Genomic DNA, 113501 nt, shown 5'->3' on the forward strand with positions numbered 1-113501 from the left:
GCAGCCATCTGGCACAACCGGACCAACGCCACACCCCTGACCAGGTCACTCATCGCCTACGACCACTGACCAGGACTTCGGACTTACTCGTCTAGGTGTACTGCCCTGTCCTGTCCGGCGTCGTGGCGCATCACCCGGTTGGGTGAAGGGCGGGCGATCCGTCAGGGAACGACGACGACCTTCGAGCTGATCGTCGCGAAGGCCCACATCGCGTCCCCGTCGGCGCGGGTCATGCGGATGCCGCCGGTCTTCTTGCTCGGGTCGGGCTCCGGCGTCGCGCCGTCCGTACGGGCGCTGAAACCGACCGCCACACCCTCCGCGCTGGCGAACCGGACGACGTGCTCGATCGGCACCCCGTCCGAGCCCGTGACCGAACCCGAGCGCGAACCGACCGTGTAACTGCCCGCCTTCGGGTGCACCGTGCTCGGCATCACCGTGAACGACTTCGGCGGCTGCGCGGGGTCGCCCACCAGCCACACCCGCTTCTGGCCCACCGAGTACACGACGCGCACCCCGCTGCCGGAACCCTCCGGCACGGGCACCGGCTTCGCCGGGTCCTGCTTGGCGGCCTGGCTCGCGGCGGGGGCCGGTTCCTGCACGGCCGCCTGCGCGGGGCGCGCGGGCGCCGTGGCGGAAGCCTGGTAGCCGAGGAAGCCGACGGCCGCCACTGCCGCGGCGGTCAGCCCGGCCACGATTCCCGAGCTGCTGCGTGCCACCTTGCTCCACCTCTCCGCGCCGACTGGTACCACGGTCCGGTACCCCCGTCGAAAGGTAGCAGCCACCCTGCTCGGAGACCGGCCGCAAGGGGTGCGGCCGCCGGAGTCGTAGGCTGTTCGCGTGCTCTTGCTCGCCGTAGATACCGCCACGCCCGCCGTCACCGTCGCCCTGCACGACGGTGAGTCCGTCGTCGCCGAGTCGAACCAGGTCGACGCCCGCCGTCACGGGGAGCTGCTGCTGCCCTCCGTGGACAAGGTCCTCGCTGAGGCCGGGGTGAAGCTCGAAGCCGTCACCGGCGTCGTCGTCGGCGTCGGCCCCGGCCCCTATACCGGCCTGCGCGTCGGCCTCGTCACCGCCTCCACCTTCGCCGCCGTGCTGGGCGTGCCCGTGCACGGCCTGTGCACGCTCGACGGCCTGGCGTACGCGGCCGGGGCCGCCGGCATCGAAGGCCCCTTCACCGTCGCCACCGACGCGCGGCGCAAGGAGGTCTACTGGGCCCGGTACGAGGACCCGCGCACCCGCGTCGGCGAGCCCGCCGTGGACCGCCCGGCCGACATCGCCGAGCAGGTCGCGGGCCTGCCCGCGGTGGGCCAGGGGGCCCTCCTCTACCCCGAGGTGTTCCCGGACGCACGGGCCCCCGAGCACCAGTCGGCGGCCGCGCTGGCCTCACTGGCCGCCGAACGGCTGGCGGCGGGCGCGGAGTTCCTGCCTGCGACCCCTCTCTACCTGCGCCGGCCCGACGCGCAGGTGCCGAAGAACTACAAGGTGGTCACCCCGCAGTGACAGCCCACACGCTGCGCGAGATGCGCTGGTGGGACATCGGGCCCGTGCTGGAACTGGAGCACGAGCTGTTTCCCGAGGACGCCTGGTCCGCCGGGATGTTCTGGTCCGAACTCGCCCACGCCCGCGGCCCGCAGGCCACGCGCCGCTACGTCGTCGCCGAGGACGCGGCGGGCCGGCTGGTGGGATACGCCGGGCTCGCCGCCGCCGGCGACCTGGCCGACGTACAGACCATCGCGGCCGCCCGCGACCAGTGGGGGACCGGGCTCGGCGCCCGGCTCCTGACCGACCTGCTGCGCGCCGCCACGGCATTCGAATGCGCCGAGGTGCTGCTGGAGGTACGGGTGGACAACACCCGCGCCCAGAAGCTCTACGAGCGCTTCGGCTTCGAGCCCATCGGCTTCCGGCGCGGCTACTACCAGCCCGGCAACGTCGACGCGCTCGTCATGCGACTGACCGACCCCGCACAAGCACGAACTGAGAGCAGTGAGAGCAATGGCTGACGAACCGCTCGTCCTCGGCATCGAGACCTCCTGCGACGAGACCGGCGTCGGCGTCGTCCGCGGCACCACCCTGCTCGCGGACGCGATCGCGTCGAGCGTCGACGAGCACGCCCGCTTCGGCGGCGTCGTGCCCGAGGTGGCCTCGCGGGCGCACCTGGAGGCGATGGTCCCCACCATCGAGCGCGCCCTGAAGGAGGCCGGGGTCAGCGCCCGCGACCTCGACGGCATCGCCGTCACGGCCGGGCCCGGTCTGGCGGGGGCGCTGCTCGTCGGCGTCTCGGCGGCCAAGGCCTACGCGTACGCGCTGGGCAAGCCGCTGTACGGGGTGAACCACCTGGCCTCCCACATCTGCGTGGACCAGCTGGAGCACGGGCCGCTGCCGGAGCCGACGATGGCGCTGCTGGTGTCCGGCGGGCACTCCTCGCTGCTGCTGGCCCCGGACATCACCTCCGACGTACGGCCGCTCGGCGCGACCATCGACGACGCGGCGGGCGAGGCCTTCGACAAGATCGCGCGCGTGCTCCAGCTGGGCTTCCCCGGCGGTCCGGTCATCGACCGGCTCGCGCGCGAGGGCGACCCGAAGGCGATCAACTTCCCGCGCGGGCTGACCGGGCCGCGCGACGCCGCGTACGACTTCTCCTTCTCCGGGCTGAAGACGGCCGTCGCCCGCTGGATCGAGGCGAAGCGGAAGGCGGGCGAGGAGGTACCGGTGCGCGATGTGGCGGCGTCCTTCCAGGAGGCCGTGGTGGACGTGCTCACGCGCAAGGCGATCCGCGCGTGCAAGGACGAGGGCGTCGACCACCTGATGATCGGCGGCGGTGTGGCGGCCAATTCCCGGCTGCGCTCGCTGGCGCAGGAGCGGTGTGACGCCGCGGGGATCATCCTGCGCGTACCGCGGCCGAAGCTGTGCACGGACAACGGCGCGATGGTGGCGGCGCTGGGCGCGGAGATGGTCAAGCGGAACCGGCCCGCATCGGACTGGGACCTGTCGGCGGACTCCTCGCTGCCGGTGACGGACCCGCACGTGCCGGGGACCGCGCACGCGGCTGTGCATGAGCACGGGGACGGGGACGGCCACGGCCACGGCCACGGCAACGGCAACGGCCACGATCACGACCACGTGCACGAACTGAGCAAGGACAACCTGTACTCGTGAGCACCGTCGCGCTGATGTGGGAGGCCCGGGCCGCCGACGGCCGGGGCAACGAGCTGCTGGAGTGGGCCCGCGCCCAGGTCCTCGCCCGGGAGCCGGTGCGCCGAGAGGTGTTCCGGGCCCCTCAGGACAGGGTGCTCGTGATCACCTGGTGGGAGGCCGCCGAGGGCGTGGCCGCGGACCTCCCCCAACTGCCCGAACCGGCGGCCGACCTGATCACGCGGGCCGTCCACCGCTGGCGGTTCGAGTCGGTGGAGGTCGACGGAGCCTGACCGGGGCCGCCGGGGCGGGCTGCCTGCGGGAGCAGGGCCGCCGGCATGCGACCCGCGCCGCCGGCACCTCACCGCTCGGCGCGTCGCCGCCGGACCTGCGCAGCCCGACCCGCGCCGCCGGCACGGCTGCCCGATCCCCGCCGCCGCCGCCGGCACCGGCACCGGCACCTGCGCCTCAGCGGTCGGGCGTCGCCGCAGGCGGCACGGCAGGCGGCACGGCCGGGGCGCCGATCAGCATCGAGGGAGCCCCGGCCACCCGGGTCAGGAAGACGGTCGCGGAGTTCGGCCCCTGAGGCTTGACCTTCCTGCGCAGCTCCTCCGGCTCGATCGCCGAGCCGCGCTTCTTCACGGTCAGGATCCCGACCCCGCGCTCGCGCAGCAGCGCCTTCAGCTTCTTCAGGCCGAAGGGCAGCACGTCAGTGATCTCGTACGCCGTCGCGTACGGCGTCGCGCGCAGCTCGTCGGCGGTGACGTACGCGATGGTCGGGTCGATCAGCCGGCCGTCCAGCTGCGCGGCGACCTCGGCGACCAGGTGGGCGCGGATGACGGCGCCGTCGGGCTCGTAGAGCCAGCGGCCGACCGGCCCGGCCGGCGGATCGGGCAGCGGAGCGGTGGTGTGCAGCTCGCGCGGCCCGGGGAGCAGGGTCGCGCGCACGGTCCCCGGCGCGGTCCCGAACCAGAGCACGGCCTCCTTGACGTCCCCCTGGTCGGAGATCCACTCGGCCTCGGCGTCCGCGGGCACGGCCTCGTGCGGGATACCGGGGGCGATCTTGATGGCGGCGCACTTCGCCGCACGGGCCGTCTCGACCGCCCACGACAGCGGTGGCGAGTACGATTCCGGGTCGAAGATCCGGCCGCGGCCCCCGCGCCGGGCCGGGTCGATGAAGACGGCGTCGTAGCCGGAGGTGTCCACCTCGGTCACGTCCGCCTCCCGGACCTCGATCAGGTCCGCCAGCCCCAGCGCATCGGCGTTGGCCCGCGCGACGGCCACGGTGAGCGGGTCGTGGTCCACGGCGAGCACCCGGATGCCGAGGCGGGCCAGGGCCAGGGCGTCTCCGCCGATGCCGCAGCACAGGTCCGCGAGGCTGCGTACGCCGAGGGCCGCGAGCCGCTCGGCCCGGTACGAGGCCACGGACGCGCGGGTGGCCATCTCGCCGCCGCCGGGCGTGAAGTACATCCGGAAGGCGTCCTCGGCCCCGAACTTCGCCACCGCGCGCTGCCGCAGCCGGGCCTGCCCGAGCGCGGCGGAGACCAGCCCCGCGGGGTGCTCGCGGCGCAGCCGGGTGGCCACGGCCAGCTCCTGGGCGGGGTCGTAGTCGCGGAGCGAGTCGAGGAGGGCTCGGCCCTCGGGGGCGAGGAGGGCGGCGAAGTCTTCGGGGGTCACGGGTCCATTGTCGGCGACCGGTCGGACCCCGCCGGTGTGGGCCAGTCGAAGGAACGTTTGACCGCGTTCGCGGTGTCTTCCGGGGGGTCCGTGTGTCGGGTGCCAGGATGCGCAGCTATGCAGCTAGTACGACAAAAGGAACATAACTCGCAACAGGGTCACCGGTACGCGGCAGGTCCGCGCGGCCGGTTCGGGGTGGCCGTGTCAGTCCTGCTCGTCGCCGCCCTCGGGACGGCGTGCGGCTCCGGGGACTCCGGTCCGGACAAGGCCGCGAAGGCGAAGGCCAAGGCCGCGGAAGCGGGCGCCGCGGGCGCGCTCAGCGCCGCCGAGAAGGCCAAGGCGGCCCAGCAGGCGCGCGTCGTCGCGGCGAAGAAGTGGGGCCTGCGCAAGACCCCGCTCGCCGCACCGCCGGCGCCCAAGGAGAAGCCCGAGATCACCACGCGCGACGGCTTCGAGGTGGAGGGCCAGGAGGAGTACCCGAACGTCTTCACCACCGTCCCGACCGAGGACAAGGTCGTCTTCCTGACCATCGACGACGGCTCGGAGAAGGACCCCGAGTTCCTGAAGATGATGCAGGAGCTCAAGATCCCGTACACGGCCTTCCTCAGCGACTACGTCGTACGGGACAACTACCCGTACTTCAAGCAGATGCAGGCCGCGGGCGTCACCCTGAACAACCACACGCTCAACCACCGCTACATGCCCGGCCTGTCGTACGAGCAGCAGCGCGAGGAGATCTGCGGTCAGCAGGACACCATCCAGAAGCAGTTCGGCAAGCGCCCGACCCTCTTCCGGCCGCCGTACGGCAACTACAACCAGGACACGCTGCGCGCGGCGAAGTCCTGCGGCATCAAGGCGGTCCCGCTGTGGAACGCGGAGGCGTTCACCAACCGGATGGACTACCGGGAATGGGACCGCGATCTGCACCCCGGTGACATCATCCTCACGCACTTCCGGGGTAAGGAGGACTGGAAGGGCACGATGCCTGACATGATCCGTCATGTCATGAAGACCGTCACGGACAAGGGGTACGCCGTGGCTCGCCTGGAGGACTATCTGTGAAGCACGCGCGCCGGTTGGTAGCCGGAACGCTGGCGGCCGGCGCGCTCGCGCTGTCCCTGACGGGGTGCGGGGACAACGCCGACCACACCGAACGACTGGGCCGCAAGACGGCGGAGGCGACACCGGACGCCGGCAGCGCCTCGCCGTCGACGGCTCCGTCCACGCCGTCGGCGGCGCCGGGGGGCGCCTCCGACGAGGCGTACAGGAAGTGGGGCCTGACGGCCCCCCTCCAGTACGCGCCCAAGCCGGCCCAGAAGCCGCAGATCCCGAAGCCGGGACCGGGCAAGGTCCCGGTGATAGACCGAATACCCGTCCCGGCGGACGACAAGGTCGTCTTCCTGACCTTCGACGACGGCGCCGAGAAGGACCCCGAGTTCCTGAAGATGGCGGCCGATCTCAAGCTGCCGATCAGCATGTTCCTCACGGACAGCGTGGCCTCGTCGGACTACGGGCACTTCGAGAAGCTCCGTGACAACGGCTCGGCGAGCACGATAAACAACCACACGCTGACGCACCCGAATCTGCGGACCCTGTCCTTCGAAGGGCAGAAGAAGGAGATATGCGGCCAGCAGGACCGCCTGGAGAAGCGCTTCGGCAAGCGCCCGCCGCTGTTCCGCCCGCCCTTCGGCAACTACAACGACGACACCCTCCGGGCAGCCTCGGAGTGCGGAGTCTCGTCCCTGCTCCTGTGGCGGGTCTCGATGCAGATCAACAACTTCCAGTACGCCGAGGGCTCCGCCCTCAAGCCGGGCGACATCGTCCTCGCCCACTTCCGCGGCCCGTCCGAACTCAAGGGCGCCACCGAGATCCAGATGACGACCCGCATGCTCCAGCGCATCCAGGAACAGGGCTACCGCATCGGCCGCCTGGAGGACTACTTGTAGGGGCGGTACGGGACTTCGCGCACTCGGGGCCTTCACCCCCTCGGCGCCCCCACCCCCGAGCGGCGGCTGCCCACCCACCCCCATGCGCGGGGCGACTTCGGGCGGCGCCCGGGCGGGATCGTCCGGTGTGGGTGCGCCGGCGGGCGGGATCGGCTGGGGCGGTGGTCAGGGATGTGTATGGGGGTTTCCCGTCAGTCTCATCGTCTCTCCGGTTCGGGCCGGTCCCTCAAGGGCGCTCGTTCCTCGCGTCGCTTCGCGATGGCCTTCGGCCACCCTTGACCGACCGTCCCGCCCCGGAAAGTCGAAGACTGTCGGGAAGCCCCCAAAAGAACGAGCCGGGCCAAGGATGAAGGGGCGGCCTCGTCGGAGACGCCCGCCCTTGTCGGGCGCAAACGGCCACGTCCGACAGGCGGGGCCCATGGCCGCCCTGGGCCGGGTCGGTGGGGCGCGCCAAATCGCTACGCGCTCCTCACCTCTCAGCGTCCTGCGGCCGTCCGGGGCTGGACAAGGCCGCCCACGACCCGTGGGTACTCCTCACCCATGTGTCCGACGAGCGTCCGGGGCTGCCATCTGCCGTCGGATGGGCGGGCACTAGGCGGAGGCGACGACCTCGCCGGCTGTGACCTGCGGCGGGTTGGGCAGGAAACGGGCCAGGTTGTCGCGTACGAAGTGCGCCGCCCTCTCGATCGATTCGTCGGCGCCCGCACGGTCCTGGAAGACGCTGGTGGACACCATCACCCCGTCTCCGGCATCCACCCAGAAGTACGCCACGAATCCGGGTACCCGGCGCACGATCGGCACGAAACCCTCGACGACGATGCGCCCGGCCTCGGCCGGGTCGGTCACGCCTTCGTACCGCCGGACTGCTGCGTACATGGCCGATCTCCTCCGTGAGGCGCGGCGTCATCGCCGCGAAGAGGGGGTACCCGGACCGGCACGTACTCGGCCCGCGCGGCGCCCGGCAATCACCGGAAGGGACCTCGCCCGTTCGCGCGAACGGGCGGCCCTTAGGGTGCGGCCATGGATGCCGCCGTACTCCACCGCAGGACCACCATGCACGACGAGTGCGTGCCACCGGATCTCGTCGACCGTCTCCTCGCCCTCGGACATGCCGAAGTGGTGCGCGGGCAGGCCGTGGCGGAGGACGGGGACTGGTTCTGCGCCCGTGCCTGGGCGCGTCTCCTGGCCGGGCGCGGCGAGTTGGACGACGCCCTGGAGGTACTGGCCCCGTACGTCGCCACCTGCTGGTGGACGGCAGCCGCAGAGGCCGCGCGGCTCCTGGACGCCGGGAGCCGGGGCGAGGAGGCCATCGCCCTGCTCCGCCCCTTCGCGGACGGGGAGCTGTTCGCCCTGCGGGACCTGGCCCTGCTGCTGGCCCGCCACGGGCAGGGCGAGGAGGCGTACGAGCTGCTCCTGCCGCACGTCACCGACTGGTTGCTCGCCGAGGCCCTGGTCGAGGTGGGCGTCGGGCTGGGACGCGGCGACGAGGTCGCGGAGCTGCTGGAGGCCCGCATGGCCCTCGACGCCCCGTGTGCCCACTGCGAGAGCCCGGAGTGCGGCAGGCCGTACAGGGAGCCGTTCAACGCGGTGAACCTCCTGGCGTCCGTACGCGAGAAGCAGGGCCGCACGGACGAAGCGATCGCGGTGCTGCGCTCGTACGACCCCGTGGTCGTCAACAACCGTGACGCGCTGGCCGAACTGCTGGTCCGGCACGACCGGATCGACGAGCTGCGCGCCTACGTGGCCGGCACGGGCACCCAGGAAGCCCTCCGACAGCTCGCGGAGCTGCTGGAGGAACGCGGCGACGTGGCGGGCGCGGTCGACGCGTACCGGGAGCACGCGGAGGAGGACCGGCTGAACACGGCGGTACTCCTCGCGGAGCTCCTGGCCCGGCACGGGCGGGGCGCCGAGGCCATCGAGGCCGTGCGCGCCCCGGACAGCGCCGAGGACTGGGTCCTCGACCTGCTGTGCAAGCTGTTCGCCGCGGAGGGGCGAGCCGAGGAGGGCCTCGCCCACCTCGACGCGCTCAGGGCCCGGCGGGGCAGGGAGGAGTGGGAACTGTTCCGGCTGCGGGGGCCACTCATGGCCGCCTGCGGCCGGCTCGAGGAGGCGGTGGCGGAGGCCCGCGCACACCCGGAGGGCGACAGCCCGTACGCGATGGAGAGCCTGGCCTGCCTCCTGATCGACGCCGGGCGCCCGGAAGAGGCCGTCACCCTGCTGGACACGGACCGCCTGGACCACCGGTGGCCCCTCGGCCCGCTCCTGGTGGAGCTGGGCCGCGTCGAGGAGGCGGTGACACTCCTGCGCACACCCCGCCCCCGCACCCCACGACCCCGGCCCACGGTCTACAGCGACACTGCCCCCTTCTAGGCGTCGAAGTCGTACTCCAACACGTACGAGGCGGAGTCCAGCGTCATCTCGTTGACTTCGACGGCCCGTCCGACCTCGGTAAAGGCGGTGCGGACGATCTGGATGACAGGCGTGCCCATGGAGAGCGACAGCCGCTCGGCCTCGTCGGCTGAGGGCATCCGGGACCGGATCTCCTCCCGGAAATGAACGGGCGCGAAACCCAGCTCGGCCGCCACGAACCGGAGAGACGATGAGACTGACGGGAAACCCCCATACGCCACTCTGACGCCGCCCGAGCAGCTCCCGCACACCCCACCCCGCCCAGTCAGCCGGCGCCCGGGCCCACCCCCGCCCGCACCGCCGGGGTGATCGTTGTTTCCGCCGGGCCGCGGGTGTCGGCCTCGCGTTGGCGTTCCGTGCTGTCGCTGATGCGCAGGAGCAGCGCGATCATGATCCAGTTGGCCAGGAGCGAGGAGCCGCCCTTCGCCAGGAAGGGCAGGGCCTTGCCCGTCAGGGGGATCAGGCCCGTCACGCCGCCCGCGACCACGAAGACCTGCAGGGCCAGCGCCGCGGCCAGGCCCACCGCGAGCAGCTTGCCGAAGGGGTCGCGAGCCCCGAGGGCCATCCGCAGGCCCCGCTGCACGAGGAGCGCGTAGAGGATCAGTACGGCCATGACCCCGGCCAGGCCGAGCTCCTCGCCCACCGTCGTCAGGATGAAGTCGCTGCGCCCGGCGAACGCGATCAGCTCGGGGTGGCCCATGCCGAGGCCCGTGCCCGAGACGCCGCCCGTGCCGAAGCTGAACAGCGCCTGCGCCGACTGGTCCGAGGTGACTCCCGGCGGCCGGTTCTCCCAGTAGTACGACAGCGGGTTGAGCCACGCGGCCACGCGCGCCTTGACGTGCGGCTCCGTCGAGCCGACCACGAAGGCGCCCGCCGAGGCCATGACCAGGCCGCAGACGATCCAGCTGGTGCGCTCGGTGGCGACGTACAGCATCACCACGAACACCCCGAAGAAGATCAGCGAGGTGCCGAGGTCGCGCTCGAAGACCAGGACCAGCATCGAGACGATCCACACGGTGACGATCGGGCCGAGCTGGCGCATCGGGGGCAGCCGCATGCCCAGGAACCTGCGGCCCGTCAGGGCCAGCGAGTCCCGGTGGACGACCAGGTACCCGGCGAAGAAGATCGCGATCATGATCTTCACGAACTCGCCGGGCTGCAGCGAGAAGCCGAAGAGTTTGATCCAGCGCTTCGCGCCATAGGTGTCCGCACCGAAGAAGGCGGGCGCGATCAGCAGCACCAGCGCGACGGCCATCGTGATGTAGATGAACCGCTGCAGCAGCCGGTGGTCGCGCAACAGGGCCAGCACCAGGAGGCAGGCGGCGACCCCGACCACCGTCCACATCAGCTGGCCGGGGGCGTTCGCGTCCGAGTTGTAGCGCTCGATGTAGCCCTGGTCGAGCCGGTGCAGCAGCACCAGGCCGAGACCGGTCAGCAGCATGGCGAGCGGGAAGACCAGCGGGTCCGCGTAGGCCGCGAAACGGCGCACGCCCAGGTGTCCCACCAGGGACAGCAGGGTCAGGCTGATGGTGAATCCGGCGAGGTTGGGCGGCAGCTCGTCGTTCATGGCGAGGCCCGCGGCCGCGTGGCCGAAGACGGCGATGGCGATGACGAAGACCAGGAGCAGCGCCTCGGTGCGGCGGCGGGCACCCGCCGACGTCAGGGGTTTCAGGCCACGCACGGAATGCCGCCACCGTCCCGCGACGCGGACGGAGAGGGTGGCGGGGGTGCCGCCTCGGGTGAGGGCGGGGGCGAGGACGGAGGTGAGGAGGGGGCGCCCGACGCGGAGTCGGCCGTGGAGGCCTTGGGTCCGATCTGCTCGGCAATGAGGCGCTTTATCTTCATATCATCTACGACGATGATGTCCTGCCCATGGTTCCTTCCGAAGCCTTCGGCGGGGAAGTGCCGTGAAGTGCGGCTTCCCCCGGACCGGTTCTGTCGCCGGTCTCCGGGGGGCGGTTACGGCGCCGCGCACGGCGGTCCAGGGCGTCGCGGGTGGCCGCGGTCAGCGCCCAGGCCGGGAAGGCGAAGGCGGTCAGCCCCAGGCCTATGGGCGCCAGCGAGGTGGCGAAGTCCATCTGCACGGCATGGTCGGCCGACGGCCCGCTGACGCGGGCGGTGACCGGTGCCTCCGGCCGGTCGTCGAACACGCCGTCGATCTTTATCCCGGTGAGGGTGAACGATCCGTCGGAGGCGGTGAAGTCCCCCGCGCACGTCATCTTCCGGTCCCCGTCGGAATCGGGGTCCCCCCACGTGCAGCGCTCGGCGCGGAACGTGCCGTCCACCCCCGTCAGTTGGGTGATCAGCCTCGGTACGGCCACGTGGCACATGAAGATCCCGACGGTGATGCCGACGGCGATCGGGACGGCGTGGAGCCATCGCACGCTGGAGTTCGTCCTGGTCATACCGGGGACAGTAGTGAGGTCGAACGGGCGTGCGTGCGGTTTTTCAGCGTGCGGCCGCCGCGGTATCGGTCCCCCGGGCCCCGCCCCGGCGGCGTCGCAGGCGGGCGAACAGGTCGAGGGCGCCGGCCGTCAGGGCCCACAGGGGGAACGCGAAGCCGATCAGCCCGATGCCCAGCAGGGGCGCCAGCGACCTGAGTCCCGGCCGCACGGCCTCGTCGGCCGACGGTCCGCTGACCCGGGAGGCCACCGGCCCGGTCGGATCGGTTTCGAACAGGTCCTCGGCCGCGATCCGGCGGATGGTGAACGATCCGTCGGCAGCGGTGAAGGAGCCGACGCACGCCCGCTGCCGGACCCCGTCGTAGTCCTTCTGCCACCGGCACTGCTCCGCGCGGAAGTCGCCCTCGACCCCCGTCAGCTTGGTCATCAGTCGCGGCCCGGCCAACGAGAACGCGCAGATCCCGATCGTCAGGCCCACGGTGATCGAGATGATGTCGCGCCGGCGCAGCTCCGCGTTTCTCCTGGTCATGCAGTGGAGAGTAGTGATCCCGGGCCTTCGGGGGCCCCGGTGGGAGGCGTTCCGGTTCCGGTCCGCGCAACGCCCGGGAGGCGGGAATTGGCACTCCGCTTGACCGAGTGCTAATCGCCGGAATAGTCTCGCACCTGGCACTCACCCCTGGTGAGTGCCAACACAGCGACAGGCAGATCCGGCACCCGCGACGACGGATCGACCTGGTCGCCACCTCAGACAGTTAACCCCGGATCTCCGAAGGGGGAGGTCGGATCGTGACGACCACCAGCTCCAAGGTTGCCATCAAGCCGCTTGAGGACCGCATTGTGGTCCAGCCGCTGGACGCCGAGCAGACCACGGCCTCCGGCCTGGTCATCCCGGACACCGCGAAGGAGAAGCCCCAGGAGGGCGTCGTCCTTGCGGTGGGCCCGGGCCGCTTCGAGGACGGCCAGCGTCTCCCGCTGGACGTCACCGTCGGCGACATCGTGCTCTACAGCAAGTACGGCGGCACCGAAGTGAAGTACAGCGGCGAGGAGTACCTCGTCCTCTCGGCTCGCGACGTGCTCGCGATCGTCGAGAAGTAATTCTCTTCATCAGTACTGCTTTGAGCTGCGCCCCTGGTCACCCCGCTGATTGCCGGGCGGCGAGGGGCGCAGCTCGTTAAACCCGAGTTTTCGAGAGGGCTGAACCGCTCCCATGGCGAAGATCCTGAAGTTCGACGAGGACGCCCGTCGCGCCCTCGAGCGCGGCGTCAACAAGCTTGCCGACACGGTCAAGGTGACGATCGGCCCCAAGGGCCGCAACGTCGTCATCGACAAGAAGTTCGGCGCCCCCACCATCACCAACGACGGTGTCACCATCGCCCGCGAGGTCGAACTGGACGACCCGTACGAGAACCTGGGCGCGCAGCTCGTGAAGGAGGTGGCGACCAAGACCAACGACATCGCGGGTGACGGCACCACCACCGCCACCGTGCTGGCCCAGGCGCTGGTCCGCGAGGGTCTGCGCAACGTCGCCGCGGGTGCTTCCCCGGCCGCCCTGAAGAAGGGCATCGACGCCGCGGTCAAGGCCGTGTCCGAGGAGCTCCTCGCGACCGCCCGCCCGATCGAGGACAAGTCCGACATCGCCGCCGTGGCCGCGCTCTCCGCGCAGGACCAGCAGGTCGGCGAGCTCATCGCCGAGGCGATGGACAAGGTCGGCAAGGACGGTGTCATCACCGTCGAGGAGTCCAACACCTTCGGCCTGGAGCTGGAGTTCACCGAGGGCATGGCCTTCGACAAGGGCTACCTCTCCCCGTACATGGTCTCCGACCAGGAGCGTATGGAGGCCGTCCTCGACGACCCGTACATCCTGATCAACCAGGGCAAGATCTCCTCGATCCAGGACCTCCTGCCGCTGCTGGAGAAGGTCATCCAGGCCGGCGCCTCCAAGCCCCTGCTGATCATCGCCGAGGACGTCGAGGGCGAGGCGCTCTCCACCCTCGTCGTCAACAAGATCCGCGGCACCTTCAACGCGGTCGCCGTCAAGGCCCCCGGCTTCGGCGACCGTCGCAAGGCGATGCTCCAGGACATGGCCACCCTCACCGGTGCCACCGTCATCGCCGAGGAGGTCGGCCTCAAGCTCGACCAGGCCGGTCTGGACGTACTCGGTTCCGCGCGCCGCGTGACCATCTCCAAGGACGACACCACCATCGTCGACGGTGGCGGCAGCCACGACGAGGTCGTCGGCCGCGTCAACCAGATCAAGGCCGAGATCGAGTCCACCGACTCGGACTGGGACCGCGAGAAGCTGCAGGAGCGCCTGGCGAAGCTCGCCGGTGGCGTCTGCGTCATCAAGGTCGGCGCCGCCACCGAGGTGGAGCTCAAGGAGAAGAAGCACCGTCTCGAGGACGCCATCTCGGCGACCCGCGCCGCGGTCGAGGAGGGCATCGTCTCCGGCGGTGGCTCTGCGCTCGTCCACGCCGTCAAGGTCCTCGAGGGCAACCTCGGCCTGTCGGGCGACGAGGCCACCGGTGTCGCGGTCGTGCGTCGCGCCGCCGTCGAGCCGCTGCGCTGGATCGCCGAGAACGCCGGTCTCGAGGGTTACGTCATCACCTCGAAGGTCGCCGAGCTCGACAAGGGCCAGGGCTTCAACGCCGCCACCGGCGAGTACGGCGACCTGGTCAAGGCCGGCGTCATCGACCCGGTGAAGGTCACCCGTTCCGCGCTGGAGAACGCCGCTTCCATCGCCTCCCTGCTGCTCACGACCGAGACCCTGGTCGTCGAGAAGCCGGCGGACGACGAGGGCGACGCCGGGCACAGCCACGGCGGTCACGGCCACAGCCACTGATCGCACGCACCACGCCGAGAAGGCCCCGTCCCGCAGCCGCGGGACGGGGCCTTCCCCGTGGTGGGGGCTTCAGGTTCCGTACGGGGTACCCGATCCGCCCATCTGCCGTTGCAGGGCCGCGGTGTTGTAGTGCCACCAGCCCTCGACGATCTCTCCGTCCAGGCACCGGAAGGTGGTGCTCCCGGACATCTCGTACGTCTTCCCGGTCGGTTCGACACCCATGAACGGGCCCTTGTGGATGCCGCGCCAGTTCCACACCGTGGTGACCATGTCGCCCTCGGCCAGCTGGGCCATCGGCTCGAAGGTCATGTCGAAGGCCGCGCGCCACGTCTCCATGTCCGACCGCATGGCGTCGCGTCCGATGACGGTGGACTCCGCCTTGCTGACGTCGTGGTCGATGTAGTTCACCGCGAAGCACTCGTCGAGGACGCCCATGTTGCCGCCCATGGCCGCTTCCTGGAGCACCCGGTTGGCGAGCTGCTTGTTGAGGTGCTCGTCGCGGACGACGTCCAGGTTCATGAACTTCGGCATTCCCTCACAGAGGGCCACCATCTCCTGGAACATGCGGTCCGTCTCGGGGAGATGGGAGTTCTTCATGGCCTCCTCGTACGAGGCGAATTCCACCATGTCCACGTAGTGGTTCCGGGCTTCGCGGTCCTGGCCGATCATCGTGTGCGTGGCGGTGCGCCTGCCGCTGCTCTGCTCCGCCCAGCGGTCGATGAGCGCGTTCATCTCATCGAACCGCCTGGTTTCGTAATCGATCACCTGTACGAATGTCATCGCGTCGCCTCCCTCGCTGGATGGGACAGATCCAGTTTAGGGAGATTTCACCTGATTGGCCGCTTGTGATGGGTTTCCTCAGGGTAGCCTCCAGGGCTACTGGGGGCCGTACTTGCGGCCCGTACGCGAGGACACCCCGCCCAGCAGCCCGCGTGGCGTCAGCTTCACCAGGCCCATCAGCGCCTTGTACCGCGGGTCCGGGATCGACACCGTCTTCCCGCGCGCCAGGTCGTCCAGGGCCGCGGCCACCAGCTTGTCGGCGTCCAGCCACATCCAGCCGGGGATGTTGTCCGTGCCCATGCCGGCCCGCTGGTGGAACTCGGTCCGTACGAAGCCTGGGCACAGCGCCATCAGCCGCACCCCGGATCCGCCCAGATCGCGGGCGGCGCCCTGGGTGAACTGCACGACCCAGGCCTTGCTCGCCCCGTAGGTACCGCGGGGCAGGAAGGCGGCCACCGAGGCCACGTTGATCACGCCGCCGCGGCCGCGCGGGCGCATCGATTCCGCGGCCGCCGAGGTCAGCCGCAGGACGGCCTCGACATGCACCTTCAGCATGGTCAGCTCGTCGGCCATGGAGACCTCGAGGTAGCGGCCCCTGTTGCCGAAGCCCGCGTTGTTGACCAGCAGGTCCACCGGGTGCGTGCGGTCGCCGAGGCGCTGCTCGACCGCCGCGATGCCCTCCTCGGTGGAGAGGTCGGCGGCCAGTACCTCCGCCTCGATGCCGTGCCGGTCGTGCAGCTCCGTGGCCTGCTCGCCGAGCCGCTTGGTGTCGCGTGCCACGAGCACCAGGTTGTGCCCCTGGGCGGCCAGCCGCCGGGCGAAGGCGGCGCCGATGCCCGCCGTGGATCCCGTAATCAACGCAGTCGTCATAGGCGCAACCTAGCTTCCCCCGCTGACGGCGTTACCTCGCCCCGGCCCCTGCCCCGTACTTCTCCACGTACAGGCGCACCCGCTCGTGGGCCTCCGGCTCCATCGCCCCGCCCGCCGCCAGCGTGCGCGGCAGCAGCGCCCGCTCGGTGGTGAAGGCGCGGAACCAGAGCTGCACCGTCACGTCGTGGTCCGGCCGGTGGATGATCTCGATCGGGTCGCCAGGGGAGGCCGAACCCTCCTCGATCACCCGTAGATACGCACCCGGGCGGGCCTCCTGGGTGAACCGCTTGACCCAGCGGGCCTCGCCCAGGACCCCCTGGAAGGTCCGGCAGGGGATGCGGGCCGAGGCCACTTCGAGGACGAGGTCCGCGCCGACCCGCCAGCGGTCGCCGAGCCGCGCGGTGTTCAGGTCGATGCCGGAGGTGGTGAAGTTCTCGCCGAAGATCCCGCCGGGCAGTTCGCGGTCCAGCTCGCGCTCCCACAGGTCCAGGTCCTCGCGGGCGTACGCGTAGACGGCCTGGTGGTCGCCGCCGTGGTGGCGCCGGTCGCAGACGGCGTCGCCCTCCAGACCGCTGCCGAGGCCGGTGGCCTTCAGGCCCGGGGCTACGACACGGACCGGTCCGGGGACGGGGCGCTTGCCGATGCCCGTCATCCCGCCCTCGGCGTCGGTGTAGGCGGCGGCCGTGGCGCGGCCGAGGTTCACGGAGATCAGATGCATCGGGCCCATGGGGGACACGCTAACCGAGCCGCCCCAAAGCGTCATCGGGATATTCGTGTAACGGTCAAAGCAGGCCTTATGCTCGAAGGGTGATCGAGGCACGTCATCTCCGGGTTCTGCGCGCTGTCGCCGGGACCGGGTCCTTCTCCGCCGCCGCCCGCGAGCTCGGCTGCACCCAGCCCGCCGTCTCCCAGCAGATGAAGGCGCTGGAACAGTCGGCGGGCACCCCGCTGCTCATCCGTACCGGCCGCGAGATGCGGCTGACCCAGGCGGGCGAGGCCCTGGTCCGCCATGCCGCGGGGATCCTGGCCGGGCTGACCGCGGCCGAGGAGGAGGTCGCGGCCATCGCCGGGCTGCGCGCGGGCCGGGTCCGGCTCGTGTCCTTCCCCAGCGGCAGCTCCACGCTGGTGCCGACCGCGCTCGCGGCGATGCGCGCCGAGCACCCGGGGACCCGTATCTCGCTGGTCGAGGCAGAGCCGCCGCGTTCGGTGGAGATGCTGCGCGAGGGCGACTGCGACCTGGCGCTGGCCTTCCGCTACGGCGGGGCCCATTCCGCCGCGGAGTGGGACGACCTCGTGGTGCGGCCGCTGCTGACCGACCGGCTCGTCGGGCTGGTCCCGGAGGGGCACCGGCTGGCCGGTGCGGAGCGCGTGGACATGGCGGAACTGGCGGACGAGCCCTGGATCGCGGGCTGTCCGCGGTGCCGCCGCCATCTGGTGGAGGTGTGCGAGGTCGCGGGCTTCACCCCGCGCATCGACTTCGCCACCGACGACTACCCGGCGGTGGTCGGCCTGGTCGGCGCGGGGCTGGGCGTGGCGGTGCTGCCGGAGCTCGCGGTGGAGTCCGTACGGGCCAAGGGCGTGAGCACGGTGGCGGTGGAGCCGGCCGTCGAGCGGGAGGTCGTGGCGCTCACGCTGCCCGACCTGGCCCGGGTGCCGGCCGTGGCCGCGACCCTTGCCGAGCTGGAGCGCGCGGCCGCGCGCTGACCCGCGTCCGCCCCCGGCGGCGGCCGGGGGCGCACACATCGGACGGCCTGGCGAGCCGAACTCGGACGGCCGGGTACGGCCGAACGTGTGAAATGCGGGCCGGGCGGCGACACGCCGGGGCGTGCCGGTGATGCGAGGAAACGTTCCTTCGGACGTTTCGTCGAGCTCTCAGTTCGGCGCGATCGGTCCGATCGCACTCGACGCGGGGATCAGGCGATGCCGGGCGCGGCCCATCAGCTCCTCGCGCTCGTCCTCGGTGAGGCCGCCCCACACCCCGTAGGGCTCGCGGACGGCGAGGGCGTGCGCGGCGCATTCCGAACGAACCGGGCATCTCATGCAGACCTCTTTAGCCGAGGCCTCGCGCGCGCTCCTGGCCGCGCCCCGCTCGCCTTCCGGATGGAAGAAGAGGGAGCTGTCGACCCCGCGGCAGGCAGCGAGGAGCTGCCAGTCCCAGAGGTCGGCGTTCGGTCCGGGGAGGCGGGAGAAATCTGCCATTGGTAGTCCTCTTGGTGCCGGTACTGAGGCGGATACGGTCCATGTCTCCACACCTACTGTCGGAGTAGATGTAAATATGACTCATTGGGAATCTAGCCTCAGACACGTGCCAAACGGAAGGAAAGCCGCCAAATAGGGCATAGCTCCAGATGGAGGACAAGCGGCTCGCGCCTCCCACGACGTGATCGCTTCCTCACGTAGAGTGCTGAAGGTGTCCGTCCGACCCGTAACTCTTTCGAGTGACCATCGTTGAGAGTGCGAAGGCGGTTGAACCAATAAGTTCTCGGACAGGTGTCCGGGAGCATCGACCGCACAGGTGACGATACGTACCAGCCTGGAGGCTCAAGGTGACGCGCATCAGCAGCTGCGGAGGGCGGTCATGACATCCGTCCTCGTCTGCGACGACTCCCCGCTTGCCCGAGAGGCGCTCCGTCGCGCGGTTGCCACCGTGCCCGGCGTCGAGCGTGTGACGACGGCTGCCAACGGCGAGGAAGTCCTCCGCCGCTGGGGCGCCGACCGCTCCGACCTCATTCTGATGGATGTACGGATGCCCGGGCTGGGCGGTGTGGAGACGGTCCGTCGGCTGCTCTCGGCCGACCCCGGCGCCCGCATCATCATGCTGACGGTCGCCGAGGACCTGGACGGCGTGGCCCTCGCGGTCGCCGCCGGCGCCCGTGGATACCTGCACAAGGACGCCTCGCGCGCCGAACTGCGGGCCACGGTCACCCAGGCACTCGCCGACCCGACCTGGCGACTGGCCCCGCGCCGGCTCCGCTCGGCCGAGATGGGCGCCGCGCCCACGCTCACCGCGCGCGAGATCCAGGTCCTGGAGGGCATGAGTCACGGCCGGTCCAACGCGGAGATCGGGCGCGAGCTCTTCCTCTCCGAGGACACGGTCAAGACGCACGCCCGCCGGCTCTTCAAGAAGCTCGGCGCCTCGGACCGGGCGCACGCCGTGGCCCTCGGCTTCCGCTGGGGTCTGGTCCGCTGAACCCCCGGCCGTGACCGGGCCGGGCCCGGTCCGCCGCAGGCCGCTGATCGTCGAGAGCGGTCCCGTCCGCCACCCGCGGACGGGGCGGCGCGTCGCCCTCGACGGCTCTTGTTGTCGGGGGCAGCCCCGTCCCCGCCGTACCCGGTGCGCACCCGGGGATTGGCGGGGCACAATCCGGGGGACGTCTCGCTTCGTGCGCGATGCCGCATCCTTGAGGGTGTGGAGTCTCTCGGGGACTATTCGGCCGAGCGGGAGGGGAGGGCGCAGACGATGGGTTCCGGCGCACCTGCTCATAACGCTTCGATGCACAACAAGGGCCACGGTGCCGCGGATGCTCCGGCGCCAAGGCACCATGGATTGATGCGCGACGACGAGGCCCTGGGGTCACCCGCGGCCACAGGCCCGACCGGCGCCGCCAAAGGCGGCAGTGCCGGGGGCGTCAGCGCGCTCGTACGCCGGGCGGTGGAGGGTGACGAGCAGGCCACGCACGACCTGCTCGCCTTCGTGCACCCCCTGGCGATCCGCTACTGCCGCACCCGGCTCTCGCGATTGCCGGGTGACGCTCGTCACTTCGTGGAGGACCTGGCGCAGGAGGTATGCGTCGCCGTCCTGATGGCGCTGCCGCGCTACCGGGACACCGGGCGGCCCTTCGAGGCCTTCGTCTTCGCGATCGCCGCTCACAAGGTCGCCGACCTGCAACGGGCCGCCATGCGGCATCCGGGCAGCACGGCCGTGCCCTCCGACGAGATGCCGGAACGGCCCGACGACTCGCTGGGCCCGGAGGAGCGCGCACTGCTCAGCAGTGACGCCGCCTGGGCCAAGAAGCTGCTGGCGAACCTTCCGGAGAACCAGCGCGAGCTCCTCGTCCTGCGGGTGGCCGTCGGGCTGACCGCCGAGGAGACCGGCCAGATGCTCGGAATGTCCCCCGGAGCCGTGCGCGTGGCCCAGCACCGCGCGCTCAGCCGGCTGCGGGCGCTCGCCGAACAGTAGGCGGCGGTGCGGGCCCCGCGGTCCGCGCCGGTGCGTACGTCGGTGATCGCTGCGTGCCCCAGTCCCTGCCGGGGTGTCGGCGAGGACTCTCCGCCCCGGGTCGCAGTCGTAGGAAACGACGAAACTTCTGCTTGACCTTGGTCGTGGAATGAGACGCGTCGGGATCCCGTTAGCATGGACATCCGCGCTGAGCAAGACCATTTGGGAAGGTGTCATGACTGCCGACGGAGTGCCCGACAAATTCGCCACGCTCGGACTGACCTACGACGACGTCCTGCTGCTGCCGGGCGCGTCGGACATGTCGCCTGACGCGATCGACACCTCTTCCCTCATCTCCCGGAACGTCCGCGTGAACGTTCCGCTGCTGTCCGCTGCCATGGACAAGGTCACCGAGGCCCGCATGGCCATCGCCATGGCCCGTCAGGGCGGCGTCGGCGTGCTGCACCGCAACCTCTCCATCGCCGACCAGGCCAACCAGGTCGACCTGGTCAAGCGCTCCGAGTCCGGCATGGTCACCGACCCGATCACGGTGCACCCGGACGCGACGCTGCGCGAGGCGGACCAGCTCTGCGCGAAGTTCCGCATCTCCGGTGTGCCGGTCACCGACCCCGCCGGCAAGCTCCTCGGCATCGTCACCAACCGGGACATGGCCTTCGAGTCGGACCGCAGCCGCCAGGTGCGCGAGGTCATGACCCCGATGCCGCTGGTCACGGGCAAGGTCGGCATCTCGGGCGTGGACGCCATGGAGCTGCTGCGCCGCCACAAGATCGAGAAGCTTCCGCTGGTCGACGAGGCGGGCATCCTCAAGGGCCTCATCACGGTCAAGGACTTCGTCAAGGCCGAGCAGTACCCGAACGCGGCCAAGGACAAGGGCGGCCGGCTGCTCGTCGGCGCGGCCGTCGGCGTCGCCGGCGACGCGTACGAGCGCGCCCAGGCCCTGATCGAGGCGGGCGCCGACTTCATCGTCGTCGACACCGCCCACGGTCACTCCCGCCTGGTCGGCGACATGGTCGCCAAGATCAAGTCGAACTCCACCGTCGACGTCATCGGCGGCAACGTCGCCACGCGTGACGGCGCCCAGGCGCTGATCGACGCCGGGTGCGACGGCATCAAGGTCGGCGTCGGCCCCGGCTCCATCTGCACCACCCGCGTCGTCGCCGGCATCGGCGTCCCGCAGGTCACCGCGATCTACGAGGCCGCGCTCGCCGCCAAGGCGGCCGGCGTCCCGGTCATCGGCGACGGCGGCCTCCAGTACTCCGGCGACATCGCCAAGGCCCTGGTCGCGGGCGCCGACACGGTGATGCTCGGCTCGCTGCTCGCGGGCTGCGAGGAGTCCCCGGGCGAGCTGCTCTTCATCAACGGCAAGCAGTTCAAGTCGTACCGCGGCATGGGGTCGCTCGGCGCGATGCAGTCCCGCGGCGACCAGCGCTCCTTCTCCAAGGACCGCTACTTCCAGGAGGGCGTGGGCGGCGACGACAAGCTCATCCCCGAGGGCATCGAGGGCCAGGTCCCGTACCGCGGCCCGCTCTCCGCGGTCGTGCACCAGCTCGTCGGCGGCCTGCGCCAGTCGATGTTCTACGTCGGCGGCCGCACGGTCCCCGAGCTGCAGGACCGCGGCCGGTTCGTCCGGATCACCTCGGCGGGCCTCAAGGAGAGCCACCCGCACGACATCCAGATGACGGTCGAGGCGCCGAACTACTCCCGCAAGGGCTGAGCGGGCGCGAGCGAGCGGTGACGAGGGGCGGGCCGGGACGACCGGGCCCGCCCCTTCGCCGTTGCCGGGGGCTCCGCCCCCGGACCCCCCGCGCCCGAAACGCCGGCGGGCGCGGGTTCCGGCGTCCGTACAGCGGTCATGGGAACGCGACTCTCCGGCCTTCGGGGATACTGGACGGGCAGACCCAGAGGAAAGGCCACCACACGTGACTGAGATCGAGATCGGGCGCGGCAAGCGCGGCCGCAGGGCGTACGCGTTCGACGACATCGCCATCGTCCCGAGCCGGCGGACCCGGGACCCGAAGGAGGTCTCGATCGCCTGGCAGATCGACGCGTACCGCTTCGAGCTCCCGTTCCTGGCCGCCCCCATGGACTCGGTCGTCTCCCCGCAGACCGCGATCCGCATCGGCGAGCTCGGCGGCCTCGGCGTGCTGAACCTCGAAGGCCTGTGGACCCGGTACGAGGACCCGCAGCCGCTGCTCGACGAGATCACCGAGCTGGACGAGGAGGCGGCGACCCGCCGTCTCCAGGAGATCTACTCCGCGCCGATCCAGGCGGACCTGATCCGGCAGCGCATCAAGGAGGTGCGCGACTCCGGTGTGGTCACCGCCGCCGCGCTCTCCCCGCAGCGCACCGCCGAGTTCTCCAAGGCCGTCGTCGACGCGGGCGTGGACATCTTCGTGATCCGCGGCACCACCGTGTCGGCCGAGCACGTGTCGGGCGCCGCCGAGCCGCTGAACCTCAAGCAGTTCATCTACGAGCTCGACGTCCCGGTCATCGTCGGCGGCTGCGCCACCTACACGGCGGCCCTGCACCTGATGCGCACCGGCGCGGCCGGCGTCCTGGTCGGCTTCGGCGGCGGCGCCGCGCACACCACGCGCAACGTCCTCGGCATCCAGGTCCCGATGGCGACCGCCGTCGCGGACGTGGCCGCGGCCCGCCGCGACTACATGGACGAGTCCGGCGGCCGCTACGTGCACGTCATCGCCGACGGCGGCGTGGGCTGGTCCGGCGACATCCCGAAGGCCGTCGCCTGTGGCGCGGACGCCGTGATGATGGGCTCTCCGCTGGCCCGTGCCACCGACGCGCCCGGCAGGGGCAACCACTGGGGCATGGAGGCCGTCCACGAGGACGTGCCGCGCGGCAAGAAGGTCGACCTCGGCACCGTGGGCACCACCGAGGAGATCCTCACCGGTCCCTCGCACACCCCGGACGGCTCGATGAACATCTTCGGCGCCCTGCGCCGCTCGATGGCCACCACCGGCTACAGCGAGCTCAAGGAGTTCCAGCGGGTCGAGGTCACGATCGCGGACTCGCAGCACAGCCGCTGAGGGCCTCCCGTACGCACGCCGGAGGGCCGGCACCCCGAGTGGGGTGCCGGCCCTCCGGCATGTGCGGGCCGCGGCCCGACGTCAGTCGCCGAGCTTCTTGGCCGCGCTGAAAGCGGCGGCGCCACCGATCGCGAGGAAGACGTAGGACATGAAGTCCATGCCCTCCTTCCAGATGTCGGCCAGGCCGCCGATGCCGACCTCGCTGAACACCTCGCCGACGCCGACCTTGCCGTAGTCCGCCAGGGCGAGCGCGATGAAGAAGAGCTGGCCGAGGTAGACGGCGCCCAGGGAGAGCAGGGCGGCGACGGCGGGCAGGACCGGGTTGCGGCCGCCGACCTTGCCCGCGGCGAGGCCGACGAGGAGGCCGACGCCGATCGCGGCGTAACCGATCTCCCGGTCGATGGCGTTCATGATCCCGCCGTACGCGCCCGCCGCGACCAGGGCCGCGACGACGGCGGCGACGATGCCGAGGCCGATGTTGCCGGGGCGGGCCGGGGCCGGGGCGGGGGCCGCGGTGAAGGAGTCGGGCGCCGGCGGCGTGAAGTTCTGGCTCATGTGGGAATCCCCCCAGGGATGCGCGCGCACAACTGTCCAGGGGGACGTATGTGCGAGATAAGTGACGCCGCAGGCTAGCAGCAGCCCCGGACATCCGCGGGGGGGATTTCCCGGCCCCTCAGAGCCGGTGGGCCGCCCCCACCGGGCTGGCGCCGCGGGTGTCCAGGAGCAATTGGGCCTTCACGGCGAGTCCTTGCAGGTCATAGGTGCGGTGGTGCTGGAGCAGGATGGTCAGGTCCGCGTTCGCGGCGGCCTCGTACAACGATTCGGCACGGGGGACGGGCTGGTCCCTGACCCGCCAGCCGGTGATGTACGGATCGTGATAGCTGATCAGCGCGCCCAGGTCGAGGAGGCGGCTGGCGATCTCGCGGGCCGGGGAGCCCTCCTGGTCGGCGAGGTCGGGCTTGTAGGTGACGCCGAGGAGCAGGACGCGGGCCCCGCGGGCGGATTTTCCGTGCTCGTTCAGCAGGGTGGCGGAGCGCTGGATGACGTACTGCGGCATCCGGTTGTTGATTTCCTGCGCCAGCCCGACCATGCGCAGGGGGTGGCCCGGGGTGCGCGTGGTGTGGGGGAGGTAGTTCGGGTCGAGGGGGACGCCGTGGCCGCCGACCCCGGGGCCGGGGCGGAAGGCCTGGAATCCGTACGGCTTGGTCTCGGCGCAGCGGATGACGTCCCACAGGTCGACGCCGAGGTCGTGGCAGAGGACGGCCATCTCATTCATGAGGGCGATGTTGACGTGGCGGTAGTTCGTCTCGAGGAGCTGTACGGTCTCGGCCTCGCGCAGGCCGCGGGCGCGGACCACCTTCTCGGTGAGGCGGGCGTAGAAGGCGTGCGCGGACTCCGTGCAGGCGGGGGTGAGGCCGCCGATCACCTTGGGGGTGTTGGAGATGCCGTGCGTGCGGTTGCCCGGGTCGTGGCGGCTGGGGGAGTAGGCCAGGTGGAAGTCCCGGCCGGCCCGCAGCCCGGAGCCGGCCTCGAGGATCGGGCGGAGGTAGTCCTCGGTGACGCCCGGATGGACGGCGGATTCGAGGATCACGGTGGTGTGGGGGCGCAGCCGCGCGGCGAGCGCGTGGCCGGCCTCGCCGACGGCGGAGAGGTCCAGTGCGCGATCGGCGCCGAGCTGGGTGGGGGCGCACATGACGGCCGTGCGGACCCGGCCGAGCTCGGCGGGGTTGGTGGTGACCCGGAAGCCGGCCGCCGACATGCGGCGGATCTCGGCGGCGGTGAGGGTGGAGTCCGTGACCGGACCGCTGTCGTAGCCGACCGTCTCGATTCCGGCGGCGACGGCCGCCTGGGCGAGTGGGAGGCCGAGATGGCCGAGTCCGATGACGGCGAGATCTGCGGGCATGGGGGTGCCGTCCCTTCCCTGACATGAGGGGGCTGCCGCGCAAGTTCTCCGGGGGATACGGGGGAGCTGGCGCAATGTCAGACTAGGCGTATATATGACAGATATGTCGCATTCCGGGGTGAACGCCACCGTTGTGTTGTCCACAGGCGGTGGCTGATGTGGGTGCGGACGGTCAGAATCGTGGAACGGGGGCATGTGAGCGGGATCTCATCCGCACCAACGGGAGGCAGCCGTGAGGACAGCGACACTGGGGCCGGTGCAGCGGGCCGAGGCTCTCAGCCGGATGGCCGAGCGGGAACTGGACGTGCTGGTGGTGGGCGCGGGCGTGGTGGGCGCCGGCACCGCGCTCGACGCCGTGACACGCGGCCTGTCGACCGGCCTGGTGGAGGCTCGCGACTGGGCGTCGGGCACCTCCAGCCGCTCCAGCAAGCTGATCCACGGCGGCCTGCGGTACCTGGAGATGCTCGACTTCGCCCTCGTGCGGGAGGCCCTGAAGGAGCGCGGCCTGCTGCTGGAGCGTCTCGCCCCGCACCTGGTCAAGCCGGTGCCGTTCCTGTACCCGCTGCAGCACAAGGGCTGGGAGCGGCTGTACGCGGGCTCGGGCGTCGCCCTGTACGACGCGATGTCGGTGTCCAGCGGACACGGGCGCGGCCTGCCCGTGCACCGGCACCTGTCGCGCAAGCGCGCGCTGCGGGTGGCGCCGGCACTGCGCAAGGACGCGCTGGTGGGGGCCCTGCAGTACTACGACGCACAGATGGACGACGCGCGGTACGTCACCACGCTCGTGCGGACGGCCGCGGCGTACGGGGCGCACTGCGCCAATCGGGCGAGGGTCATCGGCTTCCTGCGTGAGGGCGAACGGGTGGTCGGCGCGCGGGTGCGGGACGTGGAGGGCGGGGGCGAGTACGAGATCCGCGCGAAGCAGGTCGTGAACGCGACGGGGGTGTGGACGGACGACACCCAGGCGCTGATCGGGGAGCGCGGCCAGTTCCACGTGCGGGCCTCGAAGGGCATCCATCTGGTCGTGCCGAAGGACCGGATCCATTCGAGCACCGGGCTGATCCTGCGGACCGAGAAGTCGGTGCTGTTCGTCATCCCGTGGGGCCGGCACTGGATCGTGGGGACCACGGACACCGACTGGGACCTGGACAAGGCGCACCCGGCGGCGTCCAGCGCGGACATCGACTACCTGCTGGAACACGTGAACTCGGTGCTGGCGGTGCCGCTCACGCGCGACGACGTCCAGGGCGTGTACGCGGGCCTGCGGCCGCTGCTGGCCGGGGAGTCCGACGCGACGAGCAAGCTGTCGCGCGAGCACACGGTGGCGCACCCGGTGCCGGGGCTGGTGGTCGTGGCCGGGGGCAAGTACACGACGTACCGGGTCATGGCGAAGGACGCGGTCGACGAGGCCGTGCACGGGCTGGACCAGCGGGTGGCGGAATGCGTGACGGAGGACGTGCCGCTGGTGGGGGCGGAGGGATACCGGGCGCTGTGGAACGGGCGGGCGAGGATCGCCGCCCGGACGGGGCTTCATGTGGTGCGGGTGGAGCACCTGTTGAACCGCTTCGGGTCGCTGACGGAGGAACTGGTGGACCTGATGGCCGCCGACCCGGGGCTGCGGGAGCCGCTGTCCGGGGCGGACGACTACCTGCGGGCGGAGATCGTGTACGCCGCTTCGCACGAGGGGGCCCGGCACCTGGACGACGTACTCACCCGGCGGACGCGGATCTCGATCGAGACCTTCGACCGGGGGACGCGGTCGGCGCGGGAGTGCGCGGAGTTGATGGCGCCGGTGCTGGGGTGGGACAAGGAGCAGATCGAGAAGGAAGTGGAACACTACGAGAAGCGGGTCCAGGCGGAGCGGGAATCGCAGCGTCAGCCGGACGACCAGACGGCGGACGCGGCCCGGCTGGGGGCGCCCGACATCGTTCCGTTGTAACTCCGGGATGCGGAGGGGGGAACCGTGGACCCGGGGCGCCCGTCCGTTGCGGAGTGAGGAACAATGAGGGTTCTGCCGGGGCGGGTTATCACGGGCCCCGGCCGCCGGGTCGCTCAGCCGCTGGGGCAGGCGGAGCAGCGGCACGATCGCAGAGGGGACGCATGTCGAAGCCGGAGCACACCGAGTCGCCTGCGGCGAAGCCTGACAGTGCAAAGCCTTCGGCTGGCCGCGTGCCTTCCGGGACGGGCTCACCTGCGGGGTCGCCTGCCGGGTCGCCTGCGGCGAAGCCTGGCGGTGAGAAGCCGGGCGGGTCACCTGCCGGTGCGCCTGCGGCGAAGCCTGAGGATGCGAAGCCTGCGGCCGCGGCTGCGAAGCCGAAGCCGAAGCCGAGGTCGAGCAAGCCTGGCCGCGCGCCGGCGGCAAAGCCTGCGTCTGATGCTGTGCCTGCGGCGGAGTCTGAGGGTGTGAAGCCTGCGGACGTGAAGCCTGTGGCCGGCGCCGTGCCTCTGGCGAAGCCCCGGGAGCCCGAGCCTGCGGCTGCGAAGCCGGGCAGTGAGTTTGCGGCCGGTGCCGTGGATTCCGCTGTGCCTGCGGCGGAGTCTGAGGGCGTGAAGCCTGCGGATGTGAAGCCTGCGGTGGGCGCCGTGCCTCTGGCGAAGCCCCGGGAGTCCGAGCCTGCGGCTGCGAAGCCGGGGCTGAGCAAGTCTGCCGGTGTGCCTGTGGCGAAGCCTGTGTCTGATGCCGTGCCCGCAGCGGAACCTGAGGACGCGAAGCCTGTGGCGGCGAAGCCGGGCAGTGGGTCCGAGGCCGGTGCTGCGGCTTCTGCCGTGCCCGCGGCGGAGCCTGAGGACGCGAAGCCCGTGGCTGCGAAGGCCGGGGCCGGGGGGAATCCCGTCGTCGAGAAGGCCGATGCCATGGCCGCCGCCGTCAAGGCCGCCGCTGCGAAGGCTGCCGAGGGTGGGCAGGACAAGGGGCGGTTGCTGGCCGGGCGGTACCGGCTGGGGGCCGTGCTCGGCAAGGGCGGGATGGGCACCGTCTGGCGGGCCCAGGACGAGACCCTGGGCCGGACCGTCGCCGTCAAGGAACTCCGCTTCAGCACCGGGGTCGACGAGGACGAGAAGCGACGCCTCATCACCCGTACCCTCCGCGAGGCCAAGGCCATCGCCCGGATCCGCAGCGGCGGCGCCGTCACCGTCTACGACGTCGTCGACGAGGACGCCCGGCCGTGGATCGTCATGGAGCTCATCGAGGGCCCCTCGCTCGCCGAGTTCATACGGGAGAACGGCCCCCTCACCCCGCACCGCGCCGCCGAGGTCGGCCTCGCGGTGCTCGACGTGCTGCGCGCCGCGCACGGCCAGGGCATCCTGCACCGCGACGTCAAGCCGTCCAACGTGCTCATCGCCGGCAACGGCCGTGTCGTCCTCACCGACTTCGGCATCGCGCAGGTCGAGGGTGACCCCTCCGTCACCTCCACCGGCATGCTCGTCGGCGCCCCCTCCTACATTTCCCCCGAGCGCGCCCGCGGCCACAAGCCCGGCCCGCCCGCCGACATGTGGTCGCTCGGCGGCCTGCTCTACGCCTCCGTCGAGGGAGTGCCCCCGTACGACAAGGGCTCCGCGCTCGCCACCCTCACCGCGGTGATGACCGAGCCGGTGGACCCGCCGAAGAACGCCGGTCCGCTGACCGAGGTCATCTACGGCCTGCTCGCCAAGGACCCGGCCCACCGTCTCGACGACGGTCGCGCCCGGGCCATGCTGAACGCCGTCCTCGCCGCGCCCGAGCCCGCGCCGGCCCCCGTCGCGGCTCCGGCGGCCGAGGAGACCCGGCAGATATCGCTGGCGGACGCCAAGGAGGCCGTGGACAAGGCAGCCGCGGAGAAGGCGGCCGAGAAGGCGGCCAAGAAGGAACGCGAGCGGCGCGACCGCGAGCAGCGCGAACGCGCCCGTGCCGCGCTGAAGACCGCCCGCAAGGCGGCGACGGCCGCGGCCGCCGCCACGGCCGTCTCCGCCGCGGAGCCGCCGCAGTCCAAGCCGTCCCCCGTCAAGGCTCCGCTCACGGACGTCATGCAGCGCCGCACCATCGTGATCGCCATCGCGGCCGTGGTCGTGGTGCTGGCCGTGGTCGGTTCGCTCATCGCCTACGCCTTCAGCGACGACGGCAAGGGCACCAAGGACGAGGGCAAGGACGGCGGCAAGCCCACTCCGGCGGCCTCGGCCCCGAAGGACCCGGGCGCCGGCGGGACCGGGGACACCTCCCCGAAGCCCTCGGGGAACACCGGCGACTCGGGCGGCAACGCCAACGGCAGCGCGGGTACGGGCACGGGTGCCGGCACCGGCGGCCAGCAGCAGACCCCGGGCGCCGGCCAGGGCGCCACGTCCGGCGGCGCGGGCGGCACGCTCCCCGCGGGATTCTTCCTGGAGCAGAACTTCGGGTTCCATTTCTCGATAGGGATGCCCGAGGGCTTCAAGCAGACGGGCACGGCGGGTGAGAACTCCGGCGGCATATACAGCCGTGACGGCGGATTCCCGCGGATCCAGGTCGACTACACCGGCACCCCGGGCAACGACGCGCGCCTCGCCTGGGCCAAGCTGGCACCCGCCGTGGCGGGCAGCAGCAAGGGGTATCGGCAGATCCGGCTGGATCCGGTGGAGTACCGGGGCTATCCGACCGTCGCCGACTGGGAGTTCGAGCGGGAGCAGAGCGGGATCAAGGTCCGTGTGCTCAACCGCGGCTTCAAGGTGGACGCGACGCACGGCTACGCCATCATGATCAGCTGCGCCGCGGACCAGTGGGACGCCGCCGAGTGCACGCAGCTGCGCAACGTCGCCTTCGAGACCTTCCAGCCGCTCGGCTGACCTCGGGACGCGGGCGGCCCCGGCGACGTATCGTGTCGGAGGGGCCATGGGGGGCCCGCCGCACTCGGGGGAGGCGATGTGGAGGAGTACGCGGGCCGGATCCTGGCCAACCGCTACCGCCTGCCCGTGCCGCCGTCCGACGAGTACGAACTGGTCGAGACCCGCGGCTTCGACACGCGCAGCGGGCAGGAAGTCCTGGTGCGGCAGGTGCCGTTGCCGGAGGTCGTGGACGCGGAGCTGCTGGACGGGCCGCGGGCCGTCCCGGCGGCGGCCCGCCGCTCGCCCGCCGATCTGCCGGCCGTGCGCCGCGCCATCGAGGCGGCGCAGGCCGCGGCCTCGATCCCGGACCATCCCCGGCTGGACCAGGTCTTCGACGTGTTCGCCGAGGGCGAGTCGCTGTGGATAGTGAGCGAACTGGTCCCGGCCCGGCCGCTGGCGGCGCTGATAGCCGATGAACCGCTGAGCCCCTACCGGGCCGCCGAGGTGGCGTCGGACGTGCTGACGGCGCTGCGGGTGCTGCACGCGCACGGCTGGACGCACCGGAACATCACCGTCCGGACGGTGCTGGTGTGCGAGGACGGGCGGGTCGTGCTGACCGGCCTGGCGGCCGGGGCGGCGGAGGAGGCCCTGTGCGGGTACGACCCCGTCCCGGGCGCCGAGGACACCGGCGGTGCGCAGGGGTGGGGTTCCGGCACCGCCGCGGCTGCGACCCCGGCCCCGGTGCCGACCTCGGTCGCGATCCCGGTTCCGGAACCGGTTCTCCCTTCGGTTCCGCTCCCGCTCCCGATCGCGGACCCGGACGCGGATCCCGCTCCGGCCGCCGGTTCCGTGGAGCTCCGTACGGAGGCTCCCGCCGCCTACGCGCCGCTCGTGGCCCCCGGTTACGACACCGGGCCGCGGTACACCGACCACATCACCCCCGGACGTCCGCAGGACGGCCCCGACCTCCAGGCCGCCGCGCGCGCCGGGGCCATCGCCGCCTACCGGGCCGGGGCGCGGGCCGCCGCCGCCCGGGTCATCGAGGAGCGCAGGGCCGGGTCCGGGGCCGCGGCCGAGGTCGAGGCCGGGTCGTCGCAGGAGCGCCGGCCCGAGGGTTCGACCCTCCCGCAGGGGTACTCGTACCCGTACGGCGGCCCGGGGACCGGCGCCGCCGCGCCCTGGCACGGCGCCACCTCCCGCCGGGCGGAACTCCCCGCGGCCGCCCCGGAACAGGCCGCCCCGGAACCGGACCCGGAACCGCGACCGGAGCCCGGACCCTTACCGCAACCCGTGCCGGAGCCGGCACCCCGGCCGGAGCCGACGCCCGGACCTCAGCCCGAGCGCCCCGCCCTGCCCCTGCCGGCCCAACTCGTCCTGCCCCAGGGCTACCGGCAGGCCGAGGTACCGGCCCCGGCCGCGCCCGACCAGCCCCAGCCCGGCGACCGGACCCGCCCCCGGACCGGCCTGGACGCCGAGCGTGCGCGCCAGACCCGGATGGCCGTCGTCGGGGCCGTCACCGAGCGGTGGGCCCCCGAGCAGGCCGGCCCCGTGCACGGACACTGGCAGCTCGCGCCCCCCGTCGGCCCCGCCACGGACCTCTGGGCGCTCGGCGCGCTGCTCTACCGCGCGGTGCAGGGGCACGCCCCGTACCCGGAGGACAGCGTCGCCGAGCTGGTCGAGATGGTCTGCGCCGAGCCGCCCGCCTTCGCCGAGGAGTGCGGCGCGCTCCGCCCGATCGTGGAGTCGTTGCTGCGCCAGGACCCCACCGAGCGGCCCGACTTCGAGGAGCTGCGCGGCTGGCTGCGTTCGCTGGTGCGGTCCGCGCCCGAGCCGGACGCCGGGTTCGGGGTGCTCCCGATGCCGGAGCCGGACCCGGCGCGGCTGCCCGTCGTACGCCGCCGCGGCGAGGTCCACGGGCGGCACCGCAATCCCGCGGCCCCCCGAAAGCCGCGCGCCCTCGGCCGGACCCTGCTCGTCGGGATCCTGGTCCTCCTCGCGGGCGGGGTGGCGTACGCGATGCTGTTCATGCCCCGGGCCGCGGACCCGGAGGCGACGGGCGACGGGCGGGGAGGCACCCCGCGGGCATCGGCGAAGCCGAGTCCCTCCCAAGTCCCGTCGGGCACGCCCGAGTCCAAGCCCGCGCCGCAGACGACCGCGCCCGCCGAATCACCGGCCGCCCCCGCCCCCGCCCCGGCCGGTTACAGCACCCAGCAGGATCCGGAGCACTTCGAGATCGCCGTGCCCAACGGCTGGGAGCGCCGCGGAATCAACGAGTCCGGTCAGGTGCGCTACACCGACGGGCCGTTCGTGCTGACGATCGTCCCGGGCCGCGACAAGGTCCAGGGCAACCCGGATCCGGCGGCGTACCAGAAGGACAAGGAGCCGGAGCTGACCCCGTACCGGACGTCCACCTGGTCCACCGTCGGCGATGTGAAGACCACCAAGGTGGGCCAGCAACTGCGCGCGACGGGCCGGTACACGTGGATCGACGGGACCGGGCGCAACGTCTACGCCCGCAATTACGTCGTCGCGCTGGGCGGCAGTTACCACGTCGTCCTGGTGACCGGCCCGGAGGACGAACAGTCCAAGGTGACCGAAGTCTTCGAAAAGGCCACGGCGAGTTACAAGGCGGGCGGTTGAGCGGATACTGACGACTGATCAGTACGGCGATTGCGTCACAGTGCCGTCTTTCGGCGCCCGGGCGGTTCCGGCAGCCCCTCCGGGATCCGTAATCTGGCCTGAAGTGCAGAGAGCGGCGGGATTTCGTGGAACAGCAGACAGGTGGGGGCGCCGTGTTGGCGGGCCGGTACCGGCTCGTCGAGCCGATCGGCCGGGGCGGCATGGGCAAGGTGTGGCGCGCGCATGACGAGCTGCTCCACAGGACCGTCGCCGTCAAGGAACTGACGGCGGGTCTCTACGTCGCCCAGGCCGACCGGGACGTCATGCACGCCCGGACGCAGAAGGAGGCCCGGGCCGCGGCCCGGATCCAGCATCCGGCGGTCGTCGTGGTCCACGACGTGCTGGAGCACGACGACCGGCCGTGGATCGTCATGGAGTACATCGACGGCCCCTCCCTCGCGGAGGCGGCCAAGGCGGCCGGGCGGATCGAGCCCCGCGAGGCGGCCCGGATCGGGCTGCACGTGCTGGGCGCGCTGCGCGCCGCGCACGCGGTCGGCGTACTGCACCGGGACGTGAAGCCGGGCAACGTGCTGCTCGCCAAGGACGGCCGGGTGCTGCTCACGGACTTCGGGATCGCCGCGATCGAGGGCGACTCGTCGATCACGCGCACCGGCGAGATCGTCGGTTCCATCGACTACCTGGCGCCCGAGCGGGTCACCGGCGGGTCCCCGGACCCGTCCTCGGACCTGTGGTCGCTGGGCGCCACCCTCTACACGGCGGTGGAGGCGCGCTCGCCGTTCCGCCGTACGTCGCCCATCTCCAGCCTGCAGGCCGTGGTCAACGACGAGCCGCCGGCGCTGCGGCAGGCCGGGGCGCTCGGGCCGATCATCACGGCCCTGCTGCGCAAGGACCCGGCGCAGCGGCCCTCGGCCGCGGAGGCCGAGCGGATGCTGCTGGAGGCGATGGAGGGCCGCGAGCCGAAGGCGGCGCAGGCGTACGTGCCCACGCGCACGGTGACCCCGGAGGAACTCGCCCCGGCCCGGGAGCAGGCCGAGGAGCCGGCGCCGCCGGCGGACGTCGCGGCGACGGCCACGCTGCCGGAGCCCCCCGGGTCCGGAACGGTGTCCGCCGTGGCGCCCGCCGACCAGGGCGGCGGCTGGGTCAAGCGTGCCGCCGTGGTGGCCCTGGTGGCGGCGCTCCTCGGCGGCGGCGGCGTGTTCGGGGTGCTCAAGTACACCGGGGACACGGGCAAGGACGGTGATCCGGACCGGGTCGCGAGCTCGACGGGCGGGCAGTCGGGCGACGCCGGGAAGCCGCAGACGGCGGCCCCTCCGGTGGGCTACAACAAGGTCATCGACCCCATCGCCGGTTTCACACTGTTCGTCCCGGAGGGCTGGACGCGCAAGGCGAACGGCGACCAGATCGACTACACCCCGGACGACGGGAAGCACTTCATCCGGATCGCCTCCGATTCCACCCCGGACTACCAGGACCCGTACGCGCACCTCCTCGACCTGGAGAAGCAGGTGGCGAAGCGGACCGACTACAAGAAGGTGCGGCTGAACCAGAACACCTTCCGGGACAGCACCCGGGCCGCGCTCTGGGACTTCACCTGGACGGAGAAGCAGAACCACCCCGGCCCGCGCCGGGCCAAGGAGCAGATGTACGTGGCCCCGGACGGCACGGAGTACGCCGTCTACATGTCGAGCCCGGTCGCGAGCTGGGCCACGACCGAGCAGCAGTTCGACATCGTGCTCAGCGGCTGGGAGCCGCCCGCCGCGAAGCCTTGATCGGCCCTGATCCCGTCATCCTGCCAGCGATCACTGGCGGAAATGGCAAAATCCGGTTACCGGCGGGTACCCAAAGGCTGTCCGGCGCAATACGCTCACCGGCATGACGGACTCGCAGGCCCCCGCCGCCCCCCTCCGGACCGCACCGCAGCCCACCAATCCGGTCGCCCCGGCCCCGGCCGGTGCCCGCACCGCCGCCGACGTGGTGACCCCCGACCTGGTCGCCCGGCTGACCCGCGGAGTGATCGGATCCGGTCGTACCGCCAACCACACCCCCTTCACCGGGGACCGGCTGGCGGAGCTCCCCGAAGCCACCCCCGAGGACGTGGCCGAGGCCTTCGACCGGGCCCGCGCCGCCCAGCCCGCCTGGGCGGCGATGCCCGTACGCAAGAGGGCGGCGGTCCTGCTGCGCTTCCACGACCTGGTCCTGGCCCGGCAGGCCGAGATCCTCGACCTGATCCAGCTGGAGACCGGCAAGGCCCGTCTGCACGCCCACGAGGAGGTCCAGGCGGTCGCCATATCGGCCCGCCACTACGGGCGCAAAGCCCCCGGGTACCTGCGCCCCAAGGGCCACGCGGGTGCCATGCCGACCCTCACCAAGGTCACCGAGCTGCGTCAGCCGCGCGGGGTCGTCGGCCAGATCGCCCCCTGGAACTACCCGCTCGAACTGTCGGTCGGCGACGCCCTGCCCGCCTTCGTCTCCGGCAACGCGCTGGTCATGAAGCCCGACACCGAGACCGCCCTGACCGCCCTGTGGGCCCGTGAGCTGCTGATCGAGGCCGGGCTGCCCGCCGAGGTCTTCCAGATCGTCCTCGGCGAGGGCCCGGTCGTCGGCCCCGAGGTGGTCCGGCACGCCGACTACGTCTCCTTCACCGGCTCCACCCGTACCGGCCGCGAGGTCGCCCGGGGCGCGGCCGACCGCCTCGTCGGGGTCTCCCTCGAGCTCGGCGGCAAGAACGCCATGCTCGTGCTGCACGACGCCGACATCGAGAAGGCCGCCGCGGGCGCCGTCCGCGCCTGCTTCTCCTCCGCCGGGCAGCTGTGCATCTCCATCGAGCGGCTCTACGTCCACGCCTCGATCGCCGACGCCTTCGTCGAGCGGTTCGCCGCCCGTACGAAGGCCATGCGGCTCGGCGCCTCCCTCGCGTACGGGGCGGACATGGGCTCGCTGGTCGGCGAGCGCCAGCTGGAGACCGTACAGCGGCACGTGGACGAAGCCGTGGCCAAGGGCGCCACCCTCGTCGCCGGCGGCACCGCCCGCCCCGACATCGGCCCGCTCTTCTACGAGCCCACCATCCTCGACGGCGTCGAGGCGCCCATGGCGGTGTGCGGCGAGGAGACCTTCGGCCCCGTCGTCTCGATCTACCGCTTCACCGACGAGGACCAGGCGATCGCCGAGGCCAACGCCACCGCCTACGGCCTGAACTCCAGCGTCTGGACCAGGGACTCCCGCCGCGGCCACGCCGTCGCCGCCCGCCTGCGCACCGGCACCGTCAACATCAACGAGGGCTACGCCCCCGCCTACGGCAGCGCCCAGGCGCCCATGGGCGGCATGAAGGACTCCGGCCTCGGCCGCCGTCACGGCTCCGAGGGCATCCTCAAGTACACCGAGGCCCAGACCGTCGCCCACCAGCGGCTGCTCCCGATGGCGCCCTCGCTGGGCATGGACGACGAGAAGTACGCGGCGTTCATGACCCGCAGCCTCAAGGTCATGAAGGCCCTCCGCTTCCGTTGATCTCCGAATCCGTTAAGGGGCAGCACCGTGTCTGATTCGTACGACTACGACGTCATCGTCATCGGATCGGGCTTCGGCGGATCGGTCTCGGCGCTGCGCCTGACCGAGAAGGGCTACCGGGTCGGCGTCCTGGAGGCAGGGCGCCGTTTCACCCGCGAGGGCCTGCCGAAGAACAGCTGGGACCTGCGCAACTACCTGTGGGCCCCGGCCCTCGGGCTGTACGGCATCCAGCGGATCCACCTGCTCGGCAACGTGATGGTGCTCGCGGGCGCCGGCGTGGGCGGCGGCTCGCTCAACTACGCCAACACCCTGTACGTGCCGCCCACCGCCTTCTTCGAGGACCGGCAGTGGGCGTCCATCACCGATTGGCGCGAGGAACTCGCCCCCTACTACGAGCAGGCCAGGCGGATGCTCGGGGTGCGCCTGAACCCGACCATGACCCCCTCCGACGTCCACCTCAAGGCGGCCGCCGAGAAGATGGGCGTCGCGGACTCCTTCCACATGGCCCCGGTCGGCGTCTTCTTCGGGGACGGCGACGACGCCGAAGGTCAGCGGAAGGTCCGGCCCGGCGAGGAGGTCCCCGACCCGTACTTCGGCGGCGCCGGCCCCACCCGCAAGGCCTGCACCGAGTGCGGCGAGTGCATGACCGGCTGCCGGCACGGCGCGAAGAACACCCTGAACGAGAACTACCTGCACCTCGCCGAGCACGCCGGGGCCGTCATCCACCCGATGACCACCGTCACCGCGCTCTCCGACCACCCCGAGGGCGGCTACCGGGTCCGCACCGTCCCCACCGACGGCCGCCGCAGGGGCCGGGCGAAGGTGCTGCGCGCCCGGCACGTCGTCGTCGCGGCGGGCACCTACGGCACGCAGACCCTGCTGCACACCATGAAGGACCGCGGCGAGCTCCCGCGCCTCTCGCAGCGGCTCGGGGAGCTGACCCGGACCAACTCCGAGGGCCTGGTCGGCGCGCAGACCGACGACCGCCGCTACCGCAGGCGGCACGGCGCGGGCGCCGGCACGGAGCAGCGCGCCGACTTCACCCGGGGCGTGGCGATCACCTCCTCCGTGCACCCCAACGCCGACACCCACATCGAGCCCGTCCGCTACGGCAAGGGCTCCAACGCCATGGGGTTCATGACCGTCCTGCAGGTCCCGCACAGCAGGCACCGGGTCCGGGCCTGGCTGGGCCGGACCGTGCGGCACCCGGTGCAGCTGGCACGCTCGCTGTCCAACCGGCGCTGGTCGGAGCGGACCATCATCGGCCTGGTCATGCAGTCCCTGGACAACTCGCTGACCACCTACCGCAAGCCCGGCGGGATCGGGAAGGGGCTGCTCACCGCCCGCCAGGGCCACGGCGCCCCGAACCCGGTCCAGATCGCGGAGGCCACGCAGGCCGCGACCCTGCTGGCCGAGGAGATCAACGGCTTCCCGGGCAGCAACATCGGCGAGCTGATGGGGACCCCGCTGACCGCGCACTTCCTGGGCGGCTGCCCGATCGGGGCCTCGCCCGAGGAGGGCGTGGTGGACCCGTACCACCGGCTCTACGGGCACCCGGGCATCTCGGTGGTGGACGGGTCGGCGGTCTCCGCGAACCTCGGGGTGAATCCGTCGCTGACGATCACCGCGCAGGCGGAACGGGCGATGTCGTACTGGCCGAACAAGGGCGAGCGGGACCCGCGGCCCGAGCAGGGAACGGCGTACGTCCGCCTGGACGCGGTGGAGCCGGTCCGTCCGGCGGTCCCGAAGGAGGCCTTCGGCGCGCTGCGGCTGCCGTTCCTCGCGGTCCCGGAGGTTCCGCCGCGTCAGCCGTGAGGAATCCGGAACCGGTCGTGTGACAGCGGTGGGCACCGCGCTCCCCCTCCGAGCGCGGTGCCCACCGCGGTACATACGTGACAGATGTTCAGCCTTGATGGTTGTACCGGAATCCCCCCGGGCGGGCTGTGGTGTCGATCACACAGTGAAGTGTGCAACTGCGACTGACGCTCGACAGTCAACGGCTGCATGAGAAAGCGCATCTCTTTGCTGGCTGCCTGTGGCCTCGTGGCCCTGGGCCTGGCCACCACTCCCGCACACGCCGCGGACCCCGTCTTCACCCTGGCCGGACCGGCCGAGATCGGTCTGCGCCCGCACCCCGGGCAGAGCGGCGAGCCGCAGAAGACCTCGGTGGAGTTCCGGGTCGTCAACGACTCCACCCAGACGTTCGGCCGCCAGAGCACCTTCACGATCGACCTGCAGGCGCTCAAGGGCGTCGCCGACGTGAAGCTCGCCCAGGAGCAGGGCGCGGACTGCACGCTCACGGCCACGGCCGTGACCTGCAAGCGCTGGGCGCTGTGGACGGGCGACACCACCGTCGTCGACCTCGACCTCAGCGCGGCCAAGGACAGCAAGGTCGGCGCGAGCGCGAACCTGACGGTCACCGGCCAGGCAGAGGGCGCCACCTTCAAGACCGCCACCACCAAGGTGCGCGTCGGCGGCCCCGACCTGGTGCTGGAGAAGGCCAGGCTGAAGGCGGAGCTGAAGCCCGGCGACAAGCAGAACCTGCCGATCGTCTTCGCCAACGAGGGCACGGACCCGGTCAACGGCGTCGTCCTCGAACTGCGCACCACGCACGGCATCGGCCTGGTCGAGCAGTACGACAACTGCTCCTACTCCGACGACACCAGGGCGGACCAGCCGTGGAACACCGGCTGGAGCACGGTGCAGTGCCTCCTGGAGGGCGAGTACGAGCCGGGCGCGACCTACGGCGTGGACGGCTCGCTCACCCTCAAGGCCGCCCCGCACGCCTTCATCGACGGGCTGACCTACGCGGTGTACGCGGCCGGCGACCAGCCGAAGACGGGCAAGCAGCGCACGCCGGCCGGCGGCAAGAAGCTGGCCGCGGCCAAGCAGGCCGCCAAGGCCACGGCCCAGGCCGCCCCGCGATCGGGTGACCTCGACCCCTGGGACAACATCCAGGAGTTCGACTTCGCGACGAAGAACACCGCCGACCTGGTGGCCACGGGCGCCTCCCTCAAGGGCAAGGCCGGCGAGACGGTGCGGGCCGACTTCGGCTTCCGCAACAACGGCCCCGCGTGGGTCGCGTACCTGCGCTCCGGTGAGGACGTCGCCCGGACGGACATCGTGATCCCGGCGGGCGCGAAGGTCACCAAGGTCCCGGCCGGCTGCACGGGGGTCAACGCGGACGGCACCCACCGCGAGCAGACCCTGGGGGCGCCGCGCTACTTCTGCTCCACCGGCCACGTGGTGGGGGAGAGGGAGACGTTCTCCTACCCGTTCGAGCTGCGGATCGAGACGGTCGTGGCGGACGCCAAGGGCTCCGTCACGGTCGGCCAGTGGACGCCGGAGGGCACCACCGGCCAGCGTTGGGACCCGAACCACGCCAACAACAAGGCCGCCTTCGTGATCAACGCGAAGGACGGCGGCCCGGCCCCGACCCCGACCACCTCGGTCACGCCGAGCCCGACCACTTCCGGGACGCCGACCGCGACCGCGACGGCGACCGCCTCGGCCACCGGCACCGGTGTCACGGCGAACGGCGGCCTCGCCTCCACCGGCACCTCCGCCCAGGCGATCGCGCTCGGCGGCGCGGTGCTCCTGGCGGCCGGCGGCGGGCTGTTCCTGGCGTTCCGCCGCAAGGCGGGCGGGCACGCGTAACCGCGCGCACAGGCAGCGAGCAGGCAGAACGGCCGGCCCGGGGCGTCCCCCGGGCCGGCCGTCCTTTACGGGGTGACCGGGCTGCTGTCCCCTGCCGTCCGGTCACGCGAAGGAGCGAGGTCCCACGACGCACGCCCCACGGGGCGTGCGTCTCATCGCTCCAGCGGATCCACGCGTGGTGTTGCGGTTCCGCGGCTGGCTGACGCGGACATCCTCACCAACGAAGCGCCCTGGGGACGGTCACGGTCCGGACGAGTGACGAACAACCGTCACACGCGGCCCCGGCACAGCTCCAGCAGGGTCATGGCGAGGGCGGTGCCGGGCTTGCCGAGGGCGTCGCTCCAGTGCGAGAGCACCTCCATCTCACGCGACAGGTGCACCCGGCGGCCGCCGGAGGTGATCCGGGCGTCCTGGATGACGGTGGAGACGGCCATCCGCTCCTGGATCAGGCCGATGATCCGGTCGTCCAGGGCGTCGATGCGCGTACGGGAGTCGGCGATCAGCTGCTCGGGGGTGGTGGTGACGCTCATGGTGTTCTCTCCTGGGGGTCGTGGCCGGCAGGAGAGGAAACGCGGAAGCGCCCCGGTCCTGTCGGACCGGGGCGCTTCCGGGAAGTCAGTGGCTCAAGCGAGCATCACGAGGACCCATGGCGACCGGACCGGCCGGTGCCATAGGTAAAGAGGAAGCTCAGCTGCTTGCGCATGGGACGGATTATTACCCCCCGCCCGCCCCGGGGCCAAGCCGATTCGGATGGTGAGACGAAGAGGGCCCGGCATCCCCCGGTAGAATCGACAAAACAGCCACCTCTTCCGCCGGAAGGCCGCCCCGTGCCAGAAGCACCCTCCGCCGCCCACGACAGCGCCCCGGACACGGTTCTCGTCGTCGACTTCGGCGCCCAGTACGCCCAGCTCATCGCCCGCCGCGTCCGCGAGGCACGGGTCTACAGCGAGATCGTGCCGAGCTCGATGCCGGTCGACGAGATGCTGGCCAAGAACCCCAAGGCGATCATCCTCTCCGGCGGTCCGTCCTCCGTGTACGAGGAGGGTGCCCCCCAGCTCGACCGCGCGATCTTCGAGGCCGGCGTCCCCGTCTTCGGCATGTGCTACGGCTTCCAGCTGATGGCCGTCAGCCTCGGCGGCCGGGTCGACAACACCGGCGCCCGCGAGTACGGCCGCACCCCGCTGGCCGTCTCCAAGTCCGGCTCCACCCTCTTCGAGGGCACCCCCGACAACCAGTCGGTGTGGATGTCCCACGGCGACGCCTGCTCGGCCGCCCCCGAGGGCTTCAGCGTCACCGCGTCGACGAACGTCGTCCCGGTCGCGGCCTTCGAGAACGACGAGAAGAAGCTGTACGGCGTGCAGTACCACCCCGAGGTGATGCACTCCACGCACGGCCAGCAGATCCTCGAGCACTTCCTCTACCGCGGCGCGGGCCTCGCCCCCACCTGGACCACCGGCAACATCGTCGAGGAGCAGATCGCGGCCATCCGCGAGCAGGTCGGCGACAAGCGCGCCATCTGCGGCCTCTCCGGCGGCGTGGACTCCGCGGTCGCCGCGGCCCTCGTACAGAAGGCCATCGGCTCGCAGCTGACCTGCGTCTACGTCGACCACGGCCTGATGCGCAAGGGCGAGACCGAGCAGGTCGAGAAGGACTTCGTCGCCGCGACCGGCGTGCAGCTGAAGGTCGTCGACGCGCAGGAGCGCTTCCTGACCGCGCTGGCTGGGGTCTCCGACCCGGAGACCAAGCGCAAGATCATCGGCCGCGAGTTCATCCGCGTCTTCGAGCAGGCCCAGCTGGAGATCCTCCAGGAGGACGGCCCGGCGGTGGCCTTCCTGGTCCAGGGCACCCTGTACCCGGACGTCGTCGAGTCCGGCGGCGGCACCGGCACCGCCAACATCAAGTCCCACCACAACGTGGGCGGCCTCCCCGACGACATCGAGTTCGAGCTCGTCGAGCCGCTGCGCCAGCTGTTCAAGGACGAGGTCCGGATGGTCGGCCAGGAGCTCGGCCTGCCCGACGAGATCGTCCAGCGCCAGCCCTTCCCGGGCCCCGGCCTCGGCATCCGCATCGTCGGCGAGGTCACCAAGGAGCGCCTGGACCTGCTCCGCGAGGCCGACGCCATCGCCCGCCACGAGCTCACCGCGGCCGGCCTGGACCGCGAGATCTGGCAGTGCCCGGTCGTCCTGCTCGCGGACGTCCGCAGCGTCGGCGTCCAGGGCGACGGCCGTACCTACGGCCACCCGATCGTCCTGCGCCCCGTCTCCTCCGAGGACGCGATGACCGCGGACTGGACGCGCATGCCGTACGAGGTGCTCGCCCGGATCTCGACCCGCATCACCAACGAGGTGCCGGAGGTGAACCGGGTGGTCCTGGACTGCACGAGCAAGCCCCCGGGCACCATCGAGTGGGAGTAGTCCCACCCGGATCGTCACGAAGCCGCCGTCCCGTACCCGGGGCGGCGGCTTCGCCCTTTCTCTGGCCACTTGGCAGGGCCCCGGGTACCTTGCGCGGCGAGCCGAGCCGTTCGAGGGAGCGCCCATGCCGGACCAGCCCGTACCCGTGCCCGTGGAGCGGCTGGGCTTCGAGATGCCGCCCGTGCACGACACCGTCGATGCGGCGCGGGCCCACCGCAAGGAGCGGCTCGCCGAGGCACTGCGGCTGCTGGGGCGCCTCGGGTACGAGGACGGGGTGGCGGGCCAGATCACCGCACGGGACCCGGAGTTCGAGGACTGCTACTGGGTGAACCCCTTCGGCCGGGCCTTCGCCGCCCTCACCGCCGACGACCTGCTGCTGGTCGACGGGGACGGGCGGGTGCTCCGGGGCGGGCGCCGGGTCAACCAGCTGGCCTTCGCCGTGCACGCGGCGGTCCACCGGCGGCGCCCCGAGGTCGTCGCCGTCGTCCGCGCGCAGGCCCCGTACGGCCGTGCCCTCGCGGCCCTGGGGGAGCTGCTGGCCCCGATCACCGAGGAGGCCTGCGCCTTCTACGAGGACCACGCGCTGCTCGACGAGTACTCCGGGGCCGACGAGCCCGGCCGGACCGCGCTCGCGCTCGGCCCGTACAAGGCACTGGTCCTGCGCAACCGCGGGCTGCTGACGGTCGGGGACTCGGTGGACGCCGCGGCCTGGTGGTTCATCGAAGCGGAACGGGCCGCGCAGGTGCAGCTGATCGCCCGCGCCGCCGGGAAGCCGGTGCCCATCGACCACCGTGCCGCGGCCCTGACGCGCGAGCGGTTCGGGTCCGATCTGGCCGCCTGGGTGAGCTACCAGCCGCTCAGGGAACTGGTGGCGTCAACATCATGAACCGTTAATCACCTGCTCTGACATCGTGCGCAATCCGGAGCACTGCCGCAGTGGTGCACAATTCGCTGGCATCGCACCGTAGTTCAGAGAGGCGGCACGTACGTGGCTGTCCAAGAGATGTCCCGAAGTACCCATACGGCCGCCTGCGCCTGCGAGGAGTGCGTGCGGGAGGGCCACCGCCGTGCGGTCGCGGCGTTCCTGGAGAAGCGCGACGAGTTCGCCTCCGGGCAGGGGGTGCCGGCCGCCGTGGCCCACTCGCTCGGCGCGTCCCGGCAGTGGGTCTCCGACGAGCTGACCCTGTCGGCCCGCACGGTCGCCGACCGGGGCCGGGAGGCCGGGGACTCCTGGCTGTACCTGTTCTCGCGGCGGGCCGTCCTCGCCGTCTGGATCGCCGCCGGGGTCCTGCTGGTGGTCCAGGTCGCCGCCGCCCTCGGCACCGGCTGGTCCACGGCCCGCACCGCCGGGCTGCTCGCCGCCCTGGTGCTGGCCGGTCTGCTCACGGTCGCGGCCCGCGCCCAGTCGGTGCGCGGCGGGCTGCTGGCCCCGCTGGTCGGCGAGGACAACCGGCTGTCCACCTCGAAGGCGGTGCCCAGCGCCTGGGTGGTGCTGACGGCCTTCGCCACGCTGCTGCCGGCGCTGCGGCTGGCCGCCTCGTCGCCCGGGCCCGAGCGGCAGGCGCTGTACGCGGGCCTCGCACTGGACCGGGCGCTGCCGCTGCTGGCGGTCGTCTCGCTGACCTCGGCCGTGGCGGTGCTGGTGCGCCGGGTGGTCTCCGTACGGATCGTGGGCCAGCGGCTGCAGAAGCTGCCGGCCGACCGGCCGCGCGGGGCGGACCTGCTGACGGACGACGCGGGCCGCGGCAGCTTCCCGGACGCGCAGTACGTGCTCGTCTCGACGGTGGTGCTCGGCTACGCGGCGGCGTCGCTGGCGCGCTTCCCGGACCGGCTGCCGCAGCTGCCGTGGGCGCTGGCCCTGCTGGTGGCGCTGTCGGCCGCGGTGTACCTGGCGGCGAAGTACGCGGAAGGCAGCCGTCCGCTGGTGCTGTCGGTGGTGCGCAGACGGGAGCCCGGGGATCTGGACGCGGCCGTCCGCCCCGGGGACGACATCGAGATCCGGGGGGTGGGCTTCGTGCCGCCCGGGGCGCAGACGCCGGAGATGCTGGCCCGTCTGGTGGTAAGGGTCGGGGCGGTGCACGTGCACGTGCCGCTGGTCCCGGTGGCGGGCGGCTTCACCAATCCCTCCGACGCCGTGCTGACGGTGCCGGTCCCGGCGGAGGTGGAGCCGGGGCGCGTCGAGATCCAGGTGGTCACGGCCGCCGGGGTGGAATCCAACCGCTGCACCATCGATGTTGCCGAGTGATCGGGGTACACATGTCGCGTGAACCGAACCGATGTTCTTGAAATCGATGCCCCTCGCGACGCGGTCGGGCTGCGTGAGCTCGCTTCCCGGCACGCGCTGCTGCCCCTGCGGATCTTCCTCGGCGTGACCTTCGTGTACGCGGGGATCGACAAGCTGACCGATCCGGCGTTCCTCTCCGCCTCCGGCGAGGGCTCGATCGGCGACCTGATGCGCGGGGTGCGCGACACCTCCGCCACTCCCGCCCTGGTGGACCTGGCGCTGAACTCGCCCGTCGGCTTCGCCGTCGCCCTGGCCATCGGGGAGATCCTGGTCGGCCTCGGGGCCCTGGTGGGCCTGCTGACCCGTATCGCGGCCGTCGGCGGGGCGCTGATCGCGCTCAGCCTGTGGTTCACGGTGTCGTGGGCGGTGACCCCGTACTACTACGGCAACGACCTGATCTACATGATGGCGTGGATCCCGCTGATCCTCGCCGGGGCGCCCTACCTGTCGCTGGACTCGGTGATCCGGTCGCGCCTGTCCCGGCGTACGGCGTAGGTCACCAGCCCCACCAGTGCGGCGAGCGTGAGCCCGCCCATGGTCATCGGGATGATCGCGAACCAGGGCAGGTCCGCCCGGCCGGTGTTGTCGAGCAGATGGAGCCCGCCCGCCACCACCAGGACCAGCCCCGCGATCAGCCGTCCCGGCTGGAACTCATGACGCCGCACGGGCCACCTCCACCTGTCCGATACCCGCAGTGAGGTGCAGGTCGATCGTTCCGCCGGCCTCGGTGCCGGCAGCCGGCGCGAGGGTCTCCGTACGGTTCTGCTTTCCGGTCCGCTCGATGCGGTCCGCGCGGTCCCCGGGCATCTGCACGTCACCCAGCCGCCCGATCGTGACATCGGCCTGCGCGGTGACCTCCCGCGGCAGGACCACCTTGAGCCGGCCCGCGTCGATCGTGGCCTCGACGGCCACGGTGGTGCCCTTCGGCACGTCCAGGCGGCTCAGGTCCAAGGTGGCGAGCCCGGTGCCCGCCTCGTACACGGGCCGTACGTCGGCCACCGCGGCCGGACGCCACTCGACCCGCTGCCAGTCCGTGCCGATCTCCCGGGGCAGTACGGCCGCCCCCGCGAGCAGCCCCGAGGTGAACACGGCGAGCACGATCGTGCCGAAGCCGGTGCGGCCCAGCAGGGAGCTGACCGCGAGTCCCAGACCGAAGACGATCAGCGCGGCCGCGAGCCCCGTCTGCAGGGCCTCGCCCAGCGGATGGCCCTCCCAGTCGACGGCGGTCCCCGCGATCCCGGCCAGCAGCGCCAGGACGAAGACCCGGCCGCCGATGCCGCCGCGCGGGCGGGCCGGGGCGACGGGCGCCTTCGCGGCCGACTCCGGGATGCGCCCGTCCGCCGCCGGCTCGGCGCTGTCGTCGGGCCCCCACAGGTATCCCGTCCCGCCGACCGGGCCGGTCGTACCGTCCTTGACCAGCGGGTCCCGCCACCAGGAGGGACCACCGGGGGTGGGCGGCGCCTGCGTCTCCGGCGGGGCGGGCGAGAGGGGGGTGCGGTGGGCGCCGCCGCCGCCCGGCTCGGGCGCCTGCGCCTCGGGCGGGCAGGTGTGCCGCTGCCGCTGCGACCAGTACGCGGCCCCGCCCAGCGCCAGGACGACCAGCACCGAGAAGGCCGCCAGCCCGCCGTTGTCCAGCATCGACAGGAACAGCGCGCAGCCCACCAGCGCGGCGAACACCGCCGCCAGCGTGGCACCCTCGACCCGGCCGGCCAGCAACTTCTTCGCCTCGCTGTCCTCCTCGCCCTCCTGGGGGAGCAGCAGCCACGCGAAGCCGTAGAAGATCAGCCCGACGCCGCCGGTGACCGCGAGGACACCGAGCACGATGCGGAAGACCACCGGGTCCAGGTCGAAGTACCGGCCGAGACCGCCGCACACGCCCGCCAGGACCTTGTCGCGCTTGCTGCGGCGCAGGGGTGGCCTGGCATCGGCGGCCCGGGGGGCCCCGGGCTCGGCCGGCGGGGCGTCGTGTACTTCGGTCATGGGTCCATGGTGACGGCCCGCGGAAGCGCGCGGCATCCGGCCCTACCCTGGTGCAACCCTGATATCCCCCCGGTGGAAGTGGGGGGATGCCCTGATGCCCGGCCCCCGCCGGGCATGTGACCCTTGGTGACATGCCCGTAGCCGCCGCCTCCCGCACCCCGCACGCACCGGACGCCGACGAAGTGCCGCAGCGCAAGCTCTACCGCAGCGCGGACGGGCGGATGCTCGGCGGTGTCGCGCGCGGTCTCGCCGGGCACCTGGGGCTGCCCGTGATCTGGGTCCGGCTCGCGTTCCTCCTGCTGTTCATGTGGGGCGACGGGCTCGGCGTGCTGCTCTACGCCGCGTTCTGGGTCTTCGTACCGCTCGGCGTCGGCGGCCGGACCGGGCACCGCTCCTTCTTCGAGACCCTCCCCGACGGCACCCGCCGGCTGCGCAAACCCGACCGCGGGCAGATCACCGCGCTGATCGCCCTGTTCATCGGCGCGGGCATCTTCATCTCCAAGGTCCAGTTCGGCGGCGAGTCCGGCAGGTACGTGTGGCCGACGCTGCTGGTCGGGGCCGGAGTGGTGCTCGTATGGCGGCAGGCCGACAACGCCCGCCGCGCCCACTGGTCCGCGGCCGCCGGACGGCACGGGCGCCTCCTGCAGGCCGCCCGGGCCCTCGCCGGTGTCGCCCTGGTCGGGGTGGGCCTGACCGTCTTCATCGTCGTACGGGGCTCCGCCGCGCAGCTCGGCAACGTCCTCACCGCCACCCTCGCCGTCCTCGTCGGCGTGGCCCTGCTCGCCGGACCCTGGCTGATCCGGATGACGCAGGACCTCTCCGAGGAACGCCTGATGCGCATCCGCGCCCAGGAGCGCGCCGAGGTCGCCGCCCACGTGCACGACTCGGTGCTGCACACCCTCACCCTGATCCAGCGCAACGCGGAGGACGTCTCCGAGGTACGCCGCCTCGCGCGGGCGCAGGAACGCGAACTGCGGAACTGGCTCTACAAGCCCGAGGGCACCGGCAAGGACGAGGCGGAGGAGCCGGCCACCCTCGCGGAGGCCGTGAAGAAGACCGCCGCCGAGGTGGAGGACCACCACGGCGTCCCGATCGAGGTCGTGGTCGTCGGCGACTGCCCGCTCGACGAACGGCTGGCGGCACAGGTCCAGGCCGCGCGCGAGGCGATGGTCAACGCCGCCAAGTACGGTGGCGAGGGCGGGCCGGTACAGGTGTACGCGGAGGTGGAGGGGCAGACGGTGTTCGTGTCCGTACGGGACCGTGGACCCGGCTTCGACATCGACGCGGTACCGGGCGACCGGATGGGCGTACGAGAATCGATCATCGGCCGGATGCAGCGCAACGGCGGGACCGCACGGCTGCGGTCCGCGCCCGACGGCGGCACGGAAGTCGAGCTGGAGATGGAGAGGGCGGCGAACACAGCATGACCGAGTCCGGAGAGAACGCAGGCGCGGGGGAGACCAGGCGCGTCCGGGTGGTGCTCGTCGACGACCACAGGATGTTCCGCACGGGAGTACAGGCCGAGATCGGCGAGACCGGGCGGACCGGCGTCGAGGTCGTCGGCGAGGCCGCCGACGTCGACCAGGCCGTCACCGTCATCACCGCCACCCGGCCCGAGGTGGTCCTGCTCGACGTGCACCTGCCCGGCGGCGGTGGCGTCGAGGTGCTGCGGCGCTGCGCCCCGCTGATGGGGGCGGCCGAGAACCCGGTACGGTTCCTGGCGCTGTCGGTGTCGGACGCGGCCGAGGACGTCATCGGGGTCATCCGGGGCGGTGCGCGCGGGTACGTCACCAAGACCATCACCGGCACCGACCTGGTGGACTCGGTCTTCCGCGTGCAGGACGGCGACGCGGTGTTCTCGCCGCGGCTGGCGGGCTTCGTCCTCGACGCGTTCGCCTCGACGGACGCGCCGCCGGTGGACGAGGACCTGGACCGGCTCACCCAGCGCGAGCGCGAGGTGCTGCGGCTGATCGCGCGCGGGTACGCGTACAAGGAGATCGCCAAGCAGCTGTTCATCTCGGTGAAGACGGTGGAGTCGCACGTCTCGGCCGTGCTCAGGAAGCTCCAGCTGTCCAACCGGCACGAGCTGACCCGCTGGGCCACGGCCCGCCGCCTGGTGTGACACCCGGTGTGACGCCCGGCCCCTGACACCCGGCCCCTGACACCCGGCGCCCGACCTGCGGTGTGACCGACACCGCAGGTCGGACGGGCAACCGGGAGGGCTCACCCCGCCCTCTACGGTGGCGTGATGAGCTTGACGGGGACCCCCTTCTTCGTGGCGGTGATCGCGCTGACCGCGATCGCCGTCATCCTTCCGCTGGCCGTGTGGAGCAAGGTGCGCGGCCCTGCCGTCGCACGCACCGCGCTGCGCGCGCTGATGGTGGTGTTCGCCCAGGTCACAGCCGTCGCCGTGGTGTTCGTCGCGGTCAACCGGGCCGAGCACTTCTATGCCTCCTGGGGAGATCTGTTCGGCACCGGCAAGTACGTCACGGCCGCCCCCGACCTCGGCCCGGACGGGCTCGGCGGCAAGAAGGTCGAAGAGGCCCCGAAGGTGCTCCAGCAGTTCCAGCCGGTGGAGGGCCTCGGCGGGCGGGTCCGCAAGACCGAGCTCGACGGCAAGATCTCGGGGGTCAAGGGCGACGTCATGGTGTGGCTGCCGCCGCAGTACGACGATCCGGCCTACAAGGACAAGAAGTTCCCGGTGGTCGAGCTGATACCGGGCATACCGGGGACGGGGAAGTCCTGGTTCCAGGGGCTCAAGGCGCACGAGGTGCTGGAGCCGCTGATGAAGAGCGGCAAGGTGCATCCGTTCATCCTGGTCTCGCCGCGCGCCATGCTCGTCGGAAACGGCGACACCGGCTGCGCCAACATCCCCGGCAAGGTCAACGCGGACAGCTGGTTCAGCGTCGACGTCCGCAAGATGGTCGTCGACAACTTCCGCGCCTCGGACGAGGCCCGCACCTGGGGCGTGGCCGGATACTCGGCCGGCGCCTACTGCGCAGCCAAGCTGGCGATCGCCCACCCCGACCGCTACAGCGCGGCCGTCTCCCTGTCCGGCTACAACGACCCCGGTCAGGAACCCTCCTCACTGGTCGCCAAGGACCCGGAACTGCGCCGCACGCACAACCTGAAGCACCTCCTGCAGACCGCGCCCACCCCGCCGGCGGTGGCGCTGTGGATGTCGGGCGCCGAGCACGACGGCTACCTGTCCGGCACGGACCTCAAGGCGATCGCGAAGACCCCGACCGTGGTGCACGCGGAGAAGGTCGTCGGCGGCCACAACCTCGAATCGTGGTCCAGGCAGCTGCCGCAGACCTTCGGCTGGCTGAGCACGGTGGTCAAGAAGCCGTAGCCGGTCCGGTCCTACGCGGGGCGGGAGGCGCCGGCCCAGGGCATCGAGTCGAGCGGCGCCAGCCGGACGGTCGATCCGGGGCGCGGGGCGTGGATCATCTGGCCGTTGCCGATGTAGAGGCCGACGTGGGTGACCCCGGAGTAGAAGAACACCAGGTCGCCGGGGGCCAGCTGGTCGCGGGACACGCGCCGGCCGGCGTTGATCTGGGTGTAGGTGGTGCGGGGCAGGGAGACCCCGGCCGAGCGCCAGGCCGCCTGGGTCAGGCCGGAGCAGTCGAAGGACCCCGGGCCCGTAGCGCCCCAGACGTACGGCTTGCCGATCGCCCCGTACGCGAAGGCCACGGCGCGGGCCGCGCGCGAGCCGTCGGCGGCGGGCGGGGGCGCGGGCGTGCTGCCCTTCGGGGCGGCGGGTGCGGCGGCCGGTCCGCCGGACGACTGGGCCTCGTAGGCGGCCCGCTCCTCGGCGGTGAGCCGGGCCAGCAGGTTCTTGGCGGCGGCGAGCTTCTTCTCGATCACGGCCTTGTGGCCGGCGAGTTCGTCCTGCCGGGAGCGGAGGTCGGCGAGGTGTCCGGTGGCCTGCTCCCGCAGCTTCCCGACCTCGTCGAGCCGGCGGCGCACGGTGCTGATCCCGGCGGCGTTGCGGTCGCCGGCGCGGGTGATGAAGGAGGCCTGGGAGAGGTACTCCTGCGGGTCGGACGCCAGCGCGAGCTGTACGGCGGTGCCCAGGGATCCGCTGCGGTACTGGGAGGCGGCGAGCGTTCCGAGCGCGCTGCGGGCGGTGTTGAGCTGGTCGGTCTTGCGGGCGGTCTCCTCGCGCAGTCCGGTCAGCGCGCGTTCGGCCTCGTCCGCCTGTTCCTTCGCCCCGTTGTACCGCTCGGTCGCCGCCTCGGCCTCCTCGTAGAGCCGGTCCACCTCCGACTTGACCTGGGCGGGGGTGGGCCGGGGGTCGGCCTGGGAGGTGCCTTCGAAGGCGGTGGCGGTGGCAGCGCCCGCGAGGGCGAGGGTGGCGGCGGTCGTCCGTGCCGTGCCGCCGGAGAGCGTGCGCTGCCTGGGCTTTCGATGACTGGCCACGAGGGCCTCACGTCCTTCCTCTGTCGGTGCTTGGAGGAGGACGCTAGACCCGGAGGTAACGGGCGGATGACGAGATGATCGTAAGTGGCTCGATGCGACCGGAGCTGGCCGCTCAGGACCGGAATGGATCGCTCCGGTGCGGGTCAGTGCCAGAGAACGGCGATGAAGATGTTGATCACGGTCAGCCCGCCGACCGCTGCGAACAGCCCCTTCTCCACCCGCTCCTCGTCGCGCTTGACGTAGACGAGGCAGAGGATCACGAAGAGGATCGCGAGCTTCACGCCGACCTTGACGTTGTTGACCGGCGTCCCGTCGATCTGGTTGAAGCCGACCAGGAGCACGCCGGTGACGAGCATGGTGAGCGCGCCGTGCAGCATGGCGGGCGTGAAGCGGGCAGTGCCCGCGCTCATCGCCTTCGTCTGGGTCAGGAAGCCGCCGAGGAGCGAGGCGATCCCGATGATGTGCAGGCCGACGAAGACATTGATGAGTACGTCCATGGCGTCGAGCGTACGGGGTGGTCCCGGGCGGCTTTCCACCGGCCGCAGGGGTGGAGCGGAGGGCCTCCTCAGCCGCGGAAATAGGCCGGTTCGCCGGTGTGGCGGGGGCGATGATCATGCGCGTTGTCCGTACGAGATCTGCGTACAGTGAGGGCATGCCTGCCGCAGCCGATCCGACCCACCCCGCCGCCGACCGCATCGAACTGGTCGAGGTCCTCGCCGCGCTCGGGCATCCCGTCCGGCTGGAGATCGTCCGCAAGCTCGCCACCAGTCGCGAGGCCTTCTGTGGGGAGGTCGTACCGGACCTGCCCAGGTCGAGCGTCACGCACCACCTCAAGACGCTGCGCGAGAGCGGCGTGATCTGCCAGCGACCCCAGGGCCGCAAGCTCTACCTCGCGCTGCGCCGTGACGACCTGGAGCGAAGCTTCCCCGGCCTGCTGCAGATCGTGCTGGGCAAGGCCCTCCCCTCGGGGGAATTTCCCGGGGCGGAACCGGCTGTCGGTCCCGCCCCCTAAACTCGGAAGGCGATGAGCAGCCTCTTTGACGACAGTTTCCTGGCCGACCTCACCCCCTCCGACGAGGTCCCGCCGCCGCCCGAGGACCACGCCGCCCCGGAAACGGGCGCGGACGATCTCTTCGGGGGCCGGTTCGACGTGCCCATGAGCGGGGATGCGTACTACCGGGACGGCGCCCCCAGGCCCGTCATCGACCCGGCGGCGCTCCTGGACGGGCTCAACACGGAGCAGAAGGCCGCCGTGGTGCACGCGGGCTCCCCGCTGCTCATCGTGGCCGGCGCCGGCTCCGGCAAGACCCGGGTGCTGACCCACCGCATCGGGCACCTGCTGTCCGCGCGGAACGTCCACCCCGGCCAGATCCTGGCGATCACCTTCACCAACAAGGCCGCCGGTGAGATGAAGGAGCGCGTCGAGGGCCTGGTCGGCCCGCGCGCCAACGCCATGTGGGTCTCCACCTTCCACAGCGCGTGCGTGCGCATCCTGCGCCGCGAGTCCAAGCGGCTCGGCTTCACGTCCTCGTTCTCGATCTACGACGCGGCCGACTCGAAGCGCCTCATGGCGCTCGTCTGCCGCGACCTGGACCTGGACCCGAAGAAGTTCCCGCCGAAGGCCTTCAACGCCAAGATCTCGAACCTGAAGAACGAGCTGATCGACGAGGAAGCCTTCGCCGACCAGGCCGCCGACGGTTTCGAGAAGACGCTCGCCCAGGCGTACGCGATGTACCAGGGGCGGCTGCGCGAGGCCAACGCCCTCGACTTCGACGACATCATCATGACCACGGTCCACCTGCTCCAGGCGTTCCCGGACGTCGCCGAGCACTACCGGCGCCGCTTCCGGCACGTCCTGGTCGACGAGTACCAGGACACCAACCACGCGCAGTACACCCTGGTGCGCGAGCTGGTCGGTACCGGCTACCCGGACCTGCCCCCGGCCGAGCTGTGCGTGGTGGGTGACGCCGACCAGTCGATCTACGCCTTCCGCGGCGCGACCATCCGCAACATCCTCCAGTTCGAGGAGGACTACAAGGACGCGACGACGATCCTGCTGGAGCAGAACTACCGCTCCACGCAGACGATCCTCTCCGCCGCCAACGCGGTCATCGAGCGCAACGAGAACCGCCGCGCCAAGAACCTGTGGACCGAGGCCGGCACCGGCGCCGTCATCACGGGCTACGTCGCGGACACCGAGCACGACGAGGCGCAGTTCGTCGCCGACGAGATCGACCGGCTGACGGACGCGGGCGACGCCAAGGCCGGCGACGTCGCGATCTTCTACCGGACGAACGCGCAGTCGCGTGTGTTCGAGGAGATCTTCATCCGGGTCGGCCTGCCCTACAAGGTCGTCGGTGGCGTCCGCTTCTACGAGCGCAAGGAGGTCCGCGACGTCCTCGCGTACCTGCGCGTGCTGGCGAACCCGGAGGACAACGTCCCGCTGCGGCGCATCCTGAACGTGCCCAAGCGCGGAATCGGCGAGCGCGCCGAGGCGATGATCGACGCCCTCGCGATGCGCGAGAAGATCACCTTCCCGCAGGCGCTGCGGCGCGTGGACGAGGCCTTCGGCATGGCCGCGCGCTCCACCAACGCGGTGAAGCGGTTCAACGTGCTGATGGAGGAGCTGCGCACGATCGTCGACTCGGGCGCGGGCCCGGCGGTGGTGCTGGAGGCGGTGCTGGAGCGTACGGGCTACCTCGCCGAACTCCAGGCGTCGACCGACCCCCAGGACGAGACCCGGATCGAGAACCTGCAGGAGCTCGCGGCGGTGGCGCTGGAGTTCGAGCAGGCGCGCGAGGCCGCGGCGGCCGAGGCCGCCGAGACCGGGGCCCCGGCTCCCGGGCCCGGCACCCTGGCCGAGTTCCTGGAGCAGGTCGCGCTCGTCGCCGACTCCGACCAGATCCCGGACGAGGACACGGAGGGCACGGGCGTCATCACGCTGATGACCCTGCATACCGCGAAGGGCCTTGAGTTCCCGGTGGTCTTCCTGACCGGCATGGAGGACGGGGTCTTCCCGCACATGCGGGCGCTGGGCCAGACCAAGGAGCTGGAGGAGGAGCGCCGCCTCGCGTACGTGGGCATCACCCGGGCGCGCGAGCGGCTGTACCTGACCCGCTCGAGCATGCGCAGCGCGTGGGGCACCCCCTCGTACAACCCGCCGTCGCGGTTCCTGGAGGAGATTCCGGCCGAGTACCTCCAGTGGAAGCGGACGGGCGCTACGCAGAAGCCGGCCGGTCCGATGCGGAGCTCGGGGTACGGATCGTCCTCGTCCGGCTCGGGGAAGGCGACGTTCGGCACCTCGCCGGAGGCGTTCCTGTCCTCGTCGCGTACGAAGTCGGGGCCGTCCGGATTCGCGACGCGGCGGGCCGCCGACAAGCCGGTCATCGCCCTGGTGGTCGGGGACCGGGTCACGCACGACCAGTTCGGGCTCGGCACCGTCATGGAGGTCAAGGGAGCGGGCGCGGACGCGCAGGCCACCATCGACTTCGGGGACGACAAGCCCAAGCGGCTGCTGCTGCGGTACGCGCCGGTGCAGAAGCTGTAGGAGGGCGGCGGAAGGCCGCGCGGCCCTCGGGCTACGCGGCCTTCGGCGTACGCGGTGCTGGTGCTTCGGGGGGCCCGGTGGTCAGCGCGGGTCCAGGTCGTGGCTGCGGAGCCACGCCAGGGGGTCGATCGCGGAGCCGCCGCCGGGCCGGACCTCGAAGTGCAGGTGCGGGCCGGTGGAGTTGCCGGAGTTGCCCGAGTAGGCGATGACGTCGCCCGCCTTGACCTTGCCGCCGCGGATCTTGGTGGAGCTGAGGTGGCAGTACCAGGTCTCGGTGCCGTCGGGCGCGGTCACTATGGCCATGTTCCCGTACGCGCTGTTGTACTGGGTGCGCACGGTGCCGTCGGTGGCCGCCATGACCGGGGTTCCGTAGGAGACCGGGAAGTCGATGCCGGTGTGCACCGACATCCACATGCCGCCGGCCTGCCCGAAGTTGGCGCTGAGGCCGTGCTGCTCGACGGGGATGGCGAACTTGGGGCGGGCGGCCTCCTTGGCCGCGGCCTCCTCCGCCTTCTTCTTCTTTTCCTCTTCCTGGCGCTCGCGCAGGTCGATGCGCTCCTGCGTGCGGCTCGCGCGGTCAGCGAAGTCGCCCGCGTCGGCGCTGAGCGCGACCAGTTGGGTGTCGAGCTTGGTGTTCGCCGCGACCGGCTTCACCGAGGCCGGGTCGGGCGCGGCCATCGTGGTGGTGTCGTCGGCGGGCCGGTCCGTGCCGGTGAGGCCGCCGACGGAGGCGGCCGCGACACCCGCGACGCCCATCACGCAGGCGGAGGGAACGGCCACGGTCAGCAGGGCGGAACGCTTCGCCGGGCTGCGGCGCCGGCTGCTGTTGCCGCTGCCGCTGCCGCCGCCCGCCTTGGCGGCGGTCCGGCGCGCGGTGCGCGGGGCGGTGGTCACGGGCATGGCCTGGGTGGGGAGGTCGTGGACCTCGGCCAGTGCGTGGACCTCGGGCAGCTCGTCGACCTTGGGCAACTCGTGGACTTCGTGCAGGTCCTGGACCTCGTGCAGCGCGTGGGCCTGGGGCGTCTCGTCGGAGAGCACCTCGAAGACGGCGGTTTCGCTGTACGTCCCGGTCGGGGTCCCGTAGGCGTAGCCGACGGAGGTCGCCTCGTACGTGTACTCCTGCTGAGCCGGGGCCGGCGCGGGCTGGTACTCGTAGGCGTAGGCGGCCTCGGGCTGCGCCGGGGTCTCGGCGACGGTGTTCCAGGCGGTGGCGTCGTAGGCGCCGGTCTCGGCGGCGGTGGTGCCGTAGCCCGGCATCGCCCAGTGCCCGGTCTGCTCGCCGGAGGTGTCGTAGCCGAAGGAGGGCTGCTGGTACCCGGTGTAGCCGGAGTAGTCCGTGCTCGGCGTGTTCCAGGCGTTCGCGTCCCAGCTCCCGGTGGTGTCCTCGGGGGCGGCCTGGGTCGGGATCGTGGACATGTAAGGGTCCTGCGAGGTCCACGCCGTGGTGTCGTACGCGCCGGTGTCATAGGAGCCGTAGGCGGCGTAGTTGACCCCCTGGCCCTGCGTTTCGTAGGAAACGTAGGTCGAGTCACCAGCGAAAGCGGTGGTGGAAAGGCCGTCATACCCGGCATCCGGGTACTGGCCCGACGAGGGGCGGTCGTTCACCAACTTCTCTTTCGCCTCGGCAGTGGGGCCTGGGTGGCCGGGAACTCAAGGTTCACCGGAGGAGAGCAGTGGCGTGACTGTACCCGGCGGTTACTCGCATCGACAATCTTCGCCGGGGCTCCAGATCTCCGGAACCGGGCATTCGGCCGTCTTTCGGTCGCCGAAAGACGCACCCTTGGCCTTGAGTTCGAAATCCGTTCGACTGCTGGTTGCTCGTCGGCTAGGCGACGGAGGCGGTGTCCGAGCCCGTGACGGCGGTCAGACCGGGCCCGTCGAGGGCGCGCCGGACCGCCGTGATGACGGCCGGGTGGGCGGGCAGTGCGAGATGTCCGATACCGGTGACCTGCACGTTTTCCACACGCAGATCCGGGTGTTCGATGCGCGCGGACCCGACCGGGGCCATCAGCGCGTCGAACTCGCTCCAGAACGCCACGCACCGGGTGGTGCAGCCGGGCGCGGGCGCGGCCAGCTCGGTCAGCACCTCGGAGTCCGGCCGCATCTGCCGCACCAGCGGGTGCGCGTCCATGAAGGGGGCGACCCGCGTGCCGGAATGCGGGGTGCCGAGGGTGACCAGGGTCCGGACGCGGGCGTCGCCGCCGAGGCGCTGCACGTAGTACCGGCCGACCAGTCCGCCCAGGCTGTGCCCGATCAGCTCCACCCGCTCCTGTCCGGTGCGCTCGCACAGCTCCTCGACACGCCGGGCGAGATGGCGGGCGGTGACGCGCAGATCGAGGGTGAAGGGCGAGTAGTTGTACGCCTCCACGTGGCGGCCCCCCGCTCCCAGGGCGCGGCGGAGCAGGACGAAGACGGACCGGTTGTCGGTGAATCCGTGGAGGAGGAGGATGGGCGGCCGTGTCGCGGGCGGGCGGACGGTGACCTTCTCCTGGCACACTCCGGTGGGGTACAGCAGGAGGTGCCCGCCGAGCACCACCACCTCGAGCGCGCCGGCCCGCAGCGCGGCGCCGGACAAGGGCATGGACATGGGTATGAACAGCCCCATCGACGGCCTCCCCTGAGCCTTGGTGGGACTCCGGCTGTCGCGCCACCGTGCCGTGCGGCTGTCGGCACGGTGGCGCAATGCCGTCCCACGTGTGATTTCCCCCTCGTGGTTGACCGCGAAACGGCGGCGTGCGCGATGCTGTACTTAACGTTCGTTCACTCGGGAGGCAGTGCGATGGGTGTGACCGGTCCGATCCGTGTGGTGGTGGCCAAGCCGGGTCTCGACGGCCACGACCGCGGGGCCAAGGTGATCGCGCGGGCGCTGCGGGACGCGGGCATGGAGGTCATCTACACCGGCCTCCACCAGACCCCCGAGCAGATCGTGGACACCGCCATCCAGGAGGACGCCGACGCGATCGGCCTCTCGATCCTCTCCGGCGCCCACAACACGCTTTTCGCGCGCGTGCTGGAACTCCTCAGGGAGCGCGACGCGGAGGACATCAAGGTCTTCGGCGGCGGCATCATTCCGGAGGACGACATCGCCCCCCTGAAGGAGAAGGGCGTGGCCGAGATCTTCACCCCCGGCGCGACCACCACCGCCATCGTGGAGTGGGTCCGCGCCCACGTCCGCCAGTAGCGGGACCGGCCCCGCCCGGGACCGGGCGAGGCCGGGCGGGCACGCCAACGCGTCCCCGCCCAGCCCCGGCAGGTCAGGCCGGGGCCAGTTCCGCCAGCATCGCCGCGCGCAGCCGGAGGGTGGCCACCAGCCGCGTGAAGGCCTCCGCCCAGTAGGCGGCCGCGCCGGGAGCCGCGTCCGGCAGGTCCTCCGCGGCCGCGGTCAGGGCCTCCAGCCGGCCCGCCTCCGCGGGGTCGAGGCAGCGCTCCGCCAAGCCCATCACCCCGCTGAAGCTCCACGGGTAGCTGCCCGCGTCCCGGGCCGAGTCCAGCGCGTCCACGACCGCGCGGCCCAGTGCCCCCGCCCACGGCACCACGCACACCCCGAGCAGCTGGAACGCCTCCGACAGCCCGTGCGCCCGTATGAACTGCGCGACCCACTCCGCCCGTTCGGCGTCCGGCAGGGTCTCCAGCAGCTTGGCCCGCTCCGCGAGCGAGGCCGTGCCCGGACCCGCAGCGGGCGGCGCCGACGCCGGGCCGAGCAGGGCCCGCGACCACGCTGCGTCGCGCTGGCGCACAGCGGCCCGGCACCACGCGGCGTGCAGCTCCTCCGTCCAGCCGTCGCCCGCGGCCACCGGCAGCGCCACTATCTCCGCCGGGTCGAGCCCCCCGAACCGTGCCCGCCAGCACGACAGCGGAGCCGCCTCCACCAACTGGCCGAGCCACCAGGCCCGCTCCCCGCGCCCGGCCGGCGGCCGCTTGACCACCCCGTCGCGGAGCATCCCCGCATCGCACTCGGCCGGCGGATCCACCCCCTCCGGGCCGACGCAGGCCAGCGCGCGCTCTGCCATCCGGCCGGCCAGCGCCGAAGCCGGCAGCGCGGAGAGCAGTTCGGCGGCCGTGGCGCGGACGTTGCGGCTGCGGTCACCGAGCGCCGCCTCCAGGAAGGGCTCGTCCTCCTGCGACAGCCCCACCCTCAGCGAATCGAGGAACATCAGCCGGTCCTCGGCCCGTTCGGTGGCCCAGGTCGTCATCAGCAGCCGCGGCGCGGCCGCCGCCTCGTGCGCCCGTACGGCGCCGAGCAGGGCGACCCGCTCCGCGAACAGCCCCTCCTGCCAGAGTCGTTCCACCCCCGCCCGGTCCGTCACGTCCGGCAACTCACCGGCGCCGCCCGCCCCGCCGCGCAGGGCGAACCGCCAGTCCGGATTCAGCCGCGCCAGCCACAGCCCCCGCGTGCCGGCCAGGGCCAGTGCCTGCGGCCGCAGGTCCGTACGGGCCCGGGCCGCGTCCAGCAGCGCCGGTACGAGCGCGTTCGGCGAGCGGTAGCCGTGCCGCGCGGCCGCGGCCAGCCACTGGGGCAGCAGCTCCGTCAGATCCGGGGCGGTCCCGCGCCGGCCGCCGCCGTTGACCGGGCCACTGCGGCCGGCCAGCAACTGCGCGAGCCGGCGGCCGGCCGCCTGCGGTGGCGCCGGCCGGGGGTCCCGGGGTGCGGGCTCCGGTCGCGGGCCCGCCTCGGCCGGCCGCAGCCCGGCCCGGCGCCGTACGGCGTGCACGGCCGCCGCGTCCAGCAGCGCCTCCGGCGAGCCCGCCGGGTGCTCGCCCCGGCGCCGATCGGTGCCCAGCAGCGCGGTGGCCACCAGCTGTTCCCACTCCCCGTACCCCTCGTCACCCTTGTCCATCGGACCCCTCCCTCGTCGCTCGTCGTTCGTCGCGTCCCGTGCTCCGGTCCCGCCCCCTCCACGGGACCGGAGCTGTCGATGTCCCCGTCTGCCTGCGCTAGCTGGCGTGGTTGTCGTTCATAAGAGCCCCCCGGCTTCTCGTCGTTGCGCGTACGTCGCCCCCCGGCGCCGTACCTCTCCTCGCCGCCCCTGTGGGACGGCACAGAATCCCCCAGGCCCCCTGCGATGTGTTCGTGTCGTCGTTCCCGGTCAGGACAGGGCGACCGGCTCGTCCGAGCCCGGTTGCCAGGCCGTCAGAGGGGTGAAGCCGCGGTGGCCGCATTCGCCGAACACCGTCACCGGGCCCCCGCCCGACAACGCGGCCAGCTGCCACAGGCCCCCGCGGGAGCGGCTGCCGCCCCCGGTGAGGGGCACCGGCAGGGCGGAGGCGCCCTCCGCGTCCGCCAGCTGCCAGCCGGGCTCTCCCGGTATCGGGATCACCGGCCCGAGCACCACCGGCCAGGACTCCAGCCACGGGTCCTCCCGCAGCGCCGCCCCGTACGCCTCCAGCGCCGCCTCCGTGCTCACCCCGACCGGAACCTCCGCGCCCGGCACGGCCGCCGCGAACCTCTCACCGAGGTCCGCCCGCAGCCCCGCCGACCCGGGCCGGAAGCGCATCTCCGCCTCCAGCACCAGTCCCACCGGCAGCGCCAGCCCCGGCGGCCGCCCGGGCGGCCCGAAGTCCAGCACCAGAGCGGGCCGCCCGCCCGCCAGCCCGCGCAGCCATATCCGGCGGGTGGTGAGCCGGCCGTCCGGCGACACCGTGTCGTACTGGGCGAGCACCAGCCATCGGTCCCGTACGGCCTCCCCCTCCCCGGAGGCCGGCAGTCCCACCCGGCTGCGCACCGTCGCCGCCAGCTCCTGCGGCAGCCCGGCCACCCCCAGCCAGGCCCGGTCGAGCAGGTGCAGCAGCGCCGCCTCCTCCAGCATCCGGGCGGGCCAGCCGGGGCCGCAACTGGGTATCGTCCCCAACTCCCTTACGCGACCCGCCAGTCCGGGTGCCTGCGCGTCGACCATCCGGGCCGCGGTCTCCTCCCATGCCGCGTACCCGGCCTGGTCCTGGCCCGCGAAACCGCCGCGCAGCAGATCGGCCAGCCGCTGCTCCAGCTCGGTGACGCCCGCGCCGATGCGCGCCGCCCGCCGCTCGGCCCGCCGGCGGGCCGCCTCCTCGTCGGCCGGCGCGGCCTTCCCGGCGGCCGGCCGCGCGGCCTTGGCCGCCCGGTCGGCCAGCCACTGCGCGGCCCACTCCGGCGCCTCGGCCGGCTCGCCGACCCCCTCCGCCGACCAGAGCAGCAACAGCCCCAGCGCGTGCTTGCAGGGGAACTTCCGGCTCGGACAGGAGCACTTGTAGGCCGGGCCCGTCAGGTCCACGACCGTGCGGTACGGCTTGCTCCCGCTGCCCTTGCACAACCCCCACACCGAACCGGAAGCGGAACCTCCGATCTGCAACCACGGCCCTGCCCCGCCGAGTCTGCCCCCCGCCCTGCGTGAGGCATCGTCAGGAGCCAGATCCAGTACCTGTTCCGCCGTCCAGCGGCCCCCCTGATCAGTCATGTGAACCACCGTAGAGACCCCCACTGACAATCGCCCTGACCTGCAACAACGCGATGAGCAAGGTCCGTTGTCAGTGGCGTGGTGCACCTTGGGTGCAGCAGTCGGAAGCGGCTGCCGAGCATTGGAGGGGGACCATGACCACGCACGGGAACGACCAGCCGGCAGAGGCTCTGCGACCGCACGCCGAAGACGCCTTCGCACACGAACTGAAAGCCCTGGCGGCAGCCGACGACCGGCCGCGCCCGACCCGCTGGAAACTCTCCCCGTGGGCCGTCGCCACGTACCTGCTCGGCGGCACGCTCGACGACGGCACGCTGATCACACCCAAGTACGTGGGGCCGCGCCGCATCGTCGAAGTCGCCGTCACCACCCTGGCCACCGACCGCGCCCTGCTCCTGCTGGGCGTCCCCGGCACCGCCAAGACATGGGTGTCCGAACACCTCGCCGCCGCCGTCAGCGGAGACTCCACCCTCCTCGTCCAGGGCACCGCCGGCACCCCCGAGGAAGCCATCCGGTACGGCTGGAACTACGCCCGGCTGCTCGCCCACGGCCCCAGCCGCGAGGCGCTCGTCCCCAGCCCCGTCATGCGGGCCATGGCCGACGGCATGACCGCCCGCGTCGAGGAGCTCACCCGCATCCCCGCCGACGTCCAGGACACCCTCATCACCGTCCTGTCCGAGAAGACCCTCCCGATACCGGAACTCGGCGATGAGGTGCAGGCCGTCCGCGGCTTCAACCTCATCGCCACCGCCAACGACCGCGACCGCGGGGTCAACGAGCTCTCCAGCGCGCTGCGCCGCCGCTTCAACACCGTGGTGCTCCCGCTGCCCGCCACCGCCGACGCCGAGGTCGACATCGTCGCCCGCCGCGTCGACCAGATGGGCCGCGCCCTCGACCTGCCGGCCGCGCCCGAAGGCCTCGAGGAGATCCGCCGCGTCGTCACCGTCTTCCGCGAGCTGCGCGACGGCGTCACCGGCGACGGCCGGACGAAGGTGAAGTCGCCCAGCGGCACGCTGTCCACCGCCGAGGCCATCTCCGTCGTCACCGGCGGCCTGGCCCTGGCCGCCCACTTCGGGGACGGGGTCCTGCGCCCCTCCGACGTGGCCGCCGGGATCCTCGGCGCCGTGGTCCGCGACCCGGCGGCCGACAAGGTGGTCTGGCAGGAGTACCTGGAGGCCGTGGTCCGCGAGCGCGACGGCTGGAAGGACTTCTACCGGGCCTGCCGGGAGGTGACCGTATGAGCCCCGCCGCCGCGCGGGCCGGGGGACCGCTGCTGCTGGGCGTACGGCACCACGGGCCCGGCTCGGCCCGAGCCGTCCGGGCGGCCCTGGAGCAGGCCCGGCCCGAGGCCGTGCTGATCGAGGGACCGCCCGAAGGGGACGCGCTGCTGCCGCTCGCCGCCGAGGAGGGGATGCGGCCGCCCGTCGCGCTCCTCGCGCACGCGGCGGACGATCCGGGCCGGGCGGCGTTCTGGCCGCTGGCCGGGTTCTCGCCCGAATGGGTGGCCGTCCGCTGGGCCCAGCAGCACGACGTCCCGGTCCGGTTCATCGACCTCCCGGCGGCTCACTCGCTCGCGGCCGACGGGGACCGTCAGGAGGGGGGCGAGTCCGACGCCGTCCGGCTGGACCCCCTCGCCGTGCTGGCCGAGACCGCCGGATACGACGACCCCGAGCGCTGGTGGGAGGACGTCGTCGAGCACCGCGGCGCCACAGGCGTACGGGAGGACGTGCTCGGCGCCTTCGAGGCGCTCGGGGAGGCCATGGGCGCCCTGCGCGAGGCGTACGGCGACGGCGGCCACCACCGCGACCTGGTGCGCGAGGCGTACATGCGGCAGCGGATGCGGGCCGCCCGCCGGGAGTTCGGCGATGCCTACGCCGTGGTGTGCGGGGCCTGGCACGTCCCGGCGCTGAAGGCCAGGACCACCGTGGCCGCCGACAGGGCACTGCTGAGCGGCCTGCCCAAGATCAAGGTCGAGACCACCTGGGTGCCCTGGACGCACCGCAGGCTCGCCCGGGCCGGCGGGTACGGCGCGGGGATCACCTCGCCCGGCTGGTACGCCCACCTGTTCACCGCCCGGGACCGGCCCGTCGAGCGCTGGCTGACCAAGGTCGCCGGCCTGCTGCGCGAGGAGGACCGGCAGGTCTCCTCGGCGCACGTCATCGAGGCGGTCCGGCTGGCCGACATCCTGGCCGCGATGCGCGGAAGGCCGCTGCCCGGCCTGACGGAGACCCTGGAGGCGGTCCGGGCGGTGATGTGCGACGGCTCCGACATACCGCTCGCACTGATCGAGGACCGGCTCGTCGTCGGCGACGTGCTCGGCGAGGTCCCGGACGGGGCCCCCGTCGTACCCCTCCAGCGGGACCTGACCCGGCAGCAGCGCACGCTGCGGCTCAAGGCCGAGGCACAGGAGCGCGAGCTGGAGCTGGACCTGCGCAAGGACACCGATACGGCGAAGTCCCTGCTGCTGCACCGGCTGCGGCTGCTCGGCATCGGGTGGGGCCTGCCCGCCGCCTCCAGGTCCGGCACCGGAACCTTTCGGGAGACCTGGCGGCTCCGCTGGGAGCCGGAGCTGTCCGTGCGGATCGCCGAGGCCGGGATATGGGGCACCACCGTCCTCGGGGCGGCCACCGCCAAGGCCGAGGCGGACGCCGCCGGAGCCGAGGAGCTCGGCGAGGTGACGGCTCTGGCCGAGCAGTGCCTGCTGGCCGGGCTCGCGCAGGCGCTGCCCGCCGTACTGCGCGCCCTCGCGGACCGCGCCGCGCTGGACAGCGACGTGGCGCGGCTCGCCAAGGCCCTGCCGGCCCTGGCCCGTTCGCTGCGGTACGGGGACGTGCGCGGCACCGACGCGACGGCGCTCGCCGTCGTGGCGGCCGGGCTCGCCGAGCGGATATGCGTGGCGCTGCCGTCGGCCTGCACGGCCGGACTGGACGCCGACGCGGCGGCGGAGATGCGCGCGCACGTGGACGGGGTGCACGGGGCCGTCGGCCTGCTGGCGGACGCGGACGAAGGGCTGCGGGATCGCTGGTCCGCGGTGCTCACGACGCTGGCCGGCCGGGACACCGTCCCGGGCCTGCTCCGCGGCCGGGCGGCCAGGCTGCTCCTGGACGACGGCCGGCTGCCGGCCGCGGAGACGGCCCGACTGATGGGGCTCGCCCTGTCCCCGGCCTCGTCCCCGGCCGACGCGGCGGGCTGGATCGAGGGCTTCGCGGGCGGGAGTTCGGGCGGGGGCACGCTGCTGGTCCACGACGACCGGCTGCTGGGCCTGATCGACACCTGGCTGGTCGGGGTGCCGGAGCGCGCCTTCACCGACGTGCTCCCGCTGCTGCGGCGGACGTTCGGGGCGTACGAGCCGGGCGTGAAGCGGACCCTGGGCGAGCTGGTCCGGCGCGGCCCCGGCGTTCCCGCAGCCGCGACCCCGGCGTCCTCGGCGCCCGAGGGCTTCGCCCCGGAGCTGGACCCGGTCCGGGCGGACGCGGTGGTGGGGCTGGTGCGGATGTTGCTCGCGCCGGCCTGAAGGGCTGCCCGTGCCCGCCAAGGGGGCGGCGCGGTTGCCGGGGGCGCTGCCCCCGGACCCCCGCGCCTCAATCGCCGGAGGGGCTGCAAGAGGACTGGAAGAGGGCTGGAAGAGCGGATGCGACGAGTGGAGGGGGACGGACGGATGAGCGGTACGGACAGGGGCGCGGCCGGAGCCGAGCGGTTGCGGCGGTGGCGGATGGTGCTCGGCGGGGGAGAGGCCGACGGCACCGGGTGCGCGCTGACCGGGCGGGACGCGGCGATGGACGCCGCGCTCGGCGCGCTGTACGGCGGGGGCGGCGAGGCCGGGTCCCGCCGGACCTCGGGGGCGCGGTCGGCCGGGCTCGGCGGCTCCGCGCCGAATGTGGCCCGCTGGCTCGGGGACATCCGTACGTACTTCCCGAGCTCGGTGGTCCAGGTCATGCAGCGCGACGCGATCGAGCGGCTCGGCCTGTCCACCCTGCTGCTGGAGCCGGAGATGCTGGAGGCCGTCGAACCCGACGTGCATCTGGTCGGCACCCTGCTCTCGCTGAACAAGGCGATGCCCGAGACGACGAAGGAGACGGCGCGGGCCGTGGTCCGCAAGGTGGTGGAGCAGCTGGAGAAGCGGCTCGCGACCCGCACCCGGGCCACGCTCACCGGCGCCCTCGACCGCTCCGCCCGGATCAGCCGCCCCCGCCACCACGACATCGACTGGGACCGCACCATCCGGGCCAATCTCAAGAACTACCTGCCCGAGTACCGCACCGTCGTCCCCGAGCGGCTGATCGGATACGGCCGGGCGGCGCAATCGGTGAAGAAGGAGGTGATCCTCTGCATCGACCAGTCGGGATCGATGGCGGCCTCGGTCGTCTACGCCTCGGTCTTCGGCGCGGTCCTCGCCTCCATGCGTTCGATCGCCACCCGTCTGGTCGTGTTCGACACCGCGATCGTCGACCTGACCGACCAGCTCGACGACCCGGTCGACGTCCTCTTCGGCACCCAATTGGGCGGCGGCACCGATATCAACCGCGCCCTCGCCTACTGCCAGTCGAAGATCACCCGGCCCGCCGACACCGTCGTCGTGCTGATCAGTGATCTCTACGAGGGCGGAATCCGCAACGAGATGCTCAAGCGGGTCGCCGCGATGAAGGCGGCGGGCGTCGAGTTCGTGACCCTGCTGGCCCTGTCCGACGAGGGCGCCCCGGCCTACGACCGCGAGCACGCTGCAGCCCTTGCGGCGCTTGGGGCGCCGGCCTTCGCCTGCACCCCCGACCTGTTCCCGGAGGTGATGGCCGCGGCGCTGGAGAAGCGCCCCCTGCCGATGCCCTGAGTGCCCCGGTCCGGCCTTCTCCCCGCCCGTCCTGTGAATCGGTGAATCACACGAACTTCCAGTTCAAGCGTGAGGCGATCTGTGACAGGTATCACCGCTCAGGTGTGATCTGCGATTTAGGGTCCCACGTCCCTCGGGGATAACCTGCGGGACGGACATGCCGCGTCCACGGTCACCGTGTGCGCCTTCCTTGTGACAGCGCCGTCACGTTGCCCTCCGCGGCACGCCCACGCAGATAGCAGAAAACCGCGAATCACTGCGAATCTTTGAAGACAAGGGACGGACGCGCGTGGACCTGTTCGAGTACCAGGCGAGGGACCTCTTCGCCAAGCACGGTGTACCGGTGCTGGCCGGTGAAGTCATCGACACGCCTGAGGCGGCTCGCGAGGCCACCGAGCGGCTGGGCGGCAAGTCGGTCGTCAAGGCGCAGGTGAAGGTCGGCGGCCGCGGCAAGGCCGGTGGCGTGAAGCTGGCCGCCACCCCGGACGAGGCCGTCGCCCGGGCGACGGACATCCTCGGCATGGACATCAAGGGCCACACGGTCCACAAGGTGATGATCGCCGAGACGGCTCCGGAGATCCTTGAGGAGTACTACGTCTCGTACCTCCTCGACCGGACCAACCGCACCTTCCTCGCCATGGCGTCCGTCGCGGGCGGCATGGACATCGAGCAGGTCGCCGAGGAGACCCCGGAGAAGCTCGCGAAGGTCCCGGTGAACGCCAACGAGGGCGTGACCATCGAGAAGGCCCGCGAGATCGTCGCCCTGGCGCAGTTCCCGGCCGAGGTCGCCGAGAAGGTCGCCGAGGTCCTCGTGACCCTGTGGGCGACCTTCATCGCCGAGGACGCGCTCCTCGTCGAGGTCAACCCGCTCGCGAAGGTCGCCAACGGCGACGTCATCGCGCTCGACGGCAAGGTCTCGCTCGACGAGAACGCCGAGTTCCGCCAGCCGGGTCACGAGGAGTTCGTCGACCACGCGGCCGCGAACCCGCTCGAGGCCGCCGCCAAGGCGAAGAACCTCAACTACGTCAAGCTCGACGGTGAGGTCGGCATCATCGGCAACGGCGCGGGTCTCGTCATGAGCACCCTCGACGTCGTCGCCTACGCCGGTGAGAACCACGGTGGCGTCAAGCCCGCCAACTTCCTGGACATCGGCGGTGGCGCCTCCGCCGCCGTCATGGCCAACGGTCTCGAGATCATCCTCGGCGACCCGGACGTCAAGTCCGTCTTCGTCAACGTCTTCGGCGGCATCACCGCGTGCGACGAGGTCGCCAACGGCATCGTCCAGGCGCTGCAGCTGCTCGCGGACAAGGGCGAGGCGGTCACCAAGCCGCTCGTCGTCCGTCTCGACGGCAACAACGCCGAGCTGGGTCGCAAGATCCTCTCGGACGCCAACCACCCGCTGGTCCAGCGCGTGGACACCATGGACGGCGCGGCCGACAAGGCCGCCGAGCTCGCGGCTGCGAAGTAAGGGCAGAGGTCACAGACTCACATGGCTATCTTCCTCAACAAGGACAGCAAGGTCATCGTCCAGGGCATGACCGGTGCCACGGGCATGAAGCACACCAAGCTGATGCTGGCTGACGGCACCAACATCGTCGGCGGCGTGAACCCGCGCAAGGCCGGCACCACCGTCGACTTCGACGGCACCGAGGTCCCGGTCTTCGGCTCCGTCGCCGAGGCGATGGAGAAGACGGGCGCCAACGTCTCCGTGCTCTTCGTCCCGCCGGCCTTCGCCAAGGCCGCCGTGGTCGAGGCGATCGACGCCGAGATCCCGCTGGCCGTCGTCATCACCGAGGGCATCGCGGTGCACGACTCCGCCGCCTTCTGGGCGTACGCGACCGCCAAGGGCAACAAGACCCGGATCATCGGCCCGAACTGCCCGGGTCTGATCACCCCCGGCCAGTCCAACGCCGGCATCATCCCGGGCGACATCACCAAGCCCGGCAAGATCGGTCTCGTGTCCAAGTCGGGCACGCTGACCTACCAGATGATGTACGAGCTCCGTGACATCGGCTTCACCTCCGCCGTCGGCATCGGTGGCGACCCGGTCATCGGCACCACGCACATCGACGCTCTGGAGGCCTTCGAGGCCGACCCGGAGACCGAGCTGATCGTCATGATCGGTGAGATCGGCGGCGACGCCGAGGAGCGTGCGGCGGACTTCATCGCGAAGAACGTCACCAAGCCGGTCGTCGGCTACGTCGCGGGCTTCACCGCCCCCGAGGGCAAGACCATGGGCCACGCCGGCGCCATCGTCTCCGGCTCCTCCGGCACCGCGCAGGCCAAGAAGGAGGCCCTCGAGGCCGCCGGCGTCAAGGTCGGCAAGACGCCGACCGAGACCGCCAAGCTGGCGCGCGAGATCCTGAACGCCAAGTAAGCGGTCGCCGTACGGATCCACGTACGGGCGCAGCTGTGGCACGGGCGTGGGGCCCCCCCCCCCGGGGGGGGGGGCCCCCCCCGGGGGGGGGGGCCCCCGCCGCGGCCCCGGGGGGGGGGGGGGGGGGCGGCCGGCGCCCCCCCCCCCCCCGGGGGGGCCCCCCCCCACGCCCGTTTCTCGTGCGCCCTCATTCGACCTTCGGGGCGATCCGCGCCGGTCCGGCCTCCGGGTCGGCCAGCAGCTTGTCGTGGAGCTGTCTGCTCCGCTCGGTCAGCTGCTGGGGGCCGGCGAGCGGCGGCACCCCGGAGACGCTCTCGCCGGGCGCCAGCGGGGGCTCGTAGTGGGTGGGCGCGGTCATGACCGTGTAGGCGGTCGAGACCGCGATCATCGCCGTCAGGCTGAGGGTCGCCCGGGTCCACAGCCGGGTGCGCCGCTCGCCGCCGCCGCGCACGGCCACGGCCGGGCGCGGTTCGAGGTCGACGGCCGGACGCAGCGCGGTGAACAGGTCACGCAGCAGCGCGGACTGCTTCTGCGGCGGGGCGTCGGCCAGTTCGGGGATCCGGTCGGCGAGGTCGGCGTGCGCGTGCACGAGCCGGTTGCCGGCGGTGGGGGTGGTGGCTTCGGTCTCGGCGGCGGTGTCGGGCAGGTCGAGGCCGACGCCGTCGTAGAGCAGGACGGTGCGGCGGTGGGCGGGGGGCAGCGAGAGCAGGGCGTCGAGCAGGATCCGGTCGGCCGGCTCGGCAGGGGGCTTGTCGGGGTGGCGGTGGGCGCGCCGGAACCGGTGCCAGGGGGAGAGGGCGTACTCGTACGCGATCGCGCGCACCCAGCCCACCGGGTCCGGGTCGGCGGCCACCTCGGGCCACCGGTCCCAGGCCTGGGTGAAGGCCTTCTCCACGGCCTCCAGGGCGAGCGACCGGCGCCCGGTGAGCAGGTAGGCCTGCCGGGCGAGGTCGCGGGCGGCGTGGGCGTAGAGGGCGTCGAAGGCCTCGGCCGGGCCCTGGACCGGGACGGGTGCGAGGACCTCTACGGGGTGCTCTACGGGATGTTCGACGGGCCGTTCGGCCGGGTGTTCGGCGAGGTGTTCGGTGAGGTGTTCGGTGAGGTGTTCGGCCGGGTGCTCGACGGGCTCGGGCGGCGCGTCCGCGGCGGGTGGGTCCGCGGCGGGTTCCTCCGCCGCCTCCGCCGCCTTCGCCTCCGCCGGTGCTCCGGTGGGGGCGGCAGGCTCCGGCGGGGCCGCGAGGCCGGCAAGGAACCGCGTGTACGCCTCGCGCTTGCGCCCGCGCGGGGCCGTGCGGCCCGATTCCCAGGAGCGGACCGTCGCCGCGGTGACGCCCACCGCCGCCGCGACCTCATCGTGCGTCAGTTCCGCCGCCTCGCGCAGTCTGCGGCGCTCCTTGGGGGCGGGCAGGCTCAGCTCCGAGTCCGATGAGGAGGTCGTCTCGACGCTTCGTGTCATGCCACACTCCCCGCGAACCGACAGCCCTGGGCGAAAAAGTACATAAACGTATATTGAGCGACACCACGGACATTCGCCTGTTACCCGCCCATAGCGCGTGTCGTTGGCACCATGGCGGAGTGACCCAAGTGACCGAACGCGGGACCCCGTTGTCGGCGGCCCCGCGAGCCGGCGTGCGGCGCCGTTCGCCGGCCGCCGCCGCATGCGTCGTCGGCGGCGCCGTGGCGGCCGGACTCGGGCTCGGCTTCCTCGCCGTGCTCGTCATCGTGCTGTGGATCAGTTCCCCCTACCCCGACAGCGGCCCCGGCGGGGCCCTGCACCTCGCCGCCGGGCTGTGGCTGCTCGCCCACGGGACGGAGCTGGTGCGGTACGACACCCTGTCCGGCCTTCCCGCGCCCGTCGGCATGACGCCCCTGCTCCTCGTCGCGCTGCCCGTGCTGCTCATCCGGCGGGCCGCCCGGCTGGGGAGCGCCGCCGAGGAGGACGACGAGGAGGTGCTGCCCGCAGGGGCCGTGTTCTCGGCCGTGCTCTGCGGATACCTCGCCGTCGGGGCCCTCGTCACGCTGTACGCCGCGGGCGGCCCCATGTCGGCCGACCCCATCAGCGCGGCCTGGCACGTCCCGCTGGTCGCGGTGCTCGCCGCCGGCGGCGGGGTGTGGGCGGCCCGGGGGCGTCCGCTCGGGCCGCTGCCGTCCTGGGTGCCAGGGGGCGTACGGAGGGTCATCGTGCGCCCCCGTTACGCGCTGGCGCTCCGGGCGGGCGCGGGCGGGGCCCTGGTGCTGCTGGGCGGTGGCGCGCTGGTCGTCGGTGCCTCGCTCGCGTGGCACGGCGCCGAGGTCCAGGCCTCCTTCCTCTCGCTGACCGGGGTGTGGTCGGGCCGCTTCGCGGTCCTGTTGCTCGCGCTCACGCTGATCCCGAACGCCATGGTCTGGGGAGCGGCCTACGCGCTCGGGCCCGGCTTCGCCCTCGGCACCGGCGTGACGGCCACCCCGCTCGGCTTCCCGGGCGCGCCCGGGCTGCCCCGCTTCCCGCTGCTGGCGGCGCTCCCGGCCGCGGGGCCCGGGACCCCGCTGACCTGGCTGGTCGCCGGGGTGCCGGTGGTCGCCGGGCTGGCGGTGGGCTGGTTCGCGGTACGCCGGGCGCGCGAGGTCTCGTACGGGGAGACCGCGCTCACGGCGGCCCTGGGGGCGGTGGTGTGCGGCCTGGCGATGGGCGGGCTGGCGGCGGCCTCGGCGGGGGCGCTGGGCGCGCGGCGGCTGGCCGAGTTCGGGCCGGTGTGGTGGGCCACGGGGGCGGCGGCCTTCGCCTGGACGGCGGTGCTGGCCGTGCCGGTGGCGGTGGCGGTGCACGCGTGGCGGACCCGCCCGGCGATGGGGCCGGCCGCCCTGGACGGGGACGAGCCGGTGGATGACCGGTGGCACGACAGCGGGGTGCGGGAGCTTCGGTGGGCGGCGATGCGGGAGGCTGCGGGGGCACTGATTCCGGAGATCCGGGTGGCGGCGGCGCCGGTGCCTCCGGTGGTGCCTGAGCCCGTGCCTGCGGTGCCGGTGGTCCGGGGGCGGCGGGCGGTGACCGTGGTGGCCGGGCTGGATCTGGATCCGGGGCTGCTTCCGGCGAAGCCCGTCGAGCGGGTCGGGCCGGTCGGGCCCGTTGAGTTGGCCGAAGCGGCCGAACCGGTGTCAGCGCCGTTGGCTCCGCCGGTCGTTGGGGCGCGGGTGCTGGCCCGGCGCAAGCCGCCGCCGGAGTAGGCCGTTCGGGTGCGGCGCCGCTGCTGGGGCTCCGCCCCAGACCCCGCGCCTCAAACGCCGGCGGGGCTGGAAGGGTGCGCCTCAGCGTCGGCCGGGATGGGTGGGGGCGCTGCAAGCGCCCCCGGGTGGGGGCCTACTGGCGGACCTTCAGGACGTCGCCCACGACGTTGTTCGGGAGGAGGGTGTTGCACTGGAGTTCCGCCGACTTGGTGAGGGCGTCGTCGCGGCAGACGTAGAAGTCCTTGTAGGCCAGCTGCACCGCGTACGAGCTCATCGCCAGCAGGATCGCCAGTGAGGCCGTGACCAGACCGCTCACGGCCGCGGTGCGCTGGGGGCGGGCCGCGGGGCCCAGGGCGTCCAGGCCGACCGGTGCGGCGGGCGCGCCCTCGGCGGTCGCCGCTGCCGGCTTGCCCCGCAGTGCGCTGATCCCCCAGTAGAGGGCGAGCGCCCCGAGCAGCAGTCCGACCGACGGGATCTGGAAGATCCCGAAGAAGAAGCCCCACATGCCGGCCAGCAGCGCGTAGCGGGCGCGGCGCTGGATCGGGTCCGTCGGGTCCCAGCGCGCCGGACCCCGCTGCCCGTCCGAGTCCTTCGGACTCTCGCCGTTCCCGCCGCCGCCGCCATTGCGCGGCTGCCACGGCTCGTCGGGCCGGTCTTCCGGCGGAGCCGCGAAGGGGTTGTCGTCGGTGGGGGAGTCGGGCTGACGGCGGTCCGGCATCGGGTGTGTTTCTTCCCCTGTGTCATGGACGTCGCGAGGACGTCGTGGCGAGGTGAGGCCAGTTTGCGGCCTGTACGCCTGACGCTACCGTCCGGCCGTCCCCCCGTCCCTCGGGGGCCGTCCGGTGTACCGGTATCGTTGCAGGCGGTCGGTGGCTTCGTACGGTTCCCCATATATCGGTACCCCGGAGTTTCGTATGACCACACAAAGACGAACACCGCAATTCCGCGAGAAAGGGCCTCCCATGGCCGCCTCCCGCCTGGTCGTGCTGGTCTCCGGTTCCGGCACCAACCTCCAGGCCCTGCTCGATGCCATCGACGCCCACCCCGGCGGATCCGAGGGCTTCGGCGCCGAAGTCGTCGCCGTGGGGGCCGACCGCGAGAACATCGCCGGCCTGGAGCGGGCGGAGAAGGCCGGGATCCCCACCTTCGTCTGCCCGGTCAAGGGCTACGCCAGCCGCGCGGAGTGGGATGTCGCCCTCACGGAGGCGACCGACGCGTACGCGCCGGACCTCGTCGTGTCCGCCGGATTCATGAAGATCGTGGGCAAGGTGTTCCTCGACCGCTTCGGCGGCCGGTTCATCAACACCCACCCCGCCCTCCTCCCCGCCTTCCCCGGTGCGCACGGCGTTCGGGACGCCCTCGCCTACGGGGCGAGGGTCACCGGCTGCACCGTCCACTTCGTGGACGGCGGCGTGGACACCGGTCCGATCATCGCCCAGGGTGTGGTCGAGGTCCGGGACGAGGACGACGAAGCCGCTCTCCATGAGCGCATCAAGGAAGTCGAGCGCCAGCTGCTCGTCGATGTCGTGGGGCGTCTGGCCCGGCACGGCTACCGCATTGAGGGACGAAAGGTAACAATCCAGTGACCGCCGTAGAGAGCAACGACCCGACCACGACCCAGCGGCCGATCAGGCGTGCGCTCGTCAGTGTCTACGACAAGACGGGACTGGAAGAGCTGGCCCGCGGGCTGCACGAGGCGGGTGTCGCGCTCGTCTCCACCGGCTCCACCGCCTCGAAGATCGCCGCAGCCGGGGTGCCCGTCACCAAGGTGGAGGAGCTGACCGGCTTCCCCGAGTGCCTGGACGGCCGGGTCAAGACCCTGCACCCGCGCGTGCACGCCGGCATCCTCGCCGACCTGCGCCTGGAGGACCACCGCAACCAGCTCGCCGAGCTGGGCGTCGAGCCCTTCGACCTGGTGATCGTCAACCTGTACCCCTTCCTGGCGACCGTCCAGTCGGGTGCCACCCCCGACGAGTGCGTGGAGCAGATCGACATCGGCGGCCCGTCGATGGTCCGCGCCGCCGCCAAGAACCACCCCTCCGTCGCGGTCGTCACCAGCCCGGCCCGCTACGCCGACGTCATCGCGGCGGCCCAGGGCGGCGGCTTCGACCTCACCGCCCGCAAGCGGCTCGCGGCCGAGGCCTTCCAGCACACCGCTGCCTACGACGTGGCCGTGGCCTCGTGGTTCACGAACGCGTACGCCCCGGAAGCCCCCGAGGACGACGCCGCGGCGCTGCCCGAGTTCCTGGCCGGCGCCTGGGACCGCAAGTCGACCCTGCGCTACGGCGAGAACCCGCACCAGGCCGCCGCCCTCTACACGGACGGGCAGCCGGGCGGGCTCGCCAACGCGGAGCAGCTGCACGGCAAGGAGATGTCCTTCAACAACTACGTGGACACCGAGGCCGCGCGCCGCGCCGCCTACGACCACGAAGAGCCCTGCGTCGCGATCATCAAGCACGCCAACCCGTGCGGCATCGCGGTCGACACGGACGTCGCCGCCGCCCACCGCAAGGCGCACGCCTGCGACCCCCTGTCGGCCTTCGGCGGCGTCATCGCCGTCAACCGTCCGGTGACCGTCGCGCTCGCCGAGCAGGTCGCGGAGATCTTCACCGAGGTCATCGCCGCCCCCGCCTACGAGGACGGCGCGGTCGAGGTCCTGGCCCGGAAGAAGAACATCCGTGTGCTGAAGGTGGACGGCACCCCGCACCAGCCGGGCGACCTCAAGCCGATCTCCGGCGGCGCGCTGCTCCAGCAGAGCGACCTCTTCCAGGCCGAGGGCGACGACCCGAAGAACTGGACCCTCGCCACCGGCGACGCCCTGTCCCCGGCGGAACTCGCCGAGCTGGCCTTCGCGTGGAAGGCCTGCCGGGCCGTCAAGTCCAACGCGATCCTGCTCGCCAAGGACGGCGCCTCGGTCGGTGTCGGCATGGGCCAGGTCAACCGCGTGGACTCGGCGAAGCTCGCCGTCGAGCGGGCGGGCGCCGAGCGCGCGCAGGGCTCGTACGCGGCGTCCGACGCGTTCTTCCCGTTCCCGGACGGGCTGGAGATCCTGACGGCCGCGGGCATCAGGGCCGTGGTCCAGCCGGGTGGTTCGGTCCGTGACGAGCAGGTCGTCGAGGCCGCGCAGAAGGCCGGCGTGACCATGTACTTCACCGGGACCCGGCACTTCTTCCACTGAGCCGTCCGGCAGTCCCCGACCTACGGCGAAGGCCGCGTCCCGCACTGCGGGACGCGGCCTTCGCCGGTTCAGGGGACGAGCGGGGTCAGTAGCTCGGGCGCTTGAAGTAGTCGCCGGCCTTCGCGAGGCCGATGACGATCGTGAGGCCGAGGGCGAGGGAGACCAGGGCGGGCAGCACGACGAGGACGGGGGGCCCGGCCGAGTGCTCGCTGGCGCTCACTGCCGCAAGGTTGACGAGGGTGCTGATGACGGCGAAGAAGGTCTGGATCGAGCCGTAGACGATGCCGGAGACGCGCACCCCGTTGCGGCCCTTGCCCATCTTGGCCGCCGTCAGGAACGGCCACAGGGCCAGGCCGATCACGACGAGGCCGCCGATGACGAAGCCGATGCCGACGGCGGCCCCCGCCTCCTCCGCCGAGGAGCTGGAGGACCCCGAAAGGGCCGAGGCGAAGACGGCGCCGCCGATGATGATCAACAGGCCGAACAGTGCCTGCAGGCTGCCCAGGATGAAGAGGATGACGCGGGCGGCCTTCGCACCACCCGGCATCTCCATGTGGGCGCCGGGGTACCCGCCCGGACCGCCGGGATAGCCGCCGGGACCGCCCGGGTAGCCGCCGGGACCGCCGGGGTACCCCTGCGGGGCCTGCTGCGGGTAGGCGTAGCCGCCCTGCGGCGGGACGCCCTGGGGTGCCTGCTGCGGGTAGCCGTATCCGGGCTGGCCCTGCGGGGCCTGGGGCGGCTGCTGTCCGTACGGATTGTGCGGGTCGCCGAAGCTCATCTTGGGGTGTTCCTCCGTGGAAGTGCGGGGACGCACGGCACGAGCGCGGAGGAATCCTGCACGGTGCGGTCCGCCCCCCGGCACTGCCCGCGGCACTCAGTCGTTTCATCGTGGTCCGCCGGGTGGTGGCTTGTCCAGTTGGTTGCGCTACGGGCAGTGACTTGTTGTGCAAGTGCAATGAACGCTGCACCCCAGTGAGTGCCTTGACTGGAACCGGGGCCACCTCATCCGGGAGGATGGGGTCATGACCGCCCAGATTCTCGATGGCAAGGCCACCGCCGCCGCGATCAAGTCCGAACTGACCGCCCGCGTGGCGGCCCTGAAGGCCCGGGGCATCACCCCGGGCCTCGGTACCCTGCTGGTCGGTGACGATCCGGGCAGCCGCTGGTACGTCAACGGCAAGCACAAGGACTGCGCCGAGGTCGGCATCGCCTCCATCCAGCGCGAACTGCCCGAGACGGCCTCCCAGGAGGACATCGAGGCGGTCGTGCGGGAGCTCAACGCCGACCCGGAGTGCACCGGCTACATCGTCCAACTCCCGCTTCCCAAGGGCATCGATACCAATCGGGTCCTGGAGCTGATGGACCCGCTGAAGGACGCCGACGGCCTGCACCCCATGTCGCTGGGCCGGCTGGTCCTGAACGAGCCGGGCCCGCTGCCCTGCACCCCGTACGGGATCGTCGAACTGCTGCGCCACCACGACGTCGAGATCAACGGCGCGCACGTCGTGGTCCTCGGCCGCGGGATCACCGTCGGGCGCTCCATCGGCCTGCTGCTGACCCGCAAGTCCGAGAACGCCACCGTGACGCTCTGCCACACCGGTACGCGCGACCTCTCCGGGCTGCTGCGCCAGGCGGACATCATCGTCGCGGCGGCCGGTGTCCCGCACCTGGTCAAGCCGGAGGACGTGAAGCCGGGCGCGGCCGTGCTCGACGTGGGCGTCAGCCGCGACGGCGACGGGAAGATCGTCGGCGATGTGCACCCCGGGGTGGCCGAGGTGGCCGCGTGGATCTCGCCGAACCCGGGCGGGGTCGGCCCGATGACCCGCGCCCAGCTGCTCGTCAATGTCGTCGAGGCCGCGGAACGGACCACCAGTGCGGGCTGAATCGGACGCGGAGAACGCGGCGGGCGGCGGCTCGGCCAAGGCGAACGGCACCCCCGTCGCTCCGGTCGTACCCGTCACGCCCGTCGTGCCCGCCGTGCAGGCCGGTCCCGGCACGCCCGCGGCCGAGGCCGCCCGGTCCCGCCGCTTCCCGTCCGTCACCCGGGACACCGCCCGCCCCGAGGGCAGCGGCCGCGCCGTCCCCGGGGCCGTGTCCACGCCGGCCCGTCAGTGGCCGATGCTCAGCGTGCTCACCGCGACCGCGGTCGGGCTGCTGTTCACGGCGCTGGGGCACCCGCGGGTCGGCTGCCTGATCATCGGTGCGGCCCTGATCGCGGCCTCGGTGCTGCGGCGCGTGCTGCCCTCGGTCGGGATGCTCGCGGTCCGCTCCCGCTTCACCGACATGATCACCTACGGGGTGCTGGGGGTGGCGATCACGCTGCTCGCGCTGGTGATGCAGCCCCATCCCCTCCTGGTGATCCCGTTCATGGAGAGTGCGGTCCGCTTCACCGTGGGGTGAGCGGGGTGAGCGGGGTGCGCCGGGTGCCTGCGCCGGGCGCGGCGGCTGCGGCGACTGCCGTGGGCGCCGTGGGCGCCGTGAGGGCCGTGAGAGCCGCCAGGGTGGCCGCGACGGCCGGCCGGGCCTCCGTGCCCGCCCGGACCAGCACGTCCAGCGTCCGCCCCGGCCCCGGCAGCTCCCGTACGGCGACACCGGGCGGCGGGGCGTCGCACAGCAGCTTCGGCAGGATCGACACGGCCTGCCCGGTGGCGACGAGCCACAGCCCGGACCGCAGGTCCCCGCACTCGTGCGCGATGTGCGGGGTGAACCCGGCGTTCCGGCAGGCGTGCAGCAGCATCTCGCGGCAGCTGCTCGGGGCCGGGGCCGAGACCCAGCAGCTCTCCCGCAGCGCGGCGAGCCCGTCCCGCTCGTAGGCGGGGAGCAGGGCCTGCGGCAGCGCCAGGCACAGCGGGTCCTCGAAGAGCGGCACCGCGGTGGTCCCGGCCGCGGGCGGGGCGCCGAGCAGCGGGTACGCGTAGGTCACCGCCAGGTCCAGGCGGCGCCGGCGCAGCTGCGGCAGGGCCTCTTCCGGATCGGCCTGCACGATGCGCGGGCGCAGCCGTGGATGGCGTACGGCCAGCTCGGCGACGAGCGGGGCGGCCACCGTGGCCAGCGCGCTCGGGGCGCAGCCGATGGCCAGCTCCCCGCTCAGCTCGGTGTCGAGGGCGCGCACCGCCCCTTCGGCCCGCTCCAGGGCGGCGAGGACCGGTTCGCACGCGGCGGCCAGCGCCGCGCCGGCGGGGGTGAGCCGCAGTCCGCGCCCGTCCCGCTCGACGAGGACGGCTCCGGCCTCGGCCTCCAGGGCGCGCAGTTGCTGGGAGACGGCCGAGGGGGTCACCCCGTGCAGGTCGGCGACGGCGGTCACCCGGGTGTGTTCCGCCAGATCCCGCAGGATGACCATGCGCTTCACATCAAGCATGAGTTCATCTTAATGATTGCTGTAGCCGAGGTAGCTGGACTTCATGATGGGCGCCCGGCGATGCTCGTGCCATGAACGCGAAGACGAAGAAGGTCGTCCTGATCGGCGCGCACGGAACCCTCGGCCGGGCGGTCCACACGGCCCTGCGCGAGCGCGGCCACCAGGTCGTCACCGCCTCCCGCAAGGGCGCCGACGTCACCGTCGACATCACCGACCCCGAGTCCATCCGCGCCATGTACGAGCAGGTGGCGCAGCGGGTGGGTGAAATCGACGCGGTGGCGAGCGCGGCCGGCAGCGTGCCGTGGCGCCCGCTCGCCGAGCTGGGCACGGACGACATCCGCGGCGGCCTCGAAGGCAAGGCCGTCAGCCAGATCGAGCTGGTCCGCCAGGGCATCGCGCACCTGCCCGCCCACGCCTCGTACACGCTGGTCACCGGCATCCTGGCCCGCGAGCCCCTGCTCACCGGCTCGGTGGCCGCCCTGGCCAACGGCGCCGTCGAGGCCTTCGTGCGCGCCGCCGCCATCGAACTGCCCGGCCGCCAGCGCATCAACGCCGTCAGTCCCACCGTCTTCGAGGAGTCCCTCGACGCCTACGGGGACACCTTCGCGGGATTCGATGCCGTCCCGGTCGCCCGCGCGGCGAACGCCTACGTCAGGTCGATCGAGGGGCACCGCACGGGCCAGATCTTCCTGGTCGAATAGCGGGCCGGGAGCCGGTCACGCCTTCGAACGCCGGGCTCCGTGTGCCGTGCACCACAGGGTCCCGGGGATTAGCCCGGTCCCGGGTCGGATAGCCTGACCGCGGATGTCTCTTCACGTCAAGATTTACTGGGGAGCGGCGTCCTCCAGCACATGGGGCAGGGACGCCCCACCGCCAGCTGTCTAACGGAGAAGGCCATGACCCGCACTCCCGTGAATGTCACCGTCACCGGCGCCGCCGGCCAGATCGGCTACGCGCTGCTCTTCCGCATCGCTTCCGGTCACCTGCTCGGCGCGGACGTGCCGGTCAAGCTCCGTCTTCTGGAGATCCCCCAGGGCATGAAGGCCGCTGAGGGCACCGCCATGGAGCTCGACGACTGCGCCTTCCCGCTGCTCGCCGGCATCGACATCTTCGACGACCCGAACCAGGGCTTCGACGGTGCGAACGTCGCGCTGCTCGTGGGCGCCCGCCCGCGTACCAAGGGCATGGAGCGCGGCGACCTCCTCGCCGCCAACGGCGGCATCTTCAAGCCGCAGGGCCAGGCCATCAACGCGCACGCCGCGGACGACATCAAGGTCCTGGTCGTGGGCAACCCGGCCAACACCAACGCGCTCATCGCGCAGGCCTCCGCCCCGGACGTACCGGCCGAGCGCTTCACCGCGATGACCCGCCTGGACCACAACCGCGCGATCTCGCAGCTGGCCGCCAAGACCGGTGCCGCCGTCTCCGACATCAAGCGCCTGACGATCTGGGGCAACCACTCGGCGACCCAGTACCCGGACATCTTCCACGCGGAGATCGCCGGCAAGAACGCCGCCGAGGTCGTCAACGACGAGCTGTGGCTGGCCGACACCTTCATCCCCACCGTCGCCAAGCGCGGCGCGGCGATCATCGAGGCCCGTGGCGCGTCCTCGGCCGCCTCGGCCGCCAACGCCGCCATCGACCACGTGCACACGTGGGTCAACGGCACCGCCGAGGGCGACTGGACCTCGATGGGCATCCCGTCGGACGGCTCCTACGGCGTCCCGGCCGGTCTGATCTCCTCCTTCCCCGTCACCTGCAAGGACGGCAAGTACGAGATCGTCCAGGGCCTGGACATCAACGAGTTCTCCCGCACCCGCATCGACGCCTCCGTCCAGGAGCTGTCCGAGGAGCGCGACGCGGTGCGCGAGCTCGGCCTGATCTGATCCGGTCACCCGACCCGATCCGCTCTTCCGAAAGGCCCCGGCGCAGTGCGCCGGGGCCTTTTTGGCGCGATCACCCCTGTCATGCGCCTGATCACCGTCTTATGGTTTCCCTCCGCACACCGAAAGGGGGATTCGGTGACAGGCACTGCGGACGACAGAACTCCCGTGCACCCTTCGCTGAGCGAAGCCGGCCGGCTGCTGTGCGCCGGCAGCTATCTCGACTCCGCCTACCGCGACCGGGTGATCGAGGAGCTCTATGTCCACGAGGAGCGCTTCGTGGCGCCCTCCTACGGTTTCGACGCCGCCCGCGTCCTCGCCCACGCGCTCCAGGCCCGCCGCGCCGAAGCGGCCTGGGCCTCGGCCGTCCTGGGCGTGTGGGGCCTCGGGCTGCTGCTGGCCCAGGCGCTCCTGATCTTCCTGCTGATCCCGGCCGCCCTCCTGAGCGGGGCCGGGCGGATCGCCCGGCGCCGCGCGAGGACGGGACGCGGCAGCCGCTTCCTCGAACTGCTCCTGAGCGGGTGCGGCTACGTGCTGCTCCTCGGCGTCGGCCTGGGCGTGCTGGCCGGCGCGATCGAGGGGAGGACGGGGGTCGGCGGCCTCGACGACTCCACGGTGTACCTCGAAGACAGTCGGCGGACCCTCGTGGTGGAGCCCCTCGAGTTCTTCTTCGACCTGCCCGAACTCGGCTACCGGATCGCGATCGGATACGCCTGGACGGCCCTGCTCGTCTTCGCCCTGCTGACCCTGGTCGTCGGCCTCCAGCGGGGTCACTTCGCCCGCGTCATCAGCACGTCGCTCAGCCGGGCGCAGTACGCCGACCCGAACGCCGACCCCGCCTCCGGCAGGCGGTTCACCAGGGCCCGGGACCGGATCATCCGTACCCAGCACAGCCGCCTGGTCATCTACCACGTCGACGATCCGTTCTGCGGCGCCGGCGCGGCCTACCGCCCCTGGCACCTGTCGGTCGAGTTGCGCCCCCGCACGGACGGCGTCCCGCCCGAACCGCTGGACAACGAGCGGATCGTGGCCCGCATCCGGCCGCGGCTGGAGGCCCTGCGCGTCCCCTCGCCGCACGGCTCGCCGGAGGCCGAGCAGGCCGTACTGGACCGGCTGCGGGAACTGGTCGTCGAGGAGTGCGTGTTCCTGCCGGCCTCCGGGCTGCCGGCCGCGTTCGAGCCGGACCTCTCGGACCGGGCGTTCGACGCGCACCGGGCCGGGGCCGTGGAGGAGGGCGGGGAGCGCCGCCGCCACTTCCTGCGCGTACGGGTCGGCGGCTGGGACGAGAACCTCGTCATCACCGTCTTCGTACGCGTCCACACGCAGGGCGGGATGCTGATGCTGGAGGTGGCGCCGCACGTGCTGCTGCCCGTACGGCCGCAGTTCCAGGAAGCCGACGACATCGCCCGGCGGCACCTGCGCAACAACCCCTTCGCCAAGGTGGTCTGGGCGCTCCGGCACGCCCCGCGCTCGCTCTCCAAGGCGTACACCATCCTGTCGGGCGGCAGCCGCGGACCGTGGCAGATCGCCACGGAGGGCCACGGCGGCGCGCTCCCGGCCGGACCGGCCGTGTCCGTACGCGAGCTCGCGGCGCAGGAGGACGCGTCACTGTTCCAGCTGATGGACCTGGACCGGTACCTGAAGACCATCCAGGACCGCATCGTCGGCGGGGTGACCCTGGCCCTGCACGAAGCGGGCTGGCACACGGAGGAGTTCGCGCAGCGGGCGGTCACCGTCGCGGAGGGCGGAGTGTTCATCCAGTCCGTGAGCCACAGCGCGTTCAGCGTGGGCGGCAGCGGACACCACAACCAGACGAGCCACCACTCGGGCAGGGGGAGCAGCAGTGACGCATGACGGGGGAGCGGGAACCGGAGCCGAAGCGGGGGCCGGAGGCGGGGAGGCGCGGGGCAACACCTTCCACCGCATCGAGGGCAGCACCTTCAGCGTCGGCGGCACCCATGTCACCAACACCACCGTCCACCACGACGGTACGGGGGCGGGCGCGCCGGGCGCGGCGGAACTGCTGGAGGCGGTACGGGAGCTGCGCATCGCCCTGGTCCGCCTGCCCCGCAGCGCGGACCGGGCGGCGCTCGACGCCGAACTGGACCAGGTCGCCGGCGAACTGGACGAGGCCGGGGAGATCAGGCCCGGCCTGCCCGCCCGGCTGCGGGGTGCGCTGCAGCGGTGGGCGCCGGTGGTGGAGTCGGTGAACGCGGCCGCCGCCCTCGGCGGCCTGCTCGCCTCCTTGGGGAGCTGACCGGTGGCCACGGGCGGCGGCGCCCACTGGAACCCGCAGTCGCAGCGCTGGGAATGGGCGGACCAGCCACCCCCACCCCCGCCGCCGCCGCCACCGTTTCCACCGGGGAGCGGGGGTGGTGGGGGCGGCGGCCCGGTCAGGGACCCGCGCGGGAAGGTCCCGCTGCTGGTGGCCCTCGGGGCCGTGGTGGTGGGCGGCTGCGCCCTGGCGGGGTGGTTCGTACTGGACGACGAGGAGCCGAGGACACCCGCCGCAGCCCCGTCGGCTTCGGGTGCCCCCCATCCGCCGTCCGGTACGGGTCCGAACGCGGAACCGGTCAGTCCGTCGGCCTCCGCGTCCACGTCCCCCTCGACCCCGCCGCCGTACGCGGTGGTCCGCGACGACGCCGGCTTCTCCGTCGCCGTCCCCAGCGGCTGGGAGCGCAGCCACGACGAGGACGGCCAGGGCTCCTTCTACCGCCGGCCGGGGGACCGGAGCGCGCTGGTCCAGATCTTCCGTGTCACCGAGCCCGACAGCGTCGGGGCGTGCGAGCTGCTGCGGATTTCCTCGCAGGCCCTCGGCGTCCGTTCCGGCTACCGGGAGGTCTCCGTCGATCCGGTGCCCGGGGCGTCCTGCGAGCTCGTGTACGAGTACGACAGCGAGGAGTCGGGCGGACGCCGCCGCGGGATCGAGCGGATCGCCGTCGCGCCGGACGGCGGGCGGTGGGCGCTGCTGGCGGCCGGTCCGGCCGCCGACGGCACGGCGGTGCGCGCGAACCTGACGGCGGCCGTGGAGTCGTTCCGGCCGGACTGACCTGCCGGACAGCCCTTAGTTGTACATGCCCGGGGTGTAGTGGCCCGGCACCAGGCGGGTGGTGACGCCGATGCGGTTCCAGACGTTGATCGTCGCGATGACGGCGATCAGCTGGGCCAGCTCGCGCTCCTCGAACTGCTTGGCGGCCTTCTCGTAGACCTCGTCGGGCACGAAGCCGTCCGTCAGGACGGTGACGGCCTCGGTGAACTCGATCGCGGCGAGTTCCTTCTCGGTGTAGAAGTGCCGCGACTCCTCCCAGGCGGCCAGCTGGACGATGCGCTCGATGCTCTCACCTGCGGCGATCGCGTCCTTGGTGTGCATGTCGAGACAGAAGGCGCAGTGGTTGATCTGGGAGGCGCGGATCTTGACGAGCTCGACCAGGGAGGGGTCCAGGCCCTTCTTCGAGGCGATCTCCAGGGCCAGGACGGCCTTGTAGACCTCGGGGGCGACCTTGGCCAGCTGCATGCGCGGGGTGTGCTCGGGGGCGTGTTCGTGCGTGGTCGTCATGTGATCCACCCTAGGAGGCAGGCGGCCCACCGATATGGTCCATATCCATGACGGAATCATGGGCCACTTTCGGCGCCGACCTGCATCTGGACCTCACCGCCGGACGCGGGCGCGGCGGGTTGCGGGCCGGGCTCACCGAGGCCCTGCGCGAGGCCGCGCGCAGCGGGCGGCTGGCGGCCGGGACCCGGCTGCCGTCCTCGCGCACCCTCGCCGCCGACCTGGGCATCGCCCGGAACACGGTCGCCGAGGCGTATGCCGAGCTCGTCGCCGAGGGCTGGCTGACGGCCCGCCAGGGCTCCGGCACCCGCGTCGCCGAACGGGCCCGCCTGCGCCGGCCCGCGGCGGCCGCCCGGGTACGCCGCCCCGCGCGCCGGGGCCCCGCGTACAGCCTGGTGCCCGGCTCCCCGGACCTGGGCGGCTTCCCGCGCGCGGCATGGCTGTCGGCGGCCCGGCGGGCGCTGACCGGCGCGCCGAACGAGGCCTTCGGGTACGCGGTCGACATGCGCGGCCGCATCGAGCTGCGGCAGGCGCTGGCCGGATACCTGGCACGGGCGCGCGGCGTGTACGCGGACCCCGAACGGATCGTGCTGTGCGCGGGCTTCCTGCACGGGCTGACGCTGCTGGCGGGCGTCCTGCGGGCGCGGCGGGTGCGGGAGGTGGCGGTGGAGGGGTACGGCCTGGACTTCCACCGGGACCTGCTGGTGCGGGCGGGGCTGCGGACGCGCCCGCTGGGGGTGGACGGGGAGGGTGCCCGTACGGGGGAGCTGACCGCGGCGGCGGGCGCGGTGCTGCTGACCCCGGCGCACCAGTTCCCGACGGGCGTCGCCCTGACCCCGGCCCGGCGGGCGGCGGCGGTCGACTGGGCCCGGAGCACGGGCGGGCTGATCCTGGAGGACGACTACGACGGGGAGTTCCGCTACGACCGTCAGCCGGTCGGGGCGCTCCAGGGCCTGGACCCGGACCGGGTGGTGTACCTCGGCACGGCAAGCAAGTCCCTGGCACCCGGGCTGCGGATGGGCTGGATGGTGGTGCCGCCGGGGCTGGTGGAGGAGGTGCTGGCCGCCAAGGGGCCCACGGACTGGGTGTGCAGTGCGCTGGATCAGCTGACGCTGGCGGAGTTCATCACCTCCGGAGCCTACGACCGGCACGTGCGCGGGATGCGGCTGCGGTACCGGAGGCGGCGGGACGAGCTGGTGGCGGCGGTGGGGGACCGGGTGGCCGTTTCGGGGATCGCGGCGGGGCTGCACGCGGTGCTGGACCTTCCCGCGGGTACGGAGAGGTCGGTGCTGCAGTCGGCCGCGTGGCAGGACCTGGCCCTGCACGGGCTGAGGAGCTTCCGGCACCCGCAGGCGGGGGCGTTGCCGCGGGATGCGGTGGTCGTGGGCTACGGGACGCCGTCGGACAGCGCGTGGTCGCCGACGCTGGCGGCCTTGGCGGCGGCGCTGCCGTGACCTGCGGAGCCGGGTTTCCGGGGGCGCTGACCCGGGCCCCGCGCCTCGAACGCCGCCGGGGCCGAAACGCCGTGGCAGGAGGTCAGTCCTCGGGCGGTGGAGGTTCGCCGAAGCGGGCCAGGGCCAGGGAGCCGGCGACGGCCACCGCGAAGCCCGTGACCGCCAGCCAGGCCAGGCCCTCGCGGGTGCTGTCGCCGAGCCAGGCCACGCCCACCACCGCCGGGCCGATCGTCTCGCCGAGCACCAGGCCCGCCGTCGCCACCGTCACCGAACCGCGCGCCAGCGCCGACGTCAGGAGCAGGAAGGCCGCGCCACCGCCCAGCAGGAGGGCGTACAGGGCGGGGTTGCGCAGGTCCCAGGGCGAGTCGATGAGCCGGACCGAGACCTCCACCACCCCGAAGCCCGTCCCCGCCGCCAGACCCAGGACCAGCGCCCGCGGCCCGTCCGGCAGCCGCCCCGCGACCACGCCGACCAGCAGCACCAGCCCCGCCACCGCCAGCAGCCCCAGCTTCAGCGCCAGCGACCCGGTCCCCGTGCCCTCCTCCCCGGCGGAGAGCCCGAGCATCACCAGCCCCGCGCACACCACCGCCACCGCGCCCCACTCGGTCCGGGACAGCCGCACCCGCAGCAGCCGCGCCGCGACCACCGCCGTCACCGCCAGGCTGGCCGCCAGCGCGGCTCCCACCGCGTAGATCGGGACGTGCCGCAGCGCGATGATCTGGAGCACGAAGCCGACTCCGTCCAGGCCCAGACCCGCCAGGTACCGCCACTGCCGCACGGCCCGCAGGAACAGCGCGGTGTCCACCCCGGACCCCGTACCCGGCTCCGCCGACCGCGCCGCGACCGCCTGCAGAACCGACGCCGTACCGAAGCAGACCGCCGCACCGAGCGCGCAAATCATCCCAATGAGCACGAACTGACTCTAGGTCACAGATCTCACGACGGCCGGATTCCATCGGCCGGTGGCCCCCCTCTACTCTGTCGGCAGTACGCGAGGCCCCAGGGGGAGCAGCAGACATGGACAGCAGCAGCACCAATCAGCGCCGTATGCGCTCCGGCGCGGTCGCCCTCGGCGGCATGGGCCTGCTCGCGGCCACGCTCGTGGCCTGCGGCAGCAGCGACGAACCGGACAAGCGCTGCGCCTCCCGCTCCACGTTGCAGCACCTGAACAACAAGGAGTGCAAGAGCGGCGGCACCGGCGCGTACTACTACGGCGGCCAGGTCAGCTCCGGCAAGGTCTCCGGCGGCAGCTTCGACAAGTCGGCCGTCACCCGCGGCGGCATCGGCGGCCACAAGAGCTCCGGCTCCAGCGGCGGCTGACCGGCACCATGGAGCGGCACACCATCGAGCCCCGTCCCGGCTGGCAGAAGACCGTCGAGGAGCAGGGGGTGATCTACCCCCTCACCCGCTACCCCGACGACTCCCTGCGCCCCTACTGGGACGAGAGCGCGTACTACTCCTTCTCGCTCCCCGAGGTCGAGGCCCTGGAGAACGTCGTCGAGGAGCTGCACGCCATGTGCCTGGCCGCGGCCGCGCACATCGTCGAGCACGACCGCTTCGCCGACCTCGGCATCACCGACCCGAAGCTGGCCGCAACGATCGCCGAGTCCTGGCGCCGCCGCGCCGAACAGCCCTCCCTCTACGGCCGTTTCGACCTGTGCTACGACGGCTCCGGCAGCCCGGCCAAGATGCTGGAGTACAACGCCGACACCCCCACCTCCCTCGTGGAGGCGGCCAGCCCGCAGTGGTTCTGGATGGAGGAGCGGTTCCCCGGCGCCGACCAGTGGAACTCCCTCCACGAGCGGCTCGTCGACGCCTGGCGGCGCCAGGCCGAGCTGCTCCCGCCCGGCCCGCTGCACTTCGCGCACTCCGAGACCGACGAGCTCGGCGAGGACCTGATGACGGTGGCCTACCTCCAGGAGACCGCCGAACAGGCCGGCCTGGACACCCAGGCCCTGTCCGTCGAGCAGATCGGCTGGGACGGCCTGTCCGGCCGGTTCGTGGACGAGAAGCTCCGCTTCATCCGCTCCTGCTTCAAGCTCTACCCGTGGGAGTGGCTGGCGACGGACGAGTTCGGCCCGCACGTACTGGGCACGTACGACCACGGCGGCGGCTCCGGCACCACCTGCTGGATCGAGCCGCTGTGGAAGATGCTGCTGTCCAACAAGGCGCTGCTCGCGATCCTGTGGGAGCTCTTCCCGGAGCACCCGAACCTGCTGCCCGCCTACCTCGACGGCCCGCGCGAACTGGCCGATCCCGGGTCCGCCGGCTACGTCGCCAAGCCCCTCCTCGGCCGTGAGGGCGCGGGGGTCACCCTGCACGAAGCGGGCGGGGACGGCGAGCCGTTCGTACCGGAGGAGGGGGAGCGGTACTGCTTCCAGGGCCTGGCCCCGCTGCCCGACTTCGACGGCAACCGGGTGGTGCTCGGCGCGTGGGTCGTCGAGGACGAGGCGGCGGGACTCGGCATCCGCGAATCGGCGGGGCCGGTCACGGACGAGTACGCCCGCTTCCTGCCCCACGTCATCCTCTAGGCCGTCTCTGGATCTAGGCGCCGAGCACAGAGCGGAGCTGGTCCAGGCCCCAGTCCAGGTCCTCCTTGCTGATCACCAGCGGCGGGGCGATCCGGATCGTCGACCCGTGGGTGTCCTTCACCAGCACCCCGAGCTCCATCAGCTTCTCGGAGATCTCCCGGCCCGTGCCCCGCGACGGGTCGATGTCGACGCCCGCCCACAGCCCCCGGCCGCGTACGGCGGTCACCGCACCCCCGCCCACCAGCAGGTTGAGCTCCCGGTGCAGGTGCTCGCCCAGCTCGGCGGCGCGCTGCTGGAACTCGCCGGTCCGGAGCATCGCCACGACCTCCAGGGCGACGGCGCACGCCAGCGGATTCCCGCCGAAGGTGGATCCGTGCTCGCCGGGCCGGAACACCCCGAGCACGTCCCGGTCGGCGACGACGGCCGACACCGGCACCACGCCGCCGCCGAGCGCCTTGCCCAGGATGTAGACGTCCGGGACGACCCCCTCGTGCTCGCACGCGAAGGTCCTGCCGGTCCGCCCCAGCCCCGACTGGATCTCGTCCGCCATGAAGAGGACGTTCCGCTCGCGGGTCAGCTCCCGTACGCCGCTCAGGTACCCGGCGGGCGGCACCAGCACCCCCGCCTCGCCCTGGATCGGCTCCAGCAGCACGGCCACGGTGTTCTCGGTGACGGCGTGGGCCAGCGCGGTGAGGTCCCCGTACGGGACGATCTCAAAGCCCGGTGTGTACGGGCCGAAGTGGTCGCGGGCTTCGTGGTCCGTGGAGAAGGAGACGATGGTCGTGGTCCGCCCGTGGAAGTTGTCGGCGGCGACCACGATCTTGGCGTGCCCGTCCGGGACGCCCTTGACCTCGTACCCCCACTTGCGGGCGGTCTTCACCGCCGTCTCCACGGCCTCCGCGCCCGTGTTCATGGGGAGCACCATCTCCTTGCCGCAGAGCGCGGCGAGCTCGGTGCAGAAATCGGCGAACCGGTCGTGGTGGAAGGCGCGCGAGGTGAGCGTGACCCGCTCCAGCTGGGCGCGGGCCGCGTCGATCAGACGGCGGTTGCCGTGCCCGAAGTTGAGGGCCGAGTACCCGGCGAGCATGTCGAGGTATCTGCGGCCCTCGACATCGGTCATCCACGCGCCTTCCGCGGACGCGACGACCAGGGGCAGCGGATGGTAGTTGTGCGCGCTGTGCGCGTCTGCGGCGCGGATGGCATCAGCAGTTGTCGACACGGGGTCTCCGATCGTCCGTCCGGCGGGGTGAAGCGCCGGGTGAAGCGGTGACGAGGGTGGCGTCACCTTCTTATCGTCGCTCGTATCCCGGACGCAGAAACATCGTTCGCGGCGCGCCCGCTAAGGTGTCCGGTACGCACGGCGACTGGCGTACGGAGAACCAACTCCGGGGGAGTCGTGCGCGCTCGACCGCATACAGGGCCGCTCGCCTGGGCCTCGCGGGGTACCGATCACATCGACCCCGGAGGAGCCCGCATGTCCGCGAGCCGCCATCCCGCCCTTCTCGCCACCGACCCCGAGCTGGCGTCGTTCGTCGCGGCGGAGGAAGTACTCCAGGCGCAGACCCTGCGCCTGATCCCCAGTGAGAACTACGTGTCCGCGGCCGTCCTCGAAGCCTCCGGCACCGTGCTGCAGAACAAGTACAGCGAGGGCTACCCCGGCCGCCGCTACTACGAGGGCCAGCAGAACATCGACCGCGTCGAGGCGCTGGCCGTCGAGCGCGCCAAGGGCCTGTTCGGGGTGGAGCACGCCAACGTGCAGCCGTACTCCGGCTCGCCGGCCAACCTGGCCGTGTACCTGGCCTTCGCGAAGCCGGGCGACACCGTGATGGGCATGGCCCTGCCGATGGGCGGGCACCTCACCCACGGCTGGGGCGTCTCGGCGACGGGCTCCTGGTTCCGGGGCGTCCAGTACGGCGTCCGGCAGGACACCGGGCTGATCGACTACGACGCGGTGCGCGAGCTGGCCCTCGCCGAGCGGCCCAAGCTGATCTTCTGCGGCGGTACCGCCCTGCCGCGGACCATCGACTTCGCCGCCTTCGCGGAGATCGCCCGGGAGGCGGGCTCGGTCCTGGTCGCGGACGTGGCCCACATCGCGGGCCTGATCGCGGGCGGCGCGCACCCGTCTCCGGCCGACCACGTCGACGTCGTCTCCACCACCACGCACAAGACCCTGCGCGGTCCGCGCGGCGCCATGCTGATGTGCCGGGAGGAGCACGCGAAGGCGATCGACAAGGCGGTCTTCCCGGGCCTCCAGGGCGGCCCGCACAACCAGACGACGGCAGGCATCGCGGTCGCCCTGCACGAGGCGGCCCAGCCCTCCTTCACGGCCTACGCGCACCAGGTCGTCGCCAATGCCAAGGCGCTGGCCGCGGCGCTGCTGGAGCGCGGCTTCGACCTGGTCTCGGGCGGTACGGACAACCACCTGATCCTGATCGACCTGACGGGCAAGGACGTCCCCGGCAAGATCGCGGCCAAGGCCCTGGACCGGGCGGGCATCGTCGTGAACTACAACACGGTGCCCTTCGACCCGCGCAAGCCGTTCGACCCGTCGGGCATCCGCATCGGCACCCCGTCGCTGACCTCGCGGGGCCTGTCCGCCGCGCACATGCCGCAGGTGGCCGACTGGATCTCGCGCGCGGTCGACGCCGCCGCGAAGGGCGACGAGCAGACCCTCGCCGCGATCCGGGCGGAGGTCACGGACCTGATGGCCGCCTTCCCGGCCCCAGGCCTGCCGCTGTCCTGACCTGCGGCCCGGTTTCCGGGGGCGCCGCCCCCGGAAACCCGCGCCTCGAACACCGGCGGGGCCGGATCTCGAGGGCCCGAGCCCGCCCCCGCACCTGAGAGAATGAGGACATGGCTTCTGATCGTCCTCGCGCGCTCTCCGGCATCCAGCCCACCTCCGGCTCGTTCCACCTCGGGAACTACCTCGGAGCCATCCGCCAGTACGTCGCCCTGCAGGAGACGCACGACGCCTTCTACATGGTGGTCGACCTGCACGCGATCACCATGCCGCAGGATCCGAAGGACCTGCGCGCGAACACCCGTCTGTCCGCCGCCCAGCTGCTGGCCGCCGGCCTGGACCCCGAGCGCTGCACGCTCTTCGTCCAGAGCCACGTGCCCGAGCACGCGCAGCTCGGCTGGGTCATGAACTGCATCACCGGCTTCGGCGAGGCCAGCCGGATGACCCAGTTCAAGGACAAGTCCGCCAAGCAGGGCGCCAACAGCGCCAGCGTCGGCCTGTTCACGTACCCGATCCTGCAGGTCGCCGACATCCTGCTGTACCAGGCGAACGCGGTCCCCGTCGGCGAGGACCAGCGCCAGCACATCGAGCTGACCCGCGACCTGGCGGAGCGCTTCAACCAGCGCTACGGCCGGACCTTCACCCTCCCCGCCGCGCACATCGTCAAGGAGGTCGCGAAGATCTACGACCTCCAGGACCCGGCGATCAAGATGTCGAAGTCCGCGTCGTCCCCCAAGGGCCTGATCAACCTCCTCGACGAGCCCAAGGTCACCGAGAAGAAGATCAAGAGCGCGGTCACCGACACCGAGGCCGAGATCCGCTTCGACTCCGAGAAGAAGCCCGGCGTCAGCAACCTGCTCACGATCTACTCCACCCTCACGGGCGAGACGATCGCCGAGCTGGAGACGAAGTACGAGGGCAAGGGCTACGGCGCGCTGAAGACCGACCTGGCCGGCGTGATGGTCGATTTCGTCACACCGTTCAAGAAGCGGACCCAGGAATACCTGGACGACCCCGAGACGCTGGACTCCCTCCTGGCCAAGGGCGCGGAGAAGGCCCGTACGGTCGCCGCGGAGACGCTCGCGCAGGCCTACGACCGCCTCGGTCTGCTGCCCGCCAAGCACTGACGAACGCAACTACGGACAGAGGGCCCTGGCACGAAGGGGGGTGCTGCCGCCACACTGGGGCGGCAGCAGTCCACAGAGACAAGCGGAGGAGAGATACGTGGGGACCGTAACGCTCGGCGTTTCGATCGCGGTCCCGGAGCCGTACGGCAGCCAGCTCCAGGAGCTGCGCGCGGGCTTCGGGGACGCCGCCGCGCACGGCATCCCCACGCACGTCACCCTCGTCCCGCCCACCGAGGTGGAGGCGGACCGGCTCCCCGCGATCAGGGCCCACCTGGTCGAGGTCGCGGCCGCCTTCCGGTCCTTCCGGATGCGCCTGGCCGGCACCGGAACCTTCCGCCCCCTCTCACCGGTCGTCTTCGTCAAGATCGCCGAGGGGGCCACGGGCTGCACCCGCCTCCAGAGCGAGGTCCGCGACCCCCACGGGCCGCTCGACCGCGAGCTCGCCTTCCCGTACCACCCGCACGTCACGGTCGCCCACGGGATCTCCGACGAGGCGATGGACCTGGCGTTCACGACCCTCGCCGACTACGCGGCCGAGTGGATCTGCGAGGGCTTCGCGCTCTACGAGCAGGGCTCGGACGGGGTCTGGCGCAAGCTCCGCGAGTACCCGTTCGGGAGCGGACCGGCCTGCGTCCCGGCGCAGGCGGGCTCACCGGCCGACCACGCGACCGGCGCGACCGGCGCGACCGGCGCCGCGGGGGCGACCGCAGCGCCGTCCTGACGCAGCGGGCGCACGGTCACGGCCAGGGGCCGGTGAAGCCGGGCGATGTGCCGGGCCCGGAATCTCAGACTTCGCAGGACCAGGGTGTGGAACGGGCGACCCGTAGGGCGCGTTTCGGAAAAAGTCACAATCGAGGACCGTAGCCGCCAGAACCGACAATCCCGGCTATTTCCGGCAGCTCAATTACGGTGATCCCATGGACTGGCTGACGAAACTCCCGGTGATCGGGCCGCTCGCGGCCCGGCTGATGCGGACGCACGCGTGGCGTTCGTACGAACGCCTCGACCGCGTGCACTGGACCCGCCTCGCCGCCGCGATCACCTTCATCAGCTTCCTCGCCCTCTTCCCGCTGATCACCGTGGCCGCCGCCGTCGGCGCGGCGCTGCTCAGCACGGAACAGCTGGACCGGCTGGAGAAGAACCTCTCCGACCAGGTCCCGGGCATCTCCGACCAGCTCGACATCGACGGACTCGTCGCCAACGCGGGCACGGTCGGGCTCGTCGCCGGCGCCATCCTGCTGTTCACCGGCATCGGCTGGGTGGGCTCCATGCGGGACTGCCTGCGCGCGGTCTGGGACAAGGACGACGAGGACGAGGGGAACCCTTTCGCCCGCAAGGGCAAGGACACGCTCGTCCTCCTCGGCCTCGGCGGGGTGGGCCTCGCCTCCGCCGCCGCCTCCATCCTCGGCGCCAGCGCCGTCGGGAAGTCCGCCGACTGGCTCGGCATCCCCCGCGAGGGCGCGGGCGGCGCGCTGCTGCGCTCCTTCGCCTTCCTCGTCGGCGTCGTCGCCGCCTTCCTGCTGCTGCTCTACGTCCTGACCCTGCTCCCGGGCGTCGAACCGCCGCGCGGCCGCCTGATCCAGGCGGCCCTCATCGGCGCGGCCGGCTTCGAACTGCTGAAGCTGCTGCTCAGCGGCTATATGCGGGAGGTCGCCGCGAAGAGCATGTACGGGGCCTTCGGCGTGCCGATCGCCCTGCTGCTCTGGATCAACTTCACGGCGAAACTGCTGCTGTTCGTCGCGTCCTGGACGGCGACGCGCGACGACGACGACGGGGCCGGCGACGGCGGAGGCCGCCCCGGCGGACGCCCCGGAGCCCTCCGGGGCCCGCTGAAACGCTCCCGGCCTGATCCGGCCCGATCGACAAGACACCCCTAGACCAGCTCCTCGCCCCGGCCGCGGCGGCCGCGGGGCCAGCGCCGGTTGACCACGAAGGCGCCGCCCGCCAGTACGGCCAGCACGCCGCCCGCGATGCCCAGCGCGGTGCCCACGCCGCCCGCGCCCTTGCCGGCCGCCGACGGGTTGTTCTCGTGCGACTGGGCCGGGGAACCGTGCGAGGAGGTGTCCTCGCTCTTCGGCGGCACCAGCTCACCCACCGGCTTGACCTTCCCGGCCGCCGCGAACCCCCAGTCGAAGAGCGCGGCGGTCTCCTCGTAGACCGAGTTCGCGCCGCCCGCGTCCGGGTTCATCACCGTGACCAGCAGCTTCCGGGCGCCCTGCTGCGCGGCGCCGGTGAAGGTGGAGCCGGCCATGGTGGTGTTGCCGTTCTTCACCCCCGCGATGCCCTTGTAGGGGGAGATGCCGCCCGCGCCGGTCATCAGCCGGTTGGTGTTCTGGATCTCGAAGTAGTCCCGCGGCTTCCCGGCCTCCTGCAGCCCGGGGAACTTCGCGCTCACCGTGCCGCAGTACTCCCTGAAGTCCTGCTTCTGCAGCCCGGAGCGGGCGATCAGCGTCAGGTCGTACGCGCTGGAGACCTGCTCCGGGGCGTCGTACCCGTCCGGGGACACCACGTGGGTGTCGAGGGCCTGGAGCTCCTCGGCGTGCGCCTGCATGTCCTTGACGGTCTTGTCGACCCCGCCGTTCATGGCCGAGAGCACGTGCACGGCGTCGTTCCCCGACCGCAGGAACACCCCGAGCCACAGGTCGTGGACGGAGTACTCGTGGTCCTCCTTGACCCCGACCAGGCTGCTGCCCTGGCCCACGCCCTCCATGTCCTTGTCGGTGACCTTGTGGACCTGCTCCTTGGGCAGGCCCGGCAGCACCGTGTCCGCGAAGAGCATCTTCATGGTCGAGGCCGGGGGCAGCCGCCAGTGCGCGTTGTGCGCGGCCAGCACCTCGCCGGACTCGGCGTCCGCCACGATCCACGACCGCCCGGTGAGGGTCGCCGGCAGCTGGGGCGCGCCCGGCAGCAGGTTCACCTGGGTCCCCGGCTGGCCGAGCAGGGACCCGCCGACCGTGGACATCGAGACGGGCGGCGCGGCCGCCGCCGGCACCTTGGGCGGCTGTCCCTTTCCATCGGCCGGAGGGGTCGGCGCGGCGTGTGCGGGAGCCGCCAGCAGGGCGGGGACCAGCAACGCGGCGGAAAGGACCGTCAGCGCGGTCGTCTTGGCGGACACGCAGGTGAAAGTACATCCCGATGAGCTGGATGGCGTCGCGGACCGGCCCATTCGCGGCAACCAACCCCGGGACAGCCCACCCCGGCGCGTCCGTCCTGGGGACCGATCCGATACTGAAGCCATGAAACTCAGCCGTACCGCCTCCTGGTTCCTGCTCGCCTTCGGAGTGTGGACCTGGTTCATCTGGGTGTCTTTCGTCCGGAACCTGTGGAAGAACGGCAGTGGCCTTGCCTTCGATGCGGCGGGCGATCCCACTTCCTACTTCTGGGTGCACCTGACGCTCGCGGTGACGTCCTTTCTCCTGGGGACGGTGGTCGGAGTGATCGGGTTGCTCGGGGTCCGGGCCCTGCGGCGGGAATCACGTGAGGGCGGTACGGGCGGTACGGACCGTGGCGCTTCGGAGGCCTCGGCATGACGATCCTGGTCTTCGCACTCGTCGCACTCGCCGTCTGCGCCCTGCTGGTCCTGGTCCACCGCTGGCTCTGGATCCGCCTGGTCCGTGACACCACCGCCCCCGGCGGCCTGCCCCGGCGCATCGGCACGGGCTCGATCATCGCCCTGCCCCTCCTTTCTGTCGCCGCGCTGACCACGGGCCGCGCGGGCGCCCCCTTCTGGCTCCAGCAGACGGTGGCCTGGCCCGGGTACCTCTGGCTCGCGGTACTCCTGTACCTGACCCTGACGATGCTGGTCGCGGAGCCGATCCGCGCGCTGTTGCTCCGCCGTCTGGCCCACCGCGACCCCTCCGGGGCGGTAGCCGACCGGCCCGAGCCCGTGGAGGTGCCCGCCGCGGCCGCTACCTCGGCGGTCACGGTCACCGCCGAGCAGCCCGTGGCGGACGACGGGCCGAGCCGCCGCCGGTTCGTCGCCCGGGCGGTCGGCGGGGCGGCCGCCGCCGTGGCCGTCGGTACGGTCGGGGCCGGTACGTACGGAGTCCTGCGCGGGCCCAGCGTGAAGCGGGTGCAGGTGCCCCTCGCCAAACTGCCCCGCGCGGCCCACGGTTTCCGGATCGCCGTCGTCAGCGACGTCCACCTCGGCCCGGTGCTCGGCCGCGCCCACACCCAGCGCATCGTCGACACCGTCAACCGCACCCAGCCCGACCTCATCGCCATCGTCGGCGACCTCGTCGACGGCAGCGTCCCCGACCTCGGGTCCGCCGCGGAGCCGCTGCGCCGGCTCGCCGCACGCCACGGCTCGTATTTCGTCACCGGCAACCACGAGTACTTCTCGGGCGCCCAGCAGTGGATCGACCACGTCCGCGAGCTGGGGCTGACCCCGCTGGAGAACGCCCGCCGCGAGCTGCCGCACTTCGACCTCGCCGGGGTCAACGACGTCCAGGGCGAGCTGGAGGGCAAGGGCCCCGACTTCGGGGCGGCCCTCGGCGACCGCGACCGGACCCGGACCGCCGTGCTCCTCGCGCACCAGCCCGTCGTCATCCACGACGCCGTCCGCCACGGCGTCGACCTCCAGCTCTCCGGGCACACCCACGGCGGCCAGCTCTGGCCCGGCAACTACCTCGCCGAGCTCGCCAACCCCACCGTGGCCGGTCTGGAGCGGTACGGCGACACCCAGCTCTACGTGTCCCGCGGGGCCGGAGCCTGGGGGCCGCCGGTGCGCGTGGGGGCGCCGTCCGACATCACGGTCGTCGAACTCGCCTCATATCAGGCCTGACCCGTCCCAAACGTCGAAGCCCCCTCGGAAACCGGCCTTCCGGCGGCTGATATTCCGTGATGGGATGACCGTTAATCGGACAGCGCAGCGCTGTCACCGGTCAAGGGGTGGGGTTCAGGGGATGCGGTCTGTCCGCTCGAAGACAATCGCGGCCGGGCTGGTCCTCGGCGTGGCCGGCATCGGTGCCTGGCAGTTGCTGCCCGAGGACGGCAACGGCCGCGGCGCCGTCCGGGTCGGCACGAGTGACGTCGTCTCCTCGCTCGACCCCGCCGGGGCGTACGACGCCGGCTCCTGGGCCCTGTTCAGCAACATCTACCAGTCGCTGCTGACCATCAAGCCCGGATCCGACGCCCCCGTGCCGGACGCCGCCGCCTCCTGCAACTTCGTGGGGCAGAAGCTCACCACCTACCAGTGCGAGCTCCGCCCCGACGTGAAGTTCGCGAGCGGCCGCGCCATCACCGCCGAGGACGTCAAGCACTCCTTCGACCGCATCAAGGCGATCAACTCCGACCAGGGGCCGGCCCCCCTCTTCAACACCCTGGAGTCGGTCAAGGCCGAGGGGCGCACGGTCACCTTCAACCTCTCCGCCCGCGACGCCACCTTCCCCTTCAAGATCGCGACGGGCGCCGCCTCGATCGTCGACAAGGACAAGTACCCGGCGAAGGCCCTGCGCGAGGACGGCAAGGCCGACGGCTCGGGCCCGTACACGCTGGGCGCGTACAAGGCCGGTACGAGCGTCGAGCTCAAGCCCTACAGCTCCTACAAGGGCCAGGGCAAGGCCGCCCACACGCCCGTCACCGTCAAGTACTTCAAGGACTCGCAGCAGCTCGACCGGGCCTGGAACGCCCACCAGATCGAGGTCGCCCACCGGGACATGCCGCCGTCCGTGCTCGCCGGCCTCAACCCGGGCATGAAGGACACCCGCTACCAGGCCTCCGGCGGCAGCGAGACCCGCTCCATCGTCTTCAACGTCCGCCCCGGCTCCACCGCCGCCCCGCTCGCCGTCCGCCAGGCCGTCGCCGCCGTGCTCGACCGCTCCAAGGTTGCCGGCGAGGTCCACCTGGGCACCGTCACCCCGCTGTACTCCCTGGTCCCGGCGGGCATCGCCGGCCACAGCACCCCGTTCTTCGACGCCTACCCGACGCCCAACGGGGCCACCGCCAAGAAGCTCTTCAAGGACGCCGGGATCACCGCCCCCGTCCACCTCAACCTCGGCGTGAACGTGCGCGGCGCGAACGTGCAGGAGGCCGAGGAGCTCAAGCGGCAGCTGGAGGCGACCGGCCTCTTCCAGCTGACGATCAAGCCGGTCGAGCAGTGGAGCGACTTCCAGAAGGGGTACGCGGCGGGCGAGTTCGACGCGTACACCATCGGCTGGATCGCGGACTTCCCGGACGCGGACAACTTCCTCGCCCCGCTCGTCGGCGCCGACTCGTCCATGAACAACGGCTTCTCCGACAAGCACGTCGACGAGCTGATCACCCGCACCCAGTCCCACTCGGAGCGGGGCGAGGCCGTCGACGAGTTCCGCGAGCTCCAGAAGCTGGTCGCCCAGCAGGCCCCGATGGTGCCGATCTGGCAGAAGAAGGACTACGTGATGTCCCGCGAGGGCGTCACCGGAGCCCAGTACCTGTCGGACGGCACCGGCGTCTGGCGCCTGTGGGAACTCGACTGGCTGTAGCGGGTGCCCCCGACGGTCACGCCGCGTCGGGGTCCGGGGCCGGGTCCGGGTCCGAGGCCCTGCGCCGGGCCCCCGCCGTGGCCGTCTGCGCCATGCCCGGCAGGAAGTCCGCGAACAGCTCGTGCACTTCCCGCACCAGCGGCCGCAGCACCCGGAACCGGGCCAGGACGATGCCCCGCGTCGTCAGCTGAGCGCCGCGCTCGGCGAGCCGCCGCGTCTTCTCGCTGTTCGGGGAGCGGTCGAAGACCCAGTACAGGACCAGACCCATCTGCGAGAGCCACATCAGCTCCGGCAGGACGTCGGCCAGTTCGGCCGGCACCTTGGTCTTCGCCCCCGCGAGCACCTCGCGGTGGATGTCGATCGCGGCCTGGCGCGCCGCCTCCGATTCCGGCGAGAACGGGCTGAGCGGACTTTCGGGGTCCGCCGCGTTCTTGAAGAACTGCGAGGCGAACTCGTGGTAGGGGGCGGCGATGTCCATCCAGCTCACCAGCACGCCCGCGAGCCGCTTCTGCAGATCGGTCTCGCTGTCCAGGATCGGCCGGACCGCGGCCTGGTGGGCGGCGCCGATCCGGTCGTAGAACCCCTGGACCAGGTGTTCCTTCGACTCGAAGTAGTAGTAGGCGTTGCCGACCGAGACGCCGGCCTCCTTCGCGATACCCCGCATCGTCGTCTTGTCGAAACCGCGCTCCTGGAAGAGACGGAGCGCGGTTTCGAGGATGAGCGTGCGGGTCTGCTCGCTCTTGGGAGCCTTCTGATCAGTCACGGTGGATGAGCCTATCCGGGGACGGAGCAGTGGTCGTCACAGGCCGGTACCTCGGCGCCCTCGGGGTGACCCTCGGTGCGCACGGCCTGCCGCCAGGCGGAGGCCGTGTACATGGCCGCCCGGGCGAAGGGCCGACCGGCGGCCGTGGCCAGCCAGTTGGCCTTCGGCCGGTGTTCGACCAGCGCCCACAGGCACACGATGAAGGCGTCGGTCCCCCTCCACACCTGCCCCGAGTCCCCGATGACGGTGATCTCGCGGAGCGTCGACGCGTGGTCGAGGCGCGGGAACCGCCGGTGCGCCTCCCAGGACGCGGCGGGGACCAGGGCGAGGGGGACCAGCCACCGCTGCGCGAGCAGCCAGTGCCGGATGTGTACGCAGAGCGGGCAGCCGGCGTCGTAGAGGACGGTGAGCTTCCGCACGGGCGCGATGGTGGTCGTCATGGCTCAGGCCCCGGCCGGCGCGGTCCACCCCTGGGGGGCGACGGGCGGGGTCTGCTGGCGCTCCATGATCCCGCGGCGGCGCATCTTGTTCAGCACCCACACGTTCCCGAGGTGCATGATCCCGAGGACCAGCAGGACGACGCCGAGCTTGACCGAGAGCGCCTCGAAGAGGCCGCGGGCGTTCACCACCTCCTCGCTCGACCGGAGGTAGAGGGTCACGAAGCCGATGTTCACGAGGTAGAACCCGACGACGAGGAGCTGGTTGACGGCGTCCGCGAGCTTCTCGTTCCCGTGCAGGACGTCGCCGATGAAGACGCGGCCGTTACGGCTGAGGGTACGGGCCACCCAGACCGTGAGGCTGATGCTGATGAGCAGGTAGATGACGTACGTGACGACGGTGAGGTCCATTGTCCCCAGCCCCTTTGAACGTGTTCAACTGCTGACAGGGATGACTGTAGGCCTCTTTTTGAACAAGTTCAAGCGAACGGTCGAGGGCAGCACGAAGCCCCCGGGAATCCGCGTACGGCGTACGGGTCCCCGGGGGCTCCTTCACGAGGGGCGGTGAGCCGCGGCATCCCGGGGCGGTGCGGCCGGCCGGTCTGCGTCAGGTGCGCGTCAGGAACTCCAGCATCAGGCGGGTGGTCTCCTCGGGGCGCTCCAGCGAGGGCAAGTGCCCCGCCCAGGGCAGTTCGACGTGTTCGGCGCCCGGGACCATCGTGGGGAGCTCGGCGGCGATGCGCCGGAAGTCCGGGTGGTCGTGCGCACCGCCTACGGCCAGGGTCGGGGCGGTGACCGTGGCCAGGTCGACGGGGGAGCCGGGGAGCTCGTGGCTCTCGGTGACGGCCAGGGCGATCTCGAAGTTCCGCTGCTGCATGGCCCGTACGAGCGCGTGGGCGTCGGCGTCGGCGTCCGGGCCGAGCCAGGTCCGGGCATTGAGCTCGGCGGCGCCGGTCAGGTCGCCCGCGTCCAGCAGGACGTCCTCCTCGGCGCCGAAGCTCCGTAGCTCCGCACTCGGTTCGTGGCCCGGCCGGCCGGGGCAGAGCAGGAGCAGCGACGAGACCCGCTCCGGATGCAGCGCGGCGACCTGCAGGGCGATCCGGCCACCGTACGAGCTCCCGACCAGAGAGGCCTGCCGCACGCCGAGGTGGTCCAGGAGGTCCCGCACGTCACCGTCGTCGCTGTACGGGGCCGTCCCGGCGGGAGAGTCCCCGCAGGTCCGGAAGTCCGGCCGGACCACCCGGAACCCGGCGTCGATCAGCGGCCGCCACTGCGACTCCCACATCCGCCGGTCGCATACGGAGGAGTGCAGCAGGACAACGACGGGGCCGTCTACGGGCCCGTCCACATCATGGTTGACGATCATCCGCTGATCTTCGCCGGACCTGTGTGGGGTCGCTACCGCGTTTTGGGGGCGGTGGCTTCGGGTGGGCGGGAGCCGGCCGGTCGGGATGGTGAGGTGGGTCGGGGGCTTCGGGTGGGCGGGAGCCAGTTGATCGGCATCACAGTCGCGTAGGGGGTTTCCCGTCAGTCTCATCGTCTCTCCGGTTCGTGCCGGTCCCTCAAGGGCGCTCGTTCCTCGCGTCGCTTCGCGATGGCCTTCGGCCACCCTTGACCGACCGTCCCGCCCCGGAAAGTCGAAGACTGTCGGGAAGCCCCCAAAAGAACGAGCCGGGCGGAGCCTTTAGGGACGGGGCGGTCGGAGATGCCGCGGCCCGGTCGGGCGCAAGGGGCACGACCGACAGGCGAGGCCCATCACCGGCACCGGGCGGGTTGGGGCGCGTCCAATCGCTACGCGCTCCTCACCTCTCAGCGTCCGACGACCGTCTTGGGCTGGGCATAGGCCGCCCACGACCTCGGTTCGGCGCGCGCTATGCGTCCGGCGACCGTCTGTGGCTGGGCATAGACCGCCCACGACCTCGGTTCGACGCTCGCCAGCGTCCGACGACCGTCTTGGGCTGGGCATAGACCGCCCACGCCTCCTGGGCGCTCTCTTCGATGGCGTCTGACGGCTGTCGGGGGTGGACGTAAGGCCGCCCACAGCCTCGGTTCGACGCTCGACGTGCGTCCGGCGACCGTCTGCGGCTGGGCATAGGCCGCCCACACCTCTTGGGTGCTCCTCGTGCGATGCGTCTGATGGCTGTCGGAGGGTGCGGGGCGTCATACGGCGGCTATGTCGAGGTGGGCTCGGGTCAGTGAGTGTGTGCGGCTCGGAAGGCTGACCGTTTACCCCAATTGCCCTTGTTTGGGTGTGGGTTTGTGGTGCCATCCTCGCGCTGACCCGGCTACACCTCGGCTGAGGCGAGGAATCAGCCGACCGCTCCTCTCAACGGCCTCTGGCGGCGGCCGGTCGCAGTCAAAGTGAGAGTGCTGAGGCTGTGGGCGGCCTATGACCAGCCACAGACGGTCGTCGGACGCGGGGAGTGGGAAGCGCCTAGGCGGTGGGCGGCCTATGTCCAGCCAGAGACGGGTCGCTGACGCTGGGACGTGGGGAGCGCGTAGCGATTGGACGCGCCCCACCGACCCGGCCGATGGCGGGCATGGGCCCCGCCTGTCGGACGTGCCCCTTTGCGCCCGACCGGGTCGGGCATTTCCGACCGCCCCGTCCCTGAAAAGAAGCACCCGGCTCGTTCTTTTGGGGGCTTCCCGACAGTCTTCGACTTTCCGGGGCGGGACGGTCGGTCAAGGGTGGCCGAAGGCCATCGCGAAGCGACGCGAGGAACGAGCGCCCTTGAGGGACCGGCCCGAACCGGAGAGACGATGAGACTGACGGGAAACCCCCATACACATCCCTGATGCCGCCCGAGCGGCTCCCGCACACCCGAAGTCCCGCCCCACATCCCGGCCCCGCCCGCCAGGCTTCCGCCCCCGGCCCTCGCCCGACCCCTCACATGCTCATCGAGCGCGCGTAGTTGAGCTGCGACATCACCCACTGGTAGGTGTACGCGTCCACCGCCGGGATCATCGTGGAGTGGTGGCGGCCGCCGCTGGTGACCGTGACCTGGATGTAGCCCGTGGTGGTCTTCTGCTTCATCAGGAGGAAGAGCAGGCCCAGCAGGCAGAAGAGGAAGAAGATGATCGCGAGCACGATCGCGTGCGGCGGGATCTTCTCCTCGGTGCGCGAGAAGTCCGTCGCGTTCCACATTGCGCCCTTGAGCGGCATCGTGCCCGACGGGGTGATGATCTGATCCCCGGCGATGGTGATGTCGCCGAGGGACATGCCGGCTCCGCCGACTCCGCCGGCCGCCGGGACGGCGACGGGGTAGGCGGGGGTCGGCATGCCGGCGCCGCCGATGGTCGGCTGGTAGGCCGGGGCGGCCGGGTAGGGCTGGGGGTAGCCGTAACTGGCCTCGCCCGGGCCCCACTTGTAGTCGCCCTGGCCGGGAGTGGCGGGCGTGCCGGGCTGGCCGCCCTGGCCGGCGGGGTCGCTGGTGTACGGATTCGGCTGCTGCTCGCTCATACGGCCGATCCTTCCACAGCAACTCCCGTGCTGTACCCCGGGTCCGGCAAGCCAGGTCAGAGCGCCGCGCCGACCAGGGTGGTGAGGTGCTTGCGCATCAACTCGCGGTCCCTGCTCGCCGGGAGGAGGGAGTACACGACCGTGCGACGCCCGCCCTCGGTGGCGAACACCCCGTTCGTGGACGGGCCCATGGAGCCGGTCTTGCCCCAGACGACGGTGCCGTCGATCTCGCTGCGCAGCAGCCCGCCCATGCTGAAGCGGTCCTCGGCGCCCTCGGAGAGGGCCGGCATGACGAACAGCTGCCGCTGCTGGGCGGGCTTCAGCAGCCGGCCGCGCAGCAGGTTGGTCATGAAGCGCTCCAGGTCGGGGGCGTTGGAGAGCATGCCGCCCTCGGCCCAGGCCCACGGCTCGATCTCGCCGGAGTCGGTCAGCGCCGGGCCGGGGACGGAGCGGTCCCCGGGCTTCGGGGAGTAGGTGTGGCGCAGCCCGAGCGGACGGGCGATGCGGCGCTGGACCTCGTCGGCGTAGGGGCGGCCGGTGGCCTTCTCGACGACCAGGCCGAGGAGGAAGTAGTTCGCGCCGTTGTACTGCTGTGCGAGCACGGGGTACTGGGGCGCGGCGCACTTCGGGTCGGTCCAGTGGGCGAGGACCTGCTCCGGGGTCGGCGCCTCGCCCTCCACGAAGTCCACGCAGGGCTTCTGGAGGCCGCTGGTGTGGCTCAGGAGCTGGCCGACGGTGATCGGCTCCCAGTGTGCCGGGAGGGTCCCCGGGAGGAGCTCCTGGACGGGGGTGTCCACGGTGAAGCGGCCCTCGCCGACGAGCTGGAGGACCAGGGTGGAGGTGAACAGCTTGGTGATGCTGCCGATACGGAAGTGCGCGGCGGGGTCCTGCGAGAGCGGGCCGGTGGCTCCGGTCCATCCGGTGACGCCCGTCCCGCCCACCCGGACCATGGTGCCGCTCGCCATGGCGCCGGGCTGCATGGCTGCGGTCAGGGCGATGGTGTCGACCGTGTGGTGCGCGCGGACGGTACCGGCCACCGGTGCGTCCTGCGGCTCGGCGGCCGAGGCCGGCAGGACGGCGCCGACGGTGACGGATGCGAGGGCCGCGCCCGCGAGGACCAGGGTGGTCCAGCGGTTCGGGCGGGTGGCGGCGGGCTCGGTGTGCGCGGTCTTCGTCATGTCTGTGAGTCTGCTGCCGGGGAGATCCACCGACCATGGGGGAAGCCCCCCACCGGACCCTGAGGAGCCCCCGACCGGTGATCGGGTCCGGCACGGCCCGCTGTCAGTGGTCACCCCTACTGGCGGCCGTAGGGGAACGGTGGCAGTCGCCGGCGAGACGACCGCCGGAGGCCGTGGCGACGGCTGGGGGCTCGACGTGCCCGAGGAGCGGCTTCCGCTGCGCGAGGTGATCCGGCGCAGGGCGTTCCGGGAGGTCGCGGCCGGCGCGTACGGCGGCGAGTACACGATGGTGCTGCGCGACGGCCGGGACCCCGTCGACCCGCTGCCGCTCACGGAGGTACCGGCGCTGGTCCTGAGCGAGGTGCTGCGCGACGTCGGCCTCTTCGTCGGCGCGGCCGGCGTCGGCAACGATCCGGCCTGGTTCGACGGCGGACCGGAGGGCCGCTTCCGCGAGTACTGGACCTCGTACGGCTTCGGCGAGCTGAACCAGAGCGCCGAGACCCGGCGGGTGCTGTCGGAGCGGCTGGTGCCGCGGCCGGCCATCGCCGACCGGTGCACCTTCCAGGGCCGTTTCCTGCACGTGCGGGGCGAGCTGCGCACGTACCGGATCCACCTGGGCTCAGGGAACGTCCTGATGGCCCCGGACGACCGGTACCTGTGCATCGTGCCCGGCGGAGCGGGGGCACCGGGCACCCCGAGACCGGCTGCCTGCCCTTCGAGGGGGACCGCACCCTCGCGGTCATCCTCTCCAAGGCCGTGCTGCTCGCGAGGGACACGGAGATCACCGACCCGACGATCACCGGCCAGCTCCGCCGCTGACGCCCCGAGCCCCGCGCCCCGCGGGAAACGGAAACGGGAACGGGAACGCCGAAGGCCCCGCCCCCGGACGAACCGGGTGCGGGGCCTTCGCCGGGAAGGCTAGAAGCGGCGCGTGATCAGCGCGCGCTTGACTTCCTGGATCGCCTTCGTGACCTCGATGCCACGCGGGCACGCGTCGGTGCAGTTGAAGGTCGTGCGGCAGCGCCACACGCCGTCCTTGTCGTTCAGGATCTCCAGCCGCTGCTCGCCCGCCTCGTCACGCGAGTCGAAGATGAAGCGGTGCGCGTTGACGATCGCCGCCGGGCCGAAGTACTGGCCGTCGTTCCAGAACACCGGGCACGAGGACGTGCACGCGGCGCACAGGATGCACTTGGTGGTGTCGTCGAAGCGCTCGCGGTCCTCGGCGGACTGCAGGCGCTCGCGCGTCGGCTCGTTGCCCTTGGTGACCAGGAACGGCATGACGTCGCGGTACGCCTGGAAGAAGGGCTCCATGTCGACGACAAGGTCCTTCATCACCGTGAGGCCCTTGATGGCCTCGACGGTGATCGGCTTCTCCGGGTTGATGTCCTTGATCAGCGTCTTGCAGGCGAGCCTGTTCTTGCCGTTGATCCGCATCGCGTCGGAGCCGCAGATGCCGTGCGCGCACGAGCGACGGAAGGTCAGCGTGCCGTCGAGGTCCCACTTGATCTTGTGGAGACCGTCGAGCACGCGCTCCTTCGGGTCGATCTCGATCTGGAAGTCCTGCCACTGAGACTCTTCGGAGATCTCGGGGTTGAAGCGGCGGATCCGGAAGGTGACCGTGATGAAGGGCGAGGCCGCGGCCGCGGCCTCCATCTTGTCCATGGTCGGGGTGGCCATCAGTACTTACGCTCCATCGGCTGGTAGCGGGTGACGACGACGGGCTTGTAGTCCAACCGGACGGAGTCCTTGCCGTCGGCGCCGACCTCGCGGTACGCCATGGTGTGGCGCATGAAGTTGACGTCGTCGCGGTTCGGGTAGTCCTCGCGGTAGTGACCGCCGCGGGACTCCTTGCGCGCCAGCGCGGACACGGCCATGACCTCGGCCAGGTCGAGCAGGTTGCCCAGCTCGATGGCCTCCAGCAGGTCCGTGTTGAAGCGCTTGCCCTTGTCCTGGACGGACACGTTCTTGTAGCGCTCGCGCAGCTCCGCGATCTTCTCGACCGCGGTCTTGATGGTCTGCTCCGTACGGAACACCATCACGCACGCGTCCATCGTCTCCTGGAGCTCCAGACGCAGCTCGGCGACCCGCTCGTTGCCCGTGGAGTTGCGCAGGTGCTCGACGAGGTCGGCGACCTGCTGCGCCGGGTTCTCCGGGAGCTCGACGTAGTCGTTCTCCTGGGAGTACTTCGCGGCGGCGATGCCGGAGCGCTTGCCGAAGACGTTGATGTCCAGCAGCGAGTTGGTGCCCAGGCGGTTCGCGCCGTGCACCGACACGCACGCGACCTCGCCGGCCGCGTACAGGCCCGGGACGACGGTGGTGTTGTCGCTGAGGACCTCACCCTCGACGTTGGTCGGGATGCCGCCCATGGCGTAGTGCGCGGTGGGCTGGATCGGGATCGGGTCCGTGTACGGCTCGATGCCCAGGTAGGTGCGCGCGAACTCGGTGATGTCCGGGAGCTTCGCGTCGAGCTGCTCCGGCGGGAGGTGCGTCAGGTCCAGGTACACGTGGTCACCGGCGGGGCCGCAGCCGCGGCCCTCACGGATCTCGGTGTAGATGGAGCGCGAGACGACGTCACGGGACGCGAGGTCCTTCATGACCGGCGCGTACTTCTCCATGAAGCGCTCGCCGTCCTTGTTGCGGAGGATGCCGCCCTCACCGCGGGCGCCCTCCGTCAGCAGGATGCCCATGCGCCAGATGCCCGTCGGGTGGAACTGGAAGAACTCCATGTCCTCGAGCGGCAGGCCGCGGCGGTAGCAGGCCGCCTGGCCGTCACCCGTGAGGGTGTGCGCGTTGGAGGTCACCTTGAAGAACTTGCCGGTGCCGCCGGAGGCGTAGATGACGGCCTTGGCCTGGAACACGTGGATCTCGCCGGTGGCGAGCTCGTACGCGACCACACCGGCCGACTTCTTGACGCCGTCCTCCTCGACCAGGAGCTGGTCCAGGACGTAGAACTCGTTGAAGAACTCCACGCCCTCCTTGACGCAGTTCTGGTAGAGCGTCTGGAGGATCATGTGACCGGTGCGGTCCGCGGCGTAGCAGGACCGGCGGACCGGGGCCTCGCCGTGGTTGCGCGAGTGACCGCCGAAGCGGCGCTGGTCGATGGTGCCGTCCGGGGTGCGGTTGAACGGCAGGCCCATCTTCTCCAGGTCGAGGACCGCGTCGATGGCCTCCTTCGCCAGGATCTCGGCGGCGTCCTGGTCGACCAGGTAGTCACCGCCCTTGACCGTGTCGAAGGTGTGCCACTCCCAGTTGTCCTCTTCCACGTTGGCCAGCGCGGCGGCCATGCCGCCCTGCGCGGCGCCCGTGTGGGAGCGGGTCGGGTAGAGCTTCGTCAGCACGGCGGTGCGGCTGCGCTTCGTCGACTCGATGGCGGCGCGCATGCCCGCGCCACCGGCGCCGACGATGACGGTGTCGTACTTGTGGATCTTCATTTGGTTCGCCTCAGCCCCGTTGCCTAGCGGATGTTCGGGTCGAAGGTGAAGATCACCAGCGTGCCCAGAAGGATGGTGAACACCGTGGCGGTGTAGAGCAGGCCCTTCAGCCACAGCCGCGTGTTGGCACGCTCCGCGTAGTCGTTGATGACGGTACGCAGACCGTTGGCGCCGTGCAGCATGGCCAGCCACAGCATCAGCAGGTCCCAGACCTGCCAGAACGGGGACGCCCAGCGGCCGGCCACGAAGGCGAAACCGATCTTGGACACGCCGCCGTCGAGCACCAGCTGGATCAGCAGGTGGCCGATGACCAGGACGACGAGCACGATGCCCGAGAGGCGCATGAAGAGCCACGCGGCCATCTCGAAGTTGCCGCGGGTCGAGCGCGGGGTCTTGCCCGTGCGCTTGCGCGGTGCCTCGATGTACGGGGCGGGGTTGTCGATGTCGTAGAGGGACGCGCCCTCGATGTCACCGATGCCCTTTTCGAAAGAAGTGTCAGAAGACATGCGTGTCACTTCCCGAAGAGTTCGAGGTAGGCGTGGCCCAGGACGGGGTACAGGGCCCCGGCCATCAGTACGGCCCAGATGCCCACGACGGTCCAGAGCATCTGCTTCTGGTAGCGGGGGCCCTTGGACCAGAAGTCCACGGCGATGACACGGAGACCGTTGAGCGCGTGGAACAGGATGGCGGCGACGAGGCCGTATTCCAGCAGCGCGACGATCGGAGTCTTGTAGGTAGCAACGACATCGTCGTACGCCTCGGGGGAGACGCGAACGAGAGCGGTGTCGAGGACGTGTACGAACAGGAAGAAGAAAATGAGGACGCCGGTGACTCGATGAGCCACCCAGGACCACATTCCTTCCCGGCCGCGGTACAACGTTCCAGCCGGCACGGAAAACCCTCCGGAAGCGGGGCGGGGGCCAGCCGGCTTCTTTGTCGGTCGGGCCCGGCCGGGTACGGTCCTCCGGCCCCGGACATCGTAGCGACGCTTTGTCGGTTCCCTTGCGCGGGGGCCATCGGTGTGATCAAACAGGCACGTACGGACTATCCCACAGGGGCGAATAGCCCGATTTCCGTGGCAGTCAGCCCATCGGGCGAGGTCAGCCAGCGTGTCAGATCCCGGAGCCGGGACTGGGCGACACGGCGCAGCTCGTCCGCGGAGATCGAGCGCTCCTCGTCCACCTCGTGGCCCATCCGCCGGCGGATCGCGCCCAGCAGCTGGTCGGCCTGCTCCTCCGGCGGGTGGCCGTCGAGGCAGATCACGAAGGCGTGACCGAACTTTCGTTCGTACTCCGCGTGGGCTGCGTCGAGGGCCAGCAGTGCGGCGTACGGAGCCCCGTGGTCCAGCTCCGCGGAGGACTCCGCGGCCAGCGCCTCGGTCAGGTCGCCCTGCGAGAGGTCGTACGAGGCCTCGTCCGCGGCCGCGATCAGGGACTCGGGATCGGGGTAGGGGCGGTGTGCCGCCACCCGGTGAGCCCAGCGCCGGCTTCCGCAGCAGTGCAGCAGGACGGCCCGGGCGGCTTCGGGGGGCAGAGCGTTGAACCGCGCGAGCCCGTAGGAGTGAGAAGGCTCGCAGCCGCGGGAAGGGTCGGAGCTCACCGCTGGCTTCGTCCGGGCAATGCCTCCTGGGGCCTGTGCCGGAAGGTGGCTGGACAGCAGGGGGCTCCTCGGGGCGCGGCGGGGGTGTACCGCCACGCTATCGACGCAGGGCAGGGTGTGTCGTACCGATTCGGGGATTTCACCCGGAAGTGAGCCGAAAGGATGACGTGAGCGCCACGGGCAGGCATGGTGAGGGCCCCGGGAGGGGGAGGGCGACCGAGGCCGCCACCCCCCACAGGAGAGGCCCCGGCCGCCATCCGTCACGGGCTCGTGCGACAAGCCCGTACCCCTGTCAGCGCCTCGGGTGCGTTTTGTGTCACACCTCGCTCCGCACAGGGTTGGTTGCACGTTGTATCACTCGTGGACGAGAGGTGCTTGAAAGCCGTAACGTGCTGATTTGCGCCACACGTACAGGACAGTGAACGGGTTGGGGACTTTGCTGGGGGACGACGCGGAGCTGACCGCCGCGGTGCTCGCGGCACAGGACGGCGACGAGAACGCGTTCCGTGCTGTGTACCGCGCCGTGCACCCACGCCTGCTCGGTTACGTACGCACGCTCGTCGGGGACGGCGACGCGGAGGACGTGACCTCCGAGGCATGGCTGCAGATCGCCCGCGACCTCGACTCCTTCACCGGCGACGCCGACCGCTTCCGCGGCTGGGCCGCACGCATCGCCCGCAACCGGGCCCTCGACCACATCCGCATGCGCGGCCGCCGTCCCGCCATCGGCGGCGACGACACCGAGCTGAGCGGCTGGGCCGCCGAGTGCGACACCGCGGGCGCGGCGATGGAGTCCCTCTCCACCGGGCGGACCATGGCGCTCATCGCGCAGCTTCCGCAGGACCAGGCCGAGGCCGTCGTCCTGCGGGTCGTGGTCGGCCTGGACGCCAAGAGCGCCGCCGAGACCCTGGGGAAGCGGCCCGGCGCCGTCCGCACCGCCGCCCACCGGGGCCTGAAGAAGCTGGCCGAGCTGCTCGGCGCGGAGGGCGGCCACGACCCGGACCCGGACACCGCCTCCGGCGCGGGCGCGACGGTCGGCCATAATGCCCGTGGCCAGGCATGGGACGGCGGGGGCGGGAGGGATCTCGACGCCGTACCCGCACAGCGTGGCCGTGGCGGGGGCTTCATAGAACAAACCGGTGTGACGGATTCACGTTGGCGGACGCAGAAGGACATGTGATGGCCGACGAGCGCAACAGGTGGCTGGACAAAGCCGCGGCGGACAAACTGCTGCGCGGGGAACCGGTGGAACCTGTGGGGCCGGCCGCCGATCAGCGTGCCCGGACCGAGGCCGCCCGGCTGCGGGCCGCCCTGGACGCACTGGGTGCCGTGAGCGAGCCGCTGCCCGCGGGCGCGGAACTTCCCGGCGAGGCCGCGGCGGTGGCCGCCTTCCGTACGGCGCGCGGCGCCGCGCGCCCCTCCGTGGCACGCCCCGAGATGGCGGCCGCGTCCACCGAACCCCTGATCGACCTCGGCCGTGTGATCCCCGCGCCCGTCCCCGCCTCCCGGCGCGGCCGGACCGTGAGCTTCGGCCTGGCGGCGGCCCTGGCCAGTGTCGCCGTCGGCGGAGTGGCCGCGGCGATGGGCGCCGGGCTGCTGGAGCGGTCCCGGCACGACAGTGCGGGACCCGGTCCGGCGATGTCCGTGAGCGCCGGCGAGAACCCGGCCCCGGGCATCGGCAGCGGAGCCCCGACCCCCACCCCGAAGTCGAAGCCCACCGTCCTGCCGGACGGCTCGAATGCGACGGTCGTCCCGGGAACTCCGCAGACACCGGGCACGGACGGCCCTACAGCCCCCGGGACCGGCACGGGCGGCGACACCTCCGCGGGCACGTCGGCGATCGGCGGCTCGGGCGGCAAGGACGCCCAGGGCGGCCAGAGCGGCAAGGACGGCGACGGCCGGGACACCTTCGGTTCCGGAGGGGACAAGGGCAAGGACCGCGACCGCGAGGAACTCCTCAAGGCCGTGGACCTCTGCGAGGGGTTCAAGAAGGGCCAGCTCGACGAGGAGCGCCGTCAGCGGCTCACGCGCCTGGCCAACGGCCTCACCCGGATCCCGGAGTACTGCAAGTCGCTCCTGGACGACGACGGCTCCGGCGGCAAGCGCAACGACGTCCCGCAACGGGACGGGACGCTCCGGGCGCCGACCCTGACACCGGCGGTCCCGCGGGGTTCCATCGGCCAGCACGTCGGCCGCTGACACATGCGCTGACCCGCCTGTAACACTTTTCGAACCGGTGACGCAGTACCTATCGAGCCGACTGGTCATCGGCCGCGCATGAGCCGGGGTTCCCCCCGTACCCCTGGGCTCTGCGCAACCGGCGCGGGCGGGGCACGTTCCCCCGGCCCTGCCCGCGCCCTTTACTTCAGACCCTGCAGGTACCGCAGACCGAAAAAGCCCGAGGCATCGCCTCGGGCTTCTTGCTTGCCGCAGGCCTCGCGGGACCGGAGATCCGGTCCCGGCCTCCACGGCATCACCAGTAGACGACGACCTTGTCGCCGACCTGCACCTGGTCGAACAGCGCCGACAGCTTGCCCTTGTCCCGGACGTTCACGCAGCCGTGCGAGGCGCCGTTGTAGCCGCGGGCCGCGAAGTCGGCCGAGTAGTGCACCGCCTGGCCGCCACTGAAGAACATCGCGTACGGCATCGGCGTGTGGTAGATCGTCGACGTCCACTCCTTGGCCTTCCAGCCCACGTTGAACACGCCCTCGCGGGTCGGGGTGTTCTCGGAGCCGAAGCGCACGTCCATCGTGGAGACGACCTTGCCGTCGATCATCCAGGCGAGGGTGCGGCTCTCCTTGCTGATGCACATGACGCGGCCCTGCATGCAGCGCGGGTCCGGCGCGTCGACCTCGTTGACGGTCGGCGGGCGCAGCTCGTCGGCGGTGGGCTTCTTGCTGGAGCTCTGGATCTTCTTCCAGGTGGCCTCGTCGACCGAACCCGTGGCGTTCAGCCCGTTCTTCGACTGGAAGGACTTGACCGCGGCCGTCGTCTTCGAACCGTAGAAACCGGTCGGCGCGACCGACATCAGCTTGAGCTGCCTCAGCCGGGCCTGGAGCTCGCGGACCTGGTCGCTGTCGTCGCCGTTGGCCATGATCTGCTTCACCGAGGGGGAAGGAGAGGCCGACGCGGACGCCGATGCCGAGGCCGAGGGTGACGGAGAGGCCTCGCCCGGCTTGTTGTCGGTGCTCGGGGAGGCTTCGGGGGAGGCGCCCGCCGTGGGCGAGGACGAAGCCGATGAGGCGGAGCCGGCGGACTCCGTCTTCTGCGGCCCGCAGGCGGTCGCGGTGAGCGCGACGGCGATTGCCACCCCGATCGTGCGGATTATGACTCTCTGGCGCTGCATTGCAGTCCCCCGGTTTCTACGTCGTGTATCTAGGTGATGCTTCGCGCGCGTGGAGAGTTGCACTCGGTCCCGGGATGTTGCGCCATTGTGACCGGCAGTCGTCCGCAGCCTTACGAAGCGATTCGCGGCTGGGGGCACCCCAGCGGTGGCTCGGGGAGGTTTTATCAGTCCCGGGCCCGGTTGCTCTACGGAGGACTACGTCACATGGCACGCACCGAGAGCGGAATCCCCGTCGAACCCGTCTACGGGCCCGGTGACCTGACGGGGTGGGACCCGGAGACCGAGCTCGGCCGACCGGGCGACTTCCCCTACACTCGGGGGATTTATCCGAACATGTACACCGGTCGGCCGTGGACCATGCGGCAGTACGCCGGCTTCGGCACGGCCACCGAGTCCAACGCCCGCTACCGGCAGCTCATCGAGGGCGGCGGCACCGGGCTCTCCGTCGCCTTCGACCTGCCCACGCAGATGGGACACGACTCCGACGCCCCCCTCGCACAGGGCGAGGTCGGCAAGGTCGGCGTCGCCGTCGACTCGCTCGACGACATGCGGACGCTGTTCGACGGGATCCCCCTCGACCGGGTCTCCACCTCGATGACGATCAACGCCCCCGCCGCACTGCTCCTGCTGCTCTACCAACTGGTGGCGGAGGAACAGGGCATCCCGGGCACGCAACTGACGGGGACGGTCCAGAACGACGTACTGAAGGAGTACATCGCGCGCGGGACGTACATCTTCCCGCCCGGCCCCTCGCTGCGGCTGACGGCCGACACCTTCCGCTACTGCCGCGCCGAGATCCCCCGGTGGAACACCATCTCCATCTCCGGCTACCACATGGCCGAAGCCGGGGCCTCGCCCGTGCAGGAGGTCGCCTTCACCCTCGCCGACGGCATCGCGTACGTCCGTACGGCCCTGGCGGCGGGGATGGTCGTCGACGAGTTCGCCCCCCGGCTCTCCTTCTTCTTCGTCGCCCGCACCACCCTGCTGGAGGAGGTCGCGAAGTTCCGTGCGGCCCGGCGGATCTGGGCCCGCGTCATGCGGGAGGACTTCGGTGCGCGGGACCCGAAGTCGCTGATGCTGCGCTTCCACACCCAGACGGCCGGGGTCCAGCTGACCGCGCAGCAGCCGGAGCTGAACCTCGTACGGGTGGCCGTGCAGGCCCTGGCCGCCGTACTGGGCGGCACGCAGTCGCTGCACACCAACTCCTTCGACGAGGCGATCGCGCTCCCGACGGAGAAGTCCGCCCGCCTCGCGCTGCGCACCCAGCAGGTCCTCGCGCACGAGACGGACGTGCCGCACACCGTGGACCCCTTCGCCGGGTCGTACGCCGTGGAACGGATGACGGACGAACTGGAGGAGGCGGCGCTCGCGCTGATGCGCCGCGTCGAGGACCAGGGCGGGGCGGTGGCGGCGATCGAGGCCGGGTTCCAGAAGGCCGAGATCGAGCGGAACGCCTACCGCATCGCGCAGGAGACCGAGAGCGGGGAGCGGGTGGTGGTCGGGGTCAACCGCTTCGCGCTGGAGCGCGAGGAGCGGTACGAGCCGCTGCGCGTCGACCCGGCGATCGAGGCACGGCAGTGCGCGGCGCTGGCGCGGCTGCGGACGGAGCGCAACGGGGCGGCGGTGACGTCGGCACTGAACGCCCTGAAGGAGGCTGCTGCGGGTACGGCGAACGTGCTGTACCCGATGAAGGAGGCGCTGCGGGCCCGGGCCACGGTGGGTGAGGTGTGCGGGGCGCTGAGGGAGGTCTGGGGGACCTACG

General features: G+C 72.0%; 101 protein-coding genes, 1 pseudogene and 1 riboswitch (1 of these 103 running past the window's edge). Of the genes and pseudogenes, 60 read left to right on the top strand and 42 right to left on the bottom strand.

Annotated elements, in window-relative coordinates:
- Nucleotides 1–161 precede the first annotated feature (161 nt).
- Nucleotides 162–716 (bottom strand): hypothetical protein, encoded by a 555-nt coding sequence (locus tag ACGFZK_RS19335; RefSeq protein ID WP_393850084.1) that lies wholly within the window; start codon nucleotides 714–716, stop codon nucleotides 162–164.
- Nucleotides 717–837: 121 nt separating this feature from the next.
- On the opposite strand from ACGFZK_RS19335, the gene tsaB reads away from it, so the two are divergent.
- Genes tsaB through ACGFZK_RS19355 form a run of 4 tightly spaced genes read left to right on the top strand, consistent with a single transcriptional unit; the run spans nucleotide 838 to nucleotide 3425 of the window.
- Nucleotides 838–1500 (top strand): tRNA (adenosine(37)-N6)-threonylcarbamoyltransferase complex dimerization subunit type 1 TsaB, encoded by a 663-nt coding sequence (gene tsaB, locus ACGFZK_RS19340; RefSeq protein ID WP_393850085.1) that lies wholly within the window; start codon nucleotides 838–840, stop codon nucleotides 1498–1500.
- 20 nt (nucleotides 1501–1520) lie between these two features.
- Nucleotides 1521–2000 carry a ribosomal protein S18-alanine N-acetyltransferase gene (gene rimI, locus ACGFZK_RS19345; RefSeq protein WP_202203724.1) on the top strand — a complete coding sequence of 160 codons (480 nt, stop codon included), beginning with the start codon at nucleotides 1521–1523 and terminating at the stop codon, nucleotides 1998–2000.
- Nucleotides 1993–3156 carry a tRNA (adenosine(37)-N6)-threonylcarbamoyltransferase complex transferase subunit TsaD gene (gene tsaD, locus ACGFZK_RS19350; RefSeq protein WP_393850086.1) on the top strand — a complete coding sequence of 388 codons (1164 nt, stop codon included), beginning with the start codon at nucleotides 1993–1995 and terminating at the stop codon, nucleotides 3154–3156. Before rimI ends, tsaD begins: the two co-directional genes overlap by 8 nt.
- Nucleotides 3153–3425, top strand: a complete 273-nt coding sequence (locus tag ACGFZK_RS19355) for a hypothetical protein (RefSeq protein WP_393850087.1) — start codon at nucleotides 3153–3155, stop codon at nucleotides 3423–3425. Before tsaD ends, ACGFZK_RS19355 begins: the two co-directional genes overlap by 4 nt.
- Before the next feature lie 175 nt (nucleotides 3426–3600).
- Here ACGFZK_RS19355 and ACGFZK_RS19360 read toward each other — a convergent pair whose 3' ends face one another.
- Nucleotides 3601–4809: a methyltransferase domain-containing protein gene (locus ACGFZK_RS19360; RefSeq protein ID WP_393850088.1), complete on the bottom strand. Its 1209-nt coding sequence runs from the start codon at nucleotides 4807–4809 to the stop codon at nucleotides 3601–3603.
- Nucleotides 4810–4926: 117 nt separating this feature from the next.
- Between ACGFZK_RS19360 and ACGFZK_RS19365 the strand changes: the two genes are divergently transcribed.
- Nucleotides 4927–5871, top strand: coding sequence for a polysaccharide deacetylase family protein (locus ACGFZK_RS19365; protein WP_393850089.1), 945 nt, complete (start codon nucleotides 4927–4929; stop codon nucleotides 5869–5871).
- The gene (locus ACGFZK_RS19370; protein ID WP_393850090.1) at nucleotides 5868–6755 is read left to right on the top strand and encodes a polysaccharide deacetylase family protein; all 888 of its coding nucleotides are present in this window, start codon (nucleotides 5868–5870) and stop codon (nucleotides 6753–6755) included. Before ACGFZK_RS19365 ends, ACGFZK_RS19370 begins: the two co-directional genes overlap by 4 nt.
- Nucleotides 6756–7346: 591 nt before the next feature.
- On the opposite strand, the gene ACGFZK_RS19375 is transcribed toward ACGFZK_RS19370, so the two are convergent.
- Nucleotides 7347–7631: a hypothetical protein gene (locus tag ACGFZK_RS19375; protein WP_393850091.1), complete on the bottom strand. Its 285-nt coding sequence runs from the start codon at nucleotides 7629–7631 to the stop codon at nucleotides 7347–7349.
- Between the two features lie 144 nt (nucleotides 7632–7775).
- Between ACGFZK_RS19375 and ACGFZK_RS19380 the strand changes: the two genes are divergently transcribed.
- Nucleotides 7776–9125 carry a hypothetical protein gene (locus ACGFZK_RS19380; RefSeq protein ID WP_393850092.1) on the top strand — a complete coding sequence of 450 codons (1350 nt, stop codon included), beginning with the start codon at nucleotides 7776–7778 and terminating at the stop codon, nucleotides 9123–9125.
- Here ACGFZK_RS19380 and ACGFZK_RS19385 read toward each other — a convergent pair.
- From ACGFZK_RS19385 to ACGFZK_RS19400, 4 genes and pseudogenes are all read right to left on the bottom strand, one after another.
- Nucleotides 9122–9334: pseudogene (locus ACGFZK_RS19385) on the bottom strand (UTRA domain-containing protein); the annotation flags it as partial. The gene ACGFZK_RS19380 and the pseudogene ACGFZK_RS19385 overlap by 4 nt on opposite strands.
- Before the next feature lie 95 nt (nucleotides 9335–9429).
- Nucleotides 9430–10845, bottom strand: coding sequence for an FtsW/RodA/SpoVE family cell cycle protein (locus ACGFZK_RS19390; RefSeq protein ID WP_393850093.1), 1416 nt, complete (start codon nucleotides 10843–10845; stop codon nucleotides 9430–9432).
- A 169-nt stretch (nucleotides 10846–11014) separates the two neighbouring features.
- Nucleotides 11015–11569, bottom strand: a complete 555-nt coding sequence (locus ACGFZK_RS19395) for a hypothetical protein (protein WP_393850094.1) — start codon at nucleotides 11567–11569, stop codon at nucleotides 11015–11017.
- 43 nt (nucleotides 11570–11612) lie between these two features.
- Nucleotides 11613–12095: a hypothetical protein gene (locus ACGFZK_RS19400; RefSeq protein ID WP_393850095.1), complete on the bottom strand. Its 483-nt coding sequence runs from the start codon at nucleotides 12093–12095 to the stop codon at nucleotides 11613–11615.
- 257 nt (nucleotides 12096–12352) lie between these two features.
- On the opposite strand from ACGFZK_RS19400, the gene groES reads away from it, so the two are divergent.
- The gene (gene groES, locus ACGFZK_RS19405) at nucleotides 12353–12661 is read left to right on the top strand and encodes a co-chaperone GroES (RefSeq protein WP_030389102.1); all 309 of its coding nucleotides are present in this window, start codon (nucleotides 12353–12355) and stop codon (nucleotides 12659–12661) included.
- Nucleotides 12662–12773: 112 nt separating this feature from the next.
- The gene (groL, locus tag ACGFZK_RS19410) at nucleotides 12774–14405 is read left to right on the top strand and encodes a chaperonin GroEL (RefSeq protein ID WP_393850096.1); all 1632 of its coding nucleotides are present in this window, start codon (nucleotides 12774–12776) and stop codon (nucleotides 14403–14405) included.
- 69 nt (nucleotides 14406–14474) lie between these two features.
- Here groL and ACGFZK_RS19415 read toward each other — a convergent pair whose 3' ends face one another.
- The 3 genes from ACGFZK_RS19415 to ACGFZK_RS19425 all read right to left on the bottom strand — a co-directional run bounded on the left by ACGFZK_RS19415 (nucleotide 14475) and on the right by ACGFZK_RS19425 (nucleotide 16773).
- Nucleotides 14475–15185 (bottom strand): ester cyclase, encoded by a 711-nt coding sequence (locus ACGFZK_RS19415; protein ID WP_393850097.1) that lies wholly within the window; start codon nucleotides 15183–15185, stop codon nucleotides 14475–14477.
- Nucleotides 15186–15281: 96 nt separating this feature from the next.
- The gene (locus ACGFZK_RS19420; RefSeq protein ID WP_393850098.1) at nucleotides 15282–16055 is read right to left on the bottom strand and encodes an SDR family NAD(P)-dependent oxidoreductase; all 774 of its coding nucleotides are present in this window, start codon (nucleotides 16053–16055) and stop codon (nucleotides 15282–15284) included.
- Between the two features lie 31 nt (nucleotides 16056–16086).
- Nucleotides 16087–16773 (bottom strand): MOSC domain-containing protein, encoded by a 687-nt coding sequence (locus ACGFZK_RS19425; RefSeq protein ID WP_393850299.1) that lies wholly within the window; start codon nucleotides 16771–16773, stop codon nucleotides 16087–16089.
- A gap of 89 nt (nucleotides 16774–16862) precedes the next feature.
- Here ACGFZK_RS19425 and ACGFZK_RS19430 point away from each other — a divergent pair, with 89 nt between their 5' ends.
- Nucleotides 16863–17759, top strand: coding sequence for a LysR family transcriptional regulator (locus ACGFZK_RS19430; protein WP_393850099.1), 897 nt, complete (start codon nucleotides 16863–16865; stop codon nucleotides 17757–17759).
- Between the two features lie 168 nt (nucleotides 17760–17927).
- Here the strand turns inward: ACGFZK_RS19430 and ACGFZK_RS19435 are convergent, their stop codons facing one another.
- On the bottom strand, nucleotides 17928–18254 hold the full coding sequence (locus tag ACGFZK_RS19435; RefSeq protein WP_030011164.1) for a WhiB family transcriptional regulator: 327 nt from the start codon (nucleotides 18252–18254) through the stop codon (nucleotides 17928–17930).
- Between the two features lie 379 nt (nucleotides 18255–18633).
- On the opposite strand from ACGFZK_RS19435, the gene ACGFZK_RS19440 reads away from it, so the two are divergent.
- From ACGFZK_RS19440 to ACGFZK_RS19455, 4 genes are all read left to right on the top strand, one after another.
- The gene (locus ACGFZK_RS19440) at nucleotides 18634–19245 is read left to right on the top strand and encodes a response regulator transcription factor (RefSeq protein ID WP_003948568.1); all 612 of its coding nucleotides are present in this window, start codon (nucleotides 18634–18636) and stop codon (nucleotides 19243–19245) included.
- A gap of 360 nt (nucleotides 19246–19605) precedes the next feature.
- Nucleotides 19606–20235: a sigma-70 family RNA polymerase sigma factor gene (locus ACGFZK_RS19445; protein WP_030389108.1), complete on the top strand. Its 630-nt coding sequence runs from the start codon at nucleotides 19606–19608 to the stop codon at nucleotides 20233–20235.
- Between the two features lie 214 nt (nucleotides 20236–20449).
- Nucleotides 20450–21949: an IMP dehydrogenase gene (gene guaB / locus ACGFZK_RS19450; protein WP_393850100.1), complete on the top strand. Its 1500-nt coding sequence runs from the start codon at nucleotides 20450–20452 to the stop codon at nucleotides 21947–21949.
- A 205-nt stretch (nucleotides 21950–22154) separates the two neighbouring features.
- The gene (locus ACGFZK_RS19455; protein WP_053176996.1) at nucleotides 22155–23279 is read left to right on the top strand and encodes a GuaB3 family IMP dehydrogenase-related protein; all 1125 of its coding nucleotides are present in this window, start codon (nucleotides 22155–22157) and stop codon (nucleotides 23277–23279) included.
- Between the two features lie 81 nt (nucleotides 23280–23360).
- Here ACGFZK_RS19455 and ACGFZK_RS19460 read toward each other — a convergent pair whose 3' ends face one another.
- Entirely contained in the window at nucleotides 23361–23834 is a 474-nt protein-coding gene (locus tag ACGFZK_RS19460; protein WP_393850101.1) for a hypothetical protein, read from the bottom strand.
- Nucleotides 23835–23952: 118 nt separating this feature from the next.
- Nucleotides 23953–25182, bottom strand: a complete 1230-nt coding sequence (locus ACGFZK_RS19465) for a nucleotide sugar dehydrogenase (RefSeq protein ID WP_393850102.1) — start codon at nucleotides 25180–25182, stop codon at nucleotides 23953–23955.
- A gap of 232 nt (nucleotides 25183–25414) precedes the next feature.
- Between ACGFZK_RS19465 and ACGFZK_RS19470 the strand changes: the two genes are divergently transcribed.
- The 7 genes from ACGFZK_RS19470 (at nucleotide 25415) to ACGFZK_RS19500 (ending at nucleotide 39756) form a co-directional block, all read left to right on the top strand.
- Nucleotides 25415–27121 carry a glycerol-3-phosphate dehydrogenase/oxidase gene (locus ACGFZK_RS19470; protein ID WP_393850103.1) on the top strand — a complete coding sequence of 569 codons (1707 nt, stop codon included), beginning with the start codon at nucleotides 25415–25417 and terminating at the stop codon, nucleotides 27119–27121.
- A gap of 860 nt (nucleotides 27122–27981) precedes the next feature.
- Complete coding sequence (locus ACGFZK_RS19475) at nucleotides 27982–29976, top strand: serine/threonine-protein kinase (protein WP_393850104.1); 1995 nt, start codon at nucleotides 27982–27984, stop codon at nucleotides 29974–29976.
- A gap of 78 nt (nucleotides 29977–30054) precedes the next feature.
- A complete protein-coding gene (locus tag ACGFZK_RS19480; RefSeq protein WP_393850105.1) occupies nucleotides 30055–32595 on the top strand; it encodes a protein kinase in 2541 nt (846 codons plus the stop codon).
- Nucleotides 32596–32720: 125 nt separating this feature from the next.
- Complete coding sequence (locus tag ACGFZK_RS19485) at nucleotides 32721–34364, top strand: serine/threonine-protein kinase (protein WP_393850106.1); 1644 nt, start codon at nucleotides 32721–32723, stop codon at nucleotides 34362–34364.
- Nucleotides 34365–34467: 103 nt separating this feature from the next.
- Nucleotides 34468–36099 (top strand): succinic semialdehyde dehydrogenase, encoded by a 1632-nt coding sequence (locus ACGFZK_RS19490; protein WP_393850107.1) that lies wholly within the window; start codon nucleotides 34468–34470, stop codon nucleotides 36097–36099.
- A 27-nt stretch (nucleotides 36100–36126) separates the two neighbouring features.
- Nucleotides 36127–37914, top strand: coding sequence for a GMC oxidoreductase (locus ACGFZK_RS19495; RefSeq protein WP_393850108.1), 1788 nt, complete (start codon nucleotides 36127–36129; stop codon nucleotides 37912–37914).
- Nucleotides 37915–38103: 189 nt separating this feature from the next.
- On the top strand, nucleotides 38104–39756 hold the full coding sequence (locus tag ACGFZK_RS19500) for an LPXTG cell wall anchor domain-containing protein (protein ID WP_393850109.1): 1653 nt from the start codon (nucleotides 38104–38106) through the stop codon (nucleotides 39754–39756).
- A gap of 269 nt (nucleotides 39757–40025) precedes the next feature.
- On the opposite strand, the gene ACGFZK_RS19505 is transcribed toward ACGFZK_RS19500, so the two are convergent.
- Complete coding sequence (locus ACGFZK_RS19505) at nucleotides 40026–40286, bottom strand: chorismate mutase (protein ID WP_393850110.1); 261 nt, start codon at nucleotides 40284–40286, stop codon at nucleotides 40026–40028.
- 297 nt (nucleotides 40287–40583) lie between these two features.
- Here ACGFZK_RS19505 and guaA point away from each other — a divergent pair, with 297 nt between their 5' ends.
- From guaA to ACGFZK_RS19525, 4 genes are all read left to right on the top strand, one after another.
- The gene (gene guaA / locus ACGFZK_RS19510) at nucleotides 40584–42170 is read left to right on the top strand and encodes a glutamine-hydrolyzing GMP synthase (protein ID WP_393850111.1); all 1587 of its coding nucleotides are present in this window, start codon (nucleotides 40584–40586) and stop codon (nucleotides 42168–42170) included.
- Nucleotides 42171–42294: 124 nt separating this feature from the next.
- Entirely contained in the window at nucleotides 42295–43056 is a 762-nt protein-coding gene (locus ACGFZK_RS19515; RefSeq protein WP_393850112.1) for a class II aldolase/adducin family protein, read from the top strand.
- Between the two features lie 117 nt (nucleotides 43057–43173).
- Nucleotides 43174–44415 (top strand): hypothetical protein, encoded by a 1242-nt coding sequence (locus ACGFZK_RS19520; RefSeq protein ID WP_393850113.1) that lies wholly within the window; start codon nucleotides 43174–43176, stop codon nucleotides 44413–44415.
- Nucleotides 44416–44433: 18 nt separating this feature from the next.
- Entirely contained in the window at nucleotides 44434–44949 is a 516-nt protein-coding gene (locus ACGFZK_RS19525; protein WP_393850114.1) for a TQO small subunit DoxD, read from the top strand.
- Here ACGFZK_RS19525 and ACGFZK_RS19530 read toward each other — a convergent pair.
- Nucleotides 44895–45119: a hypothetical protein gene (locus ACGFZK_RS19530; RefSeq protein WP_393850115.1), complete on the bottom strand. Its 225-nt coding sequence runs from the start codon at nucleotides 45117–45119 to the stop codon at nucleotides 44895–44897. The genes ACGFZK_RS19525 and ACGFZK_RS19530 overlap by 55 nt on opposite strands.
- On the bottom strand, nucleotides 45106–46434 hold the full coding sequence (locus tag ACGFZK_RS19535; protein WP_393850116.1) for a PspC domain-containing protein: 1329 nt from the start codon (nucleotides 46432–46434) through the stop codon (nucleotides 45106–45108). The genes ACGFZK_RS19530 and ACGFZK_RS19535 overlap by 14 nt, the downstream gene beginning before the upstream one ends.
- Before the next feature lie 131 nt (nucleotides 46435–46565).
- On the opposite strand from ACGFZK_RS19535, the gene ACGFZK_RS19540 reads away from it, so the two are divergent.
- From ACGFZK_RS19540 to ACGFZK_RS19550, 3 genes are all read left to right on the top strand, one after another.
- Nucleotides 46566–47861: a PspC domain-containing protein gene (locus ACGFZK_RS19540; RefSeq protein WP_393850117.1), complete on the top strand. Its 1296-nt coding sequence runs from the start codon at nucleotides 46566–46568 to the stop codon at nucleotides 47859–47861.
- Nucleotides 47858–48556, top strand: coding sequence for a LuxR C-terminal-related transcriptional regulator (locus ACGFZK_RS19545; RefSeq protein ID WP_393850118.1), 699 nt, complete (start codon nucleotides 47858–47860; stop codon nucleotides 48554–48556). The genes ACGFZK_RS19540 and ACGFZK_RS19545 overlap by 4 nt, the downstream gene beginning before the upstream one ends.
- Before the next feature lie 126 nt (nucleotides 48557–48682).
- On the top strand, nucleotides 48683–49786 hold the full coding sequence (locus ACGFZK_RS19550) for an alpha/beta hydrolase (RefSeq protein WP_393850119.1): 1104 nt from the start codon (nucleotides 48683–48685) through the stop codon (nucleotides 49784–49786).
- Between the two features lie 11 nt (nucleotides 49787–49797).
- Here the strand turns inward: ACGFZK_RS19550 and ACGFZK_RS19555 are convergent, their stop codons facing one another.
- Nucleotides 49798–50856 carry an NlpC/P60 family protein gene (locus tag ACGFZK_RS19555; RefSeq protein ID WP_393850120.1) on the bottom strand — a complete coding sequence of 353 codons (1059 nt, stop codon included), beginning with the start codon at nucleotides 50854–50856 and terminating at the stop codon, nucleotides 49798–49800.
- Nucleotides 50857–50999: 143 nt separating this feature from the next.
- Nucleotides 51000–51353 carry a hypothetical protein gene (locus tag ACGFZK_RS19560; RefSeq protein WP_393850121.1) on the bottom strand — a complete coding sequence of 118 codons (354 nt, stop codon included), beginning with the start codon at nucleotides 51351–51353 and terminating at the stop codon, nucleotides 51000–51002.
- A 155-nt stretch (nucleotides 51354–51508) separates the two neighbouring features.
- On the opposite strand from ACGFZK_RS19560, the gene ACGFZK_RS19565 reads away from it, so the two are divergent.
- Both ACGFZK_RS19565 and pcrA read left to right on the top strand, forming a co-directional pair.
- Nucleotides 51509–51868 (top strand): ArsR/SmtB family transcription factor, encoded by a 360-nt coding sequence (locus ACGFZK_RS19565; RefSeq protein WP_393850122.1) that lies wholly within the window; start codon nucleotides 51509–51511, stop codon nucleotides 51866–51868.
- 12 nt (nucleotides 51869–51880) lie between these two features.
- Entirely contained in the window at nucleotides 51881–54403 is a 2523-nt protein-coding gene (pcrA, locus tag ACGFZK_RS19570; protein WP_393850123.1) for a DNA helicase PcrA, read from the top strand.
- Between the two features lie 81 nt (nucleotides 54404–54484).
- On the opposite strand, the gene ACGFZK_RS19575 is transcribed toward pcrA, so the two are convergent.
- Nucleotides 54485–56008 (bottom strand): M23 family metallopeptidase, encoded by a 1524-nt coding sequence (locus tag ACGFZK_RS19575; protein ID WP_393850124.1) that lies wholly within the window; start codon nucleotides 56006–56008, stop codon nucleotides 54485–54487.
- Nucleotides 56009–56228: 220 nt separating this feature from the next.
- Nucleotides 56229–57008 (bottom strand): esterase/lipase family protein, encoded by a 780-nt coding sequence (locus tag ACGFZK_RS19580; RefSeq protein ID WP_393850125.1) that lies wholly within the window; start codon nucleotides 57006–57008, stop codon nucleotides 56229–56231.
- Nucleotides 57009–57182: 174 nt separating this feature from the next.
- On the opposite strand from ACGFZK_RS19580, the gene ACGFZK_RS19585 reads away from it, so the two are divergent.
- The gene (locus ACGFZK_RS19585) at nucleotides 57183–57584 is read left to right on the top strand and encodes a cobalamin B12-binding domain-containing protein (RefSeq protein WP_393850126.1); all 402 of its coding nucleotides are present in this window, start codon (nucleotides 57183–57185) and stop codon (nucleotides 57582–57584) included.
- Nucleotides 57585–57657: 73 nt separating this feature from the next.
- On the opposite strand, the gene ACGFZK_RS19590 is transcribed toward ACGFZK_RS19585, so the two are convergent.
- Nucleotides 57658–59241, bottom strand: a complete 1584-nt coding sequence (locus tag ACGFZK_RS19590) for a DUF5691 domain-containing protein (RefSeq protein ID WP_393850127.1) — start codon at nucleotides 59239–59241, stop codon at nucleotides 57658–57660.
- A 249-nt stretch (nucleotides 59242–59490) separates the two neighbouring features.
- Nucleotides 59491–60834: an SWIM zinc finger family protein gene (locus ACGFZK_RS19595; RefSeq protein ID WP_393850128.1), complete on the bottom strand. Its 1344-nt coding sequence runs from the start codon at nucleotides 60832–60834 to the stop codon at nucleotides 59491–59493.
- 134 nt (nucleotides 60835–60968) lie between these two features.
- Here ACGFZK_RS19595 and ACGFZK_RS19600 point away from each other — a divergent pair, with 134 nt between their 5' ends.
- The 5 genes from ACGFZK_RS19600 to sucD all read left to right on the top strand — a co-directional run bounded on the left by ACGFZK_RS19600 (nucleotide 60969) and on the right by sucD (nucleotide 68036).
- Nucleotides 60969–62075 (top strand): AAA family ATPase, encoded by a 1107-nt coding sequence (locus tag ACGFZK_RS19600; protein WP_393850129.1) that lies wholly within the window; start codon nucleotides 60969–60971, stop codon nucleotides 62073–62075.
- Nucleotides 62072–64348 carry a DUF5682 family protein gene (locus ACGFZK_RS19605; protein ID WP_393850130.1) on the top strand — a complete coding sequence of 759 codons (2277 nt, stop codon included), beginning with the start codon at nucleotides 62072–62074 and terminating at the stop codon, nucleotides 64346–64348. Before ACGFZK_RS19600 ends, ACGFZK_RS19605 begins: the two co-directional genes overlap by 4 nt.
- 117 nt (nucleotides 64349–64465) lie before the next feature.
- A complete protein-coding gene (locus tag ACGFZK_RS19610) occupies nucleotides 64466–65659 on the top strand; it encodes a VWA domain-containing protein (RefSeq protein WP_393850131.1) in 1194 nt (397 codons plus the stop codon).
- Nucleotides 65660–65948: 289 nt separating this feature from the next.
- On the top strand, nucleotides 65949–67127 hold the full coding sequence (sucC, locus tag ACGFZK_RS19615) for an ADP-forming succinate--CoA ligase subunit beta (protein WP_030389142.1): 1179 nt from the start codon (nucleotides 65949–65951) through the stop codon (nucleotides 67125–67127).
- Nucleotides 67128–67148: 21 nt separating this feature from the next.
- On the top strand, nucleotides 67149–68036 hold the full coding sequence (gene sucD, locus ACGFZK_RS19620) for a succinate--CoA ligase subunit alpha (RefSeq protein ID WP_030290624.1): 888 nt from the start codon (nucleotides 67149–67151) through the stop codon (nucleotides 68034–68036).
- A gap of 187 nt (nucleotides 68037–68223) precedes the next feature.
- Here sucD and ACGFZK_RS19625 read toward each other — a convergent pair whose 3' ends face one another.
- The gene (locus tag ACGFZK_RS19625) at nucleotides 68224–69492 is read right to left on the bottom strand and encodes an RNA polymerase sigma factor (RefSeq protein ID WP_393850132.1); all 1269 of its coding nucleotides are present in this window, start codon (nucleotides 69490–69492) and stop codon (nucleotides 68224–68226) included.
- Nucleotides 69493–69611: 119 nt separating this feature from the next.
- Here ACGFZK_RS19625 and ACGFZK_RS19630 point away from each other — a divergent pair, with 119 nt between their 5' ends.
- Nucleotides 69612–71240 carry a DUF6350 family protein gene (locus ACGFZK_RS19630; protein ID WP_393850133.1) on the top strand — a complete coding sequence of 543 codons (1629 nt, stop codon included), beginning with the start codon at nucleotides 69612–69614 and terminating at the stop codon, nucleotides 71238–71240.
- Nucleotides 71241–71373: 133 nt separating this feature from the next.
- On the opposite strand, the gene ACGFZK_RS19635 is transcribed toward ACGFZK_RS19630, so the two are convergent.
- Nucleotides 71374–71958, bottom strand: coding sequence for a hypothetical protein (locus ACGFZK_RS19635; protein WP_393850134.1), 585 nt, complete (start codon nucleotides 71956–71958; stop codon nucleotides 71374–71376).
- Between the two features lie 244 nt (nucleotides 71959–72202).
- Between ACGFZK_RS19635 and purN the strand changes: the two genes are divergently transcribed.
- On the top strand, nucleotides 72203–72826 hold the full coding sequence (gene purN / locus ACGFZK_RS19640; protein ID WP_393850135.1) for a phosphoribosylglycinamide formyltransferase: 624 nt from the start codon (nucleotides 72203–72205) through the stop codon (nucleotides 72824–72826).
- The gene (gene purH, locus ACGFZK_RS19645) at nucleotides 72823–74418 is read left to right on the top strand and encodes a bifunctional phosphoribosylaminoimidazolecarboxamide formyltransferase/IMP cyclohydrolase (protein ID WP_393850136.1); all 1596 of its coding nucleotides are present in this window, start codon (nucleotides 72823–72825) and stop codon (nucleotides 74416–74418) included. Before purN ends, purH begins: the two co-directional genes overlap by 4 nt.
- Nucleotides 74419–74503: 85 nt before the next feature.
- Here the strand turns inward: purH and ACGFZK_RS19650 are convergent, their stop codons facing one another.
- A complete protein-coding gene (locus ACGFZK_RS19650; protein ID WP_393850137.1) occupies nucleotides 74504–75196 on the bottom strand; it encodes a hypothetical protein in 693 nt (230 codons plus the stop codon).
- 244 nt (nucleotides 75197–75440) lie between these two features.
- On the opposite strand from ACGFZK_RS19650, the gene ACGFZK_RS19655 reads away from it, so the two are divergent.
- The gene (locus tag ACGFZK_RS19655; protein ID WP_393850138.1) at nucleotides 75441–76301 is read left to right on the top strand and encodes a bifunctional methylenetetrahydrofolate dehydrogenase/methenyltetrahydrofolate cyclohydrolase; all 861 of its coding nucleotides are present in this window, start codon (nucleotides 75441–75443) and stop codon (nucleotides 76299–76301) included.
- Complete coding sequence (locus tag ACGFZK_RS19660; RefSeq protein WP_393850139.1) at nucleotides 76291–76818, top strand: DUF3017 domain-containing protein; 528 nt, start codon at nucleotides 76291–76293, stop codon at nucleotides 76816–76818. The genes ACGFZK_RS19655 and ACGFZK_RS19660 overlap by 11 nt, the downstream gene beginning before the upstream one ends.
- Here the strand turns inward: ACGFZK_RS19660 and ACGFZK_RS19665 are convergent.
- Nucleotides 76805–77776: a LysR family transcriptional regulator gene (locus ACGFZK_RS19665; RefSeq protein ID WP_393850140.1), complete on the bottom strand. Its 972-nt coding sequence runs from the start codon at nucleotides 77774–77776 to the stop codon at nucleotides 76805–76807. The two genes, ACGFZK_RS19660 and ACGFZK_RS19665, sit on opposite strands and share 14 nt — an antisense overlap.
- A 71-nt stretch (nucleotides 77777–77847) precedes the next feature.
- Here ACGFZK_RS19665 and ACGFZK_RS19670 point away from each other — a divergent pair, with 71 nt between their 5' ends.
- The 5 genes from ACGFZK_RS19670 to ACGFZK_RS19690 all read left to right on the top strand — a co-directional run bounded on the left by ACGFZK_RS19670 (nucleotide 77848) and on the right by ACGFZK_RS19690 (nucleotide 82708).
- Complete coding sequence (locus ACGFZK_RS19670) at nucleotides 77848–78477, top strand: short chain dehydrogenase (RefSeq protein ID WP_393850141.1); 630 nt, start codon at nucleotides 77848–77850, stop codon at nucleotides 78475–78477.
- Between the two features lie 195 nt (nucleotides 78478–78672).
- Complete coding sequence (locus ACGFZK_RS19675; RefSeq protein WP_393850142.1) at nucleotides 78673–79662, top strand: malate dehydrogenase; 990 nt, start codon at nucleotides 78673–78675, stop codon at nucleotides 79660–79662.
- 135 nt (nucleotides 79663–79797) lie between these two features.
- Nucleotides 79798–81513 (top strand): hypothetical protein, encoded by a 1716-nt coding sequence (locus tag ACGFZK_RS19680; protein WP_393850143.1) that lies wholly within the window; start codon nucleotides 79798–79800, stop codon nucleotides 81511–81513.
- Nucleotides 81503–81916, top strand: a complete 414-nt coding sequence (locus ACGFZK_RS19685; RefSeq protein WP_393850144.1) for a hypothetical protein — start codon at nucleotides 81503–81505, stop codon at nucleotides 81914–81916. Before ACGFZK_RS19680 ends, ACGFZK_RS19685 begins: the two co-directional genes overlap by 11 nt.
- Nucleotides 81917–81919: 3 nt before the next feature.
- Nucleotides 81920–82708: a hypothetical protein gene (locus tag ACGFZK_RS19690; RefSeq protein WP_393850145.1), complete on the top strand. Its 789-nt coding sequence runs from the start codon at nucleotides 81920–81922 to the stop codon at nucleotides 82706–82708.
- Between the two features lie 15 nt (nucleotides 82709–82723).
- On the opposite strand, the gene ACGFZK_RS19695 is transcribed toward ACGFZK_RS19690, so the two are convergent.
- On the bottom strand, nucleotides 82724–83215 hold the full coding sequence (locus ACGFZK_RS19695) for a carboxymuconolactone decarboxylase family protein (RefSeq protein WP_393850146.1): 492 nt from the start codon (nucleotides 83213–83215) through the stop codon (nucleotides 82724–82726).
- A gap of 47 nt (nucleotides 83216–83262) precedes the next feature.
- Between ACGFZK_RS19695 and ACGFZK_RS19700 the strand changes: the two genes are divergently transcribed.
- A complete protein-coding gene (locus tag ACGFZK_RS19700) occupies nucleotides 83263–84666 on the top strand; it encodes a PLP-dependent aminotransferase family protein (protein ID WP_393850147.1) in 1404 nt (467 codons plus the stop codon).
- 82 nt (nucleotides 84667–84748) lie between these two features.
- Here ACGFZK_RS19700 and ACGFZK_RS19705 read toward each other — a convergent pair whose 3' ends face one another.
- Nucleotides 84749–85567, bottom strand: coding sequence for a hypothetical protein (locus ACGFZK_RS19705; RefSeq protein WP_393850300.1), 819 nt, complete (start codon nucleotides 85565–85567; stop codon nucleotides 84749–84751).
- A 116-nt stretch (nucleotides 85568–85683) separates the two neighbouring features.
- Here ACGFZK_RS19705 and ACGFZK_RS19710 point away from each other — a divergent pair, with 116 nt between their 5' ends.
- Nucleotides 85684–85986 carry a hypothetical protein gene (locus ACGFZK_RS19710; protein WP_393850148.1) on the top strand — a complete coding sequence of 101 codons (303 nt, stop codon included), beginning with the start codon at nucleotides 85684–85686 and terminating at the stop codon, nucleotides 85984–85986.
- 8 nt (nucleotides 85987–85994) lie between these two features.
- The gene (locus ACGFZK_RS19715; RefSeq protein ID WP_393850149.1) at nucleotides 85995–87197 is read left to right on the top strand and encodes a glutathionylspermidine synthase family protein; all 1203 of its coding nucleotides are present in this window, start codon (nucleotides 85995–85997) and stop codon (nucleotides 87195–87197) included.
- 13 nt (nucleotides 87198–87210) lie between these two features.
- Here the strand turns inward: ACGFZK_RS19715 and rocD are convergent, their stop codons facing one another.
- Nucleotides 87211–88416: an ornithine--oxo-acid transaminase gene (gene rocD / locus ACGFZK_RS19720; RefSeq protein WP_393850150.1), complete on the bottom strand. Its 1206-nt coding sequence runs from the start codon at nucleotides 88414–88416 to the stop codon at nucleotides 87211–87213.
- 131 nt (nucleotides 88417–88547) lie between these two features.
- Nucleotides 88548–88638: riboswitch (ZMP/ZTP riboswitch) on the top strand.
- A 33-nt stretch (nucleotides 88639–88671) separates the two neighbouring features.
- Here rocD and glyA point away from each other — a divergent pair.
- The 4 genes from glyA (at nucleotide 88672) to ACGFZK_RS19740 (ending at nucleotide 92941) form a co-directional block, all read left to right on the top strand.
- Nucleotides 88672–89940 (top strand): serine hydroxymethyltransferase, encoded by a 1269-nt coding sequence (gene glyA / locus ACGFZK_RS19725; protein WP_393850151.1) that lies wholly within the window; start codon nucleotides 88672–88674, stop codon nucleotides 89938–89940.
- A gap of 110 nt (nucleotides 89941–90050) precedes the next feature.
- Nucleotides 90051–91064: a tryptophan--tRNA ligase gene (gene trpS / locus ACGFZK_RS19730; RefSeq protein WP_393850152.1), complete on the top strand. Its 1014-nt coding sequence runs from the start codon at nucleotides 90051–90053 to the stop codon at nucleotides 91062–91064.
- A 97-nt stretch (nucleotides 91065–91161) separates the two neighbouring features.
- Entirely contained in the window at nucleotides 91162–91785 is a 624-nt protein-coding gene (locus tag ACGFZK_RS19735; protein ID WP_393850153.1) for a 2'-5' RNA ligase family protein, read from the top strand.
- A 196-nt stretch (nucleotides 91786–91981) separates the two neighbouring features.
- Nucleotides 91982–92941 (top strand): YihY/virulence factor BrkB family protein, encoded by a 960-nt coding sequence (locus ACGFZK_RS19740; protein ID WP_393850154.1) that lies wholly within the window; start codon nucleotides 91982–91984, stop codon nucleotides 92939–92941.
- Here the strand turns inward: ACGFZK_RS19740 and ACGFZK_RS19745 are convergent.
- Nucleotides 92938–94179, bottom strand: a complete 1242-nt coding sequence (locus tag ACGFZK_RS19745; RefSeq protein WP_393850155.1) for a D-alanyl-D-alanine carboxypeptidase family protein — start codon at nucleotides 94177–94179, stop codon at nucleotides 92938–92940. The two genes, ACGFZK_RS19740 and ACGFZK_RS19745, sit on opposite strands and share 4 nt — an antisense overlap.
- A 121-nt stretch (nucleotides 94180–94300) precedes the next feature.
- Here ACGFZK_RS19745 and ACGFZK_RS19750 point away from each other — a divergent pair, with 121 nt between their 5' ends.
- From ACGFZK_RS19750 to ACGFZK_RS19760, 3 genes are all read left to right on the top strand, one after another.
- The gene (locus ACGFZK_RS19750) at nucleotides 94301–94594 is read left to right on the top strand and encodes an SCO4848 family membrane protein (RefSeq protein ID WP_393850156.1); all 294 of its coding nucleotides are present in this window, start codon (nucleotides 94301–94303) and stop codon (nucleotides 94592–94594) included.
- On the top strand, nucleotides 94591–95847 hold the full coding sequence (locus ACGFZK_RS19755) for a metallophosphoesterase (RefSeq protein WP_393850157.1): 1257 nt from the start codon (nucleotides 94591–94593) through the stop codon (nucleotides 95845–95847). Before ACGFZK_RS19750 ends, ACGFZK_RS19755 begins: the two co-directional genes overlap by 4 nt.
- A 121-nt stretch (nucleotides 95848–95968) precedes the next feature.
- Entirely contained in the window at nucleotides 95969–97525 is a 1557-nt protein-coding gene (locus ACGFZK_RS19760) for an ABC transporter substrate-binding protein (protein WP_393850158.1), read from the top strand.
- A 16-nt stretch (nucleotides 97526–97541) separates the two neighbouring features.
- On the opposite strand, the gene ACGFZK_RS19765 is transcribed toward ACGFZK_RS19760, so the two are convergent.
- The 6 genes from ACGFZK_RS19765 to ACGFZK_RS19790 form a co-directional block, all read right to left on the bottom strand.
- Entirely contained in the window at nucleotides 97542–98288 is a 747-nt protein-coding gene (locus tag ACGFZK_RS19765) for a TetR family transcriptional regulator (protein ID WP_393850159.1), read from the bottom strand.
- Nucleotides 98289–98299: 11 nt separating this feature from the next.
- Entirely contained in the window at nucleotides 98300–98728 is a 429-nt protein-coding gene (locus ACGFZK_RS19770) for a thiol-disulfide oxidoreductase DCC family protein (protein ID WP_393850160.1), read from the bottom strand.
- A 3-nt stretch (nucleotides 98729–98731) separates the two neighbouring features.
- Entirely contained in the window at nucleotides 98732–99136 is a 405-nt protein-coding gene (locus ACGFZK_RS19775; RefSeq protein WP_393850161.1) for a hypothetical protein, read from the bottom strand.
- Nucleotides 99137–99332: 196 nt separating this feature from the next.
- The gene (locus tag ACGFZK_RS19780) at nucleotides 99333–100091 is read right to left on the bottom strand and encodes an alpha/beta fold hydrolase (RefSeq protein ID WP_393850162.1); all 759 of its coding nucleotides are present in this window, start codon (nucleotides 100089–100091) and stop codon (nucleotides 99333–99335) included.
- A 1521-nt stretch (nucleotides 100092–101612) separates the two neighbouring features.
- A complete protein-coding gene (locus ACGFZK_RS19785; RefSeq protein WP_393850163.1) occupies nucleotides 101613–102185 on the bottom strand; it encodes a hypothetical protein in 573 nt (190 codons plus the stop codon).
- Between the two features lie 56 nt (nucleotides 102186–102241).
- Entirely contained in the window at nucleotides 102242–103363 is a 1122-nt protein-coding gene (locus ACGFZK_RS19790) for a serine hydrolase domain-containing protein (RefSeq protein ID WP_393850164.1), read from the bottom strand.
- Nucleotides 103364–103502: 139 nt separating this feature from the next.
- Between ACGFZK_RS19790 and ACGFZK_RS19795 the strand changes: the two genes are divergently transcribed.
- Complete coding sequence (locus tag ACGFZK_RS19795; protein ID WP_393850165.1) at nucleotides 103503–104285, top strand: hypothetical protein; 783 nt, start codon at nucleotides 103503–103505, stop codon at nucleotides 104283–104285.
- Here ACGFZK_RS19795 and ACGFZK_RS19800 read toward each other — a convergent pair.
- From ACGFZK_RS19800 to ACGFZK_RS19820, 5 genes are all read right to left on the bottom strand, one after another.
- Nucleotides 104282–105040 (bottom strand): succinate dehydrogenase iron-sulfur subunit, encoded by a 759-nt coding sequence (locus tag ACGFZK_RS19800; protein WP_393850166.1) that lies wholly within the window; start codon nucleotides 105038–105040, stop codon nucleotides 104282–104284. The two genes, ACGFZK_RS19795 and ACGFZK_RS19800, sit on opposite strands and share 4 nt — an antisense overlap.
- Complete coding sequence (gene sdhA / locus ACGFZK_RS19805) at nucleotides 105040–106794, bottom strand: succinate dehydrogenase flavoprotein subunit (protein WP_189733157.1); 1755 nt, start codon at nucleotides 106792–106794, stop codon at nucleotides 105040–105042. Before sdhA ends, ACGFZK_RS19800 begins: the two co-directional genes overlap by 1 nt.
- Before the next feature lie 23 nt (nucleotides 106795–106817).
- Entirely contained in the window at nucleotides 106818–107300 is a 483-nt protein-coding gene (locus ACGFZK_RS19810) for a succinate dehydrogenase hydrophobic membrane anchor subunit (RefSeq protein ID WP_393850167.1), read from the bottom strand.
- Between the two features lie 5 nt (nucleotides 107301–107305).
- Nucleotides 107306–107686 carry a succinate dehydrogenase, cytochrome b556 subunit gene (gene sdhC, locus ACGFZK_RS19815; protein WP_393850168.1) on the bottom strand — a complete coding sequence of 127 codons (381 nt, stop codon included), beginning with the start codon at nucleotides 107684–107686 and terminating at the stop codon, nucleotides 107306–107308.
- A gap of 152 nt (nucleotides 107687–107838) precedes the next feature.
- Nucleotides 107839–108393: a 2-oxo-4-hydroxy-4-carboxy-5-ureidoimidazoline decarboxylase gene (locus tag ACGFZK_RS19820; RefSeq protein ID WP_393850169.1), complete on the bottom strand. Its 555-nt coding sequence runs from the start codon at nucleotides 108391–108393 to the stop codon at nucleotides 107839–107841.
- 436 nt (nucleotides 108394–108829) lie between these two features.
- On the opposite strand from ACGFZK_RS19820, the gene ACGFZK_RS19825 reads away from it, so the two are divergent.
- Both ACGFZK_RS19825 and ACGFZK_RS19830 read left to right on the top strand, forming a co-directional pair.
- Nucleotides 108830–109573 carry an RNA polymerase sigma factor gene (locus ACGFZK_RS19825; protein WP_393850301.1) on the top strand — a complete coding sequence of 248 codons (744 nt, stop codon included), beginning with the start codon at nucleotides 108830–108832 and terminating at the stop codon, nucleotides 109571–109573.
- On the top strand, nucleotides 109573–110592 hold the full coding sequence (locus tag ACGFZK_RS19830; RefSeq protein WP_393850170.1) for a hypothetical protein: 1020 nt from the start codon (nucleotides 109573–109575) through the stop codon (nucleotides 110590–110592). Before ACGFZK_RS19825 ends, ACGFZK_RS19830 begins: the two co-directional genes overlap by 1 nt.
- Nucleotides 110593–110866: 274 nt before the next feature.
- Here ACGFZK_RS19830 and ACGFZK_RS19835 read toward each other — a convergent pair whose 3' ends face one another.
- Entirely contained in the window at nucleotides 110867–111739 is an 873-nt protein-coding gene (locus ACGFZK_RS19835) for a peptidoglycan-binding protein (protein WP_393850171.1), read from the bottom strand.
- Between the two features lie 204 nt (nucleotides 111740–111943).
- Between ACGFZK_RS19835 and ACGFZK_RS19840 the strand changes: the two genes are divergently transcribed.
- Nucleotides 111944–113501 carry the 5' portion of a methylmalonyl-CoA mutase gene (locus ACGFZK_RS19840; RefSeq protein WP_393850172.1) on the top strand. Its footprint extends 23 nt past the window's final position, so only the first 1558 of its 1581 coding nucleotides appear in the window; its start codon is at nucleotides 111944–111946; its stop codon lies beyond the right edge, outside the window.

It is taken from the genome of Streptomyces sp. NPDC048257, from assembly GCF_043201855.1.
GTDB lineage: Bacteria > Actinomycetota > Actinomycetes > Streptomycetales > Streptomycetaceae > Streptomyces.

Bases quoted from the DNA above. Each gene is read 5' to 3' on its own strand.
- sucD (WP_030290624.1), top strand. From the start codon at position 67,149: ATGGCTATCTTCCTCAACAAGGACAGCAAGGTCATCGTCCAGGGCATG.
- ACGFZK_RS19435 (WP_030011164.1), bottom strand. From the start codon at position 18,254: ATGGCAGATTTCTCCCGCCTCCCCGGACCGAACGCCGACCTCTGGGAC.
- ACGFZK_RS19540 (WP_393850117.1), top strand. From the start codon at position 46,566: ATGCCCGTAGCCGCCGCCTCCCGCACCCCGCACGCACCGGACGCCGAC.
- ACGFZK_RS19775 (WP_393850161.1), bottom strand. From the start codon at position 99,136: ATGGACCTCACCGTCGTCACGTACGTCATCTACCTGCTCATCAGCATC.
- ACGFZK_RS19420 (WP_393850098.1), bottom strand. From the start codon at position 16,055: ATGACGACTGCGTTGATTACGGGATCCACGGCGGGCATCGGCGCCGCC.
- sdhA (WP_189733157.1), bottom strand. From the start codon at position 106,794: ATGAAGATCCACAAGTACGACACCGTCATCGTCGGCGCCGGTGGCGCG.
- ACGFZK_RS19595 (WP_393850128.1), bottom strand. From the start codon at position 60,834: ATGACTGATCAGGGGGGCCGCTGGACGGCGGAACAGGTACTGGATCTG.
- ACGFZK_RS19755 (WP_393850157.1), top strand. From the start codon at position 94,591: ATGACGATCCTGGTCTTCGCACTCGTCGCACTCGCCGTCTGCGCCCTG.
- ACGFZK_RS19580 (WP_393850125.1), bottom strand. From the start codon at position 57,008: ATGGGGCTGTTCATACCCATGTCCATGCCCTTGTCCGGCGCCGCGCTG.
- ACGFZK_RS19465 (WP_393850102.1), bottom strand. From the start codon at position 25,182: ATGCCCGCAGATCTCGCCGTCATCGGACTCGGCCATCTCGGCCTCCCA.
- ACGFZK_RS19665 (WP_393850140.1), bottom strand. From the start codon at position 77,776: ATGCTTGATGTGAAGCGCATGGTCATCCTGCGGGATCTGGCGGAACAC.
- guaB (WP_393850100.1), top strand. From the start codon at position 20,450: ATGACTGCCGACGGAGTGCCCGACAAATTCGCCACGCTCGGACTGACC.
- ACGFZK_RS19500 (WP_393850109.1), top strand. From the start codon at position 38,104: ATGAGAAAGCGCATCTCTTTGCTGGCTGCCTGTGGCCTCGTGGCCCTG.
- ACGFZK_RS19610 (WP_393850131.1), top strand. From the start codon at position 64,466: ATGCGACGAGTGGAGGGGGACGGACGGATGAGCGGTACGGACAGGGGC.
- ACGFZK_RS19535 (WP_393850116.1), bottom strand. From the start codon at position 46,434: ATGACCGAAGTACACGACGCCCCGCCGGCCGAGCCCGGGGCCCCCCGG.
- groL (WP_393850096.1), top strand. From the start codon at position 12,774: ATGGCGAAGATCCTGAAGTTCGACGAGGACGCCCGTCGCGCCCTCGAG.
- ACGFZK_RS19585 (WP_393850126.1), top strand. From the start codon at position 57,183: ATGGGTGTGACCGGTCCGATCCGTGTGGTGGTGGCCAAGCCGGGTCTC.
- ACGFZK_RS19505 (WP_393850110.1), bottom strand. From the start codon at position 40,286: ATGAGCGTCACCACCACCCCCGAGCAGCTGATCGCCGACTCCCGTACG.
- ACGFZK_RS19440 (WP_003948568.1), top strand. From the start codon at position 18,634: ATGACATCCGTCCTCGTCTGCGACGACTCCCCGCTTGCCCGAGAGGCG.
- ACGFZK_RS19375 (WP_393850091.1), bottom strand. From the start codon at position 7,631: ATGTACGCAGCAGTCCGGCGGTACGAAGGCGTGACCGACCCGGCCGAG.
- ACGFZK_RS19790 (WP_393850164.1), bottom strand. From the start codon at position 103,363: ATGACGAAGACCGCGCACACCGAGCCCGCCGCCACCCGCCCGAACCGC.
- ACGFZK_RS19380 (WP_393850092.1), top strand. From the start codon at position 7,776: ATGGATGCCGCCGTACTCCACCGCAGGACCACCATGCACGACGAGTGC.
- ACGFZK_RS19710 (WP_393850148.1), top strand. From the start codon at position 85,684: ATGGACAGCAGCAGCACCAATCAGCGCCGTATGCGCTCCGGCGCGGTC.
- ACGFZK_RS19565 (WP_393850122.1), top strand. From the start codon at position 51,509: ATGCCTGCCGCAGCCGATCCGACCCACCCCGCCGCCGACCGCATCGAA.
- ACGFZK_RS19545 (WP_393850118.1), top strand. From the start codon at position 47,858: ATGACCGAGTCCGGAGAGAACGCAGGCGCGGGGGAGACCAGGCGCGTC.
- ACGFZK_RS19650 (WP_393850137.1), bottom strand. From the start codon at position 75,196: ATGAGCTTCGGCGACCCGCACAATCCGTACGGACAGCAGCCGCCCCAG.
- ACGFZK_RS19415 (WP_393850097.1), bottom strand. From the start codon at position 15,185: ATGACATTCGTACAGGTGATCGATTACGAAACCAGGCGGTTCGATGAG.
- purN (WP_393850135.1), top strand. From the start codon at position 72,203: ATGGCCGCCTCCCGCCTGGTCGTGCTGGTCTCCGGTTCCGGCACCAAC.
- tsaD (WP_393850086.1), top strand. From the start codon at position 1,993: ATGGCTGACGAACCGCTCGTCCTCGGCATCGAGACCTCCTGCGACGAG.
- rimI (WP_202203724.1), top strand. From the start codon at position 1,521: ATGCGCTGGTGGGACATCGGGCCCGTGCTGGAACTGGAGCACGAGCTG.
- ACGFZK_RS19835 (WP_393850171.1), bottom strand. From the start codon at position 111,739: ATGCAGCGCCAGAGAGTCATAATCCGCACGATCGGGGTGGCAATCGCC.
- ACGFZK_RS19550 (WP_393850119.1), top strand. From the start codon at position 48,683: ATGAGCTTGACGGGGACCCCCTTCTTCGTGGCGGTGATCGCGCTGACC.
- trpS (WP_393850152.1), top strand. From the start codon at position 90,051: ATGGCTTCTGATCGTCCTCGCGCGCTCTCCGGCATCCAGCCCACCTCC.
- ACGFZK_RS19445 (WP_030389108.1), top strand. From the start codon at position 19,606: ATGCGCGACGACGAGGCCCTGGGGTCACCCGCGGCCACAGGCCCGACC.
- ACGFZK_RS19770 (WP_393850160.1), bottom strand. From the start codon at position 98,728: ATGACGACCACCATCGCGCCCGTGCGGAAGCTCACCGTCCTCTACGAC.
- ACGFZK_RS19425 (WP_393850299.1), bottom strand. From the start codon at position 16,773: ATGCATCTGATCTCCGTGAACCTCGGCCGCGCCACGGCCGCCGCCTAC.
- ACGFZK_RS19830 (WP_393850170.1), top strand. From the start codon at position 109,573: ATGGCCGACGAGCGCAACAGGTGGCTGGACAAAGCCGCGGCGGACAAA.
- pcrA (WP_393850123.1), top strand. From the start codon at position 51,881: ATGAGCAGCCTCTTTGACGACAGTTTCCTGGCCGACCTCACCCCCTCC.
- ACGFZK_RS19635 (WP_393850134.1), bottom strand. From the start codon at position 71,958: ATGCCGGACCGCCGTCAGCCCGACTCCCCCACCGACGACAACCCCTTC.
- ACGFZK_RS19705 (WP_393850300.1), bottom strand. From the start codon at position 85,567: ATGATTTGCGCGCTCGGTGCGGCGGTCTGCTTCGGTACGGCGTCGGTT.
- ACGFZK_RS19625 (WP_393850132.1), bottom strand. From the start codon at position 69,492: ATGACACGAAGCGTCGAGACGACCTCCTCATCGGACTCGGAGCTGAGC.
- ACGFZK_RS19400 (WP_393850095.1), bottom strand. From the start codon at position 12,095: ATGACCAGGAGAAACGCGGAGCTGCGCCGGCGCGACATCATCTCGATC.
- ACGFZK_RS19605 (WP_393850130.1), top strand. From the start codon at position 62,072: ATGAGCCCCGCCGCCGCGCGGGCCGGGGGACCGCTGCTGCTGGGCGTA.
- ACGFZK_RS19780 (WP_393850162.1), bottom strand. From the start codon at position 100,091: ATGATCGTCAACCATGATGTGGACGGGCCCGTAGACGGCCCCGTCGTT.
- ACGFZK_RS19460 (WP_393850101.1), bottom strand. From the start codon at position 23,834: ATGAGCCAGAACTTCACGCCGCCGGCGCCCGACTCCTTCACCGCGGCC.
- ACGFZK_RS19810 (WP_393850167.1), bottom strand. From the start codon at position 107,300: ATGTCTTCTGACACTTCTTTCGAAAAGGGCATCGGTGACATCGAGGGC.
- ACGFZK_RS19670 (WP_393850141.1), top strand. From the start codon at position 77,848: ATGAACGCGAAGACGAAGAAGGTCGTCCTGATCGGCGCGCACGGAACC.
- ACGFZK_RS19695 (WP_393850146.1), bottom strand. From the start codon at position 83,215: ATGACGACCACGCACGAACACGCCCCCGAGCACACCCCGCGCATGCAG.
- ACGFZK_RS19750 (WP_393850156.1), top strand. From the start codon at position 94,301: ATGAAACTCAGCCGTACCGCCTCCTGGTTCCTGCTCGCCTTCGGAGTG.
- ACGFZK_RS19655 (WP_393850138.1), top strand. From the start codon at position 75,441: ATGACCGCCCAGATTCTCGATGGCAAGGCCACCGCCGCCGCGATCAAG.
- ACGFZK_RS19785 (WP_393850163.1), bottom strand. From the start codon at position 102,185: ATGAGCGAGCAGCAGCCGAATCCGTACACCAGCGACCCCGCCGGCCAG.
- ACGFZK_RS19490 (WP_393850107.1), top strand. From the start codon at position 34,468: ATGACGGACTCGCAGGCCCCCGCCGCCCCCCTCCGGACCGCACCGCAG.
- ACGFZK_RS19590 (WP_393850127.1), bottom strand. From the start codon at position 59,241: ATGGACAAGGGTGACGAGGGGTACGGGGAGTGGGAACAGCTGGTGGCC.
- ACGFZK_RS19760 (WP_393850158.1), top strand. From the start codon at position 95,969: ATGCGGTCTGTCCGCTCGAAGACAATCGCGGCCGGGCTGGTCCTCGGC.
- ACGFZK_RS19600 (WP_393850129.1), top strand. From the start codon at position 60,969: ATGACCACGCACGGGAACGACCAGCCGGCAGAGGCTCTGCGACCGCAC.
- ACGFZK_RS19700 (WP_393850147.1), top strand. From the start codon at position 83,263: ATGACGGAATCATGGGCCACTTTCGGCGCCGACCTGCATCTGGACCTC.
- ACGFZK_RS19515 (WP_393850112.1), top strand. From the start codon at position 42,295: ATGCCGGACCAGCCCGTACCCGTGCCCGTGGAGCGGCTGGGCTTCGAG.
- ACGFZK_RS19675 (WP_393850142.1), top strand. From the start codon at position 78,673: ATGACCCGCACTCCCGTGAATGTCACCGTCACCGGCGCCGCCGGCCAG.
- ACGFZK_RS19800 (WP_393850166.1), bottom strand. From the start codon at position 105,040: ATGGCCACCCCGACCATGGACAAGATGGAGGCCGCGGCCGCGGCCTCG.
- ACGFZK_RS19740 (WP_393850154.1), top strand. From the start codon at position 91,982: ATGGACTGGCTGACGAAACTCCCGGTGATCGGGCCGCTCGCGGCCCGG.
- ACGFZK_RS19520 (WP_393850113.1), top strand. From the start codon at position 43,174: ATGTCCCGAAGTACCCATACGGCCGCCTGCGCCTGCGAGGAGTGCGTG.
- ACGFZK_RS19365 (WP_393850089.1), top strand. From the start codon at position 4,927: ATGCAGCTAGTACGACAAAAGGAACATAACTCGCAACAGGGTCACCGG.
- ACGFZK_RS19715 (WP_393850149.1), top strand. From the start codon at position 85,995: ATGGAGCGGCACACCATCGAGCCCCGTCCCGGCTGGCAGAAGACCGTC.
- glyA (WP_393850151.1), top strand. From the start codon at position 88,672: ATGTCCGCGAGCCGCCATCCCGCCCTTCTCGCCACCGACCCCGAGCTG.
- ACGFZK_RS19560 (WP_393850121.1), bottom strand. From the start codon at position 51,353: ATGGACGTACTCATCAATGTCTTCGTCGGCCTGCACATCATCGGGATC.
- ACGFZK_RS19395 (WP_393850094.1), bottom strand. From the start codon at position 11,569: ATGACCAGGACGAACTCCAGCGTGCGATGGCTCCACGCCGTCCCGATC.